Genomic DNA, 92,382 nt, shown 5'->3' with positions numbered 1-92,382 from the left:
TTCTTTCTCTTGACATAAGTCTCTTAAGTTATTAAAATTCTCTTAACTTAATGTCCACTCAAATGTAGCAACTTCAAGTCGTTGATAGCAAAATATATACCTAAAATAGAATAGTTGTGACTTCAACAACGTTATTATATAAAAATATCCTATTTTTAATCTGTATTATCTTAATGATAAGAAAAACAAACAATAATAATCTAAATCTATAAAACTAAATGTTAAACATGATCAAGTCTAAGAATCAGGGACATTGGATAGTAATCCTATTAATTTTTATCAGTATTCAATCCAGCTGTTTTGCCCGTGCTGCAACCACTTATTTTCAATTGAAAGTTTACCACTTCCAGACCACAGAGCAGGAGCAGGTGATCGATCGTTTTCTTGAACAAGCCTACTTGCCAGCGATGCACAAATTGGGGTTTAAAGAGATCGGTGTTTTCAAACCGATTGACAATAAGGATAAAACAGACAAATTGGTTTACGTATTTAGTGCTTCGACTAATCTTGAAAAATTTGCAAGCCTTGATGCCGATATTTTAAAAGATAAGAGGTATTTAGCATCGGGGAAGGAGTACTTAGATGCTGTACATAATTATGCACCATATTCCAGGATTGAAACGATTTTAATGAAAGCATTTGAAGGGATGCCTTTTCTTTCTCTTCCAAAATTAAAATCTGCTAAAAGTGAACGTGTTTACGAATTGAGAAGTTATGAAGCTCCAACGGAAAAGTTATCTGCGAATAAAATCTCCATGTTCAATAATGGTGAGATCGATATCTTCAACAAGTTAAATTTTAATGCTGTTTTCTATGGTCAGGTTATTGCAGGCAGCACGATGCCTAATTTGATTTATCTGACGACTTTCGAAAACATGACCGAGCGGGATGCACATTGGAAAGCTTTTGGCCCTTTATATAAACCAATGGCTGATCTGCCGCAATACCAGCATAATGTTTCCAAAAACGTAACTACCCTTTGTAGACCAACAGATTATTCAGATATCTAATGATCATAAAGGGCTGTCGGGTTATATGAAGGACTATAATCTAGGATACGGTTTTAAACTATTCCAAAGAAGCGAGGTCATATCGAAAAGACAGCATTCCAAACTTGGTACAGTTTTGGAATAGTGCTTCGATAATTAGACAGATGCTATGAAAAAGTTTACTTTAATAATGGCTGCCAGCCTTACCCTACTTACTGCAGGGGTGAATGAAGTCAAGGCTCAGCGTGGAGACGACGATAAGCGTTGGGAACGCCGTAGAGAAGCCAACAAAAAGCGTGACGAGTATATTCGGGAAAGTGAAAAGAAAAGAGATGAATATTATCGTGAGCGTGATAAAAAAGAAGCCGAGTATTATCGGGAATCTGCAAAAAGACGAAAAGAATATCAAAAAGAACGTCGCAAACACGGTATTCCCGCTTGGGCGCGGGCACATCGGTATGATGCTCGACATCATGTTTACTTTGAAGACTACCGCACATTTTACGATCCTTACCGGGGTGGCTATGTGTATTTAGATGCTGGTAATTGGCGATTCTCGGTAGATATCCCTTCATTTATGATTAATGTAGACCTCGGACGGGCCAACATGCGTGTCATCAATGATGTACCCATCAGTAGACATCCTGAAGATTTTTATGATGATTATGATGACGATTATTGGGATCAGGATTAAATTAATAAGAGAGGCTATGCCTCTCTTATTAATTTAATCCTGATGTATATAGTAAAATAGACAACATGCCCCAGTCCTCTAAGGCTGATTAAATTTTATACGATAGCTTTTTTTCTGACCTTTGTATGTGCAGTCCACCACGGCGTAGCCCGTCACTGAATTGGCCTGCTCAACATGGATCTTAACAGCCGGGTTGTCTGAGGACGCTTTTACTACCGGATTTTTTTGACTGCCCGCTGCCATCGTATAAGCAATTTCGTAGTTATTATAGCCGATTAATCCGTTGCTATCTGTGGACCTGACTGGAATGGCAGGAAGTTCCAGCCGTTGACCATTGACCGTAACATGCACAGTAGGTGATATGGGCCGTTCAATTTTATGCACTTTTGAACTGAATCCGAGCCCAATAAAATCAAATAGAGCCTCACCCTCCGTTCCCTCTGCAACCAAGTACAGCGCATGTTTGCGATCCAGATGATCAACATATTTCGATACGTCAACGGTAAATTGGGTGACAGCAGACTTTGCGTTTGCAGGAACAGATATCTGTGCGATTTGGGTACCTTTCCAGGTATCATTGTCCCAAGGGCCGTCTAGCCATACATTGATTTTAAAGGCTGCTTGCGTTTTGGGCGTAATAAATACATTAAAAGCGGTATTATTCCCCGCTTTGGTACCTTCAAATGCCTTCAATCCAAACTTGTCCTGATCGAGGCCACCAAACCCGAAATATTTAAATCCGACAATGGTACCATTTTTTAGATTGGTCACCGGCATATGGTTGTCCCAAACATCCCAGGAATCCTGCTGCAAGCTGATATCAGAAAGATAGCAAGCATATCCAGCGGAGTAATACTGATAAGGATCCAGCCCATAAAAATGGAAGCCTTCCGATGTGACCTCTGCCCCTTTGTATTCTCTTCCCTGTTTGTCCCGTATGGTCAAGTTATTCTGATCAGGATCAAAAGCCCGTATGCTAACCATTCCGCCATCTTTCACACTCTTTTCATCCCATTCAACCTTAATGGGTTCAACTACCGCCTGTCTCGCAAAACCAAAACCACGTGGTGGTCTATGATAGAAAACATACCATTGTCCATTGATGAGTTCGATACTGCCATGTGTATTGTGCCCTGCATTGCTGGTTTCAATGGCTGATCCATCTCGGTTCAGTACTGGAGCACGGGAGTCGATCAATACGCCGCCGCTCTTCCAGGGCCCCAGTGGCGAGTCTGCAACAGCATACCGTAGTGTGGAGTTGGAACTCCCCACTCCGTATTCGGGCCCTGAATACCCGCTATATACCGTGACATACTTATTGCCCACCTTACGTATGGACGAGGCTTCAAAAAAATTGAAGGTTCCCAGATCCTCGCCCTGGAAAATGTTGGGATAAGTCGTTCCTTTGGGATCACGAAGCTGTCCATATCGCGCACTTGCCGGCAAAAGATAATTGATGATTTCCGTTCCCGGTCGCAACGAATACATCGTATTCTGGTCCAGCTGGGCAGCCATGGATCGCTGAAAGCCCCAAAAACCGTAAGCCCGGAAGCCAATTTCGTAGTCTGGATCGTTCGGATCGGTGATATATTCAATATAAACCGCTGGATCAAAGCCCAAGATACTACCCGGCAAGGTACGTTTGCCATCTGCAGTTAGGTTTATCGGTTTAAAAGGGCCATTGGGTCTATCACCTTTGACGACCATCGCTTCACGGTGCTCCCCCCGGCTATGTGGAAATAAGTAATATTCTTTTTTACCATTTTTTCTCTTGACCTCCACCAGGTCTGGGGCGTACATCACATCCCATTTTCCATCCACTTGGTAGGTAAAAATAGCCCCCTCATCGCGCCAGCTGCTTAAATCTTCAACGGGAGCCGACCACATTCGGATGTCAGGTCCACAGTAGCTGCTAAAGCGCAGGTCGTGTGAACCGATGATGTAGGCCCGATATTTTCCGGGATGGTCAGGATCCTCAAACACACGGGGCTCACCGTCAGGAAGATGCTCCCAAAGGGGGAGATAGGGATTTCCAATAGACTGATACACAAAACTTTTACTGGCATCCCGTATGACATCTTGCTTGTTTTGCCCCAACACCGAGGCTGTGGATAATATTCCCGTAACAGAAAATAATAAGGCGATTGTCTTTTTTTTGAAGACAATATGTAATCTCTTCATATAATGTATAAATTAGTTTTTGAATATTTTTTTATTGTCCCCTAAGACCACTCCACCGACAGCTGACAGAACAGAATGGAGTCTGACACTTAACATGTTTAACACCTGTTACCTACCTTTGTACACATCCTGCTGGTACACTGTCGAAGTAATACTCTTTTATCTGCCAAACCGCCACCAGTCAAAATGGAGGATATTGGAAGGAGCTTTTCCTTTAAAGACAAAGTATAGGTCATGCACACCTGTCATCCGGTTGGACAGCACACTCTCCACCGTCGTCCAGCGATCGTCGCCCCCTGTTATGGGGACTTGTAACGTAGCCAATAAAGGCCCGTCGACAGTACCCGATCTGACTTCGAGGCTTACACCACCATTGTGGGTTGTTCCTACCCGCGCCCGGAAAGTTGTGGCTCCCCTTTCACCAAAATCAACATGCTTGACACTGCTATAGGCTCCATCTTTTAGGGCTTTGACAAAAACACCTACTTGATCATTCTGAGCCGATTTCAGCTGTTCGGACCAAGCGATCGTTTCGGCTTGGGTTAGCTCATAGGGATTCACCGGCGCTAAGGCCTCGCTAATCCCGGGAGACATGTTCATTACCGGGATACTGCCATCCGGATTGAACTTCAGTTCTTCAACGGCCACCGAGCGCGTGAAGCCTCCACCGCCCGGCAGGGCACCGTTGTGATAAAAGAAAAAGGTCTTGCCCCTAAAATCAACCACCCCGGGATGGTTCGTGAAAGCCTTTCCTTCCGCAGGCATGACAACTCCGCCATACCTCCAGGGACCTTCGGCTTTTCTACTCGTCGAATAGCCTATAAATTCAGGCAATGGTCCTCCCGGCCAGAAGAGATAGTAGAGATCATTTCTCTTGTACAACCAAGGGCCTTCTTCATAGCCCGAAGGCCGCTTCGGATCGCCGTCCCTTTTTCCGAATGACGCAGCAGTCATCGGCACTTCCACGATGTCATCACTATAGGAGATCATGTCTTCGTTAAGCTTGACGTATTTTAGTTTGGGATTGCCCCAGTACATGTGCGCCTGACCATCCGTATCGACAAACACGGTGGGATCGATGTCTCCCCAATCGCTTTGCAGCAGTGGTTTACCCAGGGGGTCGTGAAAAGGTCCCAATGGACTGTCCCCTACGGCAACACCTATGGCACCGCGGTTGTTGAATTTGGAGATAACAGGCACATAGAGGTAAAATTTTCCGTTTTTCTCTACACATTGCGCGGCCCAGGCATCTCCCTTAGCCCATTCAAAGTCGGTATACGACAAGATGGCCCCATGGTCGGTCCAGTTGACCATGTCATTGGTCGAATACACCCGCCAGTCGTTCATGTTAAACCAAGTAGACTCATCCTCGTCATGTGTGGTATATAAATACAGCCGGTCGTTGTACAGCAATGGTGCCGGATCAGCGGTGTAGTTGGTCTGGATAATCGGATTTTGTGCTTTTAAAGGCCTTGTTAAGCATAGGCAGATCATAAGTAATCCGAGAGGTAAACGCATAAAATTAAGTTTGTTCATCATCGTTTTAATTCGTATCGATATGGAAATAGTCAAAATCAACATAGCCGCCACCTTCTTTACTCGCGAAGTTAAACAGGCCAAATCGGTACCCCATAAAATGTGGAATAGTATAACTCATCTTCAGCTCATCGCCTATGGCTATCCAATCGCGTCCATTGATACTATAATAAAATCGGGCAATGTCTTTTCTGTCTGCAAAGTCACAGGTTGCCCTTAGGAATAGCTCATTTTTACTTAACGGTATTTTGGCTACCTCTTGCGGGCTTCCGGACCCGGCATTGACCATAATCAGCGATCTGCTGCCGCCTTCCATGCGCACCCCAAGGAGTCCATAATTTTTCTGTAGTAGGGACAGTCCTGCAAAGTCTCCATCTTTCATTTTGGTCACATCGATGACGACCGTACCACTACAGGAAGGACCGATCGTCCTTTGAGTCAGCGTATTTTTGGCCTGTAAAAAATCGTCGGTCAACTGTCCTGTCTTTAAACGCAAAAAGCCCTTACGTTCCGTTAGCGACCATAAGCTATCCTCAGGATTGTGATTCCATTGCCACACTAGCGGCAACGCTGGCTGCCCTTCTTCACGGCTAAAATCGTCCGAAGCGACGATCCCCGGCATCAGGCTCCTATTGGCCGGAAGGTCCAATGCAGTAGGCACCTTGCCCGACACTCCCAATACAGGCCAACCATCCTTCCATTTGACAGGTACTAAGAATGGAATCCGTCCCACAGCGCCATGATCCTGAAAAAGATAGGCATACCACTGCCCGTTCGGCATATCAATCAAGCCCCCCTGTGCGACGCCCTGGTCCTGTAGGACCACCCGTCCTTCATATGGTCCCTCCAATCGGGAGGCTCTGTGAACAATGACGGTCCGCATTCCGCCTGCTGGCCAGGAGATATTGAACAGGTAATACATGCCGTTGATCTTAAACAGCTGGGATCCCTCCGCCGGCAAGCCAGCAGTCTTCTCGCCCCTAGCAAGGGCTGGCAAGGAGGCATTATCGATCAACACCCGCTGTGTTCCGGCCTTTATGCCCGAAAAATCAGGCATGAGTTCGGCGATATGCAGGCGCCCCCCGCCCCAGACCATGTACACTTTCCCCTGGTCAAAAAACAGGCTATGGTCGTGCATCATGGGCTGAAATTCCCGGACCTGCCAAGGACCATGCTCGATATCCTTTGTATAATAAATATGCGTCTTACCAGTGTTGGAAGAAAAGGTACTCACATAGTACATACCTTCGTGAAAACGCAAGCTGCTGGCCCAGGAGCCATGGCCATATGCATTCTTTTGTCCTGCAAGATTCAGTTCGTCGCTATCACCCAGACGACTATAGGCATAGCTGACAAGGTTCCAGTTGATTAGGTCTCTGGATTTCATGATCGGTACCCCGGGATTCATATGCATGGTTGTGCTGCTCATGTAATAAGTATCACCGACACGTATCATTGACATGTCCGGCACATCGGCAAAGATGACGGGATTATGCGCCTGCTGGGCCAAGAGCAATTGCTGGCTCATCAGAGCAAAAATCAGGACTAGTTTTTTCATTTTCATCATACTAAGTTCTAAAAAGATATTGCGTTAACCATGCCCGCGCCTAGGGCCAACATGTGTCGTGTCCCGTCTCACGGCAGAAACAACGGCCAACGTTTCACTTTTTAAACAGGAGTTGCGCAATATTATAGAGATCATTCTTCCAGACATTGAAATCGTGGCCTCCGGGTTCAAGATAATAGATATGGGGCACCTGATGTGCTTCCAGATAATCATGTGTTCGCTTGCTGAAGTTAAGCAGACCGTCCTGATCACCACAGGAAATCCAGAGCAGCTTTAATTTTCGTTTTGCTAGCATCGGGTCTGGTATCAAGTCTTGTGGCAACTTGGTATTGGGTGCCGATGAAAAGCCGCCTACCCAGGCAAATTTGTCAAGGTTCCCCAGACCGAAATTCAATGCTTGTCCTCCGCCCATGGATAAGCCGAAAATGGCACGGTATTCTGGGGCTACCAAAACCGGGAACTGCGCTTCGACATATGGAATCAAATCGTCCAGCAGATCCCTTTCAAAGGTCGAAAATGCTGCCACACGGTCGGGAGCCATCACGTTGCCGCCGGCACGGTCATCCTTCATCGCCCGGCCGTTTGGCAGCACAACGATCATAGGCTCTATTTTTCCTTGGGCATATAGATTATCCAGAATAACCTTTGGATTGCCGTGCCGCAACCACTCTCTTTCGTCACCGCCGATTCCGTGCAAAAGGTAAAGCACGGGATATCTTTTTGTGGTATCGTAGCCGGGGGGCGTATATACCAAGGCTTTCCGTGATACGCCCACAGTTTTTGACGGATACATGATGCTATCGATTTTCCCGGCAACAGCCAATTTCTTTTCAACATCGAAACCTTTCGGTGCAGCCTGCTGTGCCTGCAACATGAAGGCCGCCGAAAACATCAACAATACCGTACAGATGATCTTTCTCATTTTATGGTCTATTTAACTGTATACAACTATTCAGGTTACTTTTCCTGCCTGTTACTTCTTTCATTTCCTCTCGAGGACGCGCTTTACTGCAGCTACGATCGCTTCGGCATTTAGCCCGTATTTGTCCATGAGTTCGGCTGGAGTTCCGGATTCACCAAAGCTATCGTCCACAGCGACGTATTCCTGAGGAACTGGCAGCTGTCGCATCAGCAGCTGCGCGACACTGTCCCCCAAGCCACCGAGCCGGTTATGCTCTTCCGCCGTGACTACACAGCCCGTTTTCGCGACCGAATCAAGTATTGCCTGCTCATCCAGCGGCTTGATGGTATGTATATTGATAATTTCGGCATCAATACCCAGCTCCTCCAGTTTTTCACCCGCTTGAATGGCTTCCCACACCAAATGGCCGGTTGCGATAATCGTGACATCCGTCCCCGGATTGAGTAAGATGGCCTTACCAATCACAAACTCCTGATCTTCGGGTGTAAATACAGGTACTACAGGGCGTCCAAACCGCAGGTAAACCGGTCCTTCATACTTAGCAGCAGCAATGGTTGCCGCCTTTGTCTGATTATAGTCACAAGGGTTAATCACGGTCATGCCCGGCAGCATCTTCATCAACCCGATGTCTTCCAGTATTTGGTGCGTGGCTCCGTCTTCTCCCAGCGTCAGACCGGCATGCGAAGCAGCAATCTTCACGTTTTTGTCCGAATACGCGATGGACTGACGAATCTGATCGTATACCCGACCAGTCGAAAAATTAGCAAACGTACCTGTAAATGGGATCTTTCCGCCGATAGTGAGTCCAGCAGCGATCCCCATCATATTGGCTTCGGCAATGCCGATCTGAAAAAAACGTTCCGGATAAGCTCTGATAAAATCGTTCATCTTGAGCGAACCGATCAGGTCAGCGCAGAGTGCGACCACATTTTGATCTTGCTTGCCAGCTTCCAGCAGTCCGGCACCAAAGCCCGATCGCGTGTCTTTCGATTCTGTATATGTATATTTCTTCATGTTAGTCAATTTCGATATCTTCTCGTTCCATGCTTAATAGTCGCCCAGCGTCTCTGCATTCTGGCTTAATCCCGCCGCCAGCTGGTCGTCGCTTGGTGCGATCCCATGCCATTTGTGCGATCCCATCATAAAGTCGACACCATTACCCATTTCGGTATGCAGCAGCACCATCACCGGCACGCCAGCTGATGTCATTTCCTGAGCTTTTCTGAGACCGTCGATCACCGAGGCCATATCATTTCCACGTCTGATTTCAATGACTTTCCAGCCAAATGCCATCCATTTATAGGGGAGATCTCCGAGCGACAGGACATCCTTGGTCGCACCATCGATCTGGGCACCGTTGTAATCTACAATCGCGATCAGATTGTCCATCTTATTGTGCGCGGCATACATGGCTGCTTCCCATACCTGTCCTTCCTGCAATTCGCCGTCTCCCATCAGTACATAGACCAGCCGCCCGTCCTTGTTTAATTTCTTTGCCTGTGCAGCGCCAATAGCCACCGACAGCCCCTGCCCCAACGAACCGGAGGCCACGCGGATACCCGGTAGTCCTTCGTGGGTCGTCGGATGCCCCTGCAGTCGGGAGTTCAGCTTACGGAAAGTCGCAAGTTCGTGCACAGGGAAATAACCAGCGCGGGCCAGCACACTATAAAACACCGGGGATATATGTCCATTCGAAAGAAAAAATAGGTCTTCCCCCACTCCATTTATATCAAACTGATCATTTCGCTGCATCAGTTCGAAATAAAGACAGACCAATAGTTCGGTGCAGCCCAGTGAGCCGCCGGGATGCCCCGACTGACAGGCGTGCACCATCCGCAGAATATCTCTTCTGACCTGCTTAACAATAGCTTCTAAATTATGTATACTATTTTTTGTCATTACCATCTCAGTTGTTCATTTGTGCGGCTACGCGTTGGTGATCAGCAAGAAACTGGGCTAGCCCACTGTCTGTCAAAGGATGTTTGAGCAGCGAGTAGATCGCCTGTAATGGGCCGGTCATCACGTCCGCACCGATGCGGGCGCAGCCGAGGATATGGGCACTGTGACGTACCGAGGCCGCTAAAATTTGTGTAGAGAAAGCATAATTGTCGTAAATCGTGCGTATTTCACGGATCAACGCCAGTCCGTCCACCGAAATATCATCGAGGCGGCCAACAAAAGGTGATACATAAGTGGCTCCAGCCTTCGCTGCCAACAGCGCCTGTCCAGCAGAAAAGACCAGCGTACAGTTTGTTTTTATACCATGGGTGCTAAAATATTTGATGGCCCGGACGCCATCTTCGGTCATAGGCACTTTGACAACGATTTTACTATCCAGTGCAGCAAGCTGCAAACCCTCTTCCAGCATCCCCGGATAATCGGTTGCGATCACTTCTGCGCTCACATCACCGTCGACGATTTCACAGATTGCCCGGTAATGAGCGTGTACATTCTCCTGCCCTGTGATCCCTTCTTTGGCCATCAGCGAGGGGTTGGTCGTTACCCCATCCAATACACCTAGATTTTGGGCTGTACGGATGTCGTTAAGACTGGCCGTATCGATAAAAAACTTCATATTTCTTACAGTTGATTAGTTTGTGTAGACGCCGCAACTGGGCGCTTGGTTATAGGACAAAACTATCATTTTCAACCCTATAGGATTGCAACAAATAAAAAAAAGAAGGGTAAAAATGTTTAAAATACACTTTTTTGCGACTGAATATACTCACTTGGTGTCATATGGTATTTTGCTTTGAACACTTTCGTAAAATAATTCGGATTTGCAAATCCCGTTTCGTAGGCTACTTCAGATATGGACTTATCGCTTTTCTCCAATAAGCTCGCGGCTTTTTCCAGTTTTACTGAGCGGATAAAGTCTACAGGCGACATTCCGGTACATTCCAGTAGCTTATTGTACAACGAGGCCCTGCTCATTGAAATATGGGCACTCAAAGCCTCTACCGACAATTGCGGATTGTCGATATTATCGTGGACGTAAGTAAGTACCTTCTGTAAAAATTTGTCCTTTTCGGATACGATGGGCATTTCTGGAGGAATGATGGATACCTGCTTGCTGTATACTTCCCTAAACGCCCGATTCAGATGCAGCAGACTGTTGATCTTGGCGATCAGCACTTCCATATCGAATGGCTTTGTCAGGTATCCTACCGCTCCCGACTCAAGTCCGCACACCTCGCCATTGTCGGCCTGCGAAGCTGTCAGCAGAACCACCGGAATATGTTTGGTGCGCTTATCCTGCGCTAACTTTTGGGCAAATTCCATCCCATTGAGATAGGGCATCTGCACGTCGCTGACGACCAGATCGGGATGATGAAAAAGTGCTTTTTGCCAGCCGTCTTTTCCGTTTGTAGCTTCGATCACCTGATAATACCCTTTCAAAGATTCTTTGAGATAATACCGAAAATCCTCGTCGTCCTCGATAATAAGCACAACCGGACTTTGTCTAACGTCCACGACTTCCGGCAGAAGCTTCATGTCGGGCTCAGGTATACTATTCAGGTCAGCCTCCGTCTTATCCAGCCAAAGGTCAAAAGCAAACACACTGCCCTTATCGGGCTCGCTATTGACAGAGATTTTTCCTTTATACATCTGCACAAATGACTGTGCTATCGACAATCCGATGCCTGAGCCTTGGCTAGCCACTTTCCCGTCACTATCATACTGGAAAAAGCTTTCAAATATACATTTTTGCATATGCTCGGGAATACCAATACCCGTATCCTGAACCTCGATATGAACGTGCAGCTTTTGGTCTGCCACCGTGACGGATGAAATACGAACAGCGATATCGCCCTCTCTTTTGGTAAACTTAAACGCATTGTATATCAGATTGAACAGAATGCGCTCGATTTTATTGCGGTCAAAACGGCAGTAGATTTTATCCTGACAAGGGAAAAATGAGTAATCTATTCCTTTTTGTAGGGCCATATCGTAAAAAGACCGGTAAACCTCCTGTACAAAAGAAACCAGTTCACCGTCCTCTTCCTGCAGTTTTAATTCATGGTATTCCATCTTTCTGAAGTCCAGCAGCTGGTTGACCAGATTTAATAGACGCCGTGCATTCCGGCTGATTAAGCTGAGCTGTTCTCCCAGATTGCTATCCTTATTTTTCGCTAGCAGTGCATCAATAGGTCCCATAATCAGCGAAATTGGCGTCCTAAATTCGTGACTTAGGTTTGTTAAAAACCTGATTTTCATGGCGTCGAGCTGATGTTTGGCTTCGGCATCTCTTTTCTGCTGCTCGATGAGCTGTCGGGCCTGCATCCGTTCTTGCTCAAGGGCAAATTTTTGTTTCAACCGCTGAATACCACGACGCCGGATCAGCAGCAGCACAGCTGCCACAACTACCACATACAAGATATAGGCGTATACTGTACGCCAGAAAGGCGGAGCGACATGGATGCCAATAGATTTGATTTCCGTATTCCAAATTCCATCGTTGTTGCTCGCCCGGACCTGAAAGATGTAGTCTCCCGGATCCAGATTAGTATAATAGGCATTATTTTCACGGCCGTTACGGATCCAATTTTTATCAAAGCCCACAAGCCTGTACTCATATTGATTGTCCTCGGGCACGGTGAGATTAAGTGCAGCAAAAGAAATGGAAAAATTCTGTTTGTACTTCAGTGCGATACGCTCCGCGGTCAGCAAAGACTGCTGTATGGCTCCCCGATCCGAGGGTTGCACGATGGTATTGTCAATTTTCAGTTCCGTCAGCACGACGCGGGCTGGATTCACGTTGGTCTTCAGGTTGGCCGGAAAAAAATGGTTGAATCCCTTTTGTCCACCAAAGTACATCTCACCGTCGGATGTCTTCAACGATGCACCGAGCATAAAAGCTCCTTCCTGCAAGCCCACAGCATTCGAATAGTTTTTGAATAGCTTCTTCTCCGGAAAATAGCAGCTCAGCCCCTTATTAGTCGCAAACCATATCCTGCCTTTATCATCTTCAATGATACTCTGTATCGCGCCATTGGCCAGACCATGTTTTTCAGAAAGCGATATAAACTGCGTTTTTCCTTTTTCGAGCATGCCGACACCATTGCCGTTTGTTCCCACCCAGACATTTCCTTTTTTATCGCTATATACCGCCAGCACATAGTTGCTGGGCAACTGATGGTTGGCTTTGTCATAGACCGTGCTGCTGCGGGTTGTAGGGTTATACCTAACAAGCCCTGAGCCGTAGGTACCGATCCACATATTGTGGTCACTGTCCTCTTCCAGTGCGCGGATGAAATTTCCCGGCAGCTGTATCCCCTGATCCCTATGGATATCGCGCGTATATTTTTTTACGGTAGCACCTCCTTTTTCGATCACATTGATACCGCCGCCGTTGGTTCCCACCCATATATTTCCCTGATAATCGCTTTTGAGGCAAAAAATATCGTTGTTATTTAAGTTGTCCCGCCCAGTGCCCGCCAGATAATGCTTTCGCTTCCCACTGGGCAGGTCATAAGAGAGCACACCATGTTGGTAGGTCCCGACCCACAATTGATCCTGCTGTCTCTCGAGGGTCAGCACCGTTAGGTCTGGAGGAAGCCCCGGACCTAAATTAAAAGGGGACAGCACATCGCTTGTACGGTTATATTTCCAGACCCCACCGCCATCGACCCCGAGGAAAATGCTCTGTTGATAGTCGGCAAATGAAGTGATCATTGCGGGGTCACCTGTCTTGCCTTCCAAAAAATTCAAGCTTTTCAGGCGAAATTGGCTCAAGTTGGTGTCGTACTTATTCAAACCTCCCTGAAAAGTGCCCACCCAATAAATTCCACTATCATCCAAAAAGATAGATCGTATAGATTTATGTGACAGGCTATGGATATCACTGGGATCAGGCCTAAAGGTCCGGATGGTAAAATCATCGGTATTAAGCACATCAAGACCATTGTCGGTGCCGATCCAGATCGCCTGCCGGCCATTGTGGCGCAGCGCGTAGATTCTTGGGCTACTCAACTTGCCCATTCCCGGCTGTGATGCAAACTGAGTAAATTGCGACTGTCCAGGATCCAGATATTTGAGTCCGAGCATCGAGCCGATCCATATACGCCCTCTGTCATCTTCGACGATGGAGGTCACTTCAACACCGTTCCCATATCCCTCCCGTTGAGACAGCACCTCAAAACGTCTTATTGTCTTTAGATCAGCTGAGATACGAAATACAGCATTTTCCGACGATACCCACATATTGTTTTGGCGATCGCGGAAGACACAGCTGCTGACCTTATCGGCAAAGGTCTCGAGAATGCGTTTATATTTTGGCTCAACTGCCTTCTGCAGGCTGTTGACGTCCAAGATCGACAGCGCACCATAGGAAGCGACCCATATATTTCCTGCCGCGTCCTGATCGATCGCATTGATCGCGCTGCTGAGCCATTTTTCATCTGGGGTCATGCTGTAGGCGCGAATGCGATCGGTCTGCCGGTCATAATAGCTCAGCCCGCCGCCATTGGTACCGATCCAGATCCGCCCCTTCTTATCTTCACAGAGGGCGGTGATATGGTTCGCCATCAAACCATTTGCATTGTCCGCATTATAACGGTATACATGATATCGGCGGCCATCAAACCGATTGAGCCCATCTTCCGTACCTAACCATAAGAATCCGTAACTGTCCCTGTAGATGCTATAGATTGTATTGGATGAGAGCCCATCTTTCGAATAATAGCGTTGAAAAGTCACGGGCAGATTTTGCCCATAAACAATTAAGGTCAGCATCGTCCAGGCTATGAGCAATAAAGTCCGTGTCATATATTTAGGTATAAGTCTGCGCCAATAAAATAGCATTGTGAACTACCTGCTAATTTATCAAAATAATCCCGTTCATACCAGTAGCTGCACTCAATAATAGCTTCTGAATGGTCATTTTTGACATTCTTATCCTTCATTTAAACATTCTTACTATCACCAAAATTTTACAATAACTAGTTTTGATCAACAATTATAAACTGTTTTGAAAGGTATCTCCGATTGGAAACTATGTATTCACTAGCAATGCAACCGGTTGCTATACATTTCAGACCAGCTACTTAACCAATTATTTAAACACGATGACTACAGCACTGGATGATCCTTAGTTCGGCCGCATTTTATGCACAGATTCCCTGACAGTACACAAGTGCATCACGACTGCCACAAGACAAACAAGTTAACCAACGAATTTTTTAAACCTATTTATCAATCCACAAATGCTATGATGATTACATCTATGATCACATTGGTAAGGTATTGGAAAAAGCTATGGGGAATAGCTAGACCATTGACTTTACTATTGTTTTTTATCCTCCCCGGACAATTGACACTACAGGCTCAGGTCCAGCGGCAGATTCGGGGAAAGATAGTCGATGGCAACCAAACGCCGATAGGCGGTGCTTCGATTAAAGTAAAGGGTACATCCGTGGCCACTGCAAGTGACGACGCCGGCATGTTTACATTACTGCTGCCTGCAGACAAACATCTGTTGACCGTTTCCAAAATCGGCTATGGGCAAGTAGAGGTAGATGTTGCCAATAAAACTACAGTTGACATACAGCTTACAGACAAGTCTATCGAAATAGAAGAAACAATTGTTGTAGGCTATGGCCGCCAGAAAAAAGAAACCGTTGTCGGTGCCATTGCCCAGACTTCCGGCAGGATTCTCGAACGCTCTGGCGGCGTCTCCAGCGTGGGCGCGGCGCTGACCGGCAATGTCCCGGGAGTCATCACTACGGCCAGTACAGGTATGCCGGGCGAAGAAGACCCACGCATCGTAATCCGCGGCCGGAGCACATGGAACAATACAGACCCACTGGTGATGGTCGATGGGGTTGAACGGCCATTATCTGCCGTCGATATTAGCTCCATCGAAACGGTTTCTGTACTCAAAGACGCATCAGCTACCGCAGTCTATGGCGTTAGGGGAGCCAATGGTGTCATCCTCATCACCACCAAGCGCGGCAAAGAGGGACAGATGCAAATACGGGGTACCGTCAATAACGTTATCAAGACTGTTTCCCAGCTTCCGGGCAAAATGGACTCCTACGACGCCTTGATGCTCCGAAATAAAGTCATCGAATACGAACTAGGGATCTCCCCGTCCAGCTGGGCCAATTATCTCCCTCAGGACATCATCAATAAATATCGCTATCCAGCCGACCAGACCGAGCGCGAACGCTACGTGAATACCGACTGGGGCAAAGAACTGTTCCGAAGTCATGCATTTTCACAGAATAGCAGCGTCAATATTGCGGGCGGTACTCCTTTCGTCAAATATTTTGCCAATGCAGATTACCTGTACGAAGGTGATATGTTCCGTCAATTCGAAAATGCCAGAGGCTATAAAGCCGGATATGGATTCAATCGCCTCAATGTCCGGTCTAATCTCGATTTTCAGCTGACACCGACTACCAAGTTTTCGACCAACCTGGCGGGATCACGCGGCGTCAGGAAGAGTCCATGGGGCGGCGGCAATGACTATTCCTATTGGATCGCAGCCTATACCGTTGCACCAGATGTAATTTATCCCCGTTATTCAGATGGCACCTGGGGATACTACGCGCTGAATACCCAAGCCGGAATTAACTCCGCACGCGTGCTGGCCATCAGTGGTACAGAGTATATCACGACCAGCCGTATTACAACCGATTTTACCCTCGAGCAGGACCTGAAATTTTTGGCTAAAGGCCTTGACGCCCGCGCTACAATCTCTCTGGACAACACTTTTGTCGAAGGTGGGCGCGGTATAAACGACGCCAACAACAACACCCAGAGCAAGTGGATAGATCCCAATACCGGATTACCTACCTACCAGACCGCATTCGACGGCACCAACAGATTTGACTTCGTGGAAGGTATCAACTGGACAACTGGTGCGGGTCAAGTCAGAGATGGGGCTACCTATAGAAGACTTTTCTATCAGCTACAATTAAATTACGCCACGACCATTGCACAAAACCACAATATCACGGCAATGGGCTTAGTTAATCGCAACCAATATGGAACCGGTAGCAGTATACCTTCCTACCGGGAAGACTGGGTATTCCGGACAACGTATAACTACAAGAATAAGTATATGCTCGATTACAGTGGGGCTTACACCGGCTCGGAGAAGTTTGCACCAGAAAACAGATTTGCCTTTTTTAATTCAGGAGGTATCGGCTGGTTAGTAACCGGAGAAGAGTTTATGAAACCCTTATCGTTTTTGAATATGTTAAAGCTACGGGCATCGTACGGAGATATTGGAGACGACAGCGGCGGCGGGAGATTTCTGTATTTAACACAGTGGGCTTATGGCGGTACTGCTGGTCTGGGTGTTGACGGTCGCTTCTCTTACTCCGACGGCAACACCAGCCCCTATACCTGGTACAAAGAGAGTGCGATTGGAAACCCGGATATTCACTGGGAAAAAGTCAATAAACTCAATTTTGGTGTGGACTTTGGCCTATTCAATGACCAGATCTCCGGAAAAGTCGACTTCTTCAGAGACCACAGGACTAATGTGCTCATTACAGGTTCTGGCCGTTCTGTCCCATCCTATTTCGGCGTTAGCGCTCCTACGGTCAACGATGGAGAGGTGATCAACAAAGGCTACGAAGTGGAACTAAAATTCAACAAACAGCTCAACCGGGATTTAAGAATATGGGCAGACGTCAATATCACCCACGCCAAAGATCGCGTGATATTCGCAGATGCAGCTGAACTGCTTCCTGAATATCAAAAACCGGACAATAAGCAGGTCAACCAAACCTACTCGTATGTTGGTTCCGGTTATTACAACACCTGGGATGAGCTATATTCGAGTACGCCGCATGAAAGCAATGATCTAGCTAAATTACCGGGCAACTACCATATACTCGATTACAATGCCGATGGCATTATTGACACGAAGGACAACATTCCCTATGCCTTCCCATCTGTCCCCCAAAACACATACAACTGCACCTTAGGTTTCGACTGGAAGAATTTCAGTGTGATGACGCAATGGTACGCAGTCAACAATGTCACGCGTCAGGTGGTGTTCAACAGCTTTTCGGGCCAGCTTAATCTGGCCTATGACGAAGGCTCATACTGGTCAAAGGACAATGTCAATGCCGATGTGCCCCTGCCAAGATGGTTATCCCAGGCAAGCAGTTACACGCCCGGCAACAGGTATATGTTTGACGGTTCCTACATCCGGCTGAAAACAGCCGAAATAGCCTACACCTTTAATCATACATCGAGCCTGGTCAAACGGCTGGGCCTGCAGCATCTGCGTGTGTTTCTAAACGGCAACAATTTATTGTTTTGGTCCAAGATGCCTGATGACCGTGAGTCCAACTATGCTGGTACGGGTTGGGCGTCACAAGGAGCCTATCCTACTGTAAAACGCTTTAATCTAGGCGCTAATATTACTTTTTAATCAAATTATTATGAAAAAATATTTCAAGGTAATCTTTATAGCGGGTGCCATTTGGTCTTCTACTTCTCTGCTCTCCTGTAAAAAATATCTGGACAAGGAAGAACAGTCCAATGTATCACCCAAAGAAGCATTTAAAAACTTTGTCAACTTTCAAGGTTATACAGAAGAACTATACAGTTGTGTTGTCAACTTCAGCAACAATTACTGGACAAATTCCTGGAACTGGGGCGAAGACGAGATGACTTCAACAGCCGGCAATTATCATTTTGTACACAAAATAGACGAAGGCAATTTCTGGGGCTGGCAAAGAGAATCTGATGGTTGGGGCTCGGGCTGGATGGATCAGGGAGATTTTACCACAAACAATGATGATGTATTCGCCAACCGCGCCTATCGTGACCTTTGGAGCGCAGCATGGTTTGGGCTTAGAAAAATAAGTCTAGGCTTGGAAAACCTCGACAAACTCACCGAGGCAACCCAGGAAGAAAAGGATCTGATCAAAGGGCAGCTGCTATTTTTCCGCGGCTGGTTTCACCACCGTCTGATGGAATACTTTGGCGGTATGCCATACATCAATTATGTACTTCCGAGTACAGAGAAACTGAGGCTACCTAGGCTGAGCTACCATGCCTGTGCCGACCTCGCAGCTGCCGATTTCAGGGAGGCCGCTAATCTGTTGCCGATCGACTGGGACAATACGACTGCAGGAAAGCGTACGCTGGGTAAAAACCAGTTACGTATCAATAAAATCATGGCCTTGGCTTACCTCGGTAAGAACTATCTATGGGCGGGAAGCCCGCTGATGAATTTTCAGTCTACAGGAAGCAAAACCTATCACACGGAATACTGTAAGAAAGCTGCTGAAGCATTTGGCGAATTACTGACCCTGATTGAGAACGGACAAACAAAATATGCTCTTGTCCCCATGGCCAATATTCACCTGAACTTTTACACAACGGGACTGAATTTCGCCATGCCGGGTAGTACTGAAGCCATATTCAGAGGTCCTTACATTGACGCATGGGTATCCAACTACGGGACCAGCAAGCAATACATTCCTTTGGTAGTTTCCGATGGAGATGCCATTAAGTTTATCCCGACGGCAAATTATGTCGACTACTACGGTATGAAAAACGGCTTGCCCATCACAGACATTACGCGATCGGATGCCGAATCGGGTTATAATGCCGAATACCCCTGGAAGGACCGGGATCCGCGCTTCTACAAGGATATTATCTTCGATGGCGTAAAAGTTGTACAGGGAAATACGACTGACGAGGCCAATCGTTATGCTAACCTGTACACCGGCGGAAGCTATCGCAACATCCAGTCTGGCAGCCAGACAGGCTATGTGCTCCGCAAATTTGTTCCGATAACAGCCAATAAGTATGACCAAGCCTACAATTATGGTACAAACCTTCATATTTATGTACCGTACATGCGTTTATCAGACGTATATCTGATGTATGCCGAATCAGCGATGATCGCTTTTAATTCGGCCACCGGCAAAGCCGAAAATTACAGTAAAACAGCGGTGGATGCCATCAATGTTGTTCGTGACCGTGCCGGGGTGGGACACGTGCATACCAAGTTCTTAACTTCCGTAGAGTCATTACTGCCCGAGCTCCGTAGAGAACGTGCTGTCGAACTAGCCTTTGAGGGCCACCGCTTTAATGACTTGCGGCGCTGGCTATTATTGACCGAATCTCCTTATACGTTAAAAAAGTCAGTTTCATTTGACCGTGCAGGAGTATTCAATAACACAGACCCATCGCAAAACCATGTGGTCAACCTCAAAGAAGAGTTGCTTCTTGAACGCAAATTCACAAGTAAGCACTACTGGCTACCTCTAAAAGTCAGAGATGTCAATATGTATGCCGAGTTCTATCAGAACCCGGGTTGGTAACAGGCTTTTCATTTAATTGTTAAAAAAATGAAGTACAAAAAATTAAGAATAGCACTATGTCTTGGATTAAGCTGCACGATAGCCCACAACACGAGGGCAGCAGCATCCATTGAACTGAACGCTGAACCATATAAGAGCCAATTCACGCGAATATCGGCCTCCGGCCAGCAGGACACGATTGGCAGCGACAGCACTGCACTCGTGCAGGTAGCGTTCCGGAAAGTACCGAAAAAAGACCTCATGGGCAATGTGCAGGTTATGGATATTCCCCAGCTGCTCGACAAAAATTACAGCACCTTTAGCCTCGAAAATCTGGACGCCTTTATTCTGGGGTACAACGGCAACATCTGGGGTATGAGCGGTTACCTGGTTTTGGTAGATGGCTTCCCTCGCGACGCCACTAACGTTATGCCCACCGAAATCGACCAGATCACGGTGCTCAAAGGCGTCAACGCCATCGCTCTCTATGGCAGCCGTGCCGCCAAAGGCGTCGTCAATATCACCACCAAACGGGGTAAAGCTGGCGGCCAGCAAATAAAAATCAGGGCCAACGGCGGTATGCACGCAGCGATCAGCTACCCCCAATACCTTGGTTCGGCAGAGTACATGTCCTTATATAACGAGGCTAGGCAAAATGATGGTTTAAGCCCGCTTTATAACGCCGAGACCATCTACCAGCATGCAGCCGGCATCAACCCTTTCCGTTATCCCAACATCGATTATTACGCGTCCGAATACATTAAAAACCACTATAATCGCTACGATGCCACCGCCGAAATATCCGGCGGTAATCAACGTGCGCAATACTATACCAATTTTGGCCTTTGGTCGGAAGGTTCGTTGCTCAATTTTGGAGAAGCAAAAAAAAATGGCGGCGCCAACAGATTTAGTATGCGGGGTAATATCGACGTCAAAGTCAATGACCTTATTTCGCTGAATGTAGATGCTGCAGCCAGCTTTTACATCTCCAAGGGCGTCAACGCAGACTATTGGGGTGCGGCCGCAACCGGCAGACCACACCGCTTCTCTCCTCTTATTCCTATAGACATGATCGAAGCGGGGGACAGCAATTCATTGGTATACGTCAACAACAGTAATTTTGTCATCGACGGTAAATACTTATTAGGAGGCAGCCAGCTGGACCAGACCAATGCGTTTGCAAATATATACGCTGGCGGAAACACCCGTTATCACAACCGGCAGTTCCAATTTAACACAGGCCTGAATTTCGACCTGAAAAATATCCTGGAAGGTCTCGTTTTCAAAACCAATCTTGCCGTGGATTATCAGTCAAATTATAATCAGTCCTATAACAACAACTATGCAGTATATCAGGTTTCATGGAATACCTATGATGGAAAAGATCTGATCAGTGGCCTCACGAAATATGGCGACGATAGGATGTCTGGGGTACAAAATATAAGCGGCAGCAACTACAGGCAGACAATCGGTCTCAATGGCTCCCTGAACTTTACGCGTACTTACGACGCCAAACACCATCTTTCAGCAATCCTGCTGGCCAACGCATTCCAGATCGGTACGTCCGGTAACTACCACAAGACCAGTAATGCCAATCTTGGACTACAGTTAGGCTACAACTATTCTGGTAAATATTATGTTGACTTCAGCAGCGCCTACAGTCATTCAGCAAAATTACCGCAAGGCAATAGGCAAGCCCTATCTCCCACCCTGGCACTTGCCTGGCGTCTGTCAGAGGAACATTTTCTGGCTGACAGCAAAGTGGTCAACGATCTAAGATTTTCCGTTTCGGCAGGTATATTAAACACCGATCTGGACATTACTGACTATTACCTCTATCAGGGCTATTACACCTACAACGAGGCCTCGTGGTATAGCTGGAACGATGGTCAGCTTGTCCACTCTTTCGACCGGCGCAGAGGCGACAATCCGAACATGAAATTTCCAAAACGTAAGGAATTCAACATCAACCTTGAAGGGGGCCTCTTCAACAACCTGATTACATTCAGTACCTCATACTTTCTTAATCGGATGAGTGGCGGCCTAGTTCAGGCTTCAACACAATACCCCATGTACTTTATGACGTATTGGCCGGTTTACTCGGATCTCCCTTATGTGAATTTTAACGATGACGAGCGACGAGGAGTTGATTTTGGAATCAATCTGAACAAACACATCAATCAGGCATATGTGTCCTTGGGCTTCAATGGAATGTACTATACCACAAACGCAGCAAAAAGAGACGAACTCTATCAGTATGCTTATCAAAACAGAACTGGCAAGCCGCTGGATGCCATCTGGGGATTACAGCATGAAGGCTTTTATAGCAGCCAGACCGATATTGACAATTCTCCATTTTCCTCATTCGGTGAAGTCAAGCCTGGTGATATCAAGTATAAAGATCAGAATGGGGACGGCACCATTGATACACGCGACGAAGTTTATTTAGGTAAAGCTGGATTTGCCGGTGCTCCACTTACATTAGGTGCCAATCTAACAGTCAAATGGAACAACTTCACACTGTTTGCTGCAGCAACGGGACAATTTGGTGCCAAAGCACTCAAAAACAGCTCCTACTTTTGGGTAGACGGCGAGGACAAATATTCGGTCGTGGTACGTAATCGCTGGACAGAGTCAACCAAGGAAACCGCAACTTATCCGCGTCTCACCACTTTCAATAGTGACAATAATTTTCGCAGTTCAGATTTCTGGCTGTATAAGACCGATCGCATCAACCTGTCGAAAGTGCAGCTATCTTATGACTTCCCCAAACGTATGTTCCATTCCAAGTTTATACACGAACTGGGAATATATGCCAACGGAGCTAACCTACTGACCATAGCCAAGGAAAAAGAAACCATGCTGTTAAATGTCGGACAGGCACCACAGACGCGATTCTTCAACCTGGGACTGAAGGCGCTATTTTAATCATGCATATTTAAGACAAGAATAATGAAAAAGATATTAACCATAGCCATCATGAGCAGCCTGCTGTTTTCATCCTGTGAAGATATGTTCGAGCCTGCACTTGAAAATAACCTTGAAATTGAGACGGCCGATAGCCGTCCCCTGTATGCACAAGGATTGCTGTTAAACGGCTACAACCGCGTTCCCGGCTATAGCTTCGATGATGTCGCCACAGACAATGCAGTGAGCAACGATAAGAACAATAGTTTCCTTAAATCAGCAACCGGACAATGGACAAGCATAAACAATCCTTTTGACCAATGGCGCAATAGCTATGCAGCCATGCAATATCTAAACAACTTTTTATCCTTAAGCGACAAAGTGGAATGGGCGCTGGATCCCAAGATCAGTGCCCTGTTTAATGACCGGATGAAAGGTGAAGCCTATGGTCTCCGGGCCCTATTCATGTTCTACCTACTGCAATCGCATGCCGGTAAGAGCGTTAACGGCGAAATTCTTGGCGTACCGATTCTCCTTGAACCCGAAAACGTTAATTCAGACTTTAACCATAGCAGAGCACCATTCGAAGCATGCATGCAACAGTTATATGAAGACATCAAGAAAGCTGAAGAACTCCTGCCGATGGATTACGAAGATATCAGTGCCGATAGTCAGGTTCCGGCGAAATATGCAGGAACCATCAATAAAGATGATTACAACCGAGTATTCGGATCCAATTTTAAACTGCGGATGACCAAGCGCATCGCACAGGCAATTCGCGCCAGAGCAGCACTGCTCGCTGCAAGCCCAGCATATAGTGAGGGTAGTGGAACGACCTGGGAACAAGCTGCAACCTATGCAGGACAAGTCATTCAGGCCAAGGGAGGACCCGGCGGTATCGATCCGAAGGGATTTACCTGGTACAATAAAGATATGGTGGACGGTCTGGCTTCAGGTGCAAACCCCGCAGAGATATTATGGCGCACAGACAAAGGTAATGGCAATAGCATGGAACAAGACCATTTTCCACCCACATTATTCGGCAATGGGCGACTCAATCCAACTCAAAATCTGGTCGATGCCTTTCCGATGGAAAATGGCTACCCGATCAGTGATGCAAATTCGGGATACAACAAAACAAATCCTTATGACAAAAGAGATCCGAGGCTCAAAGCTTATATTATTGTCAACGGCGCTACAGCGGGCGTCAGCAATACGGTCATCAACAGTTCAGCAAATAGCCCCACCAACGACGGATTGAATAAGGTCGAAACATCGACCCGGACTGGCTATTACCTGAAAAAGCTGCTACGCCAGGACGTCAACTTAAACCCTTCGTCCTCTACCCAGCAAATGCATTTCACAGCTCGTATACGAATGACAGAAATCTATTTAGCTTATGCCGAAGCCGCCAATGAAGCCTGGGGACCTACAGGTATGGGGACCTTTACTTTCTCAGCTTATGACATCATTAAAGCAATCCGGAAACGTGCAGGTGTAGGAACGACCAATGGTGACCCCTATCTGGAACAGGTAAAAAACAACAAGGATCAGATGCGGCAGCTCATCCAAAACGAGCGTCGGCTGGAGCTTTGTTTTGAAGGGTTTCGGTTTTGGGATCTGCGCCGATGGAAAATGGATATCAATGTTGCTGCAAAAGGAGTCAGTATCAGCAATAATACCTATACCGAGATCCCCGTGGAAAATAGACTTTATGAACCCTTTATGTACCATGGTCCCATTCCTTACAGCGAAGTACTGAAATATAGCAATCTGACACAAAACATGGGATGGAACTAACAATAAACTTTTGACGATGAAAAAGATCAATCTACTATACGCGATGACTTTGGTAAGTCTGGCGTCCTGCAAAAATAACGACTGGGAGTTCCCGGACTTTGAATTTCAATCTGTATACTTCGCTTATCAGACTCCTGTCAGGACAGTCACTCTGGGGGAAGATATCTTTGACAACAGCCTGGACAATCAACATAAAGTCAAAGTCATGGCAACGACAGCTGGCGTATATGCCAACGAAAAAGACATACGGATAGACTTTGTTGTTGACAACAGCCTCACAAGCGGCCTTAGCTACAAAAACGGAGCAGCGATCACGGCTTTGCCCAGCCACTATTATGAACTTAGCAGCAATCAGATCAACATTCCAAAAGGCAGCTTAACGGGTGGCGTGGAGGTTCAGCTGACCGATGCATTTTTTGATGACCCGAAATCTATCGAGACTTATTACGTTTTGCCGTTAAGGATGACAAAGGTCGTCAATGCAGATTCCATCCTTTCCGGTAGAACTTCCTGGCCGAATCCCAATAGAGCAATTGCATCCGACTGGGATGTCACACCGAAGGATTTTATTTTTTATGCTCTCAAATATATCAATCCGTGGCATGGCAATTACCTGCGCCGCGGTACGGATCAGATCGCTGGCAAAGAAGGATATGGAAGCTTGACAAAAAACGTTGTTAGGCGTCAAGCCTATGTGGAAAAAGATGAAGTAAAAAATCTCAGTACAGCAGCGCTCAAAAAATCGATTCTCCCATTGACTTTTAAGGGTACAGATCAGGTAGACCTCAACGTCAACCTGATGTTGATCTTTGACGATGACAACAACTGTAGTATCAGCTCGGCAAGCTCGGGGATTACCGCCAGCGGCAGTGGCAGATTTGTTAAGCGGGGAGAAAAGAACAGTTGGGGGAATGCCGACCGTGATGCCTTATACTTATCTTATTCCATTAATATGCCCCAGATGACCGTCACCAGCAGGGATACCTTGGTCATGCGCGACAGAGGAGTAAAAATGGAAACGTTTACACCAATCAAAAAGTAGTATGTATCCAAAAAGAACAACGATGAAACCATTGAATAAAACGATTGCCATCCTGCTTTCATTCGGCAGCGTCTGGAGTTCCTGTTCCAAGTACAAGCCCCTGGAATATATGGTGGAGAAACCTGCACAAGTGCTGGCGCAGGAGGATATCGATTCCTATCATCCACTGAAAAGCTATTTGAACCGACAGGCAAATCCAGCGTTTAAGCTCGGGGTGGCACTCAATATGAATGACTATTTTAACAAAGGGGTAATGTACAGACTCGCCAACCGTAATTTTGACGAAATGGTGATGGGTTATGAAATGAAACATAGTGCTATTGTGACGGCAGATGGAACGCTTAACCTGGCACGTGTCGAACAGTTGATTACCGCCGCAAAGGAAAACAATATGGCAATTTATGGCCACACCTTATGCTGGCATTCAGGACAAAATGCTGCCTACCTGAATAAGCTGATCGCACCCATTGTCATTCCCGGCCCCGGAGGGCCTGCCCTTGCCGGACATGCACTAAAGATGAGCAACCCTTCGGTAGTGAATGCATGGGAAGCACAGACCGCATATGATATTAAACCAACCGAAGTCGGTAGTGAATATATACTTAAGATCATGGCCCGTGGCAGTAAGACAGGAAATATCGGGATAGACCTTCAGACCTCCAGTAATTACACAGGAAATAACATGGGCACACTCGCCTTGACAACCCATTACCAAGCCTATGAGCTCAAAGTGACAGCCACCGCAGAACGCAATCGATTCATTATCAACTTTGGGCAATATGACGGCACTATTTTTATCGATAAAGTGATCTTGACAAAATCCGGAAGTTCAGTTAATCTTATTTCCAACGGTGACTTTGAAACCAATGCAGATGGATGGACCGGATGGGGCAACAATTCTACCAGAGGTCTATCCGCAGACGGTGAGGGATATGGTAGCCCCGGAGACCGTATCATCGAAAAAACACCCGCCGAGAAAGAAGCTATTTTACTCGAGGCCCTCGACACATTTATTGCAGGCATGTTAGAAAAAACCAAAGGGTACGTTAAAGCTTGGGATGTAGTCAATGAACCTATGTCTGACTGGCCCGATCAATATGCCTTAAAAACGGGTATCGGAAAAACAGAGTTAGCAGCCGATGAATTTTACTGGCAGGATTACCTGGGGAAGGATTATGCGGTGAAAGCCTTTCAGCTGGCCCGTAAGTATGGAAATCCCGATGATCTCTTATTTATCAACGATTACGGACTCGAAGGTAGTGGAGACAAGTGTAAAGGCCTGATCGCCTATGTTAACTATATTGAAAGTAAAGGCGCCAAAGTCGATGGGATTGGCACCCAGATGCACATCGATATCAACACCAGCAAGGATAATATTATCCATATGTTTAATCTATTGGCTGCCACCGGCAAACTGATCAAGGTTTCGGAACTGGATATTGGCCTCGGCAACGGCATCAAGACCGCCAATGCCACGGCCGAAATGTATCAGAAACAAGCTGAGCTGTATAAGTTTGTCGTTGAAAAATACTTGGAGCTCATTCCAAAAAAACAACAGTACGGAATCACCATCTGGAGTCCGCTGGACAGCCCTGATCAGGACAATTCGTTCTGGCGGCGCGGTGAACCAATTGGCCTATGGACCGAAGCATTTGTCCGCAAGCCTGCTTATCAAGGAATGGCCGAAGCATTGATGAACAAAAAATAATCCATTCACTAAATTAAATGATAAATTATGAGAACAAACAAAACAACCTTACTACTGGTGTTCTTGCTCAGTTTGATCTTGGGTTGCTCGAAACTGGACGAGAAGATATTACCCGAAGAGTCCAGCAAAAGCCTTAAAGCGAATGTATCCGCGCAGGCAGTGACTACCTGGCCCCGACCTACACCGACGCTGCATGTGGGCGGCAAGCACCTCAAAGACCCCTGCGGCAACAATGTTGTCCTGCACGGTGTTGCCATTACCCCCAGTCCTTGGTTCAATGGCTGTCAATACGGAGCCAATTCGGGCTATTGTACCTGGGATAATTACAATGTACAGGGTGCACTCAATTACAACAAAGCAGTGATGGACAAGCTTAGCAGTGCCGCTGACGGCTGGTACCTGAACTATATCCGTCTCCATATCGACCCCTACTGGACCAATGATCCCGGGGCTCCGATTCCCGAAAACGACATATCACGATTCAATTACAACCGTCTGGTTACCTATACCGACCAGGTCATTGTTCCGTTGATCAATCACGCCCGCAGCCGGGGTATGTACGTTATCCTAAGGCCTCCCGGTGTATGTCCACACCGCATCGCCGTCAATGATGCTTACCACAGCTATCTTAAGACCGTATGGACCTTTTTATCACAACATCCCGGGCTGAAAAATGCCGACAATGTGATGTTCGAACTGGCTAACGAACCGGTAGAAATACTGGGTACCAATGGTGTCTGGGGCACGACGGGCAACGAGCATTTTGCGGCACTCAAAAATTTCTTTCAGCCGTTGGTCAATATCATCCGTAGCAATGGTGCAAATAACGTCTGCTGGGTTCCGGGTACCGGATGGCAGTCACATTACCAAGGCTATGTCAACCATCCGATCACGGGCGGCAATATCGGCTACGCGGTCCATATCTATCCCGGCTACTGGGGTGGGGTCAACAACTATCAGTCCTTCCAGAATGCCTGGAATACCAATGTCAAACCAATTGCTGATATTGCGCCTATAGCCATTACCGAGACCGACTGGGCTCCACAGGGGTACGGCACCTTCGGTATCGGCAACACAGGTACGGCTGGTGGCAATGGTTTCGGTGCAAACCTCAAATATATCGTAGATCAATCCGGCAACGTGAGCTGGAATGTACTCGCACCTGACAATCTGATCCATAAAGGTGACCCCAATGCAGGTACGGCCTACAACAACGACTGGGAGGCCTGTGCGGCACCTGTCAAACAGTGGTTTCAGCAATACGCCGCGTCCAACTATCCCATTTCCAACTGCACCGTCACGGGACTGGTCAACAATGGCATTTATGAGATCGAGTTTCAGACCGACGCCAGCAAAGTCCTGGATTTAAAATTCGGTGAAGACGCCAATGGCGCTGTCCTCAGGCCATGGACCAGAAACGGCGCTACAGCCCAGCAATGGGTCGCCATCAATGCGGGCAATGGCTACTGGCGGTTTGTGTCCAAAGCCAGCGCCTCCGGCCGTTGCATCGACCTGGAAAGCGGCAGCAACGCCTTGGGTACCGCAATCCGTCTTTGGCAGAATTATGGCAACGATGCCCAGGCCTGGCAGGTGATACCTGTAGCTAATGGCTACTATAAAATCCTGTCCAAAGTCGATGGCACCTGCGGATGGGATATCCCCAGCTGCGTGATGGACGGCAATTCGGCCCTGCATCTCTGGGATTATTATGGTACCTCCTGTCAGTTGTTCAAATTCAAATTTTTAGCGATGAACTAAGGCTGTATGCTATATGCAGCAGACAATTTGATATTTAACTTTTTCCCCAAATCCCTTACACTTTTTTCGCGGTAGGTTCCACCTATCGCGAAATACTTTGTATATTATGACTATGCAATATAAACATCTGATACAATCTCTGATCCTGACGCTAATTGCCGGCCTATCGAGCATAGCTGCTCTGGCGCAAAACAAAGATTTTCATATTTACCTGTGTTTTGGTCAGTCCAACATGGAAGGGCATGGCCGTTTTGAACCACAAGATACCTCGGCCGTCGAACGTTTCTATGCCTTACAGGCTGTGGATTGTCCAGAGTCGGGTCGCCGTGCTGGTGAATGGTATCCAGCTCAGCCTCCGATCACCCGGTGCCAAACGGGCCTTACGCCGGCAGACTACTTTGGGAGGACGCTGGTCGAAAACCTGCCTGCCGATATCGAAGTCGGCGTGCTCAATATTGCGGTGGGAGGCTGCCATATCCAGTTGTTTGATCAGGATAGCACCCAACGTTATGTGCAGCGAGCTCCTCACTGGATGAAGTCCATGCTCGCCGCTTATGATAACGATCCCTACAAAAAGCTGGTAGAACTGGCTCGGATTGCGCAGCAGAAAGGCGTGATCAAAGGAATTTTGCTCCATCAGGGTGAATCTAATACCGGGGACAGCGACTGGCCACGGAAGGTAAAAAAAGTATACCAGCAGCTATTGAAGGACCTCAATTTAAGAGCGGAGAACGTTCCCCTCCTAGCTGGAGAACTTCTCTCTGCTGAAGAAGGCGGCAAATGTGCTAGTATGAACAGCATAATCCGAACATTGCCCAGTACCTTACCCACTGCACATATCATCTCCTCTGCGGGATGTAGGGGAATTGGTGATGGATTGCACTTCAGTCCTGCAGGATACCGGCAGCTCGGAAAAAACTATGCCGGGCAGATGCTGAAAATCCTGAAGAAATAATACCCTCATGAAACTGGCGCTCAAGATGAATAGGATCCGAAAAGTATGAGCAACGGAAGAGAGAACAACGATGGGGTGCCCGATCACGAAGGACACCCCATTAACAAATAGCGAATCATTAGCGCGTTTCACCCTACGCTACCGATAGCTGTCATCAATTATCTACATCAGTTTCCAAAGATCCGTGCGAGCTCCTGATGCAGAGTCTCACCTCTTAAGTTTAAAGCCACAATATTCCCTTGCGGATCTACAAGATAATTTTGCGGCACCGCACGTACGCCATACAGTACGGCAGCCTCATTGCTCCAGCCTTTAAGGTCGGCGACATGTATCCAGGGCAGACCATCGTCTTTGATGGCCTTTAACCAAGCGCTCCTACCCTTGGTATCATCCAGCGATACGGCCAGGACTTCCAGCCCCTTGCTTTTATATTTGTTGTACGCTTTCAGCAGATTCGGATTTTCGGCACGGCAGGGGCTACACCAGCTCGCCCAAAAATCGATCAGCACATATTGTCCCTTAAAATCTGACACCTTAACCATTTTCCCCCGGATATCAGGCTGAGAAAAATCAGGCGCCTTATTGCCAATTTTTACACTTTTCTCAGCAAGAAAGCGTGCCTCCAACTGACGGGCAGTGCTCAGTTGACGAACCTCTTTGGACAACTTCCGAAACACAGGCTCGATCTCGCTGAGCTTACGCTTGTTGGCTGCATCGATCAAGGCATCTACCGCAAAGATCGAATTCGGATTGTTTTTTGCAAAAGCCAGCTCTTTGACACGGCGATCCTCAAATTTCGCTTCGAATTTTTCATGGATCGCTTTGTATTGCGCCTCCGCATCCGGAGCATCTTTGTCTACCGCAGCAAAAGCTTTGTTACCCGCATCGATGATATCCATAAAGCCACCTCCAATTTCATTCAGATAAGCAACATAAGCATTGTGCAATGGCGATCCTTTTATGGAAGCCGTTCTCAGCGAATCCCTGATTCCAATGGTATAATGCTCATTGCCCAGATAGAAATAGAGACGATCACCGATATTCTGGGCAAGCATTTTGCCTTTTCCATCCGGATCAAAGACCATACGTGAATAGGTTGGTTCTTCCACTGCCCCTGTAAAGCTAAATTTGCCATCGGCAATAGCAACAGAGTCAGATGCCGGAAAACCGTCTTTTGTATAATCCAGATATACCTTTTTTCCATTGAAGACCTTCGGTGCAGTACCGCTGATCTGAAAGCCACTTTCCTGCCCAAAAGATACAGCTGGCAGCAAAGCCAGCACGCATGCCATTATTTTTAAATTGTTCATGTCCTTTAATTATTTAATTTGATTTCTGTATTGGTTTATTTCCGCCAGGTCATATCCACAGGATTACCCGGGATACCGTCAATTTTTTTGATGAGCTCCCCATTTTTGCCCACCTGGATCGCCAGGTAATAAAGGGAGCCGGCTGCCCCTGCAATCAGCGTATTTTGATCATCCTCCAGCTTTAAGAGACTGATATCGGATTGCATCTCCGTTTTCAGCAGGTCGACCTGCTGATTCAGAGGGTTATAACGAAATATTTGGTTTCTATGGGCCACATAGATATAGCCATTGCGGGCCGCCAGCATCCTGGTCTCCTCCTTGATCCATTCCGGATGTATAAACGGCCTTTTGTGCCCTGCCGTAATCAAAAACGGACCATTAAAGTTTGCGTTGAACTTCAGCTCATAAATTTTTCCCGCTGTATCCCTGACATAGGCGTAGGTATCCGTATTGTTGATCTGCAGCATTTTGACGAGCTCCATTCCCACATCGAGCGGGTCAAAAACCTCCGTATGTGCTGCACTGTATTGCGTACCGAAATACATGGGGCTACCATAGATATTGATGCGGACAAATTGCTTTTTATTTTTCTCGAATGCAATCACACTAAAATTGTCGTCCACCGCTGTCAGCACAAATTCGGGCGACAGCTCATAGTCGCCGTCCGCATAGGTTCCAAACATCCCATACGTGTTGGATTGATCCCATGTGGTGGTCGTACCGCCATAAAATTTACCATTGATCACGCCCATAAGGACACCTTGGGGATGAGCCTGCAGACTACCCACCTGGATCGTGCTTGGTGCCAGGAAAAAATTGTCATGCAAGGTGCCGGGTTTAAGCGTCTCTTTGACCAGATCGTTGACATCGATCCGTACACCCGCCTGCCTTGAAATGATCCAGTATCCTAAAGGCGTATTGCTTGTATACTGATTTTTTAAGTAATGGATATGTAAAGGTTCTGCGGGCAATTGTTCACCGTTGATAGCTTCATAAATATTCGGCTGTACGGTATTGTCGGGTTTGATAAATGAGAGCATACTGACCCCGTTCTGGACCGAAAGCACCAACGATCCCTGTGAAAATGCGGTCTTTCCCTGTATTTTGAAATTATAGAAATACTTCATCCCGTTGGCGGTATTCGTCAAAGTAAGCCGGGCAGTATACCGTTTGGCCTGCAGGCCAAATACGATTCGTAAGGCAGGACCGTCATAATGGTTGGCTTCGGGCACAACCGCCTCAGGCACATCGATACGCCAATGGCATTGCAGGCTAGCTGGATCGATGCCCGTGATTCTGGGGGCAATGATCAGGCTGTCACCTACGGATGCCTCATATAAGGTATCCAAACCGGCCACTACCGGCGCAGCGGGTATATCGATCACATAATTGCCCTTGTCCTCATAACAGCCAGCCAACACAGCCAGCCATACACAAAAAATAGCATATATTCCCTTCATCTAGCGTACCTCCTTTCCATTTTCATCAATAAAGTAGTACTTGCCTGACGCAGTATTTTTCCGCAATAAGATCGTCCGGTTGGGATTGTCCACATGGTAAAACAGGTATGTCTGTCCGTTGTCGCTGCTGCGCAGTACATAATTTTTCTCTGGATGGTCTTTTACCCATTTAAACGGATCGTTGAGCATCATCAGCAGTAGGTTGGCAAAATACAGGTTTTTTGGCGCATCAAGTCCCACCATGGAAAGCGAACGCTGTTCCGTGACAATCAAAAACAGCTGATGCTTCACCCTGGAATAATTGTCAAGCCACATGGTCCACCATGCCGGCTGTTCCAGTTGTGCCGAAATGATGATCCGCGCCCGTACCAGCTGTGGGTTTTCGACACCAAAATCATCGGAAGCCCGAAGCTTGACGATCAGCGATACCGACTGCTTTTCCAGCTCACTGATATTATGGACGATCAACGGCAGGAAGGCATGGCCGGCCTCTGCCTCAATGGGATATTCCGACTTCAGTTCATCATAATGTACATTGCTGCGCGCCGTCGAAGAATCTTTCTCGACAAAAGCGCTGTAGTGGCGTAGCAATTGCCCCCGGTACCCCATGACTTTCACTGGGATCAAAATCGTGTCTACAGCCTTTGTCATATCATATGCAAAAGTGTACACCATACTATCGCGCTCAGCCCCAGTAAGGTCAAAATAAATATTTGCGTTCCTGTCATAGGTGGTCAAGCTTGCCTTTTTACAGGCGCACAGCAACAGCAGTGGCAGTATCAGGCCTATAAATGTATTCTTTTTCATGTGGTCACTATTTAGCGTTGTCCATAAATTATCTCGTCGTCGGGCAAGGGCCAGACATAGATTTGCTGGCTGGCTGGGATGCTCGTGCCCTGCTGCCCAGTGATCGGCGCATTCAGCCGTTTATAGGCATAAAAGAGCTGCCCCTCAGCATACATCTCTTTTCTGTATTCCTTCAGGAGTTCGCTCCGCAGCTTTGCAGCTGTCGAAATATCCACCTTCTGTCCGATTCCACGATGTTCACGCACCTGGTCCAAATAAGCTGCCGCCTGCGCTGGCCCGCTTTGGTAGCTGCATTCCGCAGCGATATAATAGATTTCGCTCAGCCGGATTGCGGGAGCTACCAGATAGTGCAAATTGGCAGCGAAACTATCCCCCAGCGTGTTACGTCGATATTTGAGTATGGTCGAAATATAGGAGTTCCCCACACTGACGCTACCGAACCACTGGGTATAGCGCATATCTCCCCCACCTGCTCCCGCCACTTCGTAAATGGCCTGCGCTTCATCCTGATCTAGATACATCGCGCTATTGCTTTCCAGAAACCACTCGTTATTATAGGTGTTGTTCATGGCCGGAATGTACCAGGCAAACAATAGTTCTTTATACAGGATACGGTCCTTTTTGTTGGCATCCACCGCCAGGAAGTCGGTAGCATTGGTCCAGGGAAACTTATTGGCATCAATAACCTCCCGGGCATTGGCCAGGGCTTTTGCCTTGTCGCCGCTATATAGGTAGGTGCGGGCCAGTAGACCACACACTGCATAATAGTTGAGTCTATGCCGCCTGTTCTGCAAAAAAAGGCTCTTGTCATGAAGTTCCGAATTTTTCAAGGTATCATCCACGGTCGGATATCCAATGATATAGGATTTCAGACGGATCGGGTCCACCGTGAGCAATTCTTTCGCCTGCTCCAGGTCACGGACCACCGAATCCAGTACCTGCGACACTGTCGACAACTTGGTCGTTTTGTTCGAATAAGACGTGACATACGGTATCGCCTCTGCCTTTGCATTGACTGCCGGAGCGGGGCCAAAGAGCCGCAGTGCATCAAAATGCAAATAAGCACGCAAAGCCAGAGCCTCACCCTTGATCAATGCATAATTGTTTGCCCTGAACAGCTGTTTTCTTCCGTCAATCTCAGCCAGGATCAAATTGGCATTGACAATTCCGTTGTAGAGCCCCTTCCAGATATTATCTTTCCGCGTGATAAAGTTACCGTCGGTATATTTAAACAGCAGGGTCTGCTGATAACGTAGCGCATCGTTGCTGGTCATCGCATAGTTCTGGGCCAGTACCTCCGGCGTCCCGATGGTCAGTTCCTTACCGTAAAGGTCGTCCTTCGCGCAACGCGTGTAAATCCCGATCAGCGCTTCCTTGAAGCCATCTTCCGTCGAAAACAGTACCGACCTATCGATCTCGCTTTCAGGCTGTATATCAAGCCATTTGGAACAAGAAAGCATGACCAACGGCAAGAGTATAATAAAGAGTAAGTTTGTCTTTTTCATATGTACAGTATTTTATAATCCTGCTTGCAGGGTGAAAGTTACACTGCGGGCAAACGGGTAAATGATGCCCCGTTCTACTTTCACCGAAGACCAGCGGAAGATGTCGTTTGCGATCAGCCCCATGCGCAGGCTCGAGAGATGTAGTTTTTTCGAAAACTCCTTGTTGGCATCATAGGAAACATTGAGCGACTGCAGGGTAAACAGATTCTCTGGCATAATAAACCGGCTTGACACCCTTGTCTGGCCCAGATCCTGAATGCTTTTATAAAAGGTCACATCCCCAGGCTGTTTCCATTTGTCCTCCAGTACGCGCCGGTCTACATTATAGCGCGGATCTGCGTTTTCGACTCTGTCCACTAAGGTTTGATTATAGGTCTTGCCGCCTATTCGGGTCTGAAAATAGGCCACGAGCATAAACTGTTTATAGCGTAACGTACCGCCAAACGAGCCCTCCATTTTTGGTGTCGCCACCGCCACCACGTCGATGTCGCGGGCATCCCATTCATAGGAAAGCGTACCATTTCTTTTTAGAAACACTTCCCTGCCATTTTCTGGATCGATCCCCAGGGAAGGCACCGCATATATGGCATCAAGCGATTGGCCCTCCTTATAACGCAGCAGCGGTACCCCCATTAAGTCACTACCCTGCTGGGCTTCGTCTACCCGTTCATTGTAGCTTTTGAGTGCATTGGAGATCCGGACGATTTTATTCTGGTTGCGTACCAGATTCGCCAGCAGGCTAAGCGTCCATTTTTCATTTTTAACCGCCACCCAGTTTGCATTGAGCTCAAGGCCTTTATTCTCCAGGTCGCCTAGATTCTCTTTATAGGAACTAAATCCGGTGGAGGGCGCCAGATTGATGTCGGCCAGGATATCCCGTGTCAATTTATGATAATAGCGCGGCGAAATGGTTAGCCGGTCCTGCCAAAGGCCGAGATCCGCACCGATGTCGGTACTCTGCGTCTTCTGCCAGGTCAGGTTTTCGTTTCCATAATTGCGGACGATGCTGCCCAGGCCTGACGAATACCAATTGCTTTTATCATAATTGTATGTCGTCCTGGACATATACGGGTCAAACTGCACTGAGCCCGTGAGACCGATAGTGGCGCGCAAGCGCAGCTGGCTGATCGTCCCGTTGTCAAACCAGCTTTCTTTGTGCATATTCCAGCCGATCCCAGTGGACCAAAAAGGCGCCGTACGTTTATTGGCGCCAAATTTGGATGAGCCATCGATGCGCAGCGTAGCGTCCATCAGGTAGCGGTTGTCGTACGAGTAATTGGCGCTCAGGAAAGCCCCGAACAATCGGGAGGCGCCCAGGCTGCTGGAAGGACTGGCATTTTCGGCATAGCCCTTGGCAAATCCCACGCTTGTAAACCGGTCATTCGGAAAACCAACCGCTTTAAACGAACGCTCATCATAGCTCTCGGTCCGTATGTTGGTCCCGCCGACGACATTAAAGCTGTGTTTTTCGATATTACGCATCCAGTTGAGCCGGATATTGGCATCCCAGTACAGTTCATTATTCGTATAGCTGGTATAACTGCCCTTTTCGTCTGTTTGCGAAGTCGGGTAAAAATAAAATTCATTGGCCAGAGGCGAGCGAAAGTCGTCGTTGCTATTGAGCCTTTTTAACAAGCTGACCTGCCCCCGCAGCCGAAGTCCCTGCCCCAGGTCAAAATCTCCCGAGAAGTTATTGAGCAGCTCGGTATATCCCAGTTTGTTGAAGCTATTTAAGGTTGCATTGTACAGCGGATTGAGCACATATTCGCGCTGTGCACTACCCGAGTTTGCTACCCTTGTCCAGACATCCGCTTCCTGCGTTATATTGCCATTGTCATCCGTCATCCGATAGTAGGGATTCATCCGCACATAATCCGCAAAATTTCCGTATGGGGATTCCGTACCGTCCACGATGGTTACCGAAAGCTCGTTCTGAAACCTGAATTTATTCTTGAGATTATAGGCAAAGTTCAGTCCCCCCGAATATTGGTTTCTTCCAGATCCTTTCATGACACCGGGCCGTGTCTGGTAACGCATGTCTACACCGTACCGAAAGCTCTCCGAGCCACCTTCCAGATAGAGCCCATGCTTCTGTCCCACGGCAGTACGTACTGGTTGTGATAGCCAATAAGTATCCACTCCGCCCAGCACATTCGCCAATTTTTGGTAGTATAACTCGTCCAGCGCATCCTGAGGCTGGCGCTGGACGGTACCGTCATACAGGCCTGCCAGCTTTTCATAGGCCAGTTTGTCTTTGGCATTCAGCACGTCATAGCCCGTCAGATCCGGTATATTGACATTACTCTCATGGGTATAGGTGAGCTGCAACCTGCCATCTTTAGGCATTTTGGTGGTGATCACCATCACCCCATTGGCAGCACGGGAACCGTAGATTGCTGTTGCGGCCGCGTCCTTCAGGATCGTGACGCTCTCAATACGCGTCATATCTAGGTCGAGCACCTTTTGTACGCTGACTTCAAAACCATTTAATATAAAAGCAGGCATGTTGATCGTCGTCGTGATATTATCCCTACGCAACACCTCGTTATTGCCGGTCGGTAACGAAGATGAACCACGCACGTTAATATTTGGCAACGCATTGGGATTGGATCCAGCGAGATTGTTGTCCAGTAATTTAAATGAAGGATCAAACACCTGCATGGCCTGGAGCACATTTTGCGGGTTGACCTGCCGCAGCTCTTCTCCACTCTTGGTGATGGCGGTTCCGGTGTAGGAGTCTTTCTTAAGGGTTTGATAGCCTGTCACGACGACCTGGTCCAGAGCATTGGGTTCCTCTTCCAGTTGAACCGTATATTCTGTCCTGTTGTCGGTCAGATTGATAACCAAGTGTTTATAGCCCACCATCCGCACCGTAAGCGGTTGCATGGATGCCGCTACCACAAATCGCCCCTCGCGGTCAGCCACGGTGATGGTGTTGCCCGACTGCGAAATGGTTGCTCCTGCGAGCGGCTGGCGATCCCTGCCCAATATCTGACCCCGGATCTGCGTCTGTGATGACTTTTCTACTGCGCGATCCACTTGCTGTTCCTGCCGGCGGGCTGGCGACTTTCGTTCCAGAAAGATCGTTTTGGACTCAATAGTATACCCGATCGCCTGGGTACTCAAAATTCTATCGAGAAATAATTTCAGCGGCATCTTATCCGCCTTGATCGTAACCGGCTTTGCCGCCTCTAACATTTTCTTTGCTCCAAGTACTTCATAATTCGTCTGACGTTTAACTGCCTGCAGCACATCCATCAGGGGCACCTGATTGCCCGAATAGGTTACGGTTTGCGCATTGGCCCTTAGGCTAAGCTGTATGAAGACAGCAAAAATTAACCATAATAAAGGCCCGGTCGCTTGTGAAAAACAACTTCGTTTCATTAATTTCTAGTACGTTAAGTTAGGTTAGTCTGCTGGACCTATGGTCCGATATATTAGTTCATAAGTAAGATGTTTATGCTTTATTTCCTATACTACAGTCCTCCTTTCTGTCCTTTGGGATCACTTTTTTCGATAATGAGTTTTCCGTCGTCCGTCAGCTGGTAGGACAAGTCCTGATCTTTTAAAATCTTCAGGATACTGGACAGTCTACTCGTACGGAATGTACCGCCAAAAAACGATACATCTGGTATTTCCCCCTTATAGACCACATCCACCGCATACCAGCGCGATAGTTCGTCCATCACTTCCCGCAGCGACTTGCCATCAAAATTAAATCTGCCATATACCCAGGCGAGTTCCTGCTGTACATCGACAGCATGCCGGGATAGTTCTGTCCCCTTCCTGACGGCCTGATCTCCCGGAGACAACAATAGCTCCCTGCCTTTCAGCATTTCCTTCACACGTACCTTTCCTTCCAGCAAGGTTGTTTTGGTTACAGTCGCATCCGGATAAGCACGCACATTAAAATGCGTTCCCAGCACCGCGACCTGCTGGTTTTTGGTGGTCACGACAAAGGGCTGCCCCTGACGTTTGGCCACTTCAAAATAAGCCTCCCCGGTCAAATTGACTTCCCGTCTGTCTTTGGCAAAAACGGTGGGATAAGTAAGTAAAGTACCCGCGTTGAGTTTGACCAGTGTGCCATCGGGCAATGTCACATCATAGGTCCCCCCGCGGGGAGTTTCGATCTTGGCCGACACCGCTGCATCAATCGAAGCAACCTGGCGGCCATCATCGTAACGTATTCCGTTACCGTCAATCACCACCTGGTTTTCCTGCTGGTTGAGTGTGTATTGGCGGCCATCCGAGAGTGTGATGACGGCCCGATTGGAGGCAGGCAGTCTGTCGGTGATCGCCGTATGCTGTACATCTCCCACAGAATACCCGGCCCTCTGCTGATACCAGACACCCACCATCGCAACAAGGACACAGGCGGCAGCGACATAGGGCCATAGTTTTTTTAGAACAGGAGTTTTTGGACTTACCTTTCTGAACCTAAACTTATGTTTAACAGACTCAAAATGACGGCGATTTTCAAAGTGCTCAAGACGGATGTAAGCATCACGCTGCACCTGGCCTTCCAGACAACGCACGTAGATCGCCCTGTTTTCTGCCGATTCGTCGAGCCAGCAGTCCAGAACAGCCCGGTCTTCAACACTTAACCTGCCTTGCAGCTGCCGGAGGATCAACGTACTGATACGGATGAGTTTTTCTTCTTCTAAGGGGTCCATTTTACGCTATTTCAACTATAGATACCGCGCCGATTCCAAAAAGTACCAAAGCTCCCCAAAAAAAAGATTAAATTTTTCCAAATAAGACGATTAGTGAGAGAAGATAACGGAAAGAATCGCTGCTCAACTGCTGCCGCAACAGGCTTAGAGCACGCAACTTTTGGTTTTTGACGGTCTGTATACTAATCTGCAACAATTCGGCTACTTCCTGATTGCTATGCCCCTCCAGATACGTCAGCCGGACAATCTCACGGGCTTTGGGAGGCAAGTTCTGGATAGCACGGTAGAGTTCGGCCATCGTCTCAGCATAGACGATCTCCTGTAGGTGTGAACCTTGGTCCTGCTCTTGTTGCGAGACATACGCATCGACCCGGTCCGACCGTCGCTGTCGGGCCGTTTGGTGGTTGAGGCCTACCCGACGTGTCGTCTGATAAAGGGCTGCCCTGAGATGCTGTAAGCTTTCAAAATCACGTTTTCCCTGCCACAAACGGATAAAACCTTCCTCAGCGATATCTTCCGCTTCCCTGGTTTCGTTGACAAAGCTGGCAGCATAAAGACAAATACGGGCAAAATAACGATTATATACATGCGCGCAGGCCTGCTCCTCTCCGTTCCGAAAGTCCTCAAGCAGCTTTTTTTCGCTCGTATAGTCCATAAATAGATCCGTTTAGCCCAGGTTGATGTTCCAGTGGTTAAAGATAACTAAAAAGAATGAATACTTCCTATCCACGGTGCCCACATCATGCGATACGTTATCCTTTGCCGGCCAGGTTATACCATAAATTTTTCTGTCCATCAGTCTGAAGATGCGTTGCCACCATAATTTATTCTGAACTTGATCGGTTCCTTGATTTTGTGCGCATCAATCCATTAACTTTGAATGCTGGCTTGGTCGTCAGCCTATTCCAACAATCAACCTGAGAAATGTATATGAAACCTATGCCTACCTCACGCTTTAACAATCCATTTGCCTTTTGTCGGATCATTGGGGCCGCCCTATTGATCTGCAGCGGTCTGATCCACTGCCTTGCACAAACCAATAAAGTCGCTCAGCGCCCTATCCCCAGTTCCATCGTCAATCGCGCATTGTCGGCATCCATCAAGATGTATGGCATCGACAGCCTGAACAGACAGCAGAACAGCGCCCCTTTCAGTGGGGTGGTGGTCAGTGCCGATGGATTTATACTGACAGTGGCACATTCCACCACGCCCGGGCATCATTATCAGGTTATCTTTGCCGACGGACGGAAAGGTACTGCAAAGGCACTGGGGCGGCTGGTTGTTGATCAACAGAGCAATTTGCCCGATATTGCACTGATGAAGATGCAGGGCGAAGGGCCATGGCCCTTTGCCGAGATGGGCTGGTCTTCATCGACCGTAATACAGCAAGCTTGTTTTGGTCTCTCCTACCCCGAGACACTGCCCTTCAATAGGCCCTTTTTGCGCGCTGGACATATTCTCAGACAACAGGATGATTACGGGCTTATGTGGAGCAGCTGCATCATGGAGCCCGGAGATTCGGGCGGCCCGCTTTTTGACCTGCTGGGTCGTGTGATCGGCCTGCACAGTCGTATTGACGCTGCCGAAGGAATCAATTATGAAGTCCCCGTCGACAGTTACCGAAAGTACTGGAGCAGCCTCACGCAGCCCGTGGCTATTGGCAGGTACCCCAGCTCGACCGACCCTATCGGCACCGATCCACAAAAAGAACGGCTTGCAACACAAAGTGCCGACCGGCCGGCAAAATTACCCAAGACAAATCTGCAGGTTTTTCCGGTCAGCAGTATGCTGGACGGCGATCGTTTACAAGTACTCGGAACGGCATTCACCTTATCCAACAAAGTTACAGTCATCCTTTCCAAGAGCAGTATGGTAGCCGATCATCCGGTGCTGATGACCGGAGGGCAAAGCCATCCCTTAACAGTACTTCTACGCGACGAAACTACGGACCTTGTCGCCTTGGCCACACCAAAAGAACTGAAGCGGGCGACCCCCATCACAACTCTGGCAACCCGTCCCCTCCCCGATTCATTGTTGGGTATTGGGCTGTGGTCACTATTGGACGGCAATACGAGCAAGCAGGGGGTCCTCGGTATGATGCCCCAGCCATTTCCGCGTACCCCAGTACCGGGAAGTTTTGATGCCCAGATGCGGGAAATTGAAGGACTGCCGACATTGACCAAAGTAGACAGTATGGGGGCCGCATATCGTGCCGGGCTGCGGTCCGGAGACCGCATTCTCGCGATCAATGGACATGATGTATCCAGCGCCCTTAAAATTAACGCTGCTATGCGGCAGTATTCGGCGGGTGACCGCCTGACTGTGCTGTATCGCAGGGATACAGCCATACTGGACGCCGGTATCGTATTGTCCAGATGGCCCGTACGGGAGAATCCACATCCGGCGAATCATATCCCAGGCGGAAAATCGGACCGAAGGGACACGTTTCCAAGTGTATTTATCCATGATTCCCGCATCCATGCCCAAGAGTGTGGAAGTCCTGTTATCGACAGCAAGGGTGAATTTATTGGGATCAATATCGCGCGCTATAGCCATACGGCCTGCCTCGCTATCCCACGAGATGTCGTGAAAAACTTTTTGTCCAACTTACGGCCGGCCCGTTAACGACATAAAAAAGGCTAAGTCATTGTCGACTTAGCCTTACAAAATCAATCCCTATAATTTAAGTATACCTATCCTTATGAATCTTCGCTTTAAGAACAATGGTAACACAAATTAGTTTTGATTATTTTATTTTTTTACCGTTTTTGTGCTCAGGCAGCCGCGCAGGCACTTTCGCCTTAGCATCTGGCCTGGCGTACAAAGGCAGCTCAGCTAATTTTTAAGACCGTGGCTATTTCATTTTGGATCAGGCCATCTGGAAGCTCAATTTCTAGCACATCCGTCAGCTGCCTATATGTCAACCTATGCGTATAGCCTAATGCCTGCACAGTGCGGACTGCCTTCGTATTGGGCGCCCCCTTCCCCAGCGACTTGATTGTCAGCACATTTTTCTCCGGTCTGCCCATGATAAATACATACAATATATTTCCTTTGGTTGTAAAGCGAAGATCTTCCCCCGTCAAAGCTTTTCCCTTTCCTTCATTAAACCCCTGTACACTAAGCGCGGGTGCATCCTCCACTGCAGGTCCCTCCCCGAAGATATGCCATGGCCTGCTGCCCATAATGGCTTCACTGTACCGGCTCATCCAGTCGCCTATACCTTGCACCACCGCCTTGGCTTTGTCATCGATAGAGCCGTCACCACGGAGCGGTACACTGAGGAGTAGATTTCCGTTTTTGCTGACCACATCGATCAACATATGGATCACTGTTTTCGCAGATTTGTAGCTGTTATTATCGTAAATTCGTCGGTCATAATGCCAGGAGCCGATGCAGGTACAGGTCTGCCATGGCTGCGGCTCAATGCTGTTGCTTTGTCCGCGTTCAATATCCCAGACCAGGCATTTGCGCTGTTGTTCGTCCAGAATCTTCCCGTTGATCACCACTTCCACCTTTCCCTTATTGGCTTGCATGCTTTTGTTGTAATACTGCGCCGCTATTTCCAGCCCCACATTGCTTATCGGCCAGAGTGGCAGCACCGTATCATCAAAATACACCATATCCGGACGGTAATTGTCCATCAGTTCGAGTGTTCGCGCTTTGAAGTTGGTGCAATACGCGTCCGTAGGTATACTGACCCCAGATGCAACATCCCAGTGCCACTGCCGATGGATCGTGTGATCATCCGTACTGTCCAGGCTCGGAGCGTGATCCTGCGCGTACAGCTCCTGTGGATCATAGCCTGCCCACCATTTCCCTTTACCGTCTTCTTTGCGAAGTTTACCATCGTAGGCTACACCAGCATAGTTTCCCTGCTTGTCCGCCCGCTGTGCCGTTTCATACCAGGTCCAGGCATGCGCAGCATGCACACTCACCCCAAACTTGAGCCCTCGTTTTTTTGCAGCTTGCTCCCAACCCTTAACGATATCTTTTTTGGGCCCTACGTTGACACTGTTCCAACGGTGATGGCTACTCTGGAAGAGATCCAGATTGTCGTGGTGATTGGCCAATGCCATGAAATACTGGGCGCCCGCAGCTTGATACAGATCCATTAATGCCTCCGGATCCCATTTTTCAGCTTTCCACTCGTGAATCACATCCTTAAATCCAAAAACGGAAGGATGACCATATTTTTTCACATGATAAAGGTATTGATCAGATCCCTCCTGATACATTCCCCGGGCATACCAATCTCCACATTCAGGCTGACATTGCGGTCCCCAATGCGCCCATATCCCAAATTTGGCATCGCGAAACCAATCCGGTACCTGATACCTTTCCAGCGAACGCCAGTCGGGATTAAAAGGAGCTTTGCCCAGATAGCCATATGCCGGAGTAAAACGGCTGAGAAACAACGTTGGAATTGCAGTACCGATAATCTTGATTGCTGATCTTCTATTCATCATCATTTATTTTAGGTATAGATGCCTGGGGTCAGGAGGTTCACCCACTGTCATCCGGTTTATAATTTGTTCGATTACGTTATACAAATGTAATCGCATTCCGTTAAAATAGCATTCACATTATCGATCAGAGATTGCACAATATCGACAGCCGGGTTCCCTGGTTATACATTTTTCACTTCTGCTACCCGAAAAAAGCTAAAGTATAACAATTATTACAAGACTAAACATAATTATTTTATCTTACCACAATAGACCAAGTAAATACATTATCGACTTTTTGCTTATTATTGTATTCTGTGTCACAACATCTGGAGGACCAATGAGTAGTTATCCAAAAAATAAGCTAGATTTTAGTCTCTTAAATGTGGGCTATGCGCAGCACAATGCCGACTGGAATTTTAAAGATATCAGAAGTCCTTTTGCCCGGATACATTATGTCTGTGAGGGACAGGCATCCATTTTAGTGGATAAGGAACGGATCATACTTCGTCCAGGATATCTTTATCTTACTCCGGCGCATGTGCAACATAGCTATTCCTGCAATGGTGCATTTTCGCTCTATTATATCCATATTTACGAAAATCCCGAAATACGGTCCAGTATCTTTGACCGCTATACGTTTCCGAAAGAAATTCAGGCAGATGAGCTGGCGGTGGACCTTATGCAGCGCCTTCATGCGTTAAACCCCGGCCGTGCTTTACCGATGTATGATCCCAGGGGCTATGATCATTCAGCCGGATTAATGAAAAACATCGCTATGCAGGTCGCATCGCCTTTTGCCAGAGAGGTCGAGAACCAGGCAATTGTCCACCTGCTGATGAGCCGTTTTTTGGCCGTTGCAATTGACAGCATACCAGAAGTCGACAAACGTCTCCTGCGGGTCATCGATTATATCAACGAGCATATTCACCGCCCGATCTCGATTGAGCAACTTGCAGGTCACGTGTTCCTCTCCAATGACCACCTCATCAGGCTTTTTAAAAAACAAATGAATACGACTCCGGTACGGTATATAAATCAGAAAAAAATAGAAAAAGCCCAGCTGATGATGCTGACTGATGACTACAGCATACAAGAGCTAAGCTTTGCTCTGGGTTTTGAGCATATCACGTATTTCAACCGGCTCTTTAAAAAGATAGCCGGGGAGACCCCGACGGGCTACAAGCGCCGACTATCAATATAAGTTTAGAAAAAGACTGCTGTGGAAACAAATTCACCAACTGTCTGTCCGAAATGGTGAGGCCAACAGCTGCTCCTTGTTAATGAGGTTGGCATCAGCAGGATTATCACCCCAGGCGTAACGTACCGCCACGGGGTGGGGTACATCCTTGTGGCTGACGACGACGGTATTGCCCTTAATAACAGCTTCTGCCCAGACAAAGTGGCGGTCCGCCCCTGCGATGGCAAAATGCTTTAGCACTGGCCCATCCCTGCTCGCCAGCCCGCTTCCGACATCCGTAAAAAAGAGCCTGATCTTATTGTCCCTAATTTCCATGTGCTGATAGGTCGGTCCAGCACTGACCAACTTTTCGCCATACACCAGTTTGCGGGCAGCTAGGAACAGGCGCGAAGCCAGGTCTTTTTTATTGAGGGGATGGATATCGTTCCATTCCCCAATATCATAGTTGACCGTTAGCGCTGTATAGGGAACCTCACGGGTTACCTTAAACTGTGCTTCACGTACGCCGGCCCATCCCGATTCAGAGGGGTGCTCTTGTTTGCGCATATAATTGGGCAGTTGCACCAGCAAAAAGGGCAGCTCGGGCCGCTGCAGCGTCAGACGCCAGTCTTTGATCAGTAGCCGGAGATATTTTTCATATTTTTGTGGCTCGTCCGTATTGGATTCGCCCTGGTACCAGATCACGCCCTTCACGGCAACATCTTTTATTGGGTAGATCATGGCATTATAGAGCTGTGATCCAGATTCCTTCAAATTTTTCAACCGCGGCAAATAACTGTTGACCAAATCGAGGTCCATGCCCACCTGATACTTCCACTCTCCTGTCAACTTGATCTCGTGGTCATTCACCACTAGTCTATAGGATTTGTCTTCCACAAATCCGCCGTTTCCGGTCTGGGATCGCAGACGTACCGTTACATTATTGTGACCAACATGCAGGATTCCAGCTGGGACAGTATACTTTCGGGGTGGATACATATAACCTGTGGCACCGACGAACTGGCCGTTGACAAATACCGAATCGCTGTCAACCAGCGTACCCAGGTACAAGGTAGCGTATCGACCTTCCAGCGCTGCAGGCAATTGAAACGATCTTCTAAAGTAAAGCACTCCCCTGCGGTCAATACCCTGATCCCGCCACAAACCCGGTACTGTAAAAGTAGGCCAGCTACTATCGTCCCAGTTCGGTTTTATCCAGTCCCGGATACCTCGGTCCTGCTGTGCCAACCGCATGCTATCCAGCGCAGGGCGGTCGAGCAGCAGCCGCGGGAACTCTTTTAACTGATCCTGACTGATCCAGCTTTCGATAGTGGATCCGCCAAGACTAGATACGAGCATACCCACCGGCACGCCGGTATGGGCATAGCTCTGCTGAGCATAGAAATAGGCTAATGCAGTCCAGCTCATGACTTCTGAGGCCACAGCAGAGTACCAGCGTCCACCGTCGGCTATTTCCTTTTGGCCATCCCGTGCATGCTGCGTCGGTACCTTAAAATAACGGATCATGTGATTATTGGAGTTGTTAATCTCCGGAAACCGTTCGACCAGCCTCTCAATCGGTGTTTCCATATTGGACTGCCCCGAGCAGAGCCATACATCACCGATCAGGATATCCCGGACAGCGATTTCATTAACCTGCAGCAGCTCGGGACCGCCAGCTTTCTGTGCCGGCAGCCTGATTGCCCAGTTACCGGCGCTATCCGCCTCGGTAAAATAGCTTTTACCACGAAAACGTACCGTTATTTTTTCACCACGGTCTGCCCAGCCCCAGATCTTCAGTTCGGTATCGCGTTGCAACACCATACGGTCCCCGATCAAGGCAGGTAGCCGTATGGCTGCGGAGGATAGTCCGGCATACAAAAGCAGACTTAAGGTCAGCACAAAAACACAGGCTTTTCTTTTTTTCATTTTCAGATGATTGCTCTCCTATTAATTATATCCCGGATTCTGGTAAGCCGCTTTCTCGGCTGCCGACATGTCCATGGCATCCAGCTGTCCCTGTGGGATAGGCCGTAGGTAGTGGAAGGGCTGTATCGACCGGGTGAATGTCGCTGCCGTATGGTCGCCAACATTCGAACCAGCAATGCGGTAAGTTTTGGCGATATCGGACCAGGTCTGGGTACGCACGAGGTCATACCAGCGGTAGCCCTCACCATAATACTCACGCGAACGTTCGGCCAGGATGTAATTGAGCGTGATCTGGACCGGTGTCGCAGCCAACATTTCGGCACGGTGATTGGCTTCTTTGGCTGAGTTGCCGTTGTTGTCCCAGCGCCATACGCCTGCGCGGCCGCGGATCACATTGACCAGATCCCGTGCATTCTTGCCGGCTTTGGCAGTAGCCCCCTTTACTGCTGCTTCAGCAGCAATAAAATACAGTTCGGAAAATTTAGCAATATTAAATGGCCGGGTGCTGCCTGCATTGGGCTGTCCCAGACCATTGCCATTGTCGGTACGGTAAGGTCCCAGCTTCCACAGGCCCGGGTAGACGCGGCGGCTGATGCCCTCCGGAGAGATCACATAGTCGGCCCTGCCGGGGAGTACCCCCGCACCGATACTGCTCTTGTAGGTCTTGTTGTCGTAGTTGATCGGCGTCTGTGGCTCTTCATTCAAAAACGTCAGGATTGCATCTTCCGGTTTGACAGGCATATTATTGGCATTGAATAAGGAAGGATTGGTAATATTGGCTTTATTCCAGTTGCCGCGGTATACCGTCGTAAAGGTACCATCGTAGCGGGAGTCGTTGGTCTTGTCCGCAAAGGTTTCGGTCACTACATTGATGGTCGGGGCCATCCGTGTCCAAGGACGTCCCAACGCCTGCACCGCTTCCCGCTGCACTGAGTTCACCAAATCTGCGGTACTCCAGCCTGTAGTTTTCGAGCTCGTTAGAGACGTATAATTCCAGGTCATCATCCAGCCAGCAAAGTTGTCCGGGGCACCACCGCTGCCATAGCTTAGACTGCCGCCATTATACAATTCGCTGTCTTCGGTATGATCAGCAAAGAGCAAGATTTCGTTGTTGCGATCGTTGGTTGCGACATTGACGTCGTAAAATGTGGGCTGCAAGCTGTAAGGCCCCGGATTTTCAATTGCTGCCACAGCAAGGTCATAAGCCTGCTGAAAGTACCAGCCACTGGTCTTGCCATCAGGATCAGTCCGTCCGGTTTCCGGATAGGTCGGTATATTTTTCGGATTTTCCAGCCACCAGGCATAGGTCAGGTAGGCCTTTGCCAGGTATAAACGGGCGACAGTTTTGCTCACGGCCCCTTTTAAGCGCGGTGAATCGGGTAGATCGCTGATCGCCTTGAGCAGATCAGGGAAGATAGCCCGGGTGTACACCTCAGCCACCGTATTCCGTATGGATTTACGCTCGACGGAGGTACTGTACTTCAGTTCGCCTCCACCCAGGTCGAGCGGAACACCACCAAAAGTCTGCACCAATAGGAAATAATCAAATGCCCGAAAAAAATGTGCTTCGGCGATGATCGCGGGTGAAGTGCCCACCGCTGGTGCATTTTCAATGATGCCTGAAGCCATGTTGATGTTGGGCAGGGCGGCCTGCCATGCCACATCCGCCCTACTATTTACAGCCGTCATCGTACTGAGACCTGTAAAGTCCATTACCTGAAAGTTTTCGTCCGCACTCTGGGCATAAGTAACCTCATCGGTCCCCGTGAGGCAAGCGTTGTAATAATATGCCTGTCCATATATGTTGCGCAGGTGGGCATAGAGTCCGACAATACTGTTGTTGATACCGTTGGGTGTCTTAAAATCCCCTGGCGTAAAGATTCCTCTAGGCTGTTCATCCAAAAATTTGGAGCAGCTGCTCATGCCGAGCATCAACGAACCAACGCAGAGTCCTATGATAAGTTTTGAATTGAAAGTTTTCATGCCTGAATGTTTTAAAATGAAAGATTGAGTCCCAGAATATAACTTCTCATTGCCGGCGTGTTCGTACCGACTACCAATATCCGCCGCATGCCAGCCACGGCCACATTCTCGTCACCATAGGAGTTAGGTTCGGGATCGCCACCCGATTCCCGATGGTAGGGCGAGAATAGCACAAATGGATTCTCGACAGTGGCATAAACACGTAGACGGCCTATACCCATGCGTTCCACCCATTGCTGTTTGAAATTGTATCCCATCGTAATCGTACGCACTTTTAAGTACGAAGCATCGAAATAGCCCAATGTGCTACCATATTTGGGATTGTCGCCACTCTGTATACCACCTGGTTTCGGATATTTGGCATCTGTACGGTCTTCACGCCAGTATTCGACACTGACATTGTTCCCTGCGCGGGTATTTAGCTGGTTGAGGTAGCCGGTACTTCCATAGAGTGAACTGATCAGCGTACCACCATTCTGAAAGGTCCCCACCACATTGAGGTCTACATTTTTATAGGCCAGACGCGTATTAAATCCGCCCAGGAAATTGGGCTGAATATTGATAATCTGCCGGTCTGCCGCGCCAATTGCCCGTGTAGGTGCACCATTCTCATCGTAGTCTCCAGTATATTCCACTTTGATCATCCCCGCATTGCCGCCTGGCTCCAGGATATCTCTATACGGATCGTCGGTCTGCCACAGTCCGATTTTCTTATAATCAAAGATGACGTCGATCGGATAGCCGACAAACCATTGATTTCCTTCATCGCGCTGGCTTCCCGAGGTCAGTTCGACAAGCTTATTTCGATTAGCATAGAAGTTTACGCCTACGTCCCATTTCCAGCCGTTTTCATTGTCAATGACGGCGCCATTAAGGGCGAGTTCAAACCCTTTGTTCTGCGTCTTTCCGATATTGGCCAGGTAGCTGCCCCCACCATTGGTCGGCGGCAATCCCACACGCAGCAGTATATTGTCAGTGTTCTGGACATAGTATTCCATGGTACCGCTGACCCTATTGTTGAAGAGGCCAAAGTCCAGCCCATAATTATAGGTCTTGGAAAACTCCCAACCCAATGTGGGATTGGGTAGTTCGGACATGTAGTAACCGGTCAGGAACTGTGAATCAAAATTATAGGGTCTCGTACTCAGCAAACCCAGGGTTTTGTACGGATCTACAGCTTGATTGGAGGTCTGTCCATAGCCTAGGCGCAGCTTGAGCTGATTTATCCACGGCATGGCAGCCATAAATTTTTCGCTATGGATGTTCCATCCTGCCGACACGGCAGGATAGGTATGCCACTTGTGGCCCGGTGCCAGGCGCGAGGAGCCATCGCGGCGCATGGTCATCGTCAGCATATAGCGGTTGTCAAACGTATACATGGCGCGGGCCATAAACGACATCAGACTGCTCTTGGCATAGCCCTGCTGGTCGGGGTTGACAATGATCTCCCCCTGGGTGCGGCCGATGTTGTAAAACTGAAACGCATCAATCGGAATATCTCGTCCTGATATCAAGGTACTGTTGGATGTATTCTGTTCGGCCGAATACAGTGCCACCAGATTGAGGTTATGCTTCTGCGCAAATGTGCGGTCGTAAGTCAGCAGGTTTTCCATCACCCACTGTACGGTCCTGCCGTTGGCCACAGAAGCAGTGGATACATTGTCGGGCGTACCGCTGAATACCCCCTGACCGGTGTAGCTACCGTCATTGTTCTGGCGGAAATTAAGTCCCAGGTTGGTACGGTAGGTCAGCCCCTCCACACCGGGGATTCTGATCTCGCCGTACATGTTGTTGTACGAACCGAACACGCGCTGCTGGTTGACATAGCTATCCCCCAGTGCCTCATAAGACTGACGGGTATGTACCCATTGCTGTCCCGAAGTCTGTTGTTGGATACGGGATTTGAGCGTACCGTCCGCATCAAAGGGGTTGGCTATCGGTGAAGCGCTCAGTACACCGTATAACCCGAGGTTATTGCCGTTGGTCACGCTGTAGCTCTGGTTGAGGTTGAACCCAAATTTGAATATCTTACCCACCTGCTGATCCAGTGCAGCGCGCAGATTATATCGGGTATAGTTTTGCAGGGGAACCACGCCCTCATCGCGGAAATAACCGGCCCCAAAGTTGTAGTTACCTTTCTCTGCCCCGCCATTGACGCTGACATCATGGCTATTGACCATTCCATTTTTATAGAAGAGATCTTGCCAGTCGGTATTGGTATCGTCCGACTCATCAAGGGTGTTCTGAAACTGTCCCACATAACGGCGCATTTCGGCAAACTCAGGTCCCGACATCATGGGATATTTAGCAAACACCGTACGCAACCCGGTAAAACCGTTATAAGCCAGCTGCGCTGCCTGTCCCATGCGTCCCTTGTTAGTCGTAACCAGGATTACGCCATTTGCACCTCGCGAACCGTAGATCGCTGTTGCTGAAGCATCTTTCAGTACATCCACGCTTTTGATGTCCGCTGGGTTGATATCGGAGATGGAGCCCGCAAAAGGGATCCCATCAAGCACGATCAGTGGGTTGTTGTCGGCAGTCAGTGACCGTGTACCACGAATCCGGATCTGCATCGGAGAGCCCGGCTTGGACGAATTTTGTTGCATATTGACCCCCGCAATACGCCCCTGCAGGGCACGGCTGATATTGGCTGCTGGCACTTCATTCATCGTGGTGCCACTCACCGAGGCCACCGATCCCGTGACGGCCTCTTTACGCTGCGTACCATAACCGATGACCACCACCTCTTCCATGGCGATATCGTCGGATTGCAGCGTCACCTGCACGCTGTTATTGGCCCCCACCGGCACCTCGGCTGTTTTGTAGCCGACATTGGTGAAGACCAGCACAGCACCGTTACCGACCTCGATGGCAAATGCGCCTTTACTGTCTGTTGTCGTACTCTTGGTACCGCCCTTGACGGATACGGTCACCCCTTCAATGGGTTGTTTCTGCTGGTCTGAGACCAGCCCCTTGACCAATTTATCTTGTGCAAAGGCCAGCTGCAGGGCTGCCAGCAAAAAAAGCAAGGGCAGTATTCCATACTGTAGCCATCCTTGTCGTTGCACAGGAATTGCAAACTTCATCATTCTCATAACTTAGGGATTTAAGAAAATTTTGTTTTCAGTTGTGTTTATAATAGTCATTTCAATATTCTTTACACATTCAGCACAGTTTATCTGATCCTGTTCGCTGTGGTGCTGTACAGGCCGATCAGCGCGCCCGTGAATCCACCGGCCACGTCCGTCGATAGGATGTCGCCCGACACGGTACTGCCGATATTCCGGAAGGCCTCCTTGCCCACAGCGTAGGCAAACTGATAGGCGTCGCCAACGCCTTTTACCTGCAGCTGCACCTTCGCGTTCAGATTGATTTTTTCTTTGGCCAGAATCCGGGTGCTGCCGTTTTCGCTTCTGGCAAGGACGATATGATCCTCGTTGTCGAGCTTGGTGACACCCAGCACATAATGGTATTTTTCACTTTGTAGACAGGTGATGCCTGCCAGGTCCGAACCCGAGGCTGGCACATAGTCCAGCGATACGCTGCTCTCAAAATTTTTGTGCTGCTGCCGATAAAATAAGGCCGAAATTGGTTTTTGCTCACTGATATCGACGGTATAGGGTCTTAGGATGATACCCCTCTCGGTTGTTTGTATAAATTTCTCGCGCGCTCCGCGCAGGGCGACCCAGCGGTGATCCAGCACTGCAGCCGTCAGTGGATCGGTAAATCTAAAATTCCCATTGGGGAAATAACCTTCGGCATTCGTGCTATTTTTGACCCCGATAGGCATTGCTACACTGGGTTTGAGCGCCTCCATTCCCCCTTCGAAGACCGGCCATTCCGCAGACCAGTCTACCGGCAGTATAAAGGTTTCACGCCCCGTGTTAACCCGTTTTGCTTCATTGGGCCTGACTCCAAGAAATACACCGTACCAGCCTTCATCGGGTCCTTCGACCAGATCTGCATGACCGGCCCACTCCACCGGGTGAGGTCTATTTTTATCCAGGTGTCGCTGGGAAAGTATTGGATTTTTGGGAGCCGGCTTATAAGGCCCCATAACATGGTCGCTCGAAAAAATCACTTCACTATGGTCGCTTCCCGTGCCTCCCTCGGCGCACATCAGATAGTACTTTCCTCCTTTTTTGTAAATATGCGGTCCTTCGATCCAAATGGGGTTTGCTGCTGGATCCACACCGCCATCTACCAAAATCCGGCTAGTTCCTTTCACCACCTGATCCTTTTCGGTATCATATGCCCAGAGTTTGATGACACGATGCCCCTCATAGCGTTCCTTGCCCTTATCTGGTGCATCATTATGCACGACATAAGCCTTTCCATCATCGTCAAAAAACAGGGCCGGGTCAATGCCCTCGACATCTACTTTGACCGGATCGGACCAGTTTCCAGCTTTGGGATCTTTGGTCTTGACCACCATATTCCCCATGCCCAAAGCAATCTGTGTCGTGATCATGTAAAAGGTATCGTTGTGTCGATTATACATAATATCGGGCGCGTATATGCCGGCACTAATGCCTGCCGTCTGCACCTTCAGTTGCGATTCACGGTCCAGGACATGTCCCAATTGTCGCCAGTTGACCAGATCCACAGAGTGGAAAATCGGTACTCCCGGAAACATCGAAAAGGATGAATTCACCAGGTAATAGTCCCCCCCCTTGCGTGTAATGCTTGGATCGGGATAACATCCTTGTAGAATGGGCGAGTAGAACTGCCCCGGTTTTAATGGGTTTTGTGTGTAAACTGCATCTTCGCCTTGATAGACAAAGTCCGAAAATACAGGTTCAGAAAGTCGGTCTTTCTGTAATTTTCTTTTATGTGCTTTTGTACCGAATGCCGTTAATGTCGCCAATATCACGACGGACATGCCCAGCATGATTTTCCCCTTCCGCTTTAACATAATTGGTTTATTTATAATTTGGTTTATTTGCCTACAAACTTAATTTTAAGTGTATTGGCAACAGTTAAAATATGTAACAAAAACATTTCAATTTGTTACTTCGTTCTTTCCTCGCTTCACAGGGGCTTTATTGCCCCTTTTATTCCCATAAGTAGCAAAAAATACTGTACTGTGACCGGATTAATTATGATGCTTGAGCTCCAGCTTGATTTTTTTCAATTCATCCAGATCGTGTATCGGTCGTTCCAAAGTGACCGGAATAGGCATCTTGGAGAAGGTCTGAAAATAAAGCAGGCAGGCATCGCGCCACCATACAGCATCCCGTGTCTGAATTTTCAGTTTGGACCGCACCTCCCCAAAACGCTGTATATCCACCTTCTCTTCGAGGCTATCCCATACCTGCTGAAAATGTCGCGTCTGATCCACGCCATGCTGATACGTATAGCAAAGGTTGTCCCACAGGGACTGGCCGTTTTTCATGCGGTAGGTCCAGGGCACATGGTGAAACCAGAGCAGGTACTTTTCGGGGCAGCTGCTAATATTGGCAAACTGCTCCCGGATTGGGCTGTGATATTGCGCTACAGCATTGCTACCTGAAGGCGTCCGGTCAAATCCAATGCCCAGTGAATCTGCATTATGGTAGTACCAAGGCATCCAGTCGGGCCTTCCGCCCGGGATATCGCCCCAGGGCTCAGGTCCATAATGGTGTTCAAAAGCAAAAATATGGTGCAGTCCTAGCGGCATCATGTAGTTGACCACAGCCTCCCGCGAATCTATCATTAGCTGCGACAAGGTGGTAACTAAGGCTGGATCAGGTGAAAACGTCGCCGAGAGCCATTCCCTTGCCAGACTATCACTGGACAGGCTACTGTCCCAGGCCAGTCTTCCAAAGGCATACCAATTGGCCTGGGCAAAGTGGTGCCCGCACCAGTTGCGGTCTTGGCCGATATTGGCCACACCTGCAATTGCCGACATCGGCGGATGTGGTCCTTGCTGCGTCAGCCCCGCTACTGTACTAGCATGGGCTTGGGCATAAGTCTGGGCATCCAGCGTCTCCTTAAATAAGGGAGCCAGAAACACCAGATGGTTTGAAAACCCCAGGTATTCCTGTGTGATTTGAAATTCGACCATCTGACTGGTTTGGGGCATCGCGCCAAACAGCGGATTGTACGGTTCGCGCGGCTGGAAATCGATGGGGCCATTTTTGACCTGCAGGATTACGTTGTCGTCAAACTGACCATCCAAGGGTACAAACTCCTGATAAGCCTGTTTGGCCCGGTCTTCGGCCGAGGGATTATAGACAAAAGCTCGCCACAGCACTAGACCACTATAGGGTCTGAGCGCCGCTGCCAGCATATTGGCCCCATCTGCATGCGTACGTCCGTAGTCCTGCGGTCCAGGCTGCCCTTCCGAATTAGCTTTGACCAGAAAGCCGCCAAAATCCGGTATCTGCTGGTAGATCTCCGATGTCTTGTCCTTCCACCAGCGTAACACTGCCGGATTGAGCGGATCCGAATTCTCCAGCTTGCCGAGCAGTGCGGGAGCAGAAAAATTAATGGACAAAAACACACGGATCCCATATGGCCTAAAGCTATCGGCTAGGGCCTTTACTTTCTCCAGATAATCGTCGCGCAGAATCAGGGGTGATGCATTGACATTGTTGAGCACCACGGCGTTGATGCCGATGGAAGCATTTGCCCGTGCATACTCCCGGTATCGTGGCGAAATCACCGCAGGCAATTCATCCCATTTCCAGAGCGAATGTCCTGCATAGCCACGTTCGACCGTGCCATCCAGATTATCCCAGTGGTTGAGCATACGCAGTGCATAGCTGGGTTTTTCAGTCAGGTCGAGCCCTTGTAGATTGCCGCCTAGCTGCTGCAGCCGCAGCAGGTGAAAAGCCCCGTAGAGCAGTCCGGCACTGGTACCTGCGCTGATGACCGTTTTGCCCCCCATCGAGCGAATCCGGTATCCATCAGCCTGCGTATCCCACTTTTTGTCCAGCAGGAGATCCACATTGCCTTTGTGCCAGTAGTTCTGCAGTTCTTCGGTCGCTGTCCTGGCCACCGGATCCGTAAACGGGCAGTGGATTTTGCGCAGGACGGCCTCATCCGCGGTCACCTTAGCATAACGCAGCCACAGTTGACTGCCATCCTCGGCGTGTCCCAGACTGGGCAGCAGTAAGCCCATCAAGCACATGATATACCGGGCAACTTTCGCCATTAGCTGCCCTCCACCGTTAGGATACGACCATCCGTATCGTATTCGATCTCCACCACTTTCATGCTGCGGAGCCATGTCCGCCCACCCGAGGGTACCGAATCGTGGTGAAACAGATACCATCTACCCTCAAATTCGACGATACTATGGTGTGTGGTCCAGCCCACCACCGGCGTCAGGATGACCCCCTGATAGGTAAATGGCCCGTAGGGGTTGTCACCGATCGCATAGCACAGCAGATGGCTGTCGCCCGTTGAATAAGAAAAGTAGTATTTGCCCTGATAACAATGCATCCATGAAGCCTCAAAAAAGCGGCGGTCGCTATCCCCATGCAACAGGGGTTGGCCCTTTTCATCGAGGATCAGTAGATCCCGGGGCTCCTCAGCAAACTGCAGCATATCATCCGACAGCCGCACAACTTTGGGACATAGCGCCGGTTGATGCTCCTGCGGCAAGTGGCCGGGCATGGAGAGTTTGTTGTCGCGGAAATACTGGAGCTGCCCCCCCCAAATACCGCCGAAATACAGATAGTGTTGTCCCTTATCCTCAAAAGCACAGGGATCGATGCTATAACTGCCACGGATGGGATCCGAACAAGGGACAAAAGGTCCTTCAGGCCTGTCGCTTATAGCTACTCCCAAGCGGAAAATATCATTCTTGTCCTTCAACGAAAAGTACAAATAATACATTCCGTCCTTATGGGCCACATCCGAATCCCATAGCTGCCGCCCCCCCCAGGGGATGTCGTCAACAGACAGGATCCGCCCATGGTCGGTCAGTTCCCCATCGATGGTACTCAGCGAAAAGGCATGGTAGTCCTGCATGTCAAAATGATCGCCTTGATCGTTTTCGGCAATACCACTTTCACGATCATGGGATGGATAAATATAGATTTTATCCTTAAATATATGTGCTGAAGGATCAGCCATATAATCTTTAGGAAATAAGTAACGAGCTTGCTTTTTCATATTTGTATCTCTTCAGTTCATATTATTTTTTGCAGTAGCCATGTCGATGATATCCCAGACAAAAGGCTTAGGCTGATGGTTGCGGTCAAACAGTAAGGGATAATCCGTACGTCCCGGTACCGGCCAGTTGTTTTTCCAGGAGTCGCCGTCCGTGACACCCCATAAGGTAACCCGATCAATTTTATCACGATGTTTGAGAAACAGCGCAAAGAAGTCCTTGTAGCGCTGCCCGAGCAGCTGTTGCTTATCCTGTGGTAGCTCCTTTGCATAGGGATTGAGTCGTTTGTCATACTTGAAATTGGTACTGACTTCGGCTCCCATGGTCTGCCGTGGTGAGGGCAGCACCGAAATATCCATTTCGGTGACCATGACCTTTACACCGAGGGCTGCAAATGCCAGAAGGCTATTTTCAAAATCCGAAACTTTGGGATAGTCAATATTTAGATGGCCTTGCATCCCGATGCCATCAATCCTCACCCCTTGCTGCTGCAGCTGGCGGACCATGCTGATCACGCCCTTTCGCTTTCCTTCCAAAAACATGGAGTAATCGTTGTAATAGAGCTGTGCCTGAGGGTCTGCCTCGCGGGCAAACTGGAAGGCCAGGCGCACAAAGTCCTCGCCGATGATGTCATAAAACTTGCTCCTACGCCATTCGCCGTTGTCGAGAATAGCCTCGTTGACCACATCCCAGCCCTTGATCCGTCCCTTGTAGCGGGACACGACGGTATGGATATGTTTGCGCATGCGTTCGATCAGCACCTCACGGGATACGTCCCGGCCGTCTTTGCCTTTAAAAAACCAGGCCGGTGCCTGCGAATGCCAGATCAGCGTATGACCGATCAGGCGCATGCCATGTTTTTCGCCATATTCCACAAAGCGGTCGGCATCCTTGAAGTTAAACTCGCCCTCACGGGGCTGCAGGTACATGGCTTTCATGCAATTTTCGGCGGTGAGCGCGTTAAACTGACTTTCGATCAGTGGCCTGGCCTTCCTGTCCCGCTCATAAATCTGTTTGAGACTGAGCGCTGTGCCGATGTCAAACTTGTCTGCAAAAGTAGCTTTTAGCGTTCCGCGCTGCACGGCCTGCTGTGCCAATAGGCCCGGGCCCGACTGCAGCATACATCCCGCGATCAGCATCGCCAGCTTTTTTGTTGTATTCATACGTAAATTAGCTATTTGATCAGGTGTCCGCTTTCAAGTGTATTCATGAAACGTCCACCTTGTTATTCAATTCAGTTCATTTCAAATGATTGTCTGGGCGCATAGTCCAGCTATTTTTTAAGATTGTTCAGGGCTTTTGCTGTCTGCTGTGCGCCGCAGGTGGAGCTCCGCCTGTAACTCTTCATTAACCTGCTTAGTGATCGGATAAAACAGCAGGGCCACCACACCGACCAGAAAGGTCAGTGCCGGAATCACGCTGGCACTCAACCGGATGCCCAATATCGCCTGTTCATTCTGAACCGTGTTTGCCACAAAACCGAATGCGTCGATAAACGAGCCACAGAGCGCCCCGCCAATACCCAGTCCGGCTTTTAACGCAAAGACAATTCCGGCAAACACGAATCCCGTTGCCCGGCGGTGGTTTTTCCACTCCGAGAAATCCGCCACGTCCCCCATCATCGCCCAGAGCAGCGGTATGGTCGGTGCATAGGCCAAGCTTTTCAGGATATTGATCACAAACAGGCTGCCGATAGCATCCGCAGGCACCAGAAAGAGCATAGCCGTAAAAACGGCGGTCAATGCCAGGCAGACGATAAACACATTGCGCTTGCCAAAAATTCCGGAAAGCCATTGGGACAAAAAGATCACGCCGAGTAAGGTGATCAGCTGGCCTACCATATTGAAGAAGCTAAATCCCACCGCAAAAACCTGCTCAGGGCTATAGACAATCAGCCCGAAAGCGTCCAGCATGCGGTGTCCCAGACCCGTTGTGGCTGCACCATCTTGAGCCAGACCAAACTGGCCCATAAATGCAAACAGTGCTTCCTTGTCCACATAATAGTTGAAAAAATAAGACATGCTGCTTCCCCATAATGCCAATGTGATGAATAAGAATAAAGTCAGTGCAAACATCGCTTTCCAAGGACGGCAGGAGAAGATGTCGTGAAAGTCCTGTCGGATCGAACTAGTCTGGCCCAAAGGTGGCGTGATGCGTTCGCGTGCCGAAAAGAAGGCTATCAGCAACAGCATAAAAGCTACAGAGGCATAGATGATGATGGTATACTTCCAACCGCTGGCGGCATCGCCGTTACCAAGTTTGGCAACCAGCGGTAGCGTAAGACCCTGGACCACGAAAGTGGCGATGGTCGCCGTCACAAAACGTATCGACGATATGCTCGTACGCTCCTTGATATCGCTAGTCATCACCCCGCCCAGCGAGGCATAGGGCGTATTGTTGAACGAATAGATCGACATCAGCAGCGTATAGGTAATGCCCGCATACCATATTTTTCCACGTTCCTCCAAGTCAGGTGTGGTGAAAGAAAGGACAAAAAATACCGCAAAAGGCAGTGCTGTCCAGAGTACCCAAGGGCGGTATTTGCCCCACCGGGTATGGGTGCGGTCGGCAAGAAGGCCCGCCAGTGGGTCCACAAAGGCATCGAACACCCTTGCAAAAAGCAATATAAATCCAGCTGTAGTCGCTTTTATGCCAAAGACATCGGTATAAAAGAATAGCTGAAACATCATCATCATCTGGAAGACGAGGTTGGCTGAGCCGTCCCCCATGCTGTAACCTACCTTTTCCCAGAAACCAACCTTTTGTGTTTTTGCATTCATATATTAAATCATGTGTATAATCATTCATTTTTTCAGGCATTTGCGCTGCCTATGGCGTTTATCCATTATATTCCCGTATGTCCCATGGCTGCTTGTCGAACAGCGTTATTCGCTCTCAATAGCTGCTGAGTGTGGCACTCTCCCGTGGTCCCAAATACGATGGTTTGAGCCCACCTAGGTCTATAAGTACACGCTGCAGCACAATACCCGGGTCCAGGAAGCGGATTTTAAGCGTATGCTCCCCCGGTAGCAGGCTGTGAGCCGAAACACTTTCAATGATGCGGCGTGCCTGCCACTGGTCCAGTTCCCCTTTGTAGTGGCCATTAAAGTTGACCAGCGTTTCGGGACCGCCGTCTATCGATATGGCATAGCGCAGCCCCCGGTTGCCATTGAAGTTGAGTGTAGGCGACAGCAATGCGATAATCTTTGCTTCACACTTTTTTTTCACCCGGATCTTATATTCTAAGGCCGTGTTATCTTCCAGGCTTGCCGTTACCGGCAAGGTTGTCATTGCCGACACCGTCTTTCCGAGATCCGGGATCTCCGTCCACTGCACCCCAGGGGCACTGTGAACAGCCGCGTAACTGGCTGCCTCCATCGCGATATAGCCATCCGCCTCGACAAATACCTTTGACACAGAGTCTCCAACTGGATCAGGTAGATACCGGACGGTCGGCATAACTGCCTTGGACGGCTCATTCCATTTGCTGTAGCCGATGCGTACCTGGTCCATCATATGTACCCATTTGCCCCCGGCGATCTTATGGTTATAATGGTCGGTGAAAAGCGAATCTCTTCGGAAACAAGCCTTTACCCGATCGGCCCAATCATTTGCCCGAGGGTCATTCTGCGCATAGCAATAGTCGTTCATGGCTTTGGCATGGTACATTTCATACATGTTGGCACAGGCATTGATTGGGAATGCGACCAGCTGGTCGAAGGCATCCCGTAAGGAATCCGGCAGCAGGTAATAGAGACGTGAGGCCTCCATCGCCAAGGTCTTATAATCATGGACGACGCTGTCAAACTCGTTGTAATGCGACAGGCTAAAGGTTTTATCGTTCAGCAGTTCAGGAGTGACCCGATGGTTGTATTTGGTATAGCGGTTGATCAGGCCAGCAGTCTCGGCGGCATAAGCTTCGCCAAACTGCTGTCGGCACCAGTAGTGGGTGTAGGCCATGAGGTTGCCGGCGTTAAACCTGTCCGGGTCCCAGGCCATGTCCAAAAAAAACGAGATCGGAAATTCCATTGGCTTGAGATCCCCGACATTGACGATCCAGATGCGATCCACGCCATAGTGGTAGGTCAGGTTCATCTGTTCCCAGACACGCTGTATCTGGGATACATTGATCCATTTGGAATTACGGGGTCCCCCCACATAGTCAAAGTGGTAGTACATACCATAGCCGCCCTTGCGGGGTTTAGCATTCAGCTCTGGCAGCTTACGCACATTGCCCCAGTTGTCATCACAGAGCAGCAGCGTCACATCGTCCGGTACGCGCATTCCCTTATCATAATAGTCCTGCACTTCTTTGTAGAGGGCCCATAGTTGCGGTGTTTCGGCAGCAGACCGGCCCGTTGCCTTGGCGATCAGGCGGCGCTGGTCCCTGACGATCTGCTCGAGCAGCCCCACATTCTGCTCTTCGCTCATGGGCTCATCACCATCTCCCCGCATGGCGATGGTAATGATGGACTCCCAGCCCCGCGCGCGCTGCATCCCACCGCGCCAGAACTCCTGCAGTCCCGCTTTATTCTTGGTATAATCCCAGCTGCCTCCATTTCCATGGCGTTTCCATTCGGCCTGCGCCCTTGCCATCGGTTCGTGATGCGAGGTTCCCATGACGATGCCCATTTCATCCGCCAGCGGCCCATTGCGGGGATCATCATCGTAAAAGGCACTCCCCCACATGGCCGGCCAGAGGTAGTTGGCCTTGAGCCGTAGCAGCAGTTCGAACACCTTTTCATAGAAATCCGCATTAAACCCACCAAACGTCGCTTTGGACCAACCACTCAGCGCCGGCGCCTCATCGTTGAGGAAAATACCGCGGTACCTGACCTTGGGCTCTCCCTGTGTATAAAGGCCAGGCTTGACATACAGCTGTGCCGCTTTGCGGACTGGCACATCCGCCCAGTAATACCAGGGCGACACGCCGATCTGGGCCGACAGTTCGTAAATGCCGTAAATGGTGCCGCGCTTGTCGCTGCCGGCGATGACCAGGGCCGATTCAAGCCCGTCCAGGGGCTGCCTGACCACCGTCATGACAAACTTTTCCCGCTTTCCGGCCAGCTCTTTACTGTCCAGAAGACCTTTACGGACAAGGCTGTCGATCAGTGCCGATTTGCCATAGGTACCGATAATTATTTTGGAGCGGCTCTGTTGCTGCTGGCCTGGATTATGGCCCGTGACACGCACAAAGTCTTTTTTCAGCTGATCAAAAGCCCGCAATACCCCCTTATGGTCCTGCGGATCGATGAGCATGGGCAATGGGACCGCATTCGTGACCAAGGGCAGATACCCTGGCCTGGCCTCCCCGACCACAAAGGCAGCAGCTGCCGTATCCGGACGGGCGAGCGTTATAGCCCTAGCGGAACCGGCAAAGCAGTATACAAGCAGCACTAGTAATAGGTAACTGCCGTAACGGCGCCCCGTCAAAAAGTCGGTACCCATCCTGATAAAGGACAAATCAATTTTATTCAATAACATGATGATCTTATTTACAATTGGTATTTCCCTGTTCCCGAGTCCAGCGCATACCGTTGCCCACTAATAAGACGGACCACGAGATGCAGTGCATGATCTCATTCTGGAAATTTAAAATTAGGACTCTTTCACTGCACGGGCATTCGTGTCCGTTACATTCCTTTTGGCCTTTGTTGCAAAACAGCACGACGATGTTTCATATTTATTTCTATTTGTTTCATATTCGTCAAAAACGGCGTTTATAAGATCACAGCCAATTTTTTCCTTTTTGAGTCGCGCAATAATATGTATCTTGAACAGCATAAACCAATAAACCAATGAGGAGGGATTTTTTTTCGACAATCATTTTAGTATTTGCTTTTGTACTCTATACACATGGACAAGCCACGCGTATTTATGACAATAGAGATTATGGTTTTGGCGAACTTTCTTCCAATCTCACCAATAGCATCTGTCAGGATAAGCATGGTTATATATGGACTGCCACCGAATATGGACTCAACAAATTCGACGGCACCCGTTTTGTACAATATATCCATGATGTGCAGGACAGCACCTCGATATCCAGCAACAATATCATTATCCTCTATCTGGATCGTGACAAAAGGCTCTGGGTAGGCTGCAACAATGGTCTGCAGTATTATGATGAAAACAGCGACCAGTTTGTGCGTATCCATTTCCCAAATCAGATCGCTCCACATATCACAGATATCATCCATAAAAAAGACGGCAGTATTTGGGTAGCCACCTCAGGCTGGGGAATTTTTGCCATTGAGCCAAATCGCAAACAGGCTCTATCCTTGCCCCATCTCAATTCAATGGTAGGGGGAATGTTTGTCCGCAGCATCTTTGAAGACCGAAACTATACAGTTTGGGTGGCCGTGGACCGTGTGGGTGTATCCCGGATTTCGGCCGACCAACGGCAAGTGAAACACATTGTTTCCGACCTGCTGCCCGAGCCCAAGGGCGGCAACTACGACATCGTCCAGCAGGTCGATGGCAGAATCCTGTTTGCATCGCCATCCAAAATTTGCCGTTATGATGCCGCGAAAAACAATTTTGAACCGGTAACTTTCAATGAAAAAAGTCAGTCTACCGTCAGTGAGGTTCAGCTGTCCAAAACCAAAAAAGATCATCTGCTGATCAGTACGGAAGGCGACGGTCTCTGGTACCTGGACCTTGCGCGTACACCACTGACGGCTGTGCGGGCCGAACTTCCCAATCTGGACAACAACTACCGACATGGGCGTATTCGCACCTTTCTGCAGGATCGGGAAAATAACCTCTGGCTCGGCTGGTTTCAGCGGGGGCTGGTCTTTATCCCTGTTCAGAGCCGGCAGTTTGAATTCTGGCGTATTCTGGATCTCGAAGAATCGGACAAAAAAAACATCAGTGCCATCACTGGGGATGATAAGGGCAACATCTGGTATGCCATAGACTACGAGGGTATCTTTAAGGCCGCCCCGCATGGGGACGCCCACCATAAGATCCTTTCAATACAAGATGTCACCAAGCTGGAGACTGGGGCTGATGGTACAATCTGGTTCAGCACATACAGCAAAGGCCTGGGACAAATTGATCCCCGTAGTGGTCAGGCCAACTACCTGAATATCTGCAGCAACAAGCAGGTCCAGACCTTTGCCCTAGGCAAAAACAATAAAATCTATATCGCGACCTTTGGTGCTGGATTTGTCGAGTACGATAGACAGACCGGGGTAACGCGCAGCTTCAGTATGAATACAACCAATTCCAGTGCCGGCAGCTTAGCCAACGACTGGATCTATACGATACTATGCGATGAGGATGGCCTGGTCTGGCTGGGCCATCATAAAGGTGTCAGCTGCTATAATCCGGCCAATAACAGCTTTACCCAACCATATACCGATGCCAGGCTATCCGAACAGATCACACTTTCCCTTCTGGAGGACCAGGTAGGTAATATCTGGGCAGGCACGTACAATGGACTCTATCAGATCAACAAAAAAACAGGCTCGACGAGCAGTTATACTACCAACAACGGCCTTTCCAGCAATGTAATATCAGGCCTGGGCTGGGACCGCAGGGGGCATATCTGGTGTAGTACCTTCAAGGGGATCAATTGCCTCAACCCCGCAACTGGCAAAGTCGTCAGTTACTATACAGGGGACGGTCTGGTCGACAGATCCTACAACCGGGGCGCATACTACGCGAATGGCTCCGGTAAAATCTATTACGGGGGCAAACAGGGTATTACGGCTTTCTCTCCAGAAAAAATACAGTTGCAGACCTACTCTTACCCCGTTCTGATCACCAATCTGTATGTCAAAAATCAGCCTATAAAGCCTGGTATGTCCCCCAGTGGCAGTGTCATCTACCGTGATGATCTCATGGCGGCCAGCGAATTCTTTTTCCATAGCAATGACGATAGCTTTACCTTTGAGCTGTCTACCATGGACTTCAACAGTCCCGAAAACGTCCATTATGAGTACCGCATCAAGGGGATCAACAAAAGCTGGAATGCCACATTGCCAGGTGTCAATCTGATCACCTACAACAACCTATCTTCGGGTGACCATGAACTCGAAATACGGGCCTGTAAATTTGGGGCCTATTCTCCGAGCCGCACAGTGCTGCTGCATATCCTGCCGCCCTGGTACCTGAGCGGCATGGCTTATTTTGTGTACTTTCTGCTGATCGTCGGGTTCATATTCCTCGTCAGCAAATACCTCCATGAGCGGAGACTCGAGCGGTTGCATGCCTTTCGGTTACAGCTCTTTACTGATATCTCACATGAGATCCGTTCACCCCTAACCCTAGTAATGAGTCCGATCGACAAACTGATCAAGAATGCGTCAGACCCGCAGAGCAAATCTACCCTTCACAATATGAACCGTAATGCACAGCGCATCCTCAACCTAGTCAATCAACTGCTCGATGTCCGCAAATTGGAAAGCGGGCACCTCGACCTCAAGTTTGCCCCTGTCAATGCAGTACATTATGTACAACAGGTGATCAGGGCATTTGAGGATCAGGCTGCAGCTCGTCGGATTCAGCTGGCGGTGCACAGTGCAGTCGACGATATCCCCTTGTGGATAGATACGGGTAACTTTGAAAAGATTATCCACAATATTGTGTCCAATGCCTTTAAATTTACGCCTGACGGAGGGCAGATCGCCATTTCGCTCGCTGTCCAACAGGGGAAAAAAGGGCGCGAAATCCTACAGCTTGTCATCAGCGATACCGGCTCAGGAATTGCTGAGAACGATATCCGCCGTGTGTTTAAGCGATACTACCAGTCCACTGCCGGAAAGGCTTACCCGGGTCAGGGCTCCGGCATCGGCCTACATCTAACCAAAGTCCTTGTCGAGCTCCATGGCGGGCAGGTACATGCCGAAAACAGAAAGGACCATAGTGGCAGCCGCTTTGTGATCAGTCTTCCACTGGGCAACATGCACCTGCGCAAGGAAGACATCGTGACATCGCACCCGATAAGTCCATCTATACCACAACAACAGGAAAAAACTGCTACCATTGAGCAGCTCCCGTCCAAGACAGGTTACCATAAGACCGGTTACAAAATCCTTGTAATCGACGACGATAGGGACATCTTACAGTTTCTGTGTCAGGAGCTGGCAACAGCTTATCGGATTCTGGTTGCCGAGAACGGTAACGAAGGATTTCAGCTTGCCCTGGCAGAACTGCCAGACCTGATTATCTCCGACGTGGCCATGCCAACCATGGATGGCTATACACTGGTCAGGAAGATCAAAGGTAACAGTACGACCAATCATATTCCGGTCATCCTACTGACGGCCAAGATCAACCCCGAAGACCGCATGGAGGGCATTGGTCTTGGAGCAGATGCCTACCTAACGAAGCCCTTTATGGTCGACGAGCTCCATTTGATAGTGGGGAACCTGATCAAAAACCGTATGAAAGTAAAGGGTAAATTTTCGGGGGCGCAACAGCAAGAGGGTCGAGTAAAAACAATAAGCTTCAAATCCAGTGATGAGCAGCTGATGGAACGTATCCTCAAAACCGTCAACCAATATCTGGAGAATCCGGAGTTCAATGTGCAATTTTTGGCCGACGAAGTCGGGCTGAGCCGTGTACAGCTTCACCGAAAGGTGAAATCGCTGACGGGCATCTCCACCGGCGAGTTTATCCGCAATATCAGGCTGCAACAGGCCGAAAAACTGTTGCTTGAGAAGAAGATGAATATCTCGCAAGTCGCCTATGCACTCGGTTTTACCAATCAGACGCATTTCACCACCCTCTTCAAGAAAGTGTATGGTCTAAGCCCGACCGAGTATATCCAGCGACACTGCTATAAGGAAAATTGAGATGGATTAATCAACTTTTACGCTAAACGCACCTAGAATATTACATCAGAGACATACCAACATATGATCTTACCGTTTTTTTCCGATCCAATAATGGGGCTAGCTGTGAATGATAGAGTGCATACACTAGCTGCAATTGAAAACCCTCGCGATTAGGATTGTAGATAAGCGTTGCTGATTTCGGACAACCAATACTCTACATCCTCCAGACTGACACGATCGGCACGGTCAAAGAAGAAATGTCTTTTAATATCTAACCCGCAATAAGTATATATTCCCCTATCTGAAGTCAGTTTAAGGGCCTGATCCATCCCTATAGCAGCATATTCTGATTTTGACTTACCATGGGAATTAATAATATAAGTGGACTTGCCAGTCAATAATCCTTTCTGACCCCCTTGATCATAGCGGTAAGCAAAACCATAACTGAACACCCTGTCAATATATCCTTTCATTATTGCAGGCATGCCTGTCCACCAAATGGGGTAAATAAAGGTAATCGTATCTGCCCATGAAATAAATTCTTGTTCTTTTGTGATATCATCGGCTACAATCCCTTTTCGTTGCCCGCTGATATCCTCGTAGGAGAATACGGGATCAAAATTCAGTTGATATAGGTCCCTTACAATGACTTCATGATTCTGTTGTTGAAGAATCTTTTCAACCGTGTGCTTAAATAGATTATTCAAACTTTCCTGATTAGGATGTGCATAAACGATAAGATGTTTCATACTTCTTGTTTTTATTTTAATGAACAATACAAAAGTAGTATGACCAGGGAAGAGAAAATTGTAAGAAAACGAAATGTTATTCAGCTGAAGACTGACAGATGTCCTGTTGAAATTTCAGGTAACTTTTAGGGGAAAGGTGAATGAAATGCTTGAAATCATGAATAAGCTGACTTTGATCATAATACCCACATATGCCAATGACATCAGACCAATCAACTTTATTTTTTGACATGACAAACTCTTGAATGAGTTGGATCGCTTTTAGAAAACGTCGGTACCTATTCATTTCTTTCGCTGTATAGCCAAAGTATTTTTTGTGCAGCAGCTGGATATTCCGCTCACTTTGTCCTGTTGTTTGGGCGATGGACTTAATAATGCTTTCTGAATCTGATTCAAACGTTGTCAATAGTGCAGAAATTGTATGCTGTGCCTGTAAATAGGGCTTACAAAAATCGAGTATACAATTCACTTTAGCTGAAACCGATGGAATGGTATTTAATTGACTCCATAAATGCGTAAAGCAATTTTCATCCATTGCAGCATCCGGATTGATCGGTTCTTTGTCTGAAAGATATGCGCTTCCAAAAAAACGGTAAAATGCATCGGCCTTAAAATTAGCGACTAAAATCTGTGATCCAGGGGGTAGTGTATATTGAAACGCAGATTTAATAGGCCCTAGCACAATACATTTATCCATTTCAACTTCTCTTCCTTGCCTTGAGTTCAGGACTGCCTTGGCACCAAAATTAAATACCATAACCGTTTGAAAAGATGGGATCAATGTGTTGGTCTGTGGCTGCGATGAACTGTTCCCGGCAAAATAAAAATGAGAGAATACTTCCGAAAACTCGGCCGAAACAGTCAATCTATAACTAGTATATCCTTGTTTGTCTTTCTTCATCTGTTTATCTTGTTAAAGATCGTATTAATAGTGCTCGTCAGAAATCTTCTTTTTACCCCGGTAATTTACCGAAAAGGATAATACTGTTGAAGTCGACACAACGATATGAATGCTCCTTTTAAGTCAGTTCTTTTCTTATCCTACTCAGGGATTGGGGTGTGATCTTTAGATAAGAAGCAATATACTGTTGTGGAACCTGCTGAACGATCTGTGGGTAACGTCTCAAAAGTTCCAGGTATTTGGTCTTTGCATCTCCATAGTTTAAAAAATCATTGTCTTTGAGCTTTTGCAATAGCGCAGCCTCGCTCAGGGTTTTAAAGTAAATATATAGATTCGGTATAGTCTGATAATACCGTTCAAAAGTAGAAAACGCAATCGTATAGATCTTGCAGGGCATAACAGCCTGAAGAGCCTCTGTGGCCGGTTGCTTGGTATAATAACTTTCAAGATTGGCAAAAAACTGATGTTCTTTCACAAAGTGCTTGGTGACATCGTTGCCTACAGCATCTACCCCCAGCAATCGAACGACACCAGTATCTACAAAGATGATCTCAGCGGCAACCTCGTAGAGATCCTCGATATAGGTTCCACCCTTAACATGACGTAATTTAAAGCCTGCGGCAAGGATATCAATATCGCTTGCCGAAAGGATGCCTCCAAAGGAAAGTGCAGACTTGAGCTTTTCCATTATTTTACAATTTGTAGATCCAAAAGACTCTTGGCACAGGCGACGACAGCTTCCCTAACGCCAATGGGTTGCCATCCCAACTCCTTGGTCGCTTTAGTTAGATCTGTGTTCCTTCGGACCATCTCCAATAAAATTGGTTTTAGCTCTGGCTGAAACTGTGCGATCATCTTGGTTATAAAGTTAGGAAATTCTGCCGTAGGAATTTTCCGTTCGGGAAAATACTCCTGAAGAATAAGGGCGACATCCTTGAACCTTAAATATCCCGCCCCAGCAATATACCTATTTCCTGCAGCTTTTGGGTTTTCCATCGCCCGGATAAGCAGATCTGCCACAGAACGGACATCGACAATATCGAAACCAATCTTGGGTAAGGCGGGAGAGCTCCCTTTTAACAAAGCGGCAACGATCTCAGCCGAAGTGCCATAATCTTTTTCGAGCACTGGCCCCAGAATAGCTCCCGGGCAGACAGTAACCAATTCTAAGGAGCTAGGATTATTTGCCATAAAATCCCAGGCTGCTTTTTCTGCAATGGTCTTACTTTTATAATATGGGGTCAGATCATCTTTGCTGTTACTATCGGTCCAGTCGTTTTCAGTGAAAACTTTACTCGGATTTTGCACGGACTGTCCATAGGCCACTGCGGCGAGTGAAGAAGTCATCACCACTCGCTTGACAGCATTATCTGTGGCTGCTTTTAAAATGCTCAATGTGCCATTTTTGGCCGGAAGTATCAGTTCATCTTCTTTTTTGGGTAGTGTAGCCGGAAAAGGTGATGCCACATGCTGAATATAATCAACATCTTGAGCAAGCTCCGCCCAGATGTTGCCATCGTTTAGATCGGCCACAGCAAAACTTAATTTTGCCAGATGATCTGTATGCTGCCTGATCACATCGCTAATAGCTGGGATCTTATCTTGATTACGCAAGGTGCCGATCACTTCATAACCTTTGTTCAATAACTGAATCGCAGTATGTGCGCCTAAAAAACCGGTAATACCAGTCAATAATACTTTCTTTGTTTCCATAACTTTTTTTTCTAAAGTTCAGCAGACGGAGGCACTCCACAATTACCATTTGGTAAGAAATACAATGGTCTACACCCTATTCAAATCTTTTGCAAAGTTGCATGCACATCCGGATACAGTTTAAAAAGGTTATAAAAAAATCCTTGTTTTCGAGGATTGTACATTGTCATTGGACGGCATATATTTGCTATATGTATTAAAGGATGGAAAGATGAACTAATTTGGACTTGTGTATCACAAAAATTGGGATTAAATTTGATAGCAGCGCATCTTGTTTCCATCATGACTAATGCGTTAATGCAATTATTAAATTTAAAACGTATGAACTCATCATTAAAACCATTGGCCCTGTGTTCGATTTTGTTATCTATGCTGTTTACGGCCTGCAATAACGGTAATAATAAGAACAAAACAGAAACCGGCACACAGACAGACAGTACTGAAACAAGCGCACAGCCACAGACCGAAGTGCCAGCTGCAGAAAAAGGATTTGATATCAGCAGTATCCCGGTATCGGAGCAGGAGCTTGGCCCCTTCCCCTTCTTTAGCTTTCCCGAAGGATTGGAGGAACAGAACAAACCCATTCAGCGAAAGTTTGACCGGATTTACTTCCCTATTGATGGCAAGATGACCGCGATAGAAGGTAAAGTATGGAAAACAAATGTGACGGTTACATCAGGCAATTATGACGACTGGTCGCTTCCTTTTTTCGAAAAAAGCTATGATGAAGCCATCAAAGCTGTGGGCGGGGTAAAAATCTTTGATGGGGAAATCAGCCAGGAAGAATATGACCGTTATCACAAAGAGGCTACCTATTTAGGTGAAGAGGGCTCTATCGGCTATACGGGACAGAAGATAAAAGTATATGCCATACATCGGGCCGATGGTGCAGATATTTACATCCAGCTAACGGGCAATACGGCAGGAGGTTATCTCAACATCCTACAAAAAGAGGCGTTCAAGCAGACCATCACGATGTTAAAGTCTGACCAGATACAGAAAGAGCTGGACGAAAAAGGAAAAGCTGTGCTCTACATCAATTTTGATGTGGACAAAGCCTCTCTCAAACCTGACGGAAAAGATGCTGTGGCAGAAATCATAAAGGTGCTACAAAAAGACAGTAATCTAAAGATCAGCATCGAGGGGCATACCGACGATACCGGTAATGCGACACATAACCAAAAGCTTTCAGAAAGTCGTGCCGCAACGGTCATGGATGAACTGATCAAAGCCGGGATCAATACCTCACGTCTAAAAGCAGTGGGCTATGGTGCAGAAAAACCACTTGTAGCCAATGATTCGGAGGATAACAAAGCTAAAAATAGACGTGTCGAACTGGTAAAAATGAATCCATAAAGATAAATATGCTCGCTGGCAACAATGGTTTCTTATATTATATGCGGCTAACTTTGTAGGAGAAATTATAGTTTAATGGTACCGGTCCGGATCAGGCTGTTTGATCGAAATACTTCACGAAAAACATCGCAAAGTATAGCGTATTGAAACCCTCAATTTGACAGGAAAAGGTTTGCAATAACGGCCTTATTATTGTAAATTTAGGTTCTCAAAAAAATAATCAAAAGTTCTTCTGCATTGACAATTTTATTTATTCTTATCATCAGTTTTATTGCTTCCTTAGTACGTTCAACATTGGGTTTTGGCGAATCGTTAATTGCTGTTCCGCTCTTCCTGTTTTTCTTGCCCGTCGATGTTGCTGTGCCTTTATCTGTTATGCTCTCTGTGGTCATTGCACTTGTCATTGTGATACAGGATCATAAAAAAATCTATTTCAACAGCGCCAAATGGTTGATTTTCTATGCCGTACTAGGGGTACCTATAGGCCTTATCATCTTAATGTACGGAAATGAGACCTTCGTAAAGACTGCCCTTGGGGTACTAATCATCCTGTACTCCCTATATTCGTTATATTTTACCAACAACAGATACCTGAGAGAAGACAGCAAATTTTGGTTATTTGTCTGCGGTTTTTTATCTGGAATATTTGGTGGCGCATACGGCGTGAATGGCCCTCCTTTAGTGGTCTACGGTAATTTAAGGCAATGGAGTGCCAAGCACTTCCGGGCAACGCTTCAAGCCTATTTTTTACCTGTTAGCTTGGTGAGCGTCATCGGATATTATGCAAAGGGCCTTATTACAACAGAGGTCAACAGCTATTTTTTCATTGCATTGGCAACTGCCATCCCTGCCGTCTTTTTAGGCAGGTACTTAAACCACCAATTAAAAGATGGTACGTTCTTTAAGTATGTGTACTGGGGGCTTATATTGATAAGCCTTATACTAATTGGCAGCACCTTGCTATAAACTGAATCCATAAAAGACCTCATTGACGGTACCAAGATCCGTTCAGGGGAAAGGAGTTCGTATCGCATACCGATCAGGCTAACCTGTTTAGATAATCCATAGGTGATCATGTCTGATCACCTATGGTGCATTCGGCTGAAAAGCAAATCTAATGTGCCTCACCAAACCTAATAATGCTGTCGTTTTTAAGGGCCCGGACTGGATTAAGAGCATGACACGGTTGTCTAGCAGGTCTATATTCTGGTAACTATAATTGCCAGGCTATTGAACCGATAAGATCATAGGGATATTCTTTCCATTTTTATTAAAAAAATATTTATTTTACATTTATCGTTAAAAACAAATGATGGTTATGAACTTTTCCCTACAAGCAGAAGACATCTTAGCCAAAATTACTGCTGATACCAGACTGGGAGACCTTAGAAAGGTCGCAGCTGTGATTAAAAAAGACCATGCACTGGCACTGGAACTTTGGTCAACTGGACAATTCTTGCCCCGGCAGTTAGCCATTTTGATTATGGACAAGAAACAGCTTTCGCAATCATTTATTGACACTTTGGATAGAGATATCAGGCAGCATCGACCAGCTGAACAGCTTCAATTGACAGACTGGTTAATGGCAAACCAGCTTTCCAAAGACAAAAAGACAATTTCATTCATGGAGACATGGGAAAACAGTCGGTCTTCCCTGCTGAGACGAACTTTCTGGTATTATCAGGCTCGTTTACGATGGGTTGGTCAAATACCACCACCAAACAGTGAGGAATTAATTGCTAAAATTGAATCTCGTATTGAACAGGAAGTACCAGAAGTACAATGGGCAATGAATTTTACGATGGCCCAGATTGGAATTTTTGAAGAAAAATATCGTTCGAGATGTATTGCGTTTGGAGAACGTACTGGACTGTATAAAGATGAAATCGTTCCTAAAAATTGTACCCCTAATTATTTACCTCAATTTATAGCCATACAGGTAAAGAAACTAAAAAAATAAACTGACTTACAGTCCCAGCTCCAACAGATAAACGCAATAGCTTGTACAGAGCCTAAAACAGGAGGATATAGTGGAGCCTGCCCATAAATAAATTTTGAAATTAAAATTCCGGTGAACCTTACAGGCTGGTCAAATGTTCTCTATTTAAATTTGAATAATATGAACAGATTAAAAAGCAAAAAGAATGGATACCAGGAGATGTTTATTTTTCTTATGATGATGGATATCCCGAACCCTGCCCCCCGTGAACCTGATCCAGATCTCATAAAACAGCGAGAAGACACCCCATCTGCCGATGAAGAGGATCGTATAGAAGATACTGATCCGAATAATAAAGATCCGAATACTGATCTTTCGGGCATTAAAGATGACCGTACTCACAATACTGAAGAAGCACAAACTGAACAGGAAAAAAAGGATAATGAAGATGAACCTGATCTTTCAGGTGAAATCAATGTTTAATCACCGTTTTCGTTTTAAGGATGAAAAGATATTTTTCTTTACTAAGAACTACACAAAACTCTAATGATAGGGCTTAGGTAAGAAAATGAATGTTGGATCCAACGACTCAGTAAATAGAATTTCAAAGACAGCAAATACGGTGGAAGAACCAGTGGAGATAGAGAATGAACTATTTGATAAGTTACCGTATTTTAGTAAATTAGTAAGGCCAAACACTTCATACAATGCTTGGAGATTTAAATAAAAAGGAAATAGATGATTTATTGAAAAGACAGTTTATTGGTCGTTTAGGCTGTCATCTAGAGGGTGAAACCTATATTGTTCCTATTAATTATGTTTATCAGAATAATGCGATATATGCTCATTCCGGCGAGGGAAAAAAATTAGAAATGCTCCGTGGCAATCCTCGTGTGTGCTTCCAAGTCGATGAAATTGAAAGCATGTTTAAATGGAAAAGCGTGATCCTTTGGGGGACTTTTGAAGAATTGAAAGGCCAAGAACGTCAACAGGTCATGCAAGGATTGATTTTGCGAATTATGCCAAATACGAATGACGCTGGAAGAGATCCTTCCCATGGTATTCCTCCGGAACTGCATGACAATCTGATTGTCTATAAAATAAATATTCAACAAGGAACAGGACGGTTCGAAATCCATGAATAAAGAGCTTTGCCTCTTTGTACAGCACAGATGATTTATTATATAAAGTTCATCTTATACTTATAAAATCCAATATGCACAAAATAACTAAAGAAACCGTTGCTAAAGCGGAGAACGAGCTTTTCTTGGCCCAATTAGCAAGCAATGTGGATGCCCTTGACCAATTATTGGATGATAATCTCATTGCAGTTGGGCCTACAGGACAAATGTTAACGAAAGAAATGGACTTGGATACGCATCGATCGAAAACAATGGTTATCGAAGACGCCTCAACGGAAATTGATGATATTAGTATATTCGAAGATACAGCGCTTTCCATCGTAACGATGACTGCGAAGGGAAAAGTAATGGGGGCACCTTTAGAAGGAAGATTCAGGTATTTTAGGGTCTGGAAACATGTAGGCGGTACATTAAAAGTTATTGGCGCAAGTTTCATGCAGTTGCCTGAATAGCGCTGGCTAGCGATTTTTAAAATCAGAAATATTCGTTCCTGAATAGGTTTTAAAAAATCGGCTAAAATGTGCTGGACTCTCAAAACCAAGTTCGTATGCGACTTCTTTTGCTGATTTTTCGGTGTAATGGAAATAACGTTTAGCTTCAAGCATAATTCTGTTGCGAATCAGGATCGAAGGTGCTGGCTGCCTTAACAAGGCAAAGACATTACTCAATGTTTTCGGTGACTTGTTGAGCGCCGCAGCGTAAAACTTGACTTCGTGCTCCTGCTTAAAATTACATTCCAGCAATAATGCAAATTTTCTGATGATATCCATTTTTTCATCCGTGAATTGCTGATAGCTTTCACTCTGGAGCTTTGCAATCCTTGTCGTATTGATAATTACTCTTTTAAGCAGTGTGCGCAACATTTCTCCCTGAAAATTGTCATTCACTTTAAGTTCATTGGAAAATACAGCCTCCAGATGGTTCATTTCTTCTTCGGCGGCTTCATTTAACGTGATGAACATGGGATGTCTAATACCATAGAATAGAAATCCCACACAGCCTACTTCGACATCATGGTCAACGATACAATAGAATTCCCGATTAAATTGCCACGCAGTTAGCGTATCAGGATGTTCAAATATAAAATGCTGATTGGAGACTAAAGGGAGAATGCATTTGGCTGGCATGGTATAGGTGATCTCATCGATCAGCACTGTCTGTTCTCCACCCTTATTGTAGACAAAGGTATTAATGGGTGGGGAACCTGGATGGCGAAGTCCTTTTCCGGAAAGCAATTTATTGTCATTATGCATCACGAACCGTGCTGCTGTTGCCCTATCGTTATACTCCTTAATCATTTTTTTAACCTCTTACAGCCATGTTAAATTTAAGTATTTTCTGACAAATGCCTGTTCTCTATACTAGAAATTGTTTTCCAAAAGCAGCACCCAGCAATCCATTCCAATGATCCATCCAATTCTATCTATTGTCCGAATGGCCTAACCCGCGTTCTTAATACTTGTCGCTACAGTTATTAGGAGATCAGGTTCCAATCGTTGTTTAAAATCAGGATTTATATACTCGAAGCGTATTAGGCCCATTTGATCCAATATAAATACAGATGGTACTGGTAGTAAAAGATCAACATCCTTTCCGCCCGATGTGTTTGACAGCATCTCCCAATAACTTTTAGGTGCTTTGAAAGCGATCCCCATTTGCTTGGAGAAGGTAAGATCTGCATCCGACAGCAATGTATAGCTCAATTTTTCTTTTGCTGCCGACTGCATTAATCCATTGGGAGAATCAGTGCTCACCGCAATTAATTGATAGCCCAACTCTTCGAGCTTCGGAAAAGCTTCCTGTAAACCTGACAGTTGACTGGTACAATAAGGGCACCAGCCGCCACGATAAAACACTAAAATAGTGGGTTTTTCGGCAATAGCTTTTTTCAGGTTAAAACTATTGCCGGAAGCATCAGATAATACCGCCATTGGGATTTTTTCACCATAAAGCAGTGGGCTAATATCTTCCGCTTTCTCTGGAATCATACCAGACTCCATTTGCATTTCCATTTTATTCACATAGGGGGCATTAATTGTCGCTTCTTTTTCCTGTGCCTGCACATGTGCCGCCAAACACATCGTAAACAATGTAATGGCTATAAGCCCGCAGAATCGTTCTCTTCTTAAATTATTCATGTTACAATACCGATTTATTATTTATTTGTTATCCGATGGACTATCTCTCTTCCACACCTTTGCCAGGGCCATTCAATAACTTCATTGGCTACAACTTGAGATCTATCAGTTGATAGTTACTTTAATTATTTTCGCCATTGATGGCAGCATCGTGAAAGCATTTGGGTTAGGTACTGCTTTGATTGGTTTACTTTCGGTCAAAGGTGTACCACCCAATCCTGCCTGCGCGTTACCCGCTCCCGGGAATTGATCAAGTGCTGTTCCGTTATCAAACAATCCTATTGAAGATGTCACATCACCTTTTGTGGTGGCATCTATTCCATTATCTTTTGAAGCGAAGAACCAATCATTGGAAAACCCATACATCGTTGCAATAGCTAGACGATCTCCTTCGGAAACAGTTAACTGTTGTGAAACACGTCCTCCTGGCTGCCCACCATTTGGAGGAAGTAAAACTGTTGTACTCGCTGCTGGAAGAACATAAACGTCTTTAACACCTGCTACCGTTTTAAGATTGGCGGCTAAACCTGCCGCGTCACCTTTTTGTGCCAAATCCTTCAATCCTTTTCCTCGGTCATTTTCACCTACCTTATAAATTGGGTTTTCATTGGCTCGATATACAACGACCAGTACTGGTGATAGTGGAGTGAAAATACCTGTCTGTGCAGTCAGGTAATTGGCCAACTTACTGTTGTCACCCATTTCAGCGATGGCCGTCATGCCATCAGTACTGGGCTTGCCTGCTTCATATAATGGATTAGGGTTTAATAAATTTCCGCCAGCGCTATAGGAAACAGCCCATACTCCGGGACTAAACGGTGTGGGATTAGCTGTGCCACCAGAAATATTGCTTATGGTCAAAGTAAAATATGAATCACCATCATAATGCAGTAATGCTTTCATAAGCATTGAAGCTTCAGCATAGGTATTCCCCTGAGCATCGGTTCCATTGACTTCTGTAACAGTCTTCGGTGTGACTTCTGCTGTACCTGGATGGATGACAGTGGCACCTGGTTTTTGATTAATGCGCGTACCGTTATCCCATAATTTAATTTGTGCAGATACATTCCCCTCAATAGGGGTACCATTATCCTGATACAATTTTATACCTGGATTTGTGGGGGCAAAAAACAAGTCATTCGACCATCCATACATCGAGGCAAAACTCAGGGCTTGACCTTTGGCGGCTGAGAATTTAATGGAAATTGATTCTCCGGGCATAATCACAGGAGAGGTTCCGTTATTTTTGAAAGTTCCGGATTCTACCAATGGTTTGGCATCCAATATATTTTCTATGGTGATGGTCGCCGCTGATGTTTGTGGCATATCATCATTTTTACTACATGCGCTTAGGACCAATGACACGAACGCCAGACCTAACCCGATTGAATGTTTACACTTCATAATGAAATCTATTTTAATCACATTACAAATGTAAATTCAGTCCGAGCTGTTGGCCGTATCTGTATTTCCCGTTGTGTTGTAGATACTTCCCGATGAAACTATTTAGCCTTCAAACCTCTTCATTGCCCAATGAGGGATTTATATTTGCCAACTTTATAACAGGAAAACTGATTTCTCTTTCTGTCTATGCGAGCGATATCCTTTATTTAATTGCAGAAGTATCAAAGACATTCTGGTTCTTCTGTATCATCTCATTTCTTTTTAACTTCAGTACTATTGAAGCTCCTTAGAGAATAGAACTTTCCTTGAAAATGGTCTTCTGTAGCAAAGAATTTACGTGCCCCAAATATGAAGTATAGATAAAAAAACTACTTTTAAGGTTCACAACGTGTAAATGTCAACCTGAACGAAATGAACCTACTTTCTACTGATGCTTCCGTCTCCTCACAAAAGCCCCATTTCATTTTACTTGATGGTCTAAGGGGGATTGCCGCATTAATTATATTATTGTTTCATTATCTAGAAATGATTTATGTTAATGATTATGAATCCAATTGGTTAGGCCATGGTTATCTGGCTGTTGACTTCTTTTTTTGCCTGTCTGGGTTTGTGATTGCCTATGCTTATGATGGGCGGATAGACCAGATCGGGATCAAAAAGTTCTTTACCAATCGGCTGGTCAGGTTACATCCACTTGTCGTATTCGGAACGTTGATAGGGCTCATAGGCTACCTTTTCAATCCTTTTATTCCTGATCCGGCATCGTCAGGAATGGCAAAAATCATCTTTGCAAGCCTGTTCTCACTTATACTGCTTCCTTTTCCTTTTATTGACTATCGTGGTGGTGGTCTATTTCCTTTTAATACCCCATCCTGGTCTCTATTTTTCGAATATATCGCTAATATCATTTACGCAGTGGTCCTTTCTCGGATTGCCAGATCGAAGCTTTTGGTGCTTTGTCTGCTAGCGGGTGCTTTTTTAGTGCTCTGTGCCTCCAGGGCTGGCTGGCTTATCGGTGGCTGGGATATACTTTCTGTGACAGATGGTATTGCACGGGTAAGTTTCTCCTTTCTTGCAGGAATGCTTATCTATAGATATCAGCTTATTATTCCTAACAAACAGAATTACTTGATCCTCTGTCTGCTGTTCACTGCAGTTTTTTTCTTTCCGCATCACAACGGCGACTGGATCTCCGAATGTATTATTGTGATGTTGGTGTTCCCCCTTTTTCTCAGTATAGCCGCAGGAACTTCGGTAACTAAAAAGGCTTCAGTATTTCTTTCATTTATAGGAAACCTTTCTTATCCACTTTATATGACTCATATTACCTCGGTTTGGTTATTTGGTGATTACTATACAATGCATCAGCCTAACGGGATTAAATTGGTAGGAATAGTAACGGGATTAATGCTATTCAATTTACTGATCGCCTATGTGGTTATGCGATGGGTTGATACGCCTTTACGTAAAAAACTGACAGCACTGCAAAGAAAATGATGCCCCTGTAGCGGTGAGTATAGTTCTTTTGCGAATCATAACAGCGCCTGAAGACTACAGGGATATCTATTCAAATCCGTTTATTGGAGTTCCAGAACAATCACCGAAAATGCAGGAATCTCAATTTCCACAACGCCGTTTATTATTTTTGCCTCTTGATATACAGCTGGCTTAATCCTTGTTGGCTGTTTAAATGAATTATAAGCCCTGAGATCGTCCGAGCTAAGAATACGACCATGAACTTTTGTGGCCTTCAGTCCTCCAAGATCAATACGTAGCTTATTTTTCTTTTTCGGATCGATATTGACTAAAGAAATATGTGTACGTCCCTCTCTATCCTGAGATGCCGAAACGGAGAGTGCCGGAATTTTCTCATTATTAAATTCAAAATCGGTCGACTGCAGCGCAATAGGAATCAATTTTGCATCCTGATGTACCTTATACATTTCCATCACATGATAAGTTGGTGTTAAAATCATGTTTTTGCCTTCAGTTAGGATAACAGCCTGTAGTACGTTTACAGCTTGGGCCAAGTTGGCCATTTTTACCCTGCGGGCATGATTATTAAAGATATTTAACGTCATCCCGGCAATCATGGCATCACGCATGGTATTTTGTTGGTATAAAAATCCAGGATTGGTGCCTGGCTCAACTTCATACCAACCGCCCCATTCATCGACGATAAGATCGACTTTTCCATCTGGATCGTATTTGTCCATAATGGCCATATTCTTTTCCACCAACTCATTCATAAACCAAGCGGATTTCATGGTTTTAAAATATTCCTCATCCGAATAATGTACGGCAGAACCTTTCTTATTCCAATTGATCACCGCATAATGATGGAGCCCCATTCCTTTCATCAAGCTTGCAGGAATTTTCTTCATCAACGTTTCTGTCCAATTATAATCAGCACTGTTCGCTCCAGAGGCTATACGATACAGGCCACTTCCATTGGTCCAATCTGACATAAAGGTGGCATATTTACGGAAGATATCTGTATAATAATCCGCTGTCATATTTCCACCACAGCCCCAAGATTCATTTCCTACTCCCCAAAACTTAACCTTCCAGGGCTCATGCCGACCATTTTTGCGTCTTAGGTCCGACATCGGGCTTTTACCTGCAAAATTCACATATTGAACCCAGTCCGTCAATTCCTGCACTTCACCACTTCCCACATTACCGGCCAAATAAGGTTCTGCCCCCAGCAATTCACACATATTGAGAAAATCATGGGTGCCAAATGAATTGTCCTCGGTCACTCCTCCCCACCAGTTATTTACCATTGATGGACGCTGTGCCTTGGGACCAATGCCATCCTTCCAATGATAAGTATCCGCAAAACATCCACCAGGCCAACGCAGATTGGGAATATTCAATTTCTTTAAGGCCTCAATAACATCTACGCGAACACCGCCTGTATGGGGAATAGAATCATTTTTCTCCCCCACATAAAAACCATCATATATACAGCGTCCTAAATGTTCAGCAAAATGCCCATAAATATGCCTGCTTATTGTTAGCTCCTGCTCTGGACGTTCTAATTTCACCTCACTTTGACCAAATAGCATTCCATTAGACAGGACAAATGCTATTCCTATTATAAATTTTAGTTTCATCATAAAAAACTTTATTCGTTTACGAAGATCATAATTTCTTATTCAGCTATCGGTCTTATCTGTCTGGAATCACCACGATTTCTACCAGAAGATGTCACAATAAGCACGCAATTCGAGCAATCCTGAAACATATTGGGCTAACGACCAATATCTCAAATAATCTATCTTTTAGCTGAATTGGTTTATAATTTTAGTTTTAACCTTTTCAGTTTCCGTGCATAGTTAGGTATGCAGCAAACAATTAATGTCAAATTAACATTTATATTTCAAATAGAAAAGAAATATTTATTATTTCTAACACGAAGAATCTTTCATTTCGATCTCTTTTTGTTACACTTCTATGCGTTTCAGGTCACTACTTGAAACTTCCTGAACTTGCTATTGGAGGTACTCAGTGCCATTAATTACCATATAAGGAGCCAGTCCAACGCCTTTTCAAGATCTGCGGTTTATATTTTTTTTTGTATATTATCTCACTATGAAAATAGTAGAAATAACTAAAGAGAGACTACAGGATGCCCAAAAAGATGGGTATACGGTGTTAATTACTAAGTTAAATTCAGATCCACTATCCCCGATTTGGGTCTTTGACAAGATCGAACAAGAAAAAATCGAAAGGAACAAAGAAATGCTTCATGAGAATTATCAATTATGCTATTCAATCAAGGAAGCTATTAATACTATTGATAACCGCCCTTTTATTGGAAAATTACAACTGATAAATTAATGGTGAATTCCATCTGTTGAGTTGAACACAAAAAAATGCACAGACATGTGCTAATCAAAAGTTTAAAATAATTATATACTTCATAATCCTGCAGAAAATATATACATATGCATATTTTCCGCAGGATTTTATAGTTTAAGAACAGAATAATGAATATTCACGCTGTCCTAAACGACTAATTCACTTGAGGAAAAATCAGTTTTGGCTTTCCATCCTCACAGGTAACTCCAGTCGGTTTGGCGACAGCCCTACAATCTGATACGATATTGTACTTTTTATTGAAATCCTTTTCCTTCTGTGTATATTCCTCAATGAGGTCGTCTATGTCCTCCTCATCCAGTTCTGTAGGATACGCAATATATTCCTGCGGTCCACCACAGGCTTTGCTTCCAAGTTCCATCACCACCCATTCCTCTTGGTTGTCACAGGGGACCTGGCTAATCCTGTCCTTTATTTCCTGTTTCATTCTGTCCAGTTCCATTCTTTCGGCTTCTCTTCCGCTGGTTTCATCCTTGCTGCAGGCTCCAAATACGGAGATCGCAACAAACAGTATAAGAATTCTTTTCATGATCTTAACTTTTAAGTTTCGGAATATAACAACACTCCATGATTCAATCATAACGAATTAAAACAGGAGCTTTTTAACTCATAACATCCCATATCCGTGCCAAAAAAACAATCAACACAGGGTAAGAATCCGACAAGGTCAGATAGGACTGTTGGTTTTATATAGATTTGTAATGAGCCTTTACCTCTTTATCAAAATATTTCTTTTACAATATTATTTAGAACAATTAAAAATAATATACCTTTATGCCAGCTAAAGCTAATTTAAGTCTTTATACATATTTCGGTTAAATGAAAATTAAACAAACTGATGGAGCAACATTAATGGCCCTATTGCTTTCGGGTTCATTTTCTTTATCATCAATTGACCATGCGACGGCGAAATCTATCATCAACGATCGACCGTTGATCAGTTCTTCAAAACTATCACAGCATTTATACCCTCAGCAACAGTGTATCATCAGCGGGCGCATTGTGGATAAGCAAGGTCTACCGTTAGCCAATGCCCATATTCACCTGCAATATGGAAACGCAACAAAATCAGACAAGGATGGTTTTTTTAAACTTACCAACGTAAATTATGGAAAAAACCGTATCCTGATAAGCTTAATTGGGTTTCAACAGGTTGTGCAAGATATCGACATTGTCGAAGAGCAGCTAAACATGGGTACTATTGCCATGAATACAAAACAGCAGCATTTGGATGAGGTCGTCGTAACAGCAAGCCGATTGGCAGAAAATATCAGTGAAGTGCCATCTACGGTCACCTACATCGGCGGGTCAGCTTTGGATCAGCAAAGGCAAATCAACGATAACTTACCGGCTATCTTGATGCAAAAAGTACCCAGCATCTCTCCTAGTGAAGAAAGTCAGAATAATTTTATTGCGAAAATTCGGGGTCGAAATTTTTTGGTTTTAATTGATGGCATTCCACAGTCTACTCCACTGCGTAATGGTGGCCGTGATTTACGGACTATCGATGCAAGTGCCATAGACCATATCGAAGTTGTCAATGGAGCTACGGCAATGTATGGTAACGGAGCCGCTGGTGGTGTCATAAATTATATTACTAAAAAAGCGGAGAAAGGAAAGAAATTAAGTTCTTCAACTTATTTGAATAATTCATTGAGCTTAGCCAAACCGAATGAAACTTATGGCTATAATATCGCACAAGTATTTTCAGGTCAATTAGATCAATGGGACTATGTGGTTCAGGGTAAGGCTGGACATACAGGTGTTGTGCGCAGTTCTGATGCTTCAGTCGTTAGTCCATTTTATGGATTGGGAGAAACAAAATCTTATAACGCATTGGCCAAGATTGGCTATCAAATCGCACCTGATCATCGCCTTGAATTTATGGGCAACTATTATCGTAGTTTACAGGATAGCAAATATGTGGGTACAAAAGGAGACTTTGGTCACTCCTCTGCCATAGGTATTCCTTCTGATACTGTGATTAATGGCGGTACCCCCTATAACAAAGCCCTCCACCTTAAATATGATGGTCAATATGGACGAACAGCGGCAAACTTAAGTCTGTATTATGAGGACATGAATACCGTATTTGAAACTTATAACCAAAACTATTCGGATCATAAGGGTGCACGACTTAATTTTAACACACCATTTCAGCTAGGATCAAACCGTCAGGTTTCTTTAATTTATGGTATAGATTTGTTAAAGGACCATACCGTTCAGAAAACTTTGAAAGATGACTGGGTAACACCAGATATGGATATGCGCAACACAGCGCTTTTTCTACAGAGCAAGTTTAACTTAGGAGCTGATTGGATCTTAAAAGGAGGTTTACGCTATGAAAATATCCGACTAAAAGTCGGAGACCTGACAAAAAATGGTAAACTAACCGTGGGTGAAAAGAACAACTCTGATGCAGTGGTCTTTAACTTAGCAGCCCGCTACAATAAATATAATTATCTGCAACCCTTTGCTTCTTTTTCTCAAGGATATTCTATCGGTGATATTGGTCTAGTATTGCGCAATGGAGTACCATTGAACCAAATAGACCCAAAACCAGTAATAGTCAATAATTTTGAATTGGGGTTAAATGGAAAAATGTCTATTTGGGATTATCAGCTAACAGGTTATTATAGTACTTCCAAAAGAGGGAACACCTTCGCTGAAACATCAACCCCTGGGAATTATGAGCTTACTCAAGTACCTCAACGCATCTACGGCTTAGAATTTGTTGGCCATGTCAATCCTATTCGATGGCTATCTTTGGGAACAATATTAGGCTATATGGATGGGCGTCAAGACTTAAGTAATGATGGAAATTATGATGATAAGCTTGACAATGCGACATTATCCCCATTCAAAATAAATGTAAATGCGGACCTCAAATTAACAAATCGATGGAATATTTATCTGCAATATCTCCATTTGGGTGGAAGGGACGTATTTCCGGCAAACGAATATAACTACGGAAAATACCCTATTTCAGGATATAACCTAGTTGATTTCCAAACCCGATATAAATTACAGAAGATCACATTTTCATTTTCTGTCAACAATCTTTTCAATGCTGACTATTATCCCATCCATGCTGAAGTACGTGGAGCTACAAACGAAGGCCGTTATTATATAAAAGGATCTGGAACTGTAGCCAATTTGGGGATACAGTTGGATTTATAGACAATACGCTAACATATCTGTGAGTCATTGGATTAATTTTTCATGGCTACTAATATAAATTTTCTAGTTACCGACTATCAGGACTTTCGGTAACTAGAAAATTTATTTAAAGCTGATCGTCTATATCATTCTTCCATAAAGATCGTCACAAACATTTTGATGAAAGCCAATTGCCCTCTTTCTCATATTGATCATCTCTTTAAAATACGTTCATTTTACTATCATGGTAATTCGGCAAAAAGTCACGGTTCCAATGAATATCATCTGTTCAAAAAAGAATGTGAGTATCACTATAAAACAACAATGACTAATTCCTAAACAACAGATTGTATGTGGCTAAATAAAACTCATCAATCAGTTCTATAATCAAATCATTTCTGTTACTATCTACGATGATCCCAACCCAATTTTTGGCTGGGAGATATTTACTTCGGACCCACTGAATAGGTCTCTCTAATTGTTTTTCAGTACGGAATCGTTCTAACCCACTATCGTTAAAATATATCTTTTCATTAAATAAATCCATCACAGCAAATGGTCTTTTTTTAAAATAGAAAATACTCATTTTAAGATCAGCTAGTTCGTTCATGCTGATATGTTTTTTTTGATGCATATATGCATTAATTTCCCTTATCATAGTGGTCTATTCTATTATTGGTTCCAAAAATTTATCCAAGTACTCCCTGTTAACCTGATCGGATGAACTCGCACATTACATGAGATTGAAAGTTAGCTCGTGGTTTCCTGTTGGATTTTAGTTTATAATTCGATTGTAATCAAATCTACCGGAATTGAACCGACCAATTGGTATATATTTTGGTCTAATAGGTGGAAAAAATGTTATTCAGCCAGCAATTTATGGGGTTGATCCCATATCATGCAGAATCATTGGAATTCCTTTTAGGAAGAACGTCTGAAACTTCTATGGATGACTCTCCTAATTCAGCAATATAATACTGTAAATCGACCAACATATCCTGATGAGGTTTAGCAAATTTTTTGAAAGAGCTTCTGTGTATGAAATAGAAAATCAACCCGAAAAATCCTAGCCTAATAAGGACTGAAACCTGGAATATCGAAACCACATTAAAAGATTCAATATTTTTTAATGAAAATGCTATTATCAGAATGAAATAGAGCGTTACTCGCGTCAATTTGGTGAAGTCCAAATAAGTAGTGATAAGCTGTTTGATCTCCTTAAAGCGATCTCTTAAGGACAGGTCTGTCTCATAATATTGATGAATATTTTTCCGCAGCTTGTAGGCGGTATAAATCAATATTGCCTCGATCAATGAACCAAAGATGAAATAATAGCCCCAAAATGTACTGTCAAAGTAATATATGATTGGGGCAAGAAAAAGGATCACAAGCACCGAACGATACCGCATATTCTTCTTTAAATTCAAATCTATACGATCAAGTAAACTGCCTGATTTCTGCGTTGTTATTCTTTCAATAGTCTTCTCATGTAAAAGCATACTCCCTATGCTATTTTTGTGCCTTTTATATTTCAGTTGGTCTAGTTCCATGATGATATTCCTTTGCTTAGTTTCTTCAATTTGGTTTTGATTCTTGATATTTTTACGGCGACATGATTAGGGGTCATCCCCATGGTCTCCGCAATCTCATTGTAGCTATAATCTTCGAGATAGAGCGTCACCAGTGCCTTTTCTACATTGGACAGCTTACTTATGGCCTGATACATAACATAAACTTCTTCATCTTCATGATAGGTCATTTCACAATATCCTTCTTGACTAAACTGCAACTCGGCAAGACTGTGCCTGTGGTCTCGCTTGATATATGTAATAGCTGTATTCAATCCGACTCGGTACAACCAAGTCTGAAATTTGGCATCATCTCTAAAGCTTTTGAATGATTTCCAGGCTTGTAATATAATTTCTTGAAATAAATCTTCCCGATCGGCTTTATTCTCCACATACATGCAACATATGCGATGTATAATTGCCTGATTGGAGGTTATTAAAGTAATAAAGTCTTTTCCGATATCCATACCTGATCAAGGTTGTCTTAAGTTTTATATCACAGTTTATTTATTAGTCTCTAAAAAAGCGAAAATATTACAGAGTAAATAAAAAAATAACAGGCAACTTAATTCTTCAAACTATCCACCCATAGCTAAAATGAAAGAAGAAATCGCAAAGCCATGTCCTTACATATCGGCCATCTGATACGCACACAGAGAATGTTTCATTGACATAAGTTTTATACCTGATGAAGATCCGTTCATCTGGCTTTTAGTATAGAATAGTGACTGTACGGTTTTGAAATTCAACGGTTCAATAATTCCTTTATTGGGCGTAAAAATTCGTTTTCATATTCCATAGCCATTTTTTCATAGTTTCTCCTATTTCTAAAGCTTGGGCTAATCTTATAGCTCTTTAAAAATGTTTTTTTGTCGGTTCCTAATCTATAATGCCAGCCTCCAAAATCCCAACCAATGAAAATTACAACCTCTTCAAATTTCATCAGTTTCTTTCGATCTCTGGTCGTGCTTTCTCGGTAAACAATTTGGTCATCATCAAATGTATAGCGTACATTCAATTGGAAGAACAGATCATACAAGCCTTTAATTGTGATACAAATAATAATTATTGGAATAAATACCCTTCCCCCATCACCTATCTTTTCATTAAACAAGAGTAATATCATTAAAAGCACGGTGTCTATTGCTGCGAATAAAAATAGACCTGTCCTTAATCGTCGGTTAGGCTGAAATGTAATACGGTTACTGGAAATCTCAAGTCTAAGTTTATCTTTCAGAGGCATTAATATATCTTATTTTTAATCTTCGAGTAATTGAATTTATGGTTAGGTACTGTTTTGACAAGAATTAGCTCTGTTATCAAACAATCAAAAGATAGATGCTATAGTCATTCCAGTCCACATTTAGCTTAGATATCAGCATTGAATATGTTAACGTCATAATTTTCTATATATTTTAATATTTAATCTTTTTCTGTCCTATTCTGATTGATGTTGACCACTAGTTTTTATATAAATTATCGTCAATCCAATTCAGGCCATAATGGACAAAATATTTTCCTATTAATCAGAAGCTTTTAAACTGCCTCAGACTCCCTTCACATGGTGACGACTAATTGAGAATCCTATCATTATGATAACCATCCTATCAAAATGATAGGATGTTTTTGTATTAAAAAAGAATAAAAAAACACGTAACAACCTAATAACAAAAACATTAACAAAACAAAAAAACGATTGGAATACCTTTTGGCATACTACGGAAAAAAAGAAAAATGAGGAGAACAAATGTCAAGTGGAAACAAGAAAAAGAACCGCCATCGTTTCCGAAATGGTTAGCATCTTATCACTTATTATTTTTTGCAATAATCGTGGTTATGATTTTGGGAGCAGTTATGAAACATTGTAGTACAGCCTAATAAATAAAAGGATGATAACATTCATATTAATACTGGCAGGGGTAACCTGTTTTGGCCTATTCATCAAGTCGATTGACTTTTTTGAAAAAATCTAGTAAACATGAAAACAAAGATGATACATACCATACGTCAGTGGATTCCTGAAACTGCTGACTTAATCCCAGACCTGGGAAATCTAGATGATCCAGCAACAGCTTATCTTCTGTTGCATAGATTAGCAGATACCTGTGCCGAAAAATTTAAGTTGGGTCATGAAGGCGAACTGGACCGTGTCAAAGAGATAATCAAGGTTGTCAATCTTCTTTATATAAATGGAAACCTATATACTCGAAATGCTATCGAAAATGAATTTTTGGCAACATTATCTGTTGAAGAAAGTCCAGGAAGTCTCAAAAAGCATATGGAACTCTTTCCCTCTGAATTGAGAAGGGAGTATATAAAGACAATTTTAGAAAATTAATTCCAAGCTTATTAAAAGCAGTGTCTCATCTTTTTGGATAAAACAATGAAGATCATGAATAAAATCAATGAACAGTCAGCAAGCCAATTTCTTGCCAATCATTATGACGAGATAAAAGAAGAAATCAATGACCTATCCACACGCAGAAATATGGCCGGAATATTTCAGGCCATTGTCAATCATATCAACTATTTACTCGCGAATGGACAGATTGAAAAAATTGGCATTCGATTAAAATACATAGGATGGCTTTATAAAAGAGGAAATGAACAAATATGTAACCTGATTGAAAATCTTTTTGTACGATCTTTCCGTGACATGAAAAGAAGATGTACCACAGAACAATGGATCTATATGTATCAACACATTCCTAGAAATCTCAAACAAATTTATTTGTTGCAGGACAAAAACTGCAATCTTATTACCCAAAAATCTTTTATATGACAGCATTATTTATAATAGCTCTAGGTGTATTTGTTTACATCTGCTATGTACTGCTAAACCCTGAGAAATTTTAAATAACAGCAGCTGATGTAAAAATGGCAAAAAGATAGCATATAGGCTAGATCAATACCTTAGGCGGCTAAGAGCTGGTATTATGGCTTGCCAGCCAATGCCCTTTTGTCAAAACTTTCATCAGCCAGCTTGGAGAAAAATTTAATAATACTAACAGAAATGAACACAGAAATTTTAGGAATAATTGTAATGTTTACTTTATCGATATTGCTTGCAATACCATTTGGCAAATACATTACAAGAGTTTATAGTGGTGAAAAAACGCTGCTCGATCCAATATTTAATCCGATTGAACGGATTTTTTATACAATCAGTGGTATCAAGCCACAAACAGAGATGGATTGGAAACAACAGATGACAGCCATGGTAACCATTAATATGGTCTGGTTTCTCTTGGGTATGCTTATTCTCATGACACAAGGAAACTTACCATTAAACCCAGACAAAAACCCGAGTATGTCAGCAGATCTCGCTTTCAATACAGTGATTTCTTTTGTGGTAAACTGTAATTTACAACATTATTCGGGAGAATCGGGATTAAGCTATCTAGGCCAATACTGGTTAATGTTTTTACAGTTTGTTAGTGCCGGTACTGGTATGGCGGCTGCCGTAACCGTATTCAGGGCATTTCGCGATAAATCGACAAGTAACCTTGGAAATTTCTATAACTATCTTGTCAAATCATGTACCCGAATATTACTGCCAGTTTCATTTATTGTTGCCATTATCCTCTCTTTTGAAGGTACGCCAATGACCTTTGAAGGAAAAGACAATATGGTTAACTTACAAGGTGATACAATCGAGGTATCCAGGGGACCAGCGGCCGCATTTATCCCAATCAAACACGTAGGCACCAACGGCGGGGGATTTTTTGGTGTGAACTCAGCTCACCCGTTTGAAAACCCATCCTATCTGTCTAATATGACAGAAATGATTGCTCAACTCCTTATCCCCATGGCAATGATCTTTGCATTTGGTTATTTCATAAGAAGAAGGAAACTTTCCTGGATGATATTTGGAGTAATGACAATAGGTTTTCTTTTGCTGACCATTCCGAATATCCTAATGGAAACAAAGGGTAATCCAGCAATCACTGCAATGGGCATTGACAATTCACTTGGCGCAATGGAAGGGAAAGAAATACGTTTGGGAGCTCAAGCATCTGGCTTTTGGAGTATTGTGACTACAGTCATCTCCACGGGTTCAGTGAATTCTATGCACGATAGTACAATGCCGTTATCCGGAATGAACGAACTCCTTGCAATGATGATTAATGCCTTCTATGGAGGAGTTGGAGTCGGTCTATTGAACTTCTTCGTCTTTATTATCTTAGCTGTTTTTATCAGCGGTTTAATGGTGGGTAGAACACCCGAATTTTTGGGTAAAAAAGTGGAGGCCAGAGAAATGAAAATCGCCATGATCATCGCATTGCTGCACCCTTTTTTAATACTTGTAGGAACAGCTTTAGCGGCAGCATTACCTCAATATTCCGAGGCATCCCTGAACAATCCTGGATTTCATGGATTTAGTGAAATGCTTTATGAATATACCTCATCTGCCGCCAACAATGGCAGTGGCTTTGAAGGGCTTGGCGATAATACGATATGGTGGAACATAAGTACAGGCATTGTTTTGATTCTTTCACGTTTCCTGCCCATTATCGGACCAGTGGCAATTGCAGGTTTATTGGCTGAGAAAAAATTCATTCCTGAGAGCGATGGAACCTTGAAAACGGATACCGCAACCTTTGGTCTTATGGTATTTGCGGTAATTGCTATTGTTGCTGCACTAGCATTCTTTCCTGCACTAGCACTAGGTCCAATTGCTGAATATTTTTCTCTTTATTAAAAAATAGATTAAAGGAATTAAAAAATGAATAATAATACATCACTGTTTCAAAAGGATATGGTTCAGGAAGCGCTGAAACAGTCTTTTGTGAAACTCAATCCGAAAATGATGTTCCGCAACCCGGTCATGTTTACTGTATGGATCGGAACATTGATCATGCTGATTGTCAGTCTATGGACATTATTGGGAGCACAAGGTCAAGGAA

At 46.0% G+C, this 92,382-nt stretch carries 67 protein-coding genes (1 of these 67 only partly in view); 28 read left to right on the top strand and 39 right to left on the bottom strand.

Annotation, left to right across the window (positions count from 1 at the left end):
• Nucleotides 1-227 precede the first annotated feature (227 nt).
• The gene (locus HX021_RS18895; RefSeq protein ID WP_286592123.1) at nucleotides 228-1,010 is read left to right on the top strand and encodes an NIPSNAP family protein; all 783 of its coding nucleotides are present in this window, start codon (nucleotides 228-230) and stop codon (nucleotides 1,008-1,010) included.
• A 148-nt stretch (nucleotides 1,011-1,158) separates the two neighbouring features.
• Nucleotides 1,159-1,683 carry a hypothetical protein gene (locus HX021_RS18890; protein ID WP_286592121.1) on the top strand — a complete coding sequence of 175 codons (525 nt, stop codon included), beginning with the start codon at nucleotides 1,159-1,161 and terminating at the stop codon, nucleotides 1,681-1,683.
• A 78-nt stretch (nucleotides 1,684-1,761) separates the two neighbouring features.
• Here the strand turns inward: HX021_RS18890 and HX021_RS18885 are convergent, their stop codons facing one another.
• The 8 genes from HX021_RS18885 to HX021_RS18850 form a co-directional block, all read right to left on the bottom strand.
• Entirely contained in the window at nucleotides 1,762-3,864 is a 2,103-nt protein-coding gene (locus HX021_RS18885; protein WP_286592120.1) for a hypothetical protein, read from the bottom strand.
• A gap of 159 nt (nucleotides 3,865-4,023) precedes the next feature.
• Entirely contained in the window at nucleotides 4,024-5,403 is a 1,380-nt protein-coding gene (locus HX021_RS18880) for a glycoside hydrolase family 43 protein (protein ID WP_286592118.1), read from the bottom strand.
• Nucleotides 5,404-5,407: 4 nt separating this feature from the next.
• Nucleotides 5,408-6,958 (bottom strand): glycoside hydrolase family 43 protein, encoded by a 1,551-nt coding sequence (locus HX021_RS18875; protein WP_286592116.1) that lies wholly within the window; start codon nucleotides 6,956-6,958, stop codon nucleotides 5,408-5,410.
• Between the two features lie 103 nt (nucleotides 6,959-7,061).
• On the bottom strand, nucleotides 7,062-7,889 hold the full coding sequence (locus HX021_RS18870; protein ID WP_286592115.1) for an alpha/beta hydrolase: 828 nt from the start codon (nucleotides 7,887-7,889) through the stop codon (nucleotides 7,062-7,064).
• A gap of 60 nt (nucleotides 7,890-7,949) precedes the next feature.
• Nucleotides 7,950-8,903: a transketolase family protein gene (locus HX021_RS18865; protein ID WP_286592113.1), complete on the bottom strand. Its 954-nt coding sequence runs from the start codon at nucleotides 8,901-8,903 to the stop codon at nucleotides 7,950-7,952.
• A 33-nt stretch (nucleotides 8,904-8,936) separates the two neighbouring features.
• Complete coding sequence (locus HX021_RS18860; RefSeq protein ID WP_286592112.1) at nucleotides 8,937-9,788, bottom strand: transketolase; 852 nt, start codon at nucleotides 9,786-9,788, stop codon at nucleotides 8,937-8,939.
• A 7-nt stretch (nucleotides 9,789-9,795) separates the two neighbouring features.
• Nucleotides 9,796-10,464 (bottom strand): fructose-6-phosphate aldolase, encoded by a 669-nt coding sequence (gene fsa / locus HX021_RS18855; RefSeq protein ID WP_286592109.1) that lies wholly within the window; start codon nucleotides 10,462-10,464, stop codon nucleotides 9,796-9,798.
• A gap of 119 nt (nucleotides 10,465-10,583) precedes the next feature.
• Nucleotides 10,584-14,657 (bottom strand): hybrid sensor histidine kinase/response regulator transcription factor, encoded by a 4,074-nt coding sequence (locus HX021_RS18850; protein WP_286592107.1) that lies wholly within the window; start codon nucleotides 14,655-14,657, stop codon nucleotides 10,584-10,586.
• Nucleotides 14,658-15,099: 442 nt separating this feature from the next.
• Between HX021_RS18850 and HX021_RS18845 the strand changes: the two genes are divergently transcribed.
• From HX021_RS18845 to HX021_RS18810, 8 genes are all read left to right on the top strand, one after another.
• Complete coding sequence (locus HX021_RS18845) at nucleotides 15,100-18,282, top strand: SusC/RagA family TonB-linked outer membrane protein (RefSeq protein ID WP_286592105.1); 3,183 nt, start codon at nucleotides 15,100-15,102, stop codon at nucleotides 18,280-18,282.
• 10 nt (nucleotides 18,283-18,292) lie between these two features.
• Complete coding sequence (locus HX021_RS18840) at nucleotides 18,293-20,188, top strand: RagB/SusD family nutrient uptake outer membrane protein (protein WP_286592104.1); 1,896 nt, start codon at nucleotides 18,293-18,295, stop codon at nucleotides 20,186-20,188.
• Nucleotides 20,189-20,215: 27 nt separating this feature from the next.
• Nucleotides 20,216-23,095 (top strand): SusC/RagA family TonB-linked outer membrane protein, encoded by a 2,880-nt coding sequence (locus HX021_RS18835; protein ID WP_286592103.1) that lies wholly within the window; start codon nucleotides 20,216-20,218, stop codon nucleotides 23,093-23,095.
• A 24-nt stretch (nucleotides 23,096-23,119) separates the two neighbouring features.
• Nucleotides 23,120-24,874, top strand: a complete 1,755-nt coding sequence (locus HX021_RS18830) for a RagB/SusD family nutrient uptake outer membrane protein (protein ID WP_028068678.1) — start codon at nucleotides 23,120-23,122, stop codon at nucleotides 24,872-24,874.
• A gap of 16 nt (nucleotides 24,875-24,890) precedes the next feature.
• The gene (locus tag HX021_RS18825; protein ID WP_286592101.1) at nucleotides 24,891-25,916 is read left to right on the top strand and encodes a DUF5627 domain-containing protein; all 1,026 of its coding nucleotides are present in this window, start codon (nucleotides 24,891-24,893) and stop codon (nucleotides 25,914-25,916) included.
• A 22-nt stretch (nucleotides 25,917-25,938) separates the two neighbouring features.
• Complete coding sequence (locus HX021_RS18820) at nucleotides 25,939-27,624, top strand: endo-1,4-beta-xylanase (protein ID WP_286592100.1); 1,686 nt, start codon at nucleotides 25,939-25,941, stop codon at nucleotides 27,622-27,624.
• A gap of 27 nt (nucleotides 27,625-27,651) precedes the next feature.
• The gene (locus tag HX021_RS18815) at nucleotides 27,652-29,382 is read left to right on the top strand and encodes an RICIN domain-containing protein (RefSeq protein WP_286592099.1); all 1,731 of its coding nucleotides are present in this window, start codon (nucleotides 27,652-27,654) and stop codon (nucleotides 29,380-29,382) included.
• A gap of 112 nt (nucleotides 29,383-29,494) precedes the next feature.
• Nucleotides 29,495-30,337 (top strand): sialate O-acetylesterase, encoded by an 843-nt coding sequence (locus tag HX021_RS18810; RefSeq protein ID WP_286592098.1) that lies wholly within the window; start codon nucleotides 29,495-29,497, stop codon nucleotides 30,335-30,337.
• Nucleotides 30,338-30,504: 167 nt separating this feature from the next.
• Here HX021_RS18810 and HX021_RS18805 read toward each other — a convergent pair whose 3' ends face one another.
• From HX021_RS18805 to HX021_RS18770, 8 genes are all read right to left on the bottom strand, one after another.
• Nucleotides 30,505-31,647: a TlpA disulfide reductase family protein gene (locus HX021_RS18805; protein WP_286592097.1), complete on the bottom strand. Its 1,143-nt coding sequence runs from the start codon at nucleotides 31,645-31,647 to the stop codon at nucleotides 30,505-30,507.
• Nucleotides 31,648-31,682: 35 nt separating this feature from the next.
• Nucleotides 31,683-33,107 (bottom strand): PKD-like family lipoprotein, encoded by a 1,425-nt coding sequence (locus tag HX021_RS18800; protein WP_286592096.1) that lies wholly within the window; start codon nucleotides 33,105-33,107, stop codon nucleotides 31,683-31,685.
• Nucleotides 33,108-33,914, bottom strand: a complete 807-nt coding sequence (locus tag HX021_RS18795; protein ID WP_286592095.1) for a DUF4843 domain-containing protein — start codon at nucleotides 33,912-33,914, stop codon at nucleotides 33,108-33,110.
• A gap of 11 nt (nucleotides 33,915-33,925) precedes the next feature.
• A complete protein-coding gene (locus tag HX021_RS18790) occupies nucleotides 33,926-35,419 on the bottom strand; it encodes a RagB/SusD family nutrient uptake outer membrane protein (protein WP_286592093.1) in 1,494 nt (497 codons plus the stop codon).
• 12 nt (nucleotides 35,420-35,431) lie between these two features.
• Nucleotides 35,432-38,803 carry a SusC/RagA family TonB-linked outer membrane protein gene (locus HX021_RS18785; protein WP_286592092.1) on the bottom strand — a complete coding sequence of 1,124 codons (3,372 nt, stop codon included), beginning with the start codon at nucleotides 38,801-38,803 and terminating at the stop codon, nucleotides 35,432-35,434.
• Nucleotides 38,804-38,895: 92 nt separating this feature from the next.
• Entirely contained in the window at nucleotides 38,896-40,092 is a 1,197-nt protein-coding gene (locus HX021_RS18780) for a FecR family protein (RefSeq protein WP_286592091.1), read from the bottom strand.
• 67 nt (nucleotides 40,093-40,159) lie between these two features.
• Nucleotides 40,160-40,747 (bottom strand): RNA polymerase sigma factor, encoded by a 588-nt coding sequence (locus HX021_RS18775; RefSeq protein WP_028068688.1) that lies wholly within the window; start codon nucleotides 40,745-40,747, stop codon nucleotides 40,160-40,162.
• A 12-nt stretch (nucleotides 40,748-40,759) separates the two neighbouring features.
• Entirely contained in the window at nucleotides 40,760-40,888 is a 129-nt protein-coding gene (locus tag HX021_RS18770; protein ID WP_286592090.1) for a hypothetical protein, read from the bottom strand.
• 134 nt (nucleotides 40,889-41,022) lie between these two features.
• Here HX021_RS18770 and HX021_RS18765 point away from each other — a divergent pair, with 134 nt between their 5' ends.
• The gene (locus tag HX021_RS18765) at nucleotides 41,023-42,717 is read left to right on the top strand and encodes a trypsin-like peptidase domain-containing protein (RefSeq protein ID WP_286592089.1); all 1,695 of its coding nucleotides are present in this window, start codon (nucleotides 41,023-41,025) and stop codon (nucleotides 42,715-42,717) included.
• Nucleotides 42,718-42,923: 206 nt separating this feature from the next.
• Here the strand turns inward: HX021_RS18765 and HX021_RS18760 are convergent, their stop codons facing one another.
• Complete coding sequence (locus HX021_RS18760) at nucleotides 42,924-44,558, bottom strand: alpha-L-fucosidase (RefSeq protein ID WP_286592088.1); 1,635 nt, start codon at nucleotides 44,556-44,558, stop codon at nucleotides 42,924-42,926.
• A 322-nt stretch (nucleotides 44,559-44,880) separates the two neighbouring features.
• Between HX021_RS18760 and HX021_RS18755 the strand changes: the two genes are divergently transcribed.
• Nucleotides 44,881-45,744, top strand: a complete 864-nt coding sequence (locus HX021_RS18755; RefSeq protein ID WP_286592087.1) for an AraC family transcriptional regulator — start codon at nucleotides 44,881-44,883, stop codon at nucleotides 45,742-45,744.
• A 30-nt stretch (nucleotides 45,745-45,774) separates the two neighbouring features.
• Here the strand turns inward: HX021_RS18755 and HX021_RS18750 are convergent, their stop codons facing one another.
• The 9 genes from HX021_RS18750 to HX021_RS18710 form a co-directional block, all read right to left on the bottom strand.
• A complete protein-coding gene (locus tag HX021_RS18750; RefSeq protein WP_286592086.1) occupies nucleotides 45,775-47,649 on the bottom strand; it encodes a sialate O-acetylesterase in 1,875 nt (624 codons plus the stop codon).
• A 21-nt stretch (nucleotides 47,650-47,670) separates the two neighbouring features.
• Entirely contained in the window at nucleotides 47,671-49,632 is a 1,962-nt protein-coding gene (locus HX021_RS18745) for a RagB/SusD family nutrient uptake outer membrane protein (protein ID WP_286592085.1), read from the bottom strand.
• Between the two features lie 11 nt (nucleotides 49,633-49,643).
• Nucleotides 49,644-52,730 (bottom strand): SusC/RagA family TonB-linked outer membrane protein, encoded by a 3,087-nt coding sequence (locus HX021_RS18740; protein WP_286592084.1) that lies wholly within the window; start codon nucleotides 52,728-52,730, stop codon nucleotides 49,644-49,646.
• 80 nt (nucleotides 52,731-52,810) lie between these two features.
• Nucleotides 52,811-54,550, bottom strand: coding sequence for a glycoside hydrolase family 43 protein (locus HX021_RS18735; protein WP_286592083.1), 1,740 nt, complete (start codon nucleotides 54,548-54,550; stop codon nucleotides 52,811-52,813).
• A gap of 180 nt (nucleotides 54,551-54,730) precedes the next feature.
• The gene (locus HX021_RS18730; RefSeq protein WP_502959015.1) at nucleotides 54,731-56,740 is read right to left on the bottom strand and encodes an alpha-glucuronidase; all 2,010 of its coding nucleotides are present in this window, start codon (nucleotides 56,738-56,740) and stop codon (nucleotides 54,731-54,733) included.
• Between the two features lie 32 nt (nucleotides 56,741-56,772).
• A complete protein-coding gene (locus HX021_RS18725) occupies nucleotides 56,773-57,738 on the bottom strand; it encodes a glycoside hydrolase family 43 protein (protein WP_286592082.1) in 966 nt (321 codons plus the stop codon).
• Between the two features lie 12 nt (nucleotides 57,739-57,750).
• Nucleotides 57,751-58,899, bottom strand: a complete 1,149-nt coding sequence (locus tag HX021_RS18720) for an endo-1,4-beta-xylanase (RefSeq protein ID WP_286592081.1) — start codon at nucleotides 58,897-58,899, stop codon at nucleotides 57,751-57,753.
• 117 nt (nucleotides 58,900-59,016) lie between these two features.
• Complete coding sequence (locus HX021_RS18715) at nucleotides 59,017-60,516, bottom strand: MFS transporter (RefSeq protein ID WP_286592079.1); 1,500 nt, start codon at nucleotides 60,514-60,516, stop codon at nucleotides 59,017-59,019.
• 115 nt (nucleotides 60,517-60,631) lie between these two features.
• Nucleotides 60,632-63,220 (bottom strand): glycosyl hydrolase 115 family protein, encoded by a 2,589-nt coding sequence (locus tag HX021_RS18710; protein WP_286592078.1) that lies wholly within the window; start codon nucleotides 63,218-63,220, stop codon nucleotides 60,632-60,634.
• A 314-nt stretch (nucleotides 63,221-63,534) separates the two neighbouring features.
• Here HX021_RS18710 and HX021_RS18705 point away from each other — a divergent pair, with 314 nt between their 5' ends.
• On the top strand, nucleotides 63,535-67,539 hold the full coding sequence (locus HX021_RS18705) for a hybrid sensor histidine kinase/response regulator transcription factor (RefSeq protein WP_286592077.1): 4,005 nt from the start codon (nucleotides 63,535-63,537) through the stop codon (nucleotides 67,537-67,539).
• Between the two features lie 152 nt (nucleotides 67,540-67,691).
• Here the strand turns inward: HX021_RS18705 and HX021_RS18700 are convergent, their stop codons facing one another.
• The 4 genes from HX021_RS18700 to HX021_RS18685 form a co-directional block, all read right to left on the bottom strand.
• A complete protein-coding gene (locus HX021_RS18700) occupies nucleotides 67,692-68,270 on the bottom strand; it encodes an NAD(P)H-dependent oxidoreductase (protein WP_286592076.1) in 579 nt (192 codons plus the stop codon).
• Nucleotides 68,271-68,346: 76 nt separating this feature from the next.
• Nucleotides 68,347-69,171, bottom strand: a complete 825-nt coding sequence (locus HX021_RS18695) for a helix-turn-helix domain-containing protein (RefSeq protein ID WP_286592075.1) — start codon at nucleotides 69,169-69,171, stop codon at nucleotides 68,347-68,349.
• A 118-nt stretch (nucleotides 69,172-69,289) separates the two neighbouring features.
• Nucleotides 69,290-69,859 carry a Crp/Fnr family transcriptional regulator gene (locus tag HX021_RS18690; protein WP_286592074.1) on the bottom strand — a complete coding sequence of 190 codons (570 nt, stop codon included), beginning with the start codon at nucleotides 69,857-69,859 and terminating at the stop codon, nucleotides 69,290-69,292.
• On the bottom strand, nucleotides 69,859-70,884 hold the full coding sequence (locus tag HX021_RS18685; protein ID WP_286592073.1) for an SDR family oxidoreductase: 1,026 nt from the start codon (nucleotides 70,882-70,884) through the stop codon (nucleotides 69,859-69,861). Before HX021_RS18685 ends, HX021_RS18690 begins: the two co-directional genes overlap by 1 nt.
• A gap of 321 nt (nucleotides 70,885-71,205) precedes the next feature.
• On the opposite strand from HX021_RS18685, the gene HX021_RS18680 reads away from it, so the two are divergent.
• The 6 genes from HX021_RS18680 (at nucleotide 71,206) to HX021_RS18655 (ending at nucleotide 75,773) form a co-directional block, all read left to right on the top strand.
• Nucleotides 71,206-72,240 carry an OmpA family protein gene (locus HX021_RS18680; protein ID WP_286592072.1) on the top strand — a complete coding sequence of 345 codons (1,035 nt, stop codon included), beginning with the start codon at nucleotides 71,206-71,208 and terminating at the stop codon, nucleotides 72,238-72,240.
• A gap of 237 nt (nucleotides 72,241-72,477) precedes the next feature.
• On the top strand, nucleotides 72,478-73,206 hold the full coding sequence (locus tag HX021_RS18675; protein ID WP_286592071.1) for a sulfite exporter TauE/SafE family protein: 729 nt from the start codon (nucleotides 72,478-72,480) through the stop codon (nucleotides 73,204-73,206).
• Nucleotides 73,207-73,558: 352 nt separating this feature from the next.
• On the top strand, nucleotides 73,559-74,200 hold the full coding sequence (locus HX021_RS18670; protein WP_286592070.1) for a DNA alkylation repair protein: 642 nt from the start codon (nucleotides 73,559-73,561) through the stop codon (nucleotides 74,198-74,200).
• A gap of 159 nt (nucleotides 74,201-74,359) precedes the next feature.
• Nucleotides 74,360-74,662 (top strand): hypothetical protein, encoded by a 303-nt coding sequence (locus HX021_RS18665; RefSeq protein WP_286592069.1) that lies wholly within the window; start codon nucleotides 74,360-74,362, stop codon nucleotides 74,660-74,662.
• Nucleotides 74,663-74,886: 224 nt separating this feature from the next.
• Complete coding sequence (locus HX021_RS18660; protein WP_286592068.1) at nucleotides 74,887-75,324, top strand: pyridoxamine 5'-phosphate oxidase family protein; 438 nt, start codon at nucleotides 74,887-74,889, stop codon at nucleotides 75,322-75,324.
• A gap of 71 nt (nucleotides 75,325-75,395) precedes the next feature.
• Complete coding sequence (locus tag HX021_RS18655) at nucleotides 75,396-75,773, top strand: nuclear transport factor 2 family protein (protein WP_286592067.1); 378 nt, start codon at nucleotides 75,396-75,398, stop codon at nucleotides 75,771-75,773.
• A gap of 6 nt (nucleotides 75,774-75,779) precedes the next feature.
• Here HX021_RS18655 and HX021_RS18650 read toward each other — a convergent pair whose 3' ends face one another.
• From HX021_RS18650 to HX021_RS18640, 3 genes are all read right to left on the bottom strand, one after another.
• Nucleotides 75,780-76,619: an AraC family transcriptional regulator gene (locus tag HX021_RS18650; RefSeq protein WP_286592066.1), complete on the bottom strand. Its 840-nt coding sequence runs from the start codon at nucleotides 76,617-76,619 to the stop codon at nucleotides 75,780-75,782.
• 141 nt (nucleotides 76,620-76,760) lie between these two features.
• Nucleotides 76,761-77,459 (bottom strand): peroxiredoxin-like family protein, encoded by a 699-nt coding sequence (locus tag HX021_RS18645; protein ID WP_286592065.1) that lies wholly within the window; start codon nucleotides 77,457-77,459, stop codon nucleotides 76,761-76,763.
• A 105-nt stretch (nucleotides 77,460-77,564) separates the two neighbouring features.
• A complete protein-coding gene (locus HX021_RS18640) occupies nucleotides 77,565-78,785 on the bottom strand; it encodes a spondin domain-containing protein (protein ID WP_286592064.1) in 1,221 nt (406 codons plus the stop codon).
• Nucleotides 78,786-78,955: 170 nt separating this feature from the next.
• On the opposite strand from HX021_RS18640, the gene HX021_RS18635 reads away from it, so the two are divergent.
• On the top strand, nucleotides 78,956-79,153 hold the full coding sequence (locus HX021_RS18635; RefSeq protein ID WP_286592063.1) for a hypothetical protein: 198 nt from the start codon (nucleotides 78,956-78,958) through the stop codon (nucleotides 79,151-79,153).
• Between the two features lie 121 nt (nucleotides 79,154-79,274).
• The gene (locus HX021_RS18630) at nucleotides 79,275-80,360 is read left to right on the top strand and encodes an acyltransferase family protein (protein ID WP_286592062.1); all 1,086 of its coding nucleotides are present in this window, start codon (nucleotides 79,275-79,277) and stop codon (nucleotides 80,358-80,360) included.
• Nucleotides 80,361-80,440: 80 nt separating this feature from the next.
• On the opposite strand, the gene HX021_RS18625 is transcribed toward HX021_RS18630, so the two are convergent.
• Nucleotides 80,441-81,985, bottom strand: coding sequence for an alpha-N-arabinofuranosidase (locus tag HX021_RS18625; protein ID WP_286592061.1), 1,545 nt, complete (start codon nucleotides 81,983-81,985; stop codon nucleotides 80,441-80,443).
• Between the two features lie 475 nt (nucleotides 81,986-82,460).
• On the opposite strand from HX021_RS18625, the gene HX021_RS18620 reads away from it, so the two are divergent.
• Nucleotides 82,461-82,709, top strand: a complete 249-nt coding sequence (locus tag HX021_RS18620; protein ID WP_286592060.1) for a hypothetical protein — start codon at nucleotides 82,461-82,463, stop codon at nucleotides 82,707-82,709.
• A 175-nt stretch (nucleotides 82,710-82,884) separates the two neighbouring features.
• Here HX021_RS18620 and HX021_RS18615 read toward each other — a convergent pair whose 3' ends face one another.
• A complete protein-coding gene (locus HX021_RS18615) occupies nucleotides 82,885-83,277 on the bottom strand; it encodes a hypothetical protein (RefSeq protein WP_286592058.1) in 393 nt (130 codons plus the stop codon).
• A gap of 290 nt (nucleotides 83,278-83,567) precedes the next feature.
• On the opposite strand from HX021_RS18615, the gene HX021_RS18610 reads away from it, so the two are divergent.
• Nucleotides 83,568-85,928 (top strand): TonB-dependent receptor, encoded by a 2,361-nt coding sequence (locus HX021_RS18610; RefSeq protein WP_286592057.1) that lies wholly within the window; start codon nucleotides 83,568-83,570, stop codon nucleotides 85,926-85,928.
• Nucleotides 85,929-86,235: 307 nt separating this feature from the next.
• Here the strand turns inward: HX021_RS18610 and HX021_RS18605 are convergent, their stop codons facing one another.
• From HX021_RS18605 to HX021_RS18590, 4 genes are all read right to left on the bottom strand, one after another.
• Nucleotides 86,236-86,517: a hypothetical protein gene (locus HX021_RS18605; protein ID WP_286592056.1), complete on the bottom strand. Its 282-nt coding sequence runs from the start codon at nucleotides 86,515-86,517 to the stop codon at nucleotides 86,236-86,238.
• Nucleotides 86,518-86,803: 286 nt separating this feature from the next.
• The gene (locus HX021_RS18600) at nucleotides 86,804-87,457 is read right to left on the bottom strand and encodes a hypothetical protein (protein ID WP_286592055.1); all 654 of its coding nucleotides are present in this window, start codon (nucleotides 87,455-87,457) and stop codon (nucleotides 86,804-86,806) included.
• Nucleotides 87,448-87,942: an RNA polymerase sigma factor gene (locus HX021_RS18595; protein WP_286592054.1), complete on the bottom strand. Its 495-nt coding sequence runs from the start codon at nucleotides 87,940-87,942 to the stop codon at nucleotides 87,448-87,450. The genes HX021_RS18600 and HX021_RS18595 overlap by 10 nt, the downstream gene beginning before the upstream one ends.
• 278 nt (nucleotides 87,943-88,220) lie before the next feature.
• Nucleotides 88,221-88,718, bottom strand: a complete 498-nt coding sequence (locus HX021_RS18590; protein WP_286592053.1) for a hypothetical protein — start codon at nucleotides 88,716-88,718, stop codon at nucleotides 88,221-88,223.
• Between the two features lie 735 nt (nucleotides 88,719-89,453).
• Here HX021_RS18590 and HX021_RS18585 point away from each other — a divergent pair.
• The 5 genes from HX021_RS18585 to kdpB form a co-directional block, all read left to right on the top strand.
• Nucleotides 89,454-89,813 (top strand): DUF7674 family protein, encoded by a 360-nt coding sequence (locus HX021_RS18585; RefSeq protein ID WP_286592052.1) that lies wholly within the window; start codon nucleotides 89,454-89,456, stop codon nucleotides 89,811-89,813.
• A gap of 54 nt (nucleotides 89,814-89,867) precedes the next feature.
• Entirely contained in the window at nucleotides 89,868-90,257 is a 390-nt protein-coding gene (locus HX021_RS18580; RefSeq protein WP_286592051.1) for a DUF7674 family protein, read from the top strand.
• On the top strand, nucleotides 90,254-90,331 hold the full coding sequence (gene kdpF, locus HX021_RS21750) for a K(+)-transporting ATPase subunit F (RefSeq protein WP_353621064.1): 78 nt from the start codon (nucleotides 90,254-90,256) through the stop codon (nucleotides 90,329-90,331). Before HX021_RS18580 ends, kdpF begins: the two co-directional genes overlap by 4 nt.
• 157 nt (nucleotides 90,332-90,488) lie before the next feature.
• Nucleotides 90,489-92,177, top strand: a complete 1,689-nt coding sequence (kdpA, locus tag HX021_RS18575; protein WP_286592050.1) for a potassium-transporting ATPase subunit KdpA — start codon at nucleotides 90,489-90,491, stop codon at nucleotides 92,175-92,177.
• A gap of 24 nt (nucleotides 92,178-92,201) precedes the next feature.
• Nucleotides 92,202-92,382: the beginning of a potassium-transporting ATPase subunit KdpB gene (gene kdpB / locus HX021_RS18570; RefSeq protein WP_286592049.1), read on the top strand. The gene runs 1,829 nt beyond the window's last position; only the first 181 of its 2,010 coding nucleotides appear in the window; its start codon is at nucleotides 92,202-92,204; the stop codon falls past the right edge of the window.

Source organism: Sphingobacterium sp. N143 (genome assembly GCF_030325625.1).
Taxonomy (GTDB): Bacteria; Bacteroidota; Bacteroidia; order Sphingobacteriales; family Sphingobacteriaceae; genus Sphingobacterium.
This window is presented reverse-complemented; position numbering and strand designations above follow the sequence as displayed.

Coding starts and splice junctions, on each gene's coding strand:
- HX021_RS18895 (WP_286592123.1), top strand. CDS start 228: ATGATCAAGTCTAAGAATCAGGGACATTGGATAGTAATCCTATTAATT.
- HX021_RS18890 (WP_286592121.1), top strand. CDS start 1,159: ATGAAAAAGTTTACTTTAATAATGGCTGCCAGCCTTACCCTACTTACT.
- HX021_RS18885 (WP_286592120.1), bottom strand. CDS start 3,864: ATGAAGAGATTACATATTGTCTTCAAAAAAAAGACAATCGCCTTATTA.
- HX021_RS18880 (WP_286592118.1), bottom strand. CDS start 5,403: ATGATGAACAAACTTAATTTTATGCGTTTACCTCTCGGATTACTTATG.
- HX021_RS18875 (WP_286592116.1), bottom strand. CDS start 6,958: ATGAAAAAACTAGTCCTGATTTTTGCTCTGATGAGCCAGCAATTGCTC.
- HX021_RS18870 (WP_286592115.1), bottom strand. CDS start 7,889: ATGAGAAAGATCATCTGTACGGTATTGTTGATGTTTTCGGCGGCCTTC.
- HX021_RS18865 (WP_286592113.1), bottom strand. CDS start 8,903: ATGAAGAAATATACATATACAGAATCGAAAGACACGCGATCGGGCTTT.
- HX021_RS18860 (WP_286592112.1), bottom strand. CDS start 9,788: ATGACAAAAAATAGTATACATAATTTAGAAGCTATTGTTAAGCAGGTC.
- fsa (WP_286592109.1), bottom strand. CDS start 10,464: ATGAAGTTTTTTATCGATACGGCCAGTCTTAACGACATCCGTACAGCC.
- HX021_RS18850 (WP_286592107.1), bottom strand. CDS start 14,657: ATGACACGGACTTTATTGCTCATAGCCTGGACGATGCTGACCTTAATT.
- HX021_RS18845 (WP_286592105.1), top strand. CDS start 15,100: ATGATGATTACATCTATGATCACATTGGTAAGGTATTGGAAAAAGCTA.
- HX021_RS18840 (WP_286592104.1), top strand. CDS start 18,293: ATGAAAAAATATTTCAAGGTAATCTTTATAGCGGGTGCCATTTGGTCT.
- HX021_RS18835 (WP_286592103.1), top strand. CDS start 20,216: ATGAAGTACAAAAAATTAAGAATAGCACTATGTCTTGGATTAAGCTGC.
- HX021_RS18830 (WP_028068678.1), top strand. CDS start 23,120: ATGAAAAAGATATTAACCATAGCCATCATGAGCAGCCTGCTGTTTTCA.
- HX021_RS18825 (WP_286592101.1), top strand. CDS start 24,891: ATGAAAAAGATCAATCTACTATACGCGATGACTTTGGTAAGTCTGGCG.
- HX021_RS18820 (WP_286592100.1), top strand. CDS start 25,939: ATGAAACCATTGAATAAAACGATTGCCATCCTGCTTTCATTCGGCAGC.
- HX021_RS18815 (WP_286592099.1), top strand. CDS start 27,652: ATGAGAACAAACAAAACAACCTTACTACTGGTGTTCTTGCTCAGTTTG.
- HX021_RS18810 (WP_286592098.1), top strand. CDS start 29,495: ATGCAATATAAACATCTGATACAATCTCTGATCCTGACGCTAATTGCC.
- HX021_RS18805 (WP_286592097.1), bottom strand. CDS start 31,647: ATGAACAATTTAAAAATAATGGCATGCGTGCTGGCTTTGCTGCCAGCT.
- HX021_RS18800 (WP_286592096.1), bottom strand. CDS start 33,107: ATGAAGGGAATATATGCTATTTTTTGTGTATGGCTGGCTGTGTTGGCT.
- HX021_RS18795 (WP_286592095.1), bottom strand. CDS start 33,914: ATGAAAAAGAATACATTTATAGGCCTGATACTGCCACTGCTGTTGCTG.
- HX021_RS18790 (WP_286592093.1), bottom strand. CDS start 35,419: ATGAAAAAGACAAACTTACTCTTTATTATACTCTTGCCGTTGGTCATG.
- HX021_RS18785 (WP_286592092.1), bottom strand. CDS start 38,803: ATGAAACGAAGTTGTTTTTCACAAGCGACCGGGCCTTTATTATGGTTA.
- HX021_RS18780 (WP_286592091.1), bottom strand. CDS start 40,092: ATGGACCCCTTAGAAGAAGAAAAACTCATCCGTATCAGTACGTTGATC.
- HX021_RS18775 (WP_028068688.1), bottom strand. CDS start 40,747: ATGGACTATACGAGCGAAAAAAAGCTGCTTGAGGACTTTCGGAACGGA.
- HX021_RS18770 (WP_286592090.1), bottom strand. CDS start 40,888: ATGGACAGAAAAATTTATGGTATAACCTGGCCGGCAAAGGATAACGTA.
- HX021_RS18765 (WP_286592089.1), top strand. CDS start 41,023: ATGAAACCTATGCCTACCTCACGCTTTAACAATCCATTTGCCTTTTGT.
- HX021_RS18760 (WP_286592088.1), bottom strand. CDS start 44,558: ATGAATAGAAGATCAGCAATCAAGATTATCGGTACTGCAATTCCAACG.
- HX021_RS18755 (WP_286592087.1), top strand. CDS start 44,881: ATGAGTAGTTATCCAAAAAATAAGCTAGATTTTAGTCTCTTAAATGTG.
- HX021_RS18750 (WP_286592086.1), bottom strand. CDS start 47,649: ATGAAAAAAAGAAAAGCCTGTGTTTTTGTGCTGACCTTAAGTCTGCTT.
- HX021_RS18745 (WP_286592085.1), bottom strand. CDS start 49,632: ATGAAAACTTTCAATTCAAAACTTATCATAGGACTCTGCGTTGGTTCG.
- HX021_RS18740 (WP_286592084.1), bottom strand. CDS start 52,730: ATGAGAATGATGAAGTTTGCAATTCCTGTGCAACGACAAGGATGGCTA.
- HX021_RS18735 (WP_286592083.1), bottom strand. CDS start 54,550: ATGTTAAAGCGGAAGGGGAAAATCATGCTGGGCATGTCCGTCGTGATA.
- HX021_RS18730 (WP_502959015.1), bottom strand. CDS start 56,740: ATGGGCTTACTGCTGCCCAGTCTGGGACACGCCGAGGATGGCAGTCAA.
- HX021_RS18725 (WP_286592082.1), bottom strand. CDS start 57,738: ATGAAAAAGCAAGCTCGTTACTTATTTCCTAAAGATTATATGGCTGAT.
- HX021_RS18720 (WP_286592081.1), bottom strand. CDS start 58,899: ATGAATACAACAAAAAAGCTGGCGATGCTGATCGCGGGATGTATGCTG.
- HX021_RS18715 (WP_286592079.1), bottom strand. CDS start 60,516: ATGAATGCAAAAACACAAAAGGTTGGTTTCTGGGAAAAGGTAGGTTAC.
- HX021_RS18710 (WP_286592078.1), bottom strand. CDS start 63,220: ATGTTATTGAATAAAATTGATTTGTCCTTTATCAGGATGGGTACCGAC.
- HX021_RS18705 (WP_286592077.1), top strand. CDS start 63,535: ATGAGGAGGGATTTTTTTTCGACAATCATTTTAGTATTTGCTTTTGTA.
- HX021_RS18700 (WP_286592076.1), bottom strand. CDS start 68,270: ATGAAACATCTTATCGTTTATGCACATCCTAATCAGGAAAGTTTGAAT.
- HX021_RS18695 (WP_286592075.1), bottom strand. CDS start 69,171: ATGAAGAAAGACAAACAAGGATATACTAGTTATAGATTGACTGTTTCG.
- HX021_RS18690 (WP_286592074.1), bottom strand. CDS start 69,859: ATGGAAAAGCTCAAGTCTGCACTTTCCTTTGGAGGCATCCTTTCGGCA.
- HX021_RS18685 (WP_286592073.1), bottom strand. CDS start 70,884: ATGGAAACAAAGAAAGTATTATTGACTGGTATTACCGGTTTTTTAGGC.
- HX021_RS18680 (WP_286592072.1), top strand. CDS start 71,206: ATGAACTCATCATTAAAACCATTGGCCCTGTGTTCGATTTTGTTATCT.
- HX021_RS18670 (WP_286592070.1), top strand. CDS start 73,559: ATGAACTTTTCCCTACAAGCAGAAGACATCTTAGCCAAAATTACTGCT.
- HX021_RS18665 (WP_286592069.1), top strand. CDS start 74,360: ATGAACAGATTAAAAAGCAAAAAGAATGGATACCAGGAGATGTTTATT.
- HX021_RS18660 (WP_286592068.1), top strand. CDS start 74,887: ATGCTTGGAGATTTAAATAAAAAGGAAATAGATGATTTATTGAAAAGA.
- HX021_RS18655 (WP_286592067.1), top strand. CDS start 75,396: ATGCACAAAATAACTAAAGAAACCGTTGCTAAAGCGGAGAACGAGCTT.
- HX021_RS18650 (WP_286592066.1), bottom strand. CDS start 76,619: ATGATTAAGGAGTATAACGATAGGGCAACAGCAGCACGGTTCGTGATG.
- HX021_RS18645 (WP_286592065.1), bottom strand. CDS start 77,459: ATGAATAATTTAAGAAGAGAACGATTCTGCGGGCTTATAGCCATTACA.
- HX021_RS18640 (WP_286592064.1), bottom strand. CDS start 78,785: ATGCCACAAACATCAGCGGCGACCATCACCATAGAAAATATATTGGAT.
- HX021_RS18635 (WP_286592063.1), top strand. CDS start 78,956: ATGAAACTATTTAGCCTTCAAACCTCTTCATTGCCCAATGAGGGATTT.
- HX021_RS18630 (WP_286592062.1), top strand. CDS start 79,275: ATGAACCTACTTTCTACTGATGCTTCCGTCTCCTCACAAAAGCCCCAT.
- HX021_RS18625 (WP_286592061.1), bottom strand. CDS start 81,985: ATGATGAAACTAAAATTTATAATAGGAATAGCATTTGTCCTGTCTAAT.
- HX021_RS18620 (WP_286592060.1), top strand. CDS start 82,461: ATGAAAATAGTAGAAATAACTAAAGAGAGACTACAGGATGCCCAAAAA.
- HX021_RS18615 (WP_286592058.1), bottom strand. CDS start 83,277: ATGAAAAGAATTCTTATACTGTTTGTTGCGATCTCCGTATTTGGAGCC.
- HX021_RS18610 (WP_286592057.1), top strand. CDS start 83,568: ATGAAAATTAAACAAACTGATGGAGCAACATTAATGGCCCTATTGCTT.
- HX021_RS18605 (WP_286592056.1), bottom strand. CDS start 86,517: ATGAACGAACTAGCTGATCTTAAAATGAGTATTTTCTATTTTAAAAAA.
- HX021_RS18600 (WP_286592055.1), bottom strand. CDS start 87,457: ATGGAACTAGACCAACTGAAATATAAAAGGCACAAAAATAGCATAGGG.
- HX021_RS18595 (WP_286592054.1), bottom strand. CDS start 87,942: ATGGATATCGGAAAAGACTTTATTACTTTAATAACCTCCAATCAGGCA.
- HX021_RS18590 (WP_286592053.1), bottom strand. CDS start 88,718: ATGCCTCTGAAAGATAAACTTAGACTTGAGATTTCCAGTAACCGTATT.
- HX021_RS18585 (WP_286592052.1), top strand. CDS start 89,454: ATGAAAACAAAGATGATACATACCATACGTCAGTGGATTCCTGAAACT.
- HX021_RS18580 (WP_286592051.1), top strand. CDS start 89,868: ATGAATAAAATCAATGAACAGTCAGCAAGCCAATTTCTTGCCAATCAT.
- kdpF (WP_353621064.1), top strand. CDS start 90,254: ATGACAGCATTATTTATAATAGCTCTAGGTGTATTTGTTTACATCTGC.
- kdpA (WP_286592050.1), top strand. CDS start 90,489: ATGAACACAGAAATTTTAGGAATAATTGTAATGTTTACTTTATCGATA.